Source organism: Paenibacillus sp. CCS19 (assembly GCF_033239625.1).
Taxonomy (GTDB): Bacteria; Bacillota; Bacilli; order Paenibacillales; family Paenibacillaceae; genus Paenibacillus_T.
The window spans coordinates 173,015-288,357 of record NZ_BTCK01000002.1; the positions used below are offsets into that span (position 1 = coordinate 173,015).

Below are 115,343 nucleotides of genomic sequence, written 5' to 3' on the forward strand. Positions count from 1 at the left end.
TATGCTTCCGATGCGGCTTTTCTACGAAAAGCTTTAAGCGTTCGCCTTTGTGTCCGGTTTGTTACACTTTCTGATCTACTCTAATCAGAACAATCTGGACACAACAGCGATCGGAGGAACATTTGCTCACGAAGTGGTATAAAGCGACAGCTCATTGATCGGAAGAATATTCGTCAACGTAGTACCCGAACAGTTACTCGACTTTACAGTCTCCCACCTGAATATTTTAAACATTCCAGTTAAATATTTCGATTGTTATGTTGCACATTATCCTTCACAATAGATGCACGATAATTGAAGCAACACCAAAGGAGAACGATCCCCGCATGTTCAACCGGATCCGGATGAAAATCTTCCTTGCGCTCATGCTGACGACCGCGATGCCGCTCGCGATTACGTCGGGCATTATTTTGTACCAAGTCTCGCAGGATATGAAGAAGGACAGCGACTTGGCCAGAAGCCGCATCGAGCTTGATCTGAAGCAGCGCATCAATGAATATTCGCTGGCCTTAAATGAAACCGCTTACCAAATTTACTCCAATTCGGATCTTATTGAAAGCATCGCACTGAATAAGGAATTTCTAAGCGACAGCCGGACGTACGATACCGTTCGCGATATCCATGAATATTTCTTATCCGTTTACAACCAATCGCGCGTCAAAGACATCCTCGGGATGTATCTCATCCGCTCCGACGAAGAGGTGCTCGGCAACTTCTTCCCGAAGTTGTACCCCGACATGGATTCCGCTTATTATCGCTCGCTGCTGCTTCTGTCTAAGCAGGCGGGCGACAAGCCGAAGACGGTTATTCGCTACACGAGCCTATACAATGAACCGATTATTCAATATCTATACCCTGTCCGCTATCGGGGCAAGCCGTCCGGGCTGCTCGTCATCGATATGAAGGAGCAGAGCTTCCGCAATATCGTCGAGACGTACAACTTCCTGTACAAAGGTGAGTTTGTCGTAACAGACGCTGCCGGCTATGCTGTCTACCATACCGATCCCGAGAAAGCCGGGGTCAAATCTAACATGCCGACAGGGGCGCGCAGCCAGAGCAGCAAACAAGTCACGACCGAGCTGGGCGATTCGGACTGGAAACTCTCCTACTCGTTCGAGCGAAATCCGCAGCAGATGCTTTATCGGAATGTCGCGATCCTTACGATCATCGGCACAGCGATTCTCGCGATCGCCATCTCGTTATGGCTCAGCTACAGCATGACGAAACCGATCGTTCATATGCATCGCAAAATGGTTCGCATCCAAATCGGCGACTATGATGCGCGGGTTGACGTGATGACCGATGACGAGATCGGCTATCTCGGCCACCAATTCAATCGAATGGCCGAGCAGATTCAGCAGCTTATCGAACATGATCTGAAGCTGCAATTGACGAATCAGGAGACGCAGATCAAGGCGCTGCAAGCGCAGATCTCGCCGCATTTTCTATTCAATACGCTGCAGATGATGGCGGGCATTGCCGAGGTGAAGAACGTTCCCGACCTTAAGCTGATCTGTCGATCGCTCAGCAATATGTACCGCTACAACATGAATATCCAGAATGAATGGGTGTCCGTGCGCGACGAGATTATGCATATTCGCAACTATCTCGTTATTATCAACAAACGGTTCCAAGGTAACATTCATACACGAATTGTGATCCCGCCGGAAATAGCGAACATTCAGATACCGAAGCTGATTCTTCAACCGATCGTGGAGAACGCCGTCGAGCATGGCCTCATTCCAAGTCATAATGAACGCCAGCTGCTGAAGCTGTCAGCACGGATCGACCGAGAGGAAGGCGCGCTCTATATCTATGTACTCGATAACGGCGTAGGGATGGGCGAGTTGGAGAAACGCGGCTTACAAGACCTGCTTGGACCACAAGCCCAACTGCCGCTGCAACAGCAGCAGTCACATAACGATCGCCGAGAAGGCTCCATCGGGCTCGTCAATGTCCATTCCCGTATTAGACTGATCTGCGGCGAGGATTATGGCATTCGTATTCGAAGCAAGAAAGGTACGGGAACATGCGTCATATTCCGTTTGCCGTGGAAGGAGGCACAATAATATGCGATTCCTTATTGTCGATGATGAGCGGACTGTACATGAACAGCTGACTGCATTAATCCCATGGGAGCAGCTTGGCTGGGAAATTGTTGGCCATGCTTATAATGGTGAAGAAGCGAGAAGGCTGGCGGAGCAGCTGATGCCGAACATTATTGTAACGGATATTCGGATGCCGATGATGGATGGGCTCGGGCTGCTCGAGTGGCTGCAACAGATGAACCATCCGGCCAAAGTGATCGTGCTCAGCGGTTATGGCGATTTTGACTATACACGTACGGCCTTCAAGCGGGATGCTTACGATTACTTGCTCAAGCCGATTAAGGAAGCGGAGCTGCTGTCGGTGTTAGGCCGCGCCGTTGATGAGCTTCGCCAAGAGCATCAGTCCCAGTCGGACCGGATTAATGAGAAGGCGGTGCTGAATCAGGGGCTCGTGCTGATGCACGACGAGCTGTTCATGCAGGCTGCCGTTACAGGTCAGCTCGATGAGAACGAGCTGCATGTCCGTGCCGAGCAGCTTATGATTGCATTGCCAGAGGGACGTTTCACAACCATCGTTGTCAAAATAACAGAGGCAGACGAGCATATCCAGCGGCGATTCGGCGGCGATCGGAATACGTTCCTATTCGCTGCGCGGAACATGATCCAAGAAACGGTCGGCAAGCAGACGCTTGTCTTCCGCAACCTGCAGAAGGCGGCAGAGTTCGTCGTTCTGCTCTCGCACTCAGAGCGGCCGGTCGACTGGCTGCCATCCGACCTCGATAAGCTGCGAAGCGCGGCGGAACGTTACCTTCGCGTCCGGCTGCGAATCGGCGCAAGTGCGCCGAAGCAGCGCATCAGCAAGTTGGCCGCAGCTTACGCGGAAGCTGTTCAAGCGCTGGAATCGCTGCGGCTTGGCGGCGATGAGAGCATCGCAATCTACGGCCAAGCTACTACAGCAGCAGCTAATCATGTGAAGCCGGTCGAGAGCTGGCAGGAAGTGAACATGCTGCTCGATATGTTTCTAGGTACGGGGGCGCTCCGCGATAAAGCGCTTCTGCTTGATAAGCTCAATGAGGCATTCAGTGCAGCCATGCTGGCGAAGATGAGCGCGACCGAATGGAAGAAGGCCGCTTCCGAGCTGTTGGCGAAGCTGGAATTTGCCGGCGGTCACGACGAGGCTGCGCTTCAGCAATTGGGCGAAGCAAGAGCCGGCATCCAAGAGGTGCGTACGGAACAAGCGCAGCAAGCGATCAGTACGCTCATTCAAGATCGGCTGACGAAGGCGTTATCGACAACGAAGCTGAAGAACGGCCGTCAGTTGATGGAGGTCGTGAAGCAGTATATCGATCTCAACTATCGCGACGTGACGCTGGATGATATCGCTCAGAAGTTCTATATGAACAAAAACTACTTCTGCTCGTTGTTCAAGAATACGATCGGCGAGAACTTCGTCGAATATCTTACCGCGCTTCGGATGGAGCACTCGAAGCAGCTGCTCGAGCAGAGCGAGCTTAAAACCTACGAGATCGCCGACTATGTCGGCTACTCGGATCAGCGGTATTTCAGCCAAGTATTCCGCAAGCATACCGGGATGAAACCGACCGAATATCGGCAGTTCGCTAGACAACAAGCCGAATAGTCTACTTATTAACACTGGTGGGGCCTGTGTATCTGAATAGGCTCCACCTTTTATATTGTTGCGAACAGGGTAACCTGAATATTTTCGACATTCACATGAATTTGGCGGCATACCGAGGCTCGCAGGAGCGTCCTATAATGAGCAATGTAAGCACAATACGTAACACGGAGGGGTTCATATGAAAGCTACAAAGAGAATCAGTACCCTAACTGCTGCTGTACTATTGACCACCGCGCTTTCAGCATGCGGCAGCAGTGACGACAGCACGAACAAAGACAACACATCGACAGAAGGTTCACAGGCGACGACCAGCAATGAAAAGGTTACGCTCGATTTCTGGGCAGCGCTTGATCCGAGCACGGACGAAGGCAAGAATATCCAAGCGAAGGTCAAAGAGTTCGATGACGCTCACGCGGATATCGACGTGAATCTGCAAGTCATTTCATATGATGTTATGCATGACAAGCTGGTAGCTGCAATCAATGCCGGCGATACGCCAGACCTGAGTTGGGGCCTGTCCGAATGGTTCGGCGAGCTCAACAATATGGACGCGCTGGCTGACCTGACGCCTTATGTGGACAAATGGGCGGACAAAGGCAATATCTTCCCGAACGTTATGGAAGCACTGACGATCGATGGCAAAGTGAAAGCACTGCCGAACTACTTGGGCATTCGCGCACTGCTCTACCACGAAGATATTCTGAAGGCAGCGGGCCTGACGGCACCGCCTAAGACGTGGGATGAACTGATCGCAGCTGGCGCGACGATCAAGGAGAAGACAGGCAAAGAGGCATTCGGCATCGCCGGAGCAGGCGTACGTTCGCCGCAGGAATTGATCATGTACCTGGCTCAGAACGGTCTTACCCTTGCGGATAAGCAAGCGGACGGCAAATACAAGAATACGTGGCAGGACAATCCGGATCAACTGGCTAAGGCTGCTGAAGTGTTCAAGTTTTATCAAAATCTGCTGTCCTCGAAGACGATCAAAGCCGATGCGAAGACATGGGGCTGGGAAGAGGAAGACCAGAACTTCGTACTGGCGCAATACGCGATGGTTGTTGACGGCATGTGGATCGAAGGACGCAGCTCCGAGAATCCAGAAGGCATGAAAGACGTGAAGGTCGCAGCACCTCCTTCCGCAGCAACACCAGCTACGTTCATGGAGATCGCGCCGCTGTACGTCTACAAATCGGAGCATCCGGATCAAGCTTGGGAGCTTGCATCGTTCCTGCTGGGTGCTGACTATCAGCAAGTGGTTAACCCAGGCAAGAGCGCACGCAGCGACCAACAAGTCGACAGCGGCTGGGGCAAAGACTTCATGGCACTTGCAGAGCAAGGCGTCGTATTCCCGGCTGTATCGCTAGGCGGCATCACGAAGGCGATGGAAGATTCGCTCGCTCGCGCGCTGCTGAAGAACGATTCGGCTGAGGAAGTTGCGAAGTGGTTGTCCGGCGCAATCAATGACAGCTTGAAGAAAACAGGTGAGCTAAGCGCAAGCTAATTTCAAATGATTTCGCACGAGCAAGCATGGGCTTGTCAGCAGGTTGAGAGCATCGAAGCCCATGCTTGTTTTTTGTTCCACATAAGAATTTATTAGCTCCCAGTCTGCAGGAGAAACAAATTCTTATTGGCGACAAAACCTACCTCTACACGCGGTCGCTCATCCTTGTATAGGCAGCGATAGAGGTTTTTTCATACCCCCGGAAATGGAGTGAGAATGATAGATGACACAACTAGAGCTGGAGCGTCCGACTAAAATCAAACGCAAGTTCGGCATGACGCTTAGAGAGAAGAGAATAAAGAGAGTCGCTTATCTATTCGTACTCCCTGCCGTATTGTTCTTCCTTGCGATGAATGCTTATCCGCTCGTAACGGTGCTGTGGGACAGCTTCCAATACAAGAACCTGATGAACAAGGCGCTTAGCGGTTGGGCTGGTCTAGCGAACTATTCGGAAGTCATCCATAACGAATATTTCCGCAAAGCGCTGTGGAATACGGTCGTGTGGACAGTGCTCTCGGTTGCAGGCGAGTATGTGCTGGGACTAATCTCGGCTTTTGCATTGAATCAGAAAATTAAAGGCAGAACGGCTTTCCGCGCCATTATTATCGTGCCTTGGGTCGTTCCGATCGTGGTCGCAGGTCTGACGTGGACGTGGATGCTGACGCCGGACTACGGCATTATCAACCTATGGCTTGTGAAATTGCACATTCTCGATGAACCGGTATACTGGCTCGGCGAACTTGACACGGCACTGCTGACGGTCGTCTTCGTCAACATCTGGCGGAGCTTCCCGTTCTTCACGATCAGCTTGCTCGCTGGTCTGCAATCGGTGTCCCGTGACATTATCGAGGCGGCGGCAATCGACGGCGCAGGCGTGCGGAAAAGGTTTTTCTACATCGTGCTGCCGCAGTTGAAGACGGTATCGCTTACGATGATTTTCATCCATGTCATCTGGACGGCCATTAACTTCGACTTCATCTGGGTTATGACCGAAGGCGGTCCGCTTTACTCTTCGGAGACGCTGCCGATTATGATCTACCGCTATGCAATGCAGGATTACAACTTCGGTAACGCATCCGCACTCGCGTCGCTCATGCTTGGCTTCATGATGGCTTGCTTCGTGATCTACTACATGATGACTGTTAAGAAAAATAGGGGGTGACACCATGCTGATCAGCCGCGGCAAACAACGTTTTCTAACGATTCTAACCTATGTCGTCCTGCTTGGATTCTCGGTATACTGCTTGTTCCCGTTCCTATGGATGGTCGTAACATCGCTCAAACCGGATGCGGAGATCCGCACGGTCGATCCATCCTTCTGGATTTCTTCGCCGACGTTCAAGCACTTCGACAACGTACTCAACAACTCGAAGTTCCTAACCTTTTTCAAAAATAGTTTAATGATCGCTACGATCACAACGGTCGCATCGCTGCTTATCTCGATCTTCACCGGTTATGCGCTTAGCCGATACGGCCGCTTCAAGGGCGTTAAGCTGTTCAGCGTCGCGATGCTGCTGTCGCAGATGATTCCAGGCGTACTGCTGCTGATTCCTTTGTACTTGGTTATGAAGAACCTGGGTCTTATCAATTCCTATGCGTCCTTGATTCTGGCTTACACGACCTTCACGGTACCGCTGTGCACGTTCATGATGAAGAGCTTCTTCGATTCCATTCCGGTCGAGATGGAGGAATCGGCAGAGATCGATGGCTGCACGCGAGTGGGCATCATCTTCCGTATTCTGCTTCCGGTGTCGCTGCCGAGCCTTGTGGCAACGTCGTTGTTCGCATTCCTTAACGCATGGAATGAATTCATGTTCGGCTTCGTCTTCATCAACGATGAGGCGCATCGGACGCTTACGCCGGGCATCAGCTTGTTCAAGGGGCTGTATCAGACGGATTGGGGCAGCTTGATGGCATCCTCTGTACTGAGCGTTCTGCCGATCGTCATCTTGTTTGTATTCTTGCAAAAATTCCTGGTAGAAGGCATGACTGCCGGAGCAGTAAAGGGGTAACGTGCAATGAGCGAATGGATTCGAATACAAGAGAATGGCCTGCATCTGTTGTTCGAGATTACGGAAACTGGCGACGTCCGGTTTTTATATATGGGCTTGGCTGAGGCTGGGGCCGAGTATGAAGAGTGGCCGGAGAAGAAGAGGGCCAAGTATCGTTTGGTCGAGGTGCATGCGAGCGGTGAGAACCATAACGACCATCACGGCTCCAAGCATACCGGCACAACGCCGGGCAAGCGGCTGCGGCTGGTGAAGCTCGTGGATCTCGCTTCCTCTTCGGTGGCCGGTGAAGTCGGTCGGCGATTGGTGTGGCACTTGGTCGACGATGTAACGGGGCTTGAGGTTCGCAGCGTGATGCAATTCTATAACGGGCTGTCGGTCGTTCGGACGTGGACGGAGCTGGAGAATAAGGGTGCTGCTCCTATCGGCCTCGAGTATGTCTCTTCCTTTGCGTTGACGGGCATCGACAGCGGTGGGCTCGGCACGCGGGAAGAGAAGATTCGACTCAGCATTCCGCATAATACGTGGTACGGCGAAGCGCAGTGGCACACGTACCGTCTGTCCGAGCTTGGCTTCCATGAGGTGAACGAATTCTCGATGAAGCGTCTGTCATATGGTTCGACGGGCACTTGGTCGACGTCGCAGTATGCGCCGATGGGCTATGCGGCGAACGTGGAGACTGGCGTGGGACACGTCTGGCAGATTGAGCATAACGGCTCGTGGCATTGGGAAATCAGCGACATGACCGGGCAGCTGTATGTCCAGCTGAGCGGGCCGACGGATGCGGAGCATGGCTGGTGGAAGGAGCTTCAGCCAGGCGAGGTATTCGAGTCTGTGACAGCTTGCGTTGGTGTAGTAGCAGGGGGACTGGATAACGCGGCGGTGCTGATGAATGCGTATCGCCGTCGCATTCGCAGCTTCCATGCGGACAACGTGAAGCTTCCGGTTATTTTCAACGACTATATGAACTGTCTGTTCGGCGATCCGACGACGGAGAAGCTGCTGCCGCTCATTGATGCCGCGGCTGCTGCCGGCTGTGAGATCTACTGCATCGACTGCGGCTGGTATTCGGATGGCGAGTGGTGGGATGGCGTCGGCGAATGGCTGCCGTCTGCGGCTCGATTCCCTGGCGGAATCGAGGAAGTGCTGGACTATATCCGTTCAAAGGGCATGGTTCCAGGGCTGTGGCTCGAGATCGAGGTGATGGGCATCAATTGTCGCCTTGCGGACAAGCTGCCGGACGACTGGTTCTTCATGCGGCATGGGAAGCGAGTCATCGATCATGGTCGGTACCAGCTGGACTTCCGCAATCCGGAAGCTCGGGCGTATGCGGACTCAGTCATGGACCGCGTAGTCGGGGAGTATGGTGCTGGCTATATCAAGATGGACTACAACATCAATGCGGGCATCGGTACGGAGGTTGGTGCTGACAGCTTCGGTGACGGACTGCTCGAGCATAACCGCGCTTACTTGGATTGGCTTGATGCAGTGTTCGCTCGGCATGAAGGGCTTATCATCGAGAACTGCGGCAGCGGCGGCATGCGTCTCGACTATGCCCTGCTCAGCCGTCACAGCATTCAGTCGAGCAGCGACCAGACAGACTATGTGAAGAACGGCGTTATCGCGGCAGCATCTTCATCGCTCGTCACACCGGAGCAGTGCGCGGTCTGGTCGTACCCGATGCAGAATGGGGATCGTGAAGAAGTCATCTTCAACATGGTCAACAGCATGCTGCTGCGCATTCACCAGAGCGGGCATCTTGCGGAGATAGCGGAGGAGAGCTTTAAGTTGGTTGCTGAAGGCATCGCGGCGTATAAGACGTATCGGGAGCGCATCCCATTCGCTCGTCCCGTATGGCCGCTCGGCATGCCGCGCTTCAACAACGGCTGGATGTCGTTCGGCTTGGCCGACGACGAAGGACTGCTCCTCGCCGTATGGAGGCTCGAGGGCGAATCGCCTACGTGCGTACTTCCGCTGCCGGCGGAGTGGAAGCAAGTCGACGCTGAGGTGTCGCTGCTGTACCCATCCGAAGGACCAGCCCAGTGGGGCTGGAACCGCGAGGACGGCTCGCTGTCCGTCCAGCTGCATGAGCGCAAGACGGCTCGGATTTTTGAAGTGAGAAAGAAGCAGTAGAATGTGAATTGCGCGGTGTCGCGATGACGCTGCCGTGGAGCCGCCCCCTCAGCACGTAAGGTGCTGAGGGGGCGGTTTTATTTGTTGTGACTCTCTGGCTCATACCCGTCAGTCGCTGCTCATCCCGTACAAGTAACTATATTGTTCTTCGGTAGGGCGCGTGTACCGTTGCGTTGGACGCCTAGCAAGCCTGCGAAATGTACATCTTTTTCGAGCGAAAAGGTGCTTAACAGTACTCAAACATGCAGAATGTGCAGGCATTTTGCCCCGAGACCACCGGGATTAGCAAATTTGCCGGAAAAGCATGCCTTAAATGCAGGCTTACCCAACTTAGTAATGTGTGAGTCTGAAAAGCCTATACAAAATGCAGGCATCGTGTCGTCCGCTACCGTATGAGAGAGTTCTTCGGATGAAATAGTCTTTCTAGGTCATTCCAAATGGAAGTATTATAGTTAAAATAATACATAATGCTTGTGGTAACTGGTTGCTAGATCGTCGTATTGGAGGTTGGAGTTTGGGTGGAAGCAGATTTGGCGTTATTGAGTCGTTTTAATTTGTCTCGTGCGAGATGGTTCATGGTACTTGTTGTACTTATTTCTTCTATACTCAGCGGCTGCAGCGCAACAGACACGGTAGAGACAGAGGCGGTCATTCCTAAGATTCCCGCGATTGATGCCATACAAATCGATGAGGTACAAATGAGAGATATTTCGTTCGTGGATGATCAGACGACATTCAGAGGTATACAATATGATGTCATTCTGAATACAGCTTTGTCGGACAAACAATTGAAGGAGATCGGTGTAGGGCTGCAATTTAGTGGAGAGGCTCAGCAGGTTTGGGGGAGGAGTGAATCGGGATATTCTAACGGTTATTCGATCCTAGAGCGAACTGATGCGGGCATGAAAGTACTAGTAAGTATCGATCTTCTGAAGGACGCCGTAACGGATGAGGAATTGAACAAGTTGAAGAGTGAGGAATCCTTAACGGATATGGAAATCAAACTATTCTACCAGGGTGCGGCTTATACGACCTTGCTAGTTAACAATTTATGAAATGGTACTAACTTATTCGGAGGTGCTCTGATGAGTCAACTTGAATATTTTTTTGAACATTTAAAGCAAATCAAGGACGAATGGGTGGAGGCAGCAACGAAACGATTAGATCCTACGTTTGATTTAATTTTGACCGAACATGAGGATGCAATTAAAACTTTACAGCAAACAATTCAAACTGTTGATGCTATTGAGGCATTTAGAAAAAATCAAGATGAAATTATTGAAGGCGTTATACACTCCATACTTGTTATGTTTGATCATGGAAGTGCACTAGTTGATAAAATGAAACTCGATATCGTTGATCTGGACACAAGAATTCCTTTAAATGAAAACGAAATCGCACTACATGAGGAATTCATAACATATATGAATGATCATAAAGATTAGAGCAACGTTGTGACGACCGATCAGACGTGTTCGAACAACTGCGATGAAGCACGGCATCTCCTATAAAACAAGCAAGCCCTCCTGTAGAGGGCTTGCTTGTTTTATAGGCTAACACACTAACAAGAGTGTTAGTTCAACGTAATACTATCCAACTCCGCGTACCCCGTAGCACCTTTCGCCAGACGGATAATGTTGTCCCCCGCGGTCAGATTGACGTTCACGTTGACCGTTCCGAATTGGCCCCATCCTGCGGTGGCCGGATAGGTGACCGTCCCCCAAGCGCCGTTGTTGTACGCGATGCCATGCGTCGAATTGGCCCCCGTGCCGTTCGCATAGCGAATCGTCATTGTGTACGTCTTCGTCGTAGGCACCTTCACGTAGAAGTCCACGTAGCTGTCGCTATAGTCCATCTGTGCGACGTATTTGCCCCCGGAAGCGCTCGTGCCGGACGCGATATTCGCGTGGCTGACCACGGCATTCTCTGCCTCATATACATTCGTTGCCTGACCGTAAGGCGTAATATAGATTCGGTAGCCGTCATTGTTGTACAAGCCGCTCATCGAGACGGTGATCTGGTTGTTCGAGATTGTATAATCGCCTTCAAGAAGTGTATTCGTGGCGTTCACCGCCGTGGACCGGTTGACGAATGGCGTCCAGTCGACGCGTACATGCACCTTGCTGCCATTCGTTCCGAAGAACGACGGGAAGTTCTTGATAACGGCATTAACCGTTCCATCAGTGACTCCCCCGAACAAAACGCTCGCATATTGGCGCGAAGAATCCACATTGGCGAAGCCATCCAAAGCTGTCGCGCTGTTCACGTTCGGCGGCGTAACGGACACCATGTTGCCCGTCATATCGCCGTACCACTTGTAGAACCACCAGCCGCCGTTGCGCTGCGTGGAGCTTGCTAATAAACTACCCAGCCGTCCCGGATTCGGCACGTCCCAGTAGCTTTGCATCGCAGTATCAACCCTCAGCCGCTCGAACTTCGCGATCAGCGGAGCGACAGCGCCTGGCTTGCCTTCATCATTAATCCATGAGGCGCCGCTGTACTCATTAATCGAGATCGGTCTTGCCGATATACCTAGTGAGCTCTCGATCGCGCGATAGTCGTTGAAGTTGGCCGTGAAATTCTCGCCGCCGAGCTGATGCCAGCCGCTAATGTCGGGTACCGTATTCTGCGACTTCTGATACGTCATGAAATCGAGCATCGCATTGTGGCTGTAGCCTGCGTATTCAGGTCCAATCGCTCTTGCTGTCGAGTCCAGCTGCTTCAGCTTCTTATACGACTGGCTGAAAAACTCGCGAAACGTCAAGTTGCCGCTCGCATTCGAGGATGCGTAGCCGGAGTTGTAAACGGTTGCATGATTAACCGTTGCATTCTCGGCTTCATAGCGTCCCTGACTAGCGCCGGCGATATCGATATAGTCGATCTCGGCATAGCCGGTTGAACCCTTGGTCAAACGAATGGTGTTATTGCCAGCATTCAGATTAACGTTTACATCGACCTGCGACGCGCTGCCGCTAACGAAATACCCGCCCGAATTCGCGTATGTAACGGTCGATGCGCTGCCGCCATTAACGCTCAAGCTGTGCGTGGAGCTGGCACCGGAACCGTTCGCATAACGGATTGTCATCGTGTAAGCCTTCGAAGTAGGCACATTTACCGTAAACTGAACATAGCTGTCGCTGTAGTCGAGGCCGCCGACATATTTGCCTTTCCACGTGCCGTCCGGTTCGTTCCACAGCTCGTAACCGTACACATTCGTAAGACCGGCGGACTTCACGGCATTGACCGTCGTCGTCATCTTATTGAACCAGTCATTCAAGTTGGTGTAGTCGTACCAGCCCGTGAACCAGTCGGCGAGGCGGATCGATACTTGGCTACCTGTACCTGCAAGCTTCTGAGCGACCGGAATCGCTGCGCCCCATGGCTGTTGATAGCCGCTTACCGCCGGGTTGTTATAGGCTCGGGCATGCAGCGGCAGAATCAGGTTGTTGTCCGGTTGATTCTCGATGACGCCATAGAGCGATCCTGCTGCGCTATGCGTAACGGGACCGATAACACTCGATAGATCAACCGTCAGCGAAGTTGCAGCATAGGCAGGGGAGACGCCTGCGAGGCTTGCGCCAAGCGCCGTCAACATCCCGAACAGCAGGGGTTTCTTCATTTTTGCACCTAACTTGATCGAACTCATTATTCAACCTCCAATTGTTGTGATTGCATCATGTCATCATGTTCATGTGCAGCATCTGTCCGCTTTCTCTTGAAAGCGCGTTCAATTCAAATCTCCTCCTTTCAGCCAATACGCTAACTGGTATTGGATTTAAGTTCCACTCTAATCTTTTGCGATAAGTGGAAAATATTAAATGTTCCTTATATTTGTCTACTTTTCTATAAAATTTCCACCTTAAAAACGCTTTCATAACAACCGTGCTATCGTATGATTAGTACATATAGACGCATAAGAAAGGGAAGAGATCGGATGGATAAGCCGTTCAAGAAAGGCATCAGCTTCCGTAACAAATTGCTCGTCACGTTCCTGCTCGTCAGCCTCCTCCCCATACTCGCGGTTGAGATGATGTCGTACTACACGTCGACTGTAGCCATGAAGAAGAATATGAACGATCTCATTAATGTGAATCTGCTGCAAACCTCGAAGAATCTGGACACTTCGCTGCAAAATTACGAGGATCTTCTCTTCCAAGTGTTCACCGACGATAACGTCATGAGTTTAGTCAAAGAAATCAACGACCCTGCTGCGGACTCGCTAGAGTTCAGCAGGCGCAAGCTCATTAACATATTGTCGCGATACTCCTATGCGAAGGAAGGCATTCGCAGCATTGCGATATTTACATCGAATAATACGCTCATCACGTACGACCGGCAGACCGGCTCTCCCTACGATAATTTGTGGTCCAGCGAGAAGGACCTTATCCATCTGCCGATCTACCAGCAGGCATTGGAAGGGAAAGGGCGGTCCGTCATTACGCCGCCTCTGAAGATCGATACGATCAACAACAACGAGCAATATGGCTTCCATCTCGCCAGACAATTAAGCGATCTCAATGTTGCCAGCCTAGAACCCATTGGCGTGGCCGTCATTACGGTGTACGAGTCCGTGCTCACGGAAGCGATCAATCTCGAAGAGTCGAGCGCCGCTGCGGGTTCGCCCCGGCTGAACAAGCGGAATTTTCTAACGGATGGGTCAGGCACCATCGTCTCCTCTCCAGACAAGTCTCAGATCGGTATGAATGTAAGTAATATCGTGACCGATTCTACCATTTTGAACACGTACTATAACCCTACCAGCCATCTATGGGTGAACAATCTCGTCGATCAGAATCAATTGTTCCGCGAGATGTATGCGATGCAGACCATTACGCTTTATTCCGGGCTAGCAGCAGCGGTACTGACGATTGTTCTGATCACGATATTCTCAGGAAGGCTTACCCGTTCGATCAGGCGCATTTTGAAGGCGATGCGGACCGCTCAGCATGGGACGTTGGACGTTCAGGTAGAAGGTACGGCGCATGATGACTTATCCGTCATTGCGCTCAGCTTCAATAAGATGATGCTTCGGGTCAGCGAGCTGATGAATGAATCAAAGCGTGCCGTCGAGAAGCAGAAGGAAGCGGAGATTCGGGCGTTGGAGGCGCAGATCAATCCGCATTTTCTATACAATACGCTGGATTCTATTAACTGGATGGCGATCGAGAAAGAAGAGTACCAGATCAGTCAGATGCTGAAGGAGCTGGCGCAAATTCTTCGGTACAGCGTGAAGGACAGCAACAAGCGCGTGACGCTGCGCGAAGAGCTGAAGTGGATGAACTCGTATGTATTTCTGCAGCAGCATCGATTCCGCTCGTCCTTCAATTGTGAGGTCGAATGTCCGGAGGCGCTCTATCGCTATCAGGTGCATAAGCTGACGCTTCAGCCTTTCATTGAGAATGCAATCATCCACGGCTTCTATGGCGTGAACAGCGGCGGACTGATTCGGATCGTCGTGAAGGAGCTGGATACGAACCAGCTGATGATTCGAATCGAAGATAACGGTCTTGGCATGTCGGAGTCGAAGAGGAAGTCGCTCATCTCGGAGGATCGACAGGAGGACGAAGCGGCTGGCAGCGGACTAGGCGTCCGCAATGTCGCCGATCGTATTCGCAGCTATTACGGAAGCAGGGGCCATCTCGATATTCAGAGCGAGTTGGGCCAAGGAACGATCGTCACCATTACGCTGCCTATCGATACGGAAGGAGAAGATGAATATGCGAATCGTCGTAGTTGAGGATGAACATAACTCCAGAGAGGGACTGATTCGTCTCATCGGGAGGCTGGACCTAGGCGATGAGGTGGTAGGCGAGGCCGCTAACGGAATCGATGGACTGGCTGTAATCGAGCAGACGAGACCGGATCTGGTCATTACCGATATTAATATGCCGGGCATGTCAGGCTTGGATATGTTGAGTCAACTAAGGGGCCGAGGCCTCCGGCACAAAATGATTATTCTAACGGGGTATTCCGAGTTCGAATATGCGCAGAAGGCGCTGAAGATGAGCGTGAGCGACTATTTGGAGAAGCCGATCACGGTGCCGGATCTGCGCGAAGCGCTCGATAATGTGCGGGCGGACCTGCAGCAGCAGGTGCGAGCGGCGGTGGAAGAGGAGCCGGGAACGATCGATTTCATGTTTCTGCGATTAATGGACTCGACGGGTGATGAAGCGGTCCAGCAGGAATCACGCATTCGTGCGAAGCTTGGTTTCCGGGACGATCTGCCTTGTCATCTATCAGTTATTGCTTATGGCGAATCAACAGACAAACAGCCATCGAATATGCGAGCGCTGCTGGAATCGGAATGGCGAACGATCGGTAGTTGTGCCGTATTCGGTGTTGCTTCACGCGGCATCTTGGTTGGCGTTGCACAGGCCCGTGACGCAGGTTTCGAAGCTTCTCAGCTCGTGGAGGAGCGTCTTCTTCCTGCAATCGGCAAAACGGGCTGCGAGGTGCAATACTGCCTTGGCGAAGTAGAGCGGCTTGTCCCATCTGAAGCGGGATATGGAAGAGCTGCTGGAGCTGGCGAAGTGGTCTATGGTGCTCGGCAATAAGCGCCCGATCCGCCGAGAGGACGTGAGCCGGCTCGCTTTAAGAGAGCTGCCGTATCCGCTGCTGCTGGAGGGCAAGTGCTCTCGTGCGGTCGTGACCGCAAGCCGCCAAGAGATCGAGAAGCAGTTCGCTCATTGGGTGAACGAGTTCAAGGACGTGAAGTACGGACCCGTATTGACGATCGAATACAGCATCCGATTCGTTTCTTATATGCTGAAGCTGGCAGGCGATGTGCATGGATTCATGCTGCCGGAGCCGCTCCAGAGCGAATGGCAGCGGTCGCTGCGAGACATCCGCTCCATCGGACAATATGAGCAGGCGATGAACCGGATCGTAGAGGCATTGTGTGCAATAGAGTCGCCGGCAGATGCACCTCAGTACAGTCTGCTCATTCAGAAAGCGGTTCGGATCGTCCAGGAGCAGTATGCCGAAGGCATTACGCTCGATGAGATTGCGGATAACCTTCATGTGACGATGGCTTATCTAAGCGGTCAATTCAACAAGGAGGTCGGACGGCCTTTCTCCGTGTACATAAGAGAGCTAAGGCTTCGCAAAGCGAAGGAGCTGCTGCTCGGAAGCGAGCTCCGCACGTTCGAGATTGCGCAACAGGTTGGGTACCCGGACCCCAAATATTTTTCTCGCGTGTTCAAGGAAGCGACTGGGATGACGCCAGGTGAGTATCAGAAACTAAATGCGAGATAGAGGTTGGCATGTAAATAGATAGAAAGTCACATGAAATATGTCCACCTTTCGGATGATTATGAAATTTTCGAAGCGCTTTCAATTCGATACACTGAACATGCAAGCACAAACAATGATCACTTAGGGGGTTCAAACATGAAAAAGATGGCGGCTGGCCTCATCGCGGCAGCGCTCGTAACGGGGCTAGCAGGTTGTGGTTCTTCCGATAAGGACAACGAGACTTCCCAGACGACAACGAAGACGGAAACGGAATCGTCTGCTCCAACGACTGACTCCACAGCGAAGACCGAAGAAACGGCAGAGAAAACGAAGCTTACCCTTTGGTTCTATTTTGAAGGCAAAGAGCGCTTCGACAAAATCAAGGCGCTGACGGATGGCTATACGGCCAAAAATCCGAACGTCGAAATCGAACCGGTATTCATTCCATTCGCTGATTTCAAGAAGAAACTCTCGGTTGGTCTTGCTGCTTCCGATCTGCCGGATATCGTCGTCATCGACAACCCGGATACGGCTGCATATGCGGCGATGGGCCTGTTCGCGGATATTACGGATAAAGTCAACGCTTGGGCGGACAAAGATCAATTCTTCCCTGGTCCATGGTCCTCGACGATTCTGGACGGCAAGCAATACGCAATTCCGCTGGGCAGCAACAACTTGGCTTTGTTCTACAACGAGAAGATGCTGTCCGATGCAGGAGTGAAGCCTCCAACGACGTGGGATGAACTTCGTACGACGGCGAAAGCGCTCACGAAGGACGGCGTAACCGGTATCGGCATCGCAGCTCCGGCGAACGAAGAAGGCACGTTCCAATTCCTTCCTTGGCTGCTGTCGGCAGGCGCGACGTTCGATAACGTCGGCGGTGCAGAAGGTGCGAAAGCATACGATTTCTTGGGTAACCTGGTCAAAGACGGATCGATGAGCAAGGATGTAATCAACTGGACGCAGGCAGACGTCATGAAACAATTCGCTTCCGGCAAAATCGCCATGATGATCAACGGCCCATGGCAGCTGCCGGAGCTCGCAACGAACGCGCCTGACCTGAAGTACGGCATCGCGCTTGTACCGAAAGACCAACAGTACTCCTCCGTACTCGGCGGGGAGAATCTAGGCATCGTTAACGGGAAGCATGTGGACGAGGCAGTTGACTTCGCTATGTATGTGGAATCGCCGGAAGTTCTCAAAGGCTTCGCGCAAGGCTTCGGCTACTTCCCGGCTCGCAAAGACGTAGCGGCAGATCCGTATTGGGCAGATAACGAGCAGTTGAAAGTGTTCGCGGACAACATGAACTATGCACAGCCGCGCGGCCCGCATCCGAAGTGGCCTGAAATCTCCAATGCCTTGTCCGAAGCGCTCGACAAGTCGCTGCTCGGCAGCGGCACGGCGGCAGACAATGCTGCGGAAGCGCAAGCGAAGATCGATAAGATTCTTGGTAAGTAATAGATAGAGGTGCGATTGGAGTATGGGGCCGTCGCCCCGTACTCCAAATGCTATCAATAGGGTGGTGAGGGGCCTTTGCTGAGCAGACATCAGAAAATAACGGGTTATGTGCTAGTGCTGCCCGCTTTAATTTATATGCTATTCTTCGTCGGCTATCCGATTATTGATAACATCAGGCTCAGCCTGCTGGATGTGAACGTCATGAACGTCTCGCATGGGGAGCAGCCATACGTCGGGCTTCAGAATTATAAGGATTTGTTCGAGGAAGGGGTTCTCGTAAAGTCGATCGTCAACACGCTGATCTACACCGTGGCTTGTATCGTATTGCAATTCATTATCGGCTTGGCATTCGCGCTCCTCTTCTCCAAGAGCTTCCGGTTCGCGCAGCGGCTGCGCGGTTTCATTATGATCAGCTGGTTGCTGCCGGCGACGATTACCGCCATGATGTACAAGTTCATGTTCAGCGGCGACGGAGTCGTGAACGAACTGATCCAACAGCTGCATCTCGGGTCACATGTTGATTGGCTCGTGACGCCTGTTCCCGCGATGATTACGCTTATTATCGCCAATACGTGGATCGGCATTCCGTTCAATATGATTCTGCTTACGACAGGGTTGACGACTATTCCGAAGGATATTTACGAGAGTGCGTCCATTGATGGTGCTAATGCAGGACAGAAGTTTGTAAGACTGACATTACCATTGCTGAAGCCCGCCATCTATTCGCTGCTCGTTCTAGGTTTCATATATACGTTCAAGGTGTTCGAGCTTGTCCTCATCGCGACGCATGGCGGTCCCGTGAATGCAACGCAGATGATGTCGACCTACGCCTACAAGCTGTCGTTCGAGATGTTCAAGTTCAGCCAAGGCGCAGCCGCAGCTAACGTGATGTTCGTTATTCTATTCCTTGTCGGCGTTCTGTATCTGTGGATGGTTAGGAAAGAAGAGGTGAGCAGTTCATGAAGAAACGTTACTCCGCGTGGCTGCTCCCTATCTTCGCAATTGCGGTAACGATCGTGTTTTTGTTCCCGCTGTATTGGATGATCGTCACTTCGCTCAAGCCAGAGGGCGAGATTTTCCGGTCGCCTATCACTTGGTACCCGCACACGATTGATATCAAATCGTATACGGAGCAGCTGTCGGGCTCCTCGTATAACATCTGGAGCGGCTTCAAGAACAGCGCCATTATTGCGCTTGGTTCGCTCGTCATCGCTACGGTGCTGGCGATCCCGGCTTCGTATGGGCTTGGGCGTTATAAGTTCCCGGGAAGCCGCATCTTCCTGCTGCTGTTCCTCGTGACGCAGATGCTGCCGTCATCGCTTATTCTGACGCCGTTGTTCATCTTGTTCAAGCATCTAGGTCTCATCGGCCCTACCTACTGGAGTACGATTCTCGCGAACGCAACGATCGGCATTCCGTTCTCGGTCGTTACGCTGCGCAGCTATTTCGCCGGACTGCCGAAGGAACTCGAAGAGTCGGCGAAGATCGATGGCTGCGGGACGGTTCGAACGTTCTTCCGCATCATGCTGCCGATCGCGATGCCTGGCGTCGTCGTTGTCATGGTCTTCTCGTTCCTATTCGCATGGGGCGATCTCATCTATGGCATGACGTTCATAAGCAAGGAGAGCATGCGTCCGATTACGGCGGGCATCTATACGTTCCTCGGCTTCCAGAGCACGTCATGGAACAATACGATGGCTTTCGGCACGGTCAGCATCATCCCGGTCGTGCTCATCTTCATCTTCGTTCAGCGCTACATCGTAAGCGGACTGACGAATGGTGCGGTGAAGGGGTAACGTAGGGTCCGGTTATAGGTAAAAGGTTGAGCAGATGTGCTGCTCAACCTTTTTGTCATGACCCCATTAGCCAGCCTCTACAACCTTCGGCTGCATATACCAGAACAATGCCATGTCAGTCATCGTCGATGCATGACCGAGTTGACGGAGCATCGTCGTAATGTTGCCTCTGTGATAGGTGCCGTGATTGATGACATGGAGCATGATTTCCGATAGCCGCGTTTGACGTACGCCTGCATAAGGATTGTCTAACGTAATGGTTTGCTCCAGATCCGCTTGGCTGCTCAGCCATTGGTTGAATTGTTCCGACACCTCGGCGAATTTATCTTCGTATTCCTCAAGTTGGTCCAGCGCACTCCTGTTCATCGTCGTCGTTGCGGCCAGTGCGTCCCGCATGCTCATGCCTGTTAGTACGAGGTGCCACATCGAATCAACCGCATAGATATGGCTGAACGCATGGGCGATCGTCTTGAAGGAACCGATGTTGAAATCTTGATGTAGGACGGTGGATGGAAGTGTCTTCATATGCCCGAGCAGCGTCTGATTAGCCCAAGTGTGATAATTGAACATCTCTGCAATATGGTTTGTCATTCTTAATCTCTCCTCTATTTGCTCGTATTGAATTCGTTCTTGGTCTCATTATAGAAAAGGAAGTATGACAACAAGCTGTCATACTTCCTCATAAAATTTAAGCGATTGGATAAGCTGTTCTTTTAGGATGCTTCGAAGCGTTCGCGGTTCCAGCACTTCGGCGCCGCTGCCGAAGCTGAGCAGGATGGCCCACAGCCATCGTGCTTCTAGCGGCTGATGGACCGGAATGCGCATCGTCATGCTGCCGTCGGGGTGAAACTGTTTGTCGGCGAGGTGGAAGTGATCCATCGCGCTCGCCAATGCTGCCGGACCGACTCGGATCACGACATCCTCCACCGATCCAGACCAGCCGCTGTCTATAGAAGCCGTCGTATCCATAATCTCGTGCGGCTTAAAGAACCGATCGGTTGCGCAGGCATCCAACATTCGCGAAAGCCTGAACTCTCGATAATCATGTCGCGCGAGACAATAACCGTAGACATACCAGTTTCTATATTTGTAATGAAGCCGGAGCGGTTCCATCTCGCGAGTCGATCGTTCGTTCTTCGCATTAATGTAATCGAAGCGGATGACATTACGATCCGCTATGGCTTTACGAAGCAGAGGAAGCGCCGCAGGATTGGTCGTATTGGACGCTAGATTAACGGCGAGACTGGGATGGGTATGCTCCGCTCCAATCGTCTTGAGACGTTCGATCGTATTCTGCGCACGATCATCCTCGAATATAGTGGAGAGGCTGTGAAGGACGGTGATCAGCGAGCTGACATCGTAGGAGCCGAGCAGGCTTTTATCCATTTTGTAACCGTCCATAATGCCATATCCGCCTTTCATTCCCTGATACGATACGACCGGGATGCCGGCAGCGCAGATGATATCGATGTCTCGGTAGATGGTTCGCTGGGACACTTGGAATTCGTCTGCAAGCATGGAGGCGGACAAGACGTCATGGTTAAGCAGCTTGTAAATGATGGAGATTAATCGTTCTAGCTTCATAAAGCACCTCGTTCGAGTAGATCATAAACGTAAGCTTGATTATAATCTATATTTTGATAGGTGATCATATATAAATTGCCTGATTGCTAAAACTTTATTTAACCGTTAAACTTACTGTATAGTATCAATGATATATATTTTGACTGGAGGCCGATCTCGCAATGTCCAACGCACCAAAACCGAACCAGCCGATTGTTACGCATATTTACACAGCTGACCCATCCGCTCATGTATTCGATGGCAAAATATACATTTACCCGTCGCATGACCTCGACCACGATGGCCCAGACAACGATAACGGCGATCAATATGCGATGGAGGACTACCACATTCTGTCGCTCGATAACTTCGAATCGCCGGTAGTCGACCATGGCGAAGCGCTTCATGTACGTGATGTGCCTTGGGCTTCCAAGCAAATGTGGGCGCCAGACGCAGCATTCAAGAATAACACGTATTACTTGTTCTTCCCAGCGCGCGACCATGACGGCATCTTCCGTATCGGCGTAGCGACAAGCGACTCGCCAGCAGGTCCATTCAAGCCGGAAGAGAACTACATGGAAGGCAGCTACAGCATCGACCCTGCGGTGCTCGTTGATGAAGATAACGAAGCTTACATGTACTTCGGCGGCCTGTGGGGCGGCCAACTGGAGAAATGGCAAACAGGCACTTTCAAGCCTGAGGTTACGGAAGGTCCAGCGGCAGACGCACCAGCAATCGGTCCACGCGTCGTGCGCCTGAGCGAAGACATGAAGTCGTTCGCGTCGGAAATTCATGAAATCTCGATCGTTGACGAGGACGGCAATCCGATCGTCGCTGGCGACGAAGACCGTCGTTATTTCGAAGGCCCATGGATGCATAAGTACAACGGCTTGTACTACCTGTCGTACTCGACGGGTACGACGCATAAGCTTGTCTATGCAGTCGGCACGAATCCGATGGGACCGTTTACGTTCAAAGGTACGATCCTGACGCCGGTTATCGGCTGGACGACTCACCACTCCATCGTCGAGTTCGAGAACAAATGGTACCTGTTCTACCACGACTGCGAACTGTCGGAAGGCGTGAACCATAAGCGCTCTGTGAAATACACGGAGCTGAAGTACAATGAGGATGGTACGATCCAGACGATCGATCCTTATAAAGCGTAACTGTTAGACCAGAGCCCGATTCCATTACGGAATCGGGCTTTTTTTGTTGTGGGCAATGAATGTATTACGTCTTAGTAAGGGAATGGAAGTGCTAGATTTAGAAGGGTTTTCTATATTGTGGTCATTTTAGTACGTTTAATGTAAATATTTCAAGTGATTGCGATTGTGTTGAAGGAGGAGGAGTCGTGAGGTGTAGAGCGTACATAGCGAGCCGAAGAAGTGGGCGATTCTGGCAGCGATTTATTTATTCGATAATCACGGGAATCAGGCCAATTATTTAGTGAGTCGACCTTTGGCGTTCATGCAGATTAGGAATCGGCAGCCTGCTCGAGAGGCGCTGACGCAATATGCCGAGATGCTTGATACAGATTTCCAGACGTTTAGCCACGACTCGGATGCGTATGATTCGTGTATACGTCCATGGAACGTTTATTCGGATACTTGTGTGCAATAAGCGTGAAGAGACATGCAATTGCGATCGGCAAGAGTAAACATGAATGGGAGAGGAGTTTACTGGTGAGGAGCATCCATAGACTGATGGCAATCGTAATCATTATGATGTTGACCGGTTGCATGTCGTCGTCTTCGGCGGTGGATTACGATGATGCAGCTAACGGAGAGACAGAGAAGCAGCAGCTCTCCATCAAGCTCGTTTCCAGATGGAAGAGTGAACTGTTGACCCAGAAAATACAACGTTTTGCAGAAGAGCATCCGAATGTGGAGATAAAGATTGAGTGGGTTTACTCTTATATTGACCCATTAAATAAGTTTTGGGTTTTGTTTGCTCCATGGGCTCGGATCGAAAAGCCTTCCGAGCTATATGAGAACGCTAAGAATGTACCGGATATCGTGGAACTGGTCCCTTATCAAATGAGAGAGCTGTACCGTAAGGGAGTCATTGAACCGTTAAATATGAATGAAACAGACCTTGAAGAGTACACGATTAAGTCGGATGACGGTTACGTATTAGGAATCCGAAGCGAAATTAACCCGATGATTCTCTACTACAACAAGGATATATTCGCATCTCTCGGAATCGAAGCGCCAAACAACGAGTGGGATATGAATCGTCTGAACGACGCAATTATGCGGCTGAAGGCCGCAGGTGAAACGGTGTATATCCCACTATCACCTTTCACGCTGGAATGGGCAACAGGGATATATGGAGGACGCATTGTTGGTGTGGATGGCAGGACGTTTGAAGGCTACATTGATAGTGAAGAGGCGACCAAAGCAGCCAAGTGGATTACCGATATTGGAACGAAGATGGACTATGGTTCGACGGATATAGCGGATATTCGCCCGCCTATGCCTTATGATTTAGCGGCCGGGAAGATTGCGCTTGCTGTCGATTTTGCATACGGCTTTAATATATCCAATAAAAATAGCTACGAGGAGCTCGCGCAAGAAAACAACGGGCTCGGAATAGCAGCCTTGCCGGGCGAGAAGGAAGGTATTAATCCGGCACTTATATCAGGATTGTCGCTGACCTCGAATTCGCCTCATAAGGATGTGGCGATGCAGCTTATTCGCTATTTGATGAAGGATCGGGATTCATTGTATAGGGACATCGCCACGTATTCGCTTCAGGCAGCGACCAGATCGTTGAGCGAGCCAGTGGATGCTGCTAGAGAAGCGATTGTTATGCAAGCGATGTCAAAAGCCGTCCCAGCTGCGTTGTATCGGCATGAAGCAAATATTAATTTCTACGGCGTCATTCAAATTTCCCTTCCGCAACCGCTTCTCGATATTAGAAATGGGCAGGACGCAAGCGAGGCATTGAAGAGATACGCTTCTCAATTGGATGAGGAATTCGGATCCTTGGCTGATCACTAGCGATTACAATCGTGGTGAGAATGCTACAGTTGACAGTGAGATGCAAGGGTTGAACAACTAGAATATGACAGGCTTCATCCGTAACTATTGGGATATACAATACAGCTGGTAGGGGTTCGGATTGTAGAGGAGGTACCAAAATGTATCGTTTAATAAGAAGAAGGATCGTTACATTATCGATAGTCTTGGTTCTGCTGCTGCCTGCATCTGCATGCAGTAGACAATCAGATTTGATGGTGGATGAAGAGCATCTGTCAGGGAAACTGCGGATTGCAATCGACACAGGTGCGTCGAAGGGACAAGTACATCCGCTTGATCATTCCGTGACGGGGCCGATTTATGATCGCTTAATCGATTTTCAGGCTAAGCATCCCGATCTCGATATTGAAATGATCGATATTAGCTTTTTGACGAGTCAGGCCTCTACAATTCCTCAAGATCCACTGCCTGATATCATGGAGGTAGTGCCTTATCAGATTCGGTGGGTGGCCAATCCGAATGAGTTAGAAAACCTCGACACATTAATCCAAAATCTAGGTCTAGCAACACCCTATGAGCAGTTGATTGATAAGACGAGAGTGAATGGATCAGCTTGGATGCTTCCGATTAGTAACGAGCCGGTAATTGTCTATTACGATGAACAGGTGTTCGGTCAATTAGGTATTCCGTTGCCGGATGACAATTGGACATGGGATGATTTCATCTCTGCGTCGCGGCGGCTGGCTGAAGAAAACTACATGACTGATATTCCAGATTTTCCAGATGGTGGTTTCGGTGTAGTTGAGCCCATCATACAGGGGTTAGGAGGTACGTATGCATCGAATGATGGGATGCACTTCTCCGGATATCTGGACAGTGAATCAACAGTTTCGGCATTCAATCGTTATGTCTCGGATATAAGAGAGCAGCGATCCAAACGTATGAGTGTGATTGGCAAGAGTTCTTACTTTAATTTTGATCAAGTGGCACTTGGAATGGGCAGACCTTCTGAACTATACAACTTGCTTAACGACAATATGAACCTGCGAATTACCCGAATGCCGTTGTTTGCGGATGGGAAACGGCATAATACAACCTATATATCCGGGTTGGCGATATTTAGTCAGTCAAAGAACAAGGCAGCGGCAGAGGCGCTCCTGAAAGAATTAGCAGGTAACGGTGAAGACGCTGTGAACTTCGCTAACTATAATGCGCTGGGGAATAGGGACCATAGATTCAGCGACAGTCCTCTTGTACAGCAGGAAGAACTGATGCGAGTGATGGATTTGGAAACGATGGTTGCTACACCTTCAACCTTCCAGCTTAATCCAGGCTTTCTTGGTAATTATGGTATCCTGTATTTGCCTCCTGCTAATATTACAGACGCTATCAAGGAGTTGTTCGAGCCTGATTCAATCGAGCCTGTCCTCCAAAATCTTACTCACGCCGTCGAGTCGAAGTTTCCAGACCAAAGAGGTAAATGGTAGCAAGAAAGCAGCATTACAAGCGTGAATAATTCAATCTATAGAGCCCGATTCCATTACGGAATCGGGCTTTTATTTCGTACAGAGAGCAATCAAGTTTTATATATGCGAAGTTCTAGAATCCGACGGGTTTTCTATAAAGTGGATGATTTAGTAAGTTTAATGTAATCGCTAACGAGAAAACGAGGGCCGACGATATGCGTGACACCATTGATATGTTGAAGAGATACGCTGCTCAGTCGGAAGAATTCAGCATCTTGGCTCTCGTTAGCGTGGGGAACGAGATTCAAGCATTTTTACAAAGGGTGGTTATGATGCGGCAATGCTTCGTTGGCATTCTCTTATTTATTGTTATTCTGATATCCGGTTGTACAAGCCTGAACGCTCAGAAGGATATTCTGCAGCCTGCAGACGACGAGAAACAATTACTTACGATCCAATTAATCTCTTGGAACACCATACTGCCGAAAGAACACCTATTGGCGCATAAAATCGAGCTGTTCCAGCAAGAACATCCTAATGTGGAGATCAAGATCGACTGGCATCAAGGTTATGGTAATGGGCGAAAGGCATCATGGTTCAAAACAACAGATCCGTCCTATCTGTATGACGACGATGCGCAGAAAACACCGGATATCGTTGAACTTGTGCCTAATCAAGTGAAAGATTTGTATCGACTTGGCAGGATCGAACCTTTAAACATGAATGAATCCGTGCTTGATGAATACGTGGTTACTTCTAATGATGGTTATGTTCTCGGCATCAAGAGCAAAGTCAATCCGCTGCTTCTCTACTATAACAAGGAAATATTCGAATCATTAGGTATTGATCCACCTTCGGAGCAGTGGGGGATTAGTGAGCTTAATAAGGCAATTGGCATTCTGAAAGCTGCGGGTTATGAGGTTTACATCCCGTTGTCACCGTACACATTGGAGTGGGCAGCCAGTCTGTTTGGCAGTCGAATTGTGGGGGCTGACGGTACAACATTCACGGGCTACTTGGACAGTGAAGAGACGTTAAAGGCCGCCAGATGGATCTCAAGCATTGGTACGAAGATAGAATTTCCAGAAGGTTCTAATACAGAAAATATGTTTCCTTATATTTTGATGGAAGGGAAGACCGCGCTGGCAATCGAGTATGCATACGGTTTTTTACCATCAAGTGTGAACAGCTATGAGGAAATCGCACAGCGTAACGAACAGGTTCATATAGCTGGAGTACCAAGAGGAGAGAACGGCATTAATCCGGCCCAAATATCTGCGCTATCGTTAACCTCGAGATCCAAATCCAAAGACTTGGCTATGCAATTACTACGGTATCTAACCAAGGATAGAAGCACACTTAATTCAAATATTGCAACGCATACGTTAAACGCTTTTATGAAGGAGCTTAATATGCCCGTGAGCGAAGAACGAAAATCCACAATTTTGGAAGAAATGAAGCGCTCAGTGCCGGCAACGCTTTACATGCATGAGAACACTAGAGCGGTGATTCATACCTACTATAAAACAGCCATACCTAATCCGCTTATAGCGATCAGAGATGGTCAAGGCGGGATTGATCAACTGAAGCAATATATCGTTCAATTGCAGCAATGAGAAGAAATAAAATCAATTTTACTCCATACCTCGCCACAAGGGGGGACATTCGTGAAAAAAGCCTTCCTCGGTATTCTACTGTTGATGAGCTTGTGCTTAACAGGCTGTGCATCGTCGCAAGGCGATCAATATAGGATGGCAAATACAATTCCAGAGAAACAGAAGTTAACGGTGGAGCTTGTGTCCTGGTTTAGAGGGAACGATCGGCATTGGCTCGCCCGCAGAATCGAACAATTCGGCAGCGAGCATCCGAATGTAGAAATTAAGATTCATTGGAACCCTCATGATGTACTAAAGGCATCGTGGGATAAAAGTAAAGAGCCCGCTTATTTGTACGAGGAAGCACCCAGCGTTGAAGTTCCGGATCTCGTCGAGCTGGCGCCAGATCAGATGCGAGAACTCTATCGCCTAGGGAAGCTTGAGCCATTGAATATGAACAGCACCTCGCTTAAAGATTTCGTTATCTCATCAACAGATGGTTATGTGATCGGTGTTATTAGCAAGATAAACCCGCTGCTCATCTACTATAACCAATCAGTCTTTGAGGTGCTTGATCTTGATCCCCCTACGGAGGAGTGGGGAGTCAAGGAACTGAACGAAGTGATACACAAGCTAAAGGCAGCTGGGGAAGGGGTATTCATCCCGATGTCACCATATACATTCGAATGGGCAACCAGTCTATTCGGGGGACGAATTGTAGCGAGTGATGGCATGACATACTTGAGCTATATTGACAGCAATGAGGCTGTTCAAGGGGCGGAATGGCTTGCAGGTATCGGGACGGATGTCAAATTCGTGGATATTACGAAGGAACCAGTGCCAATGCCGTATTGGTTAATTAACGGGAAGTAGGCGTTCGCAGTAGAGTATGCGTATGGTTATAATCCTGGAAATACGAACAGCTACGAGGAGATCATTCAGCAGAACGATCAAGTTGCAATAGCAGATTTGCCTAAAGGATTGAATGGTATAAATCCTGCTCAAGTCTCAGGCTTGTCACTAACGTCACAGTCAACACACAAAGCGTTGGCGATGGAATTGCTCCGTTACTTGACTGCAGATCCAGATTCATTCTACAAAGGTGTTGCACGGAATACGCTGCAGGCGAATGCGAAGAGCAGCGATATCGCAATCAACCCGGATAGGCTTGCTATCGTGACAAGAGAGATGGAGCATTCCGTACCGGCAGCCTTTTATTTGAATCTGGTTACCGGCAATCTTACCTATACGAATTTGTATTCTGGAGTTCCCGCTTTAACGGCAATTCGTGATGGACAGCCTGCTGATGCGGAACTCAAGAAATATGCAATGATGCTCGAACGACAATGATAAGGCGTTATGCGTATTGATGTTGCAATTCCGTTAGTTCACGCCATACTGAACGGCGATTCAAGAGCAAACATGGTGAGGAAAGGAATGTGTTAATGAGGAACATCCATAGATTTATGGCAATTGTAATCTGCCTGACGTTGACCGGTTGTATGTCGTCGTCGCCAACGATGGAATATGATCATAACTCTGCCGGGGAGGCAGGTAAGCAGCAACTCTCCATTACACTCGTTTCCAGATGGAAAAGTCAATTATTAGTTCAGAAGCTCCAACGTTTTACAGAAGAGCATCCGGATGTGGAGATTAAGATCGAGTGGGCCAACTCCTATAATGACCTGGTTAGCGATCAATATGTTATGTTCGCTCCTTGGACTCGAATCGAACATCCTTCTGAGCTGTATAAGGACGCGAAGAATGTACCAGATATCGTGGAGTTGGTCCCTAACCAAATGAGAGAGCTGTATCACAGGGGAATCATTGAGCCGTTGAACATCAATGAAACGGACCTAGACGAGTACACGATCAAGTCGGATGACGGTTACGTATTAGGCACTCGAAGCAAGATTAACCCGATGATTCTCTATTATAACAAGGATATATTCGCAATGTATGGCATCGAAGCGCCAAACGACGGGTGGGATATAAATAGTCTGAACGATGCGATTGTCAAGTTGAAAGCTGCGGGTGAAACGGTGTATATCCCGCTATCGCCTTTTACACTGGAATGGGCAACAGGGCTATATGGAGGACGCATTGTTGGAGTGGATGGCAGGACGTTTGAAGGCTACATGGATAGCGAAGAGGCGACCAAGGCAGCCAAGTGGATTACCGATATTGGTACGAAGATGGACTATCATGCTCACATTGTTACGGATATGCAACCTCCTATGCCCTATGATTTAGCGGCCGGGAAGATTGCGCTTGCTGTCGATTTTGCGTATGGCTTCAATCTATCTACTTCGATGAAAAATAGTTACGAGGAGATCGCACAAGAAAACAACGGAATCGGAATTGCGGCCTTGCCTGGCGTGAAGGATGGTATCAATCCCGCATTCATATCAGGATTGTCGCTGACCTCGAAGTCACCTCATAAGGGTATGGCGATGCAACTGATAAGCTATTTAATGAAGGATCGGGATTCGTTATATAAGGATATCGCCACGTATACACTTCAAGCAGCGACCAGTTCGTTGAATGAGTCAGTGGATGCAGCTAGGGAAGCGATTCTCATACAATCGATGGCTAGAGCTGTTCCAGCGACTTTGTATTGGCATGAAGCCCATACGAATTTTTACGATGCCATTCAATTATCGCTGCCGCAACAGCTGCTTGCGATCAGAAACGGACAGGAGGCAAGTGAGGAGTTGAAGAGGTACGCTTCTCAATTGGAAGACGAGTTCGGACGCCTGGCTGATTAGTGAGTAGAAACTAAATGTAACTGACTTAGAAATGAGAGGTGAAAGACTGGAATATGAGGGGTTTATATTTGTGGTATATATAGTAATTTATAGTTATTAATGTAACTGTAATAGTAGATGGTGACTTAATGAGATGCCACACACATTGATGTTCTAACGTATCGCTGGTGATGATGTCTGTGCGCAGAGATAGAAAGCAGAAACAACAAACAACAAACCATGGAGGAGGAAGGGAACAAGTAAAGGGTGATTGATGTGAAATATATCTTAAAGGTCATACTTTTAGTCTTGCTCATTTGCCTCTCTGGCTGCTCATCAACTAGCAGCACTGCAGAGCAGACGCTCGATGAAACAGAGAAGCAGACGCTGACGATTGAACTGTTGTCCATAAATGCCTCTGCGGGTAACGGCCATCATTTGCTGGGGCAGAAGATTAAGCGTTGGGCTGAGGCACACCCGAATGTAAGCGTAACGATTCGATGGAAGATGAATGATTTTGACAGAATCCCCAAACCCTCCTGGGAACGAATGGAAGTGCCGTCTGCTCTGTACAAGGACGCTGCGGATGTGCCGGATATCGTAGAGTTGGTTCCGAATCAAATGCGAGATTTATATAACTTGGGAAAGATCGAGCCCCTGAATATAAAAGAATCTGCGCTAGACGATTTCGTTATTACGTCAAGCGACGGCCATGTGCTTGGTGTGAAGAGCAAGATCAATCCGATGGTTGTCTATTATAATCAGGAAGTGTTTCATCAGCTGGGGCTTGAATCGCCTACGAAGCTATGGGATGCAGCACAGCTGGGCGATGCTGTTACGAGACTCAAATCCGCTGGTTATGACGTATACATTCCGGTTTCTCCTTATACTTTGGAGTGGGCGGTCAGCCTGTTCGGGGGACGTATGATTGCTGCTGATGGGGCAACCTTCACCGGCTATTTGGATAGTGATGATGCCGTCAAGGGAGCCCAGTGGTTGGCTAACTTCGACACGAATATGGATCGAGAATGGAAGGGGGAAACGCTCGCCCCTATGCCTTATGATTTGTTGGATGGCAAATATGCTCTGGCCGTAGAGTATGCCTATGGCTTCAATGCCGGCGCCACGGATAGCTATGAAGCTATCGTACAGGCGAATGGGCAGATAGGGGTTGCTGCCCTCCCTGCAGGAACGAATGGAATCAATCCTGCTCTAGTGTCCGGCCTCTCGATTACTTCCAAGTCCACTCACCAAGCATTGGCGATGCAGCTGCTGCGAGATTTGACATCGGATAAGGAATCGCTGTATTCCGATATTGCTATGCATACGATGGAAGCAAACGAGGACAAGCTGGATGAACCGGCTGATGAAGAGAGGAAAGCTCTTATCCTTGACGAAACCAAGCGCTCTGTTCCAGCTACCTTGTATATGCATGAATTCAATGCGGCAGTGTCCTTCACTTTGATTTGGGGTGGGAATCCCAGCCCATTGAAGGATATTCGGAACCATCTGCCAATTCGTGATGCGTTGAAGCGATACGCGAGTCAGATGGAAGAGTCGCGAGGCACCTCTTAATTGTGCAATAGGGAGATTGATCTGATGGAAATAAAGAATTCTAACGATCCGCCTGATCGAGTTCATCCTCGTGTCGGTTTGTTGAGAATAACGGTGCTCGGCATGCTTGTGTCGATGCTCGTTCTACTATCTGGTTGCAGAATGGCGGCATCGGATAGAGAAGCAGGTGGTTACGTCGATGAAAATGCCGCAGATGAATCCTTAACGGTCCAACTTGTTGCGGCGAATGGCGCCATGTACGGCATCGAGCATCATCGTATGGCTCAGCGCATCCAGGGATTCCGCCAACTGTTTCCGAATACCGACATTACGATCCGCTGGGTGCAAGACTATAACATCATGGATGCGAGCCATCAATCCAAGAGGACGAGTTGGATCCGGAGCGATACGCCGACCGATCTATTTACAGCTGCGAAGGACGTTCCGGATATAGTCGAGCTTGTGCCGAACCAGATGAAGGAGTTATATCGGCTTGACAGAATCGAAGCTTTGAATTTGAATCGAACAGCTGTTAAAGACGATGTAATCGCTTCTAATGACGGTTATGTCTTAGGTGTGAAGAGCAAAATCAATCCGATGATTGTTTACTATAATAAGTTGGTTTTCCAGGGGCTTGGACTAGAAACGCCAAGTGAAGAATGGGACCTGGATAAGCTGAACGATACGATCGTTAGACTGAAGGCGGCGGGAGAGACGGTCTATATACCGCTTAACCCGTATACGTTGGAATGGGCGGCAAGCTTGAAGGGCGGACGAATTGCAGCGGCGGATGGGATTACATACAGCGGCTATTTGGATAGTGATGAGACGGTGCAAGGTGTAGAGTGGCTCGCTAGTGTCGGAACGAAATATCGAGAGAAAATCGTGGCGAACATTATTCCGCCGGCGATGCCCTTTGATTTGCTGGATGGAGAGATTGCTCTTGCCGTCGATTACGCGGTAGTGAGCGATCCGAATAATTACGAGGAGATCTCGCAGCGTGACGACAGGTTCGGAATCGTCGGACTGCCTTTAGGTACGACCGGCATCAATCCAGCGCAGGTATCCGGATTATCGATACCCTCCCAGTCGAAGCACAAAGAGATGGCAATGAAGCTGCTGAACTTTCTGCTGCAGGATACGGACGCTCTGTATTCGGATATCGCCGACTATACGCTGCAGGCTAACATGAAACCATTCTCAGTACCCGTCAGTCAGGAGAGGAAGGCACTCATCCTTAGAGCGATGAAGCGATCCGTACCGGCTATCCTCTATATGCATGAGGAAGCATTCCCGATGACTTATTTCTCACAGTGGCATAGTCCGAAGCCTCTAGCAGACATCCATAACGGCCAGCCGATTCGCGAGGCGCTGCATCGGTATGCGATGGAGCTGGAGGGGGAATGGAAAGCAGTTGGAGCCGAGACGAAATAGTTGGGGCAGTGCCGCATCGATTCGTAATCGGATCCCGAACCGCTGCAAGCGATAAGAGAAGGCAACAAAGTGGAAGAGGCGTTAAAGCGGTATAGCGGTGATCTAGAGGGGTGAATTAGGAATCCGATAGCAGCATTAACTAGCATATGACAGGTTTTAACTAAATGGATTTAACAGTATTTTATAGTTATATATGGGTGTATACGAGGTGAACCGATGGGCTTGTTGACGATGATTGCACGCAAAATGGCTCGAAACAAATGGCTTCAGCTGAATTTATGGTTTGGATTAACGATATGCGTGGCGCTGTTCTGCTCCATGCCGTTGTATTCGAATGCGATTTCACAGCGAACCTTTGTCCGAGAGCTGCAAGAGGTGCAGAGCCAGAAGTCGGTCTATCCAGGGATGGTCGAAATCAGCACGACGGTGTCTTCGCATGCGATGGATGAGGCGACGAAGCGGAAGATTGCGGAGGCCGAGGCGTTCGTTAAGACGATTCCGCAGCAGATGGGCATTGAGGCAAGATCGTTCTATGAACAGAAGTTTACGCAGAAAATGAGAATATATGGCGTGACCGCAACAGACGAGGAGAAGCGTTGGCAGAATACGATCGGCGGCTTCAGGTCGCTTACCGACATGAAGAAGCGAGTCCGCCTGATCGACGGCCGGATGCCGTCCGATCGGCAGGATGGCATTATTGAAGCGCTCGTCACGCAGCCCTTCCTGTTCGAGCTGAAGCGAGGGATGGGCGACGAGCTCGTCGTGGAATCGATGTCGGATAAGCGTCAGCGTTTCCGCGTCATTCCGGTCGGCATTATGGAGACGGACCCGAAGGCGGATCCGTTTTTGCCTTTTCGCACCGATGAGGTCGTTGACGGCTTCATGATTCCCGAGCAGCAGTTCGACCGCGAATTCACGCAAGGCGGCAAGGCGACGATCATGAATATCGAGTGGCGTTATGCGATGAATTTCGAACAGCTGACGCTTGAAGCGGTCGACCGATTCGTTGCGGCGGATCATGCGGTACGGCGTTATTTTCAAACGGGGATAGGCGTTGCAGAAGTGAACATTCCGGTGACCGATACGGTCGCCTCGTACCAGGGCAAGCAGCAGAAGCTGGAGATTATGATGCTGTCGCTCTACGCGCCGGTTATGTTGATGCTTGCCTTCTACCTGTACATGGCTGCGAATCTGATCATTGAACGACAGAAGACGGAGATTTCCGTCCTTCGCAGCCGCGGCGCCAGCCGATCGCAAATTATGCTCGTCTACACGCTGGAGGGTCTCCTGCTCGGAGCAAGCGCGCTTGCTCTCGGCCCGCTGATCGGCATTATGATTACGAAGCTGTTAGGTGCTTCGAACGGTTTTCTATCCTTCGTTCAGCGGTCGGCGCTGGAGGTCAGTCTCGGCAGCGGTGCCTACAGGATTGCGGCTTCCGCCGTAGGCGCAGCGATCCTGCTCATTCTGATTCCGGCTTTGCTGGCGTCGAGAGCGACCATCGTCGACCACAAACGGCAAATGGCGCGAATGACCCGAATGTCCGTCTGGCACAAGACAGGACTGGATATCATCTTCGTTGGCTTCGCGATCTACCTGTTGCATACGTTCAACAAGCAGCAGGAGGATCTGAAGAAGCTGGCGCTCGATTCGAGCAGCTTCCAGATCGATCCGATGTTGTTCCTGATGCCTGCGGTATTCGCGCTCGGGGCGGGGCTTCTCGTCCTGCGAGTCTATCCGTGGTTCGTTCGACTGATTTATGTGGCGGGGCGTAGATGGTGGTCGCCTGCGCTGTATCATTCGCTCGTGGTGATCAGTCGCTCGTCAGGACAATATCTTACGATCAAAGTGTTTCTAATCATGACCGTAGCGACAGGATTGTTCAGCGCTAACGCGGCGCGAACGATCAATGATAATATGGAGAGCAAAATCCGTTACGCTTCCGGTGCGGATGTCGTGCTTATGACCGAGTGGAACAATGACTCGGAAGGGGTTGTCGCACAACACTCCGGCGCTGCAATGGTCGGGGCGAAGCGAATTCAATATGCCGAGCCTCCCTATCAGCTGGTTCAGGGGCTTGCTGGCGTGGAGTCGACCGCGAGGGTATTCCGCAGAGATGACGCGATATTCTTCGAGCGCAAGAGCGGCAAGGGCGGGGATGCAACGGTAATAGGCATCGACACAAAGGAGTTCGGCCAGACGGCATGGATGAAGGATGGATTGCTGCATTCGCACATCAATAATTATTTGAATCTGATTTCCCCTAATCCGCAGGCTGTGCTTGTGTCCCGATCGATTGCCGATGAGAGCGGGGTGAAGCCGGGCGATGCGATCCGCTTATTCTGGAACGGTCTGCCTCAGGCGCAGTTCACCGTATATGGCATTATTGATTATTGGCCGTCCTGGAATCCGCTGCCTAGCGGATTCGCTACGGACAATAACGGCAAACCGAAGATGCCGCATCTGGTCGTCGGTCATCTGAGCACCATCCAGAAGCGGCTTGCGACGGAGCCGTATGAAGTATGGATGAAGTTGAAGGATGGGACTGCGAGCGAGCAAATCTACAGTCAGCTGGAGAAGCGGGGAGTTCCTGTCAAGAGTCTAAGCGATACGGAACAGAAGCTTGTCCAATCGATGAATGATCCGTTCCGGCTCGCGATCAACGGGGTCATGACGCTCGGCTTCGTGATCTCGATGCTGATCTGTTTCCTGGGTTTCCTGCTGTTCTGGGTGTTGACGTTGTCTGGACGGACGCTGCAATATGGGGTGCTGCGTGCGATGGGCATTCCTTTCGCGCAGATTACCGGGATGTTAGTGAGCGAACAAGTCCTAACCTCAGGCGCAGCGATCGTGATCGGGGTGTTGATTGGCAATCTGACAAGCGATTTATATGTGCCGCTATTCGAAATGTCGTTCTCGACTGCGACGCAGGTTCCGCCGTTCCAGATTGTGCGAACGACTGGAGATTATTTGCACTTATACGCCATCATCGGCTCCATGATGCTGATCGGTCTGTACATCCTCGTCAGCCGCTTGTCCCGTATGCGGATTGCTCAAGCGTTAAAGCTGGGCGAGGAGTAGTTCCGACAAGAGTGACCGACAAGGCAAGCGGCAGCACAACAATGCTGGGTAAATGCTGGTGCGCTGAACGAGAGAAGCTCGATTCCATTATGGAATCGGGCTTTTTAAGTTATTTTTCGAAAGTGCTATAATTTTTAGGGTAGACAGCCATATATCATTGGGTTGAAGGGGTGTTGCTTTCAGCGTTACACTCTTTTTATAATGGATAAAAACGTGTTTTTATACGCGTTTTCAATCTTTCACATCGAACCACCAATTCGCGCACAACAAATAACGAGCGCTCTCGGTTGCGGCTGAGAGCGCTCGTCGTATCAGATGTGAAACTTATGGGAAACTTTAGTAAATACGATAATTGCCGCTCAGTGCCAGCAGGGTGAAGAAGTACAGGCAGTTGTCGTAATAGCGGCGTTCTCCGGAACGCAGCGGCGTGTCCCAGAACAAACGCACGAAGTGTTCGGCGTCTGGGCCATTCGCAGCGAGCGATGCGGCGGCGTTCGTTGCCAGCAAGCCGATCGGATGGAGCGAAAGCTCTTCGAATGGCGTGCCGTCGATCTGATAGCGGCGGTAATCCGCAACGTCAATATTACGGAAGAAGCGCTGCAACCGGTTCGATTGTCCGACCTGCCATTCGTCTCGGCGGAACCATTCCCAGTCGATGGCGATGTTCGCAGCGGTGCGGTAAGCATCGCTGAAGAAGTGACGGAAGTCGCCGTGCCGCTGCACGGGAGCCGGCGTTCCATCATAGTTCGCATACTCCGGCGACAGTCCTGTCTCTGGGTGACAAGCTGTGTGCAGATAAGCGCGGCTTGCAGCCGCTGCTTCTTGCCAGAACGGACGGTCTTGCTCATCGGCATACAGGGCGAACAGCTCATAGAAGTGAGGCAAGTGATACGAAGGATCGCTGAACGGCGACTCCGGAATGAACTTGATCAGCTTCGTAGACGCATCCCACATCGGGTCGCCTTCGCCTTGCTCGCCTTGATGCAGACAGGCACGCAGAATGATGCGAGCTTGATTCGCGTAGTCGAACGGCGCGGGCCCGTCTCCCCAGCGGTTCGATGCGAACAGCAGCGCCATCGCATAGAACTCTTCGCCATCCGGAGCTGGACCTTGCGAGAGCCTGGTTCCATCTGGCTTGCAATGCCAAGCGAAGTAATCTTTATATCGGCCTTCCGTATGCTGCATGTAGGTTTTGGAAAACTTCCATAGACGGTCGAATACGTCCTTCTTATTCATCTGGACTGCCATCATCATGCCGTAGGACATGCCTTCGGTGCGGACGTCGAGATTGCCCGTATCGAGCATATAGCCCATATCGTCACCGAGCGGGTAATAGATGCGGACATCTTCAGCTCCGTCGAATAAATCAGACCAAGTCTGCTCGATTCTAGCGTTGATCTGCTGTTCGGTGTAACCGATTTCCTGGAACAGATTGCGATATTGGCCGGTGTAATAGGCGCCGGAAGCGATCATTTCCATTGGTTAATCCTCCATGTAAGATGAATATGAGTTTGCCTTCATCATAACACAGTAATTATTGAACAAATTGTAGTTTCTTCCCTACAAACTATAGCAATCTGCCGGGCAAGCGGGTAGAGACACCATTCAAGCGAGGTGCTGCAGATGTTTACCGCCATCATTGTCGACGACGAGTTATTCGTTCGCAAAGGTTTGATCGGATTAATGGATTGGGAAGCTAGCGGCTTTCAAATTATTGGAGAAGCTGATGATGGAGAAGACGCGCTCGCTCTAATTAAGGAGAAGAATCCGGATCTGGTCATTACCGATATTCGGATGCCGATATTAGATGGAATCGGACTCATTCAGGCTGCTGCGAACGAACAGCTGAGCTCTTCGTTCATTATTATTAGCGGTTACCATGATTTCAGCTATGCGCAGCAGGCGATGCGGCATGGCGTTATGGACTATGTGGTGAAGCCGATCGATGAGGATGAGCTGAAGGACGCGCTCGCCAGAATCCGTGAAAAGCTGTCCATCAAGAAGGCGCAGGAGGAGCAGGTCAACAAACATCGGGAAGAGCGGCAGATGGAACTCCTTATTCGTGGTGAACTTAAGGAGACTGATTTGACACTGTGGAATTCGATGTGGCCTGACGCTCGGAGCTTCACCTATGTGCTGTTTGAAATCAATGATGTGCTTCCGTGGAACGGTAACGTCATGCCGATGAACGATATGGTTCACAATGGTATACGTGCGGCTATTCAAGACGCTGCTCGTTCCAGCGTTGAGACTATGCTGTACAGCCATCGCCAAAGCTATGGCGCCATTATTCCGAACGTCGATCTGACGATACATGGCGGCAGCATGCGTCGAATGCTCGAATGTGTGCTGCACCGGCTTCGCGAGCGGTTCCAGTTGACGTGGCGCATATTTGCAGGTAAGCCGGTTAATGATTTGATGCAGCTGAAGCAGTCGTATATGACGGCGAAGGAAGCGATGCAGTTCAAGCTCATGAAGGCCGACGAACCGATTATTCTGTTCGCTGACGTCGAGGGACAAAGCCTTTACTATAAATATCCGGACGACGAGATTTACCGGCAGTTGACCGAGGCTGTTGAGGAGAATAATCTTGCATCGATGCAGCAATCGATTGCGCGGCTGTTCGCGACCTTCCAGGAGCAGGCTTTCTCGCCGGAAGCGATCAAATCGGCAATCGTGCAATGCGTGCTCAATCTTGTGAAGTCGATTCGCGGTCTGGACGGAGACGAGAAGGATCTTCAAAGTTTGGAGTCCGTCATGAATTGGCATGATTACAGCATTACGATGAATGAGCTAAGGCGGTTGTTCGAATTGTTCGTTATTGAAGCCGCTGCATTATTCAGCAAGCTCTACGGTGCCTCCGGCAAGGGCAGTATTCAGAAGATCAAGAGCTATGTAGATCGCAACTTCCATCAGAACTTGAGCTTAAAGAGCATATCCGCGCAGTTTTACATGAATTCGGCTTACCTCGGACAGCTGTTCAAGAAGAGCTTCGGCGTCTACTTCAATGATTATTTGCACCAGCTTCGCATCGCAGAGGCCAAGAAGCTGCTCCGTCAGAAGGAGCTTCGCATCTATGAGATCGCCGAGCGGGTCGGCTTCAATAATGCGGATTACTTCGTGACCCAATTCGAGAAGCTGGAGAAGGTGACGCCGTCCGAATATCGCAATCGAATGAACAACCAAGGCTAGGAGACTTCTCATGAATCGTTTGCTGAACAATATTCGGTTACGTAATAAAATGCTGCTCCTTTATCTTCTATGCGTCTTTACCCCAATGATCGTGACGAATTACTTGTTCTACAACACGATGACGGACAATGTACGAGATCGGCGCATGAAGGAAATCGATCGAGCGGTCGAGCAGATCAAGAATGATTTTCGCGAACAGGTGGACGATGCCGTTGGTTTATCCTCCTTCTTCTATTCGGATTATACGACGAACGAGACGTTGGACCGGGATTACAACCACGTTGAAGACTATGTGGAGGCATACGACAATTACTTGCGCCCTATCATGAACAGCTACAGTTCGGTAACGATGTCGTTGCAGAACATTATGATCTATGTCGCCAATCCAACGCTTCTCCACTCCGGCAATATCGGCTTATTGTCCGATGCTATTCGAGCGGAGGAATGGTATAAGCAGGGGGCGGCCAGCGTACGTTCCCAGCCGGTATTCATGCGGACGAAGACGGCGAACGGCGATTTCATCAGCTTCTCACTCGTTCGTCGCCTCGATTATTATGCGGACCGGATGTCTACGGAGAAGATGCTGAAGATTGATTTTAAGACGATCGATCTGAAGGAAATTATTGCGAACCTGAATATGGAAGGCGAAATGTATCTCGTTAATCCGTCCGGTCAAATTGAATTCACGACAAATCCGGATGTCCACTGGGATGATCGCGTACAGCCGCTCTATTCTAACTTGAAGTCATCTCACTCGATCGAATTCGTGAAGAGCTTCAACAATGTAAGCTACTTGAACGGGTGGCAAATCATCGGGACGATCGACGAGGGCGAAGTCGTCAAGGAAGTGCGCAAGTCGCGCGACTTCATTCTGTGGTCGGGCTGCATCATGATCATTATTCCGACCGCTATTATCCTAATCATCACACGTTCGATTAACCTGCGCGTCGTACAGATTCTGAAGCATATGAAGAAGGTGAAGACGCAAAGCTTCGAATCGATCGATGAAGAGGAATCGCGAGACGAGATCGGACAGCTGACGCTGGAGTTCAATCGGATGACGCTGCAGATCAGGACTTTAATTGACGATGTATATGTTGCCGATATTCAGAAGAAGTCGCTCGAGCTCGAACGCAAGGTGGCGCAGCTCAATGCGCTGCAAAGCCAGATCAATCCTCACTTTCTGTTCAATGCGCTCGAGACGATTCGGATGCGCAGTCTGCTCAAGGATGAGAAAGAAACGGCGAAGATTATTCATAACATGGCGAAGCTGTTCCGCAGCTCGTTTGCTTGGAATAAGGACAAGGTGACGGTCAAGGAAGAGCTGGAGTTCATCCTGTGCTTTCTGGAGATTCAGAAATACCGATTCGAGGACAAGCTGATCTATGAGATCGATGTACAGCCTGAAGCATACAATTGCGAGCTGCCGAAGATGCTGTTTCTTCCTTTTGTCGAGAATGCAAGCATTCATGGGATTGAGCCGCTGAAGCATGGCGGACGGATCTATATCCGCATTGCCCGTGAAGATGAGGACTTAGTATTCAAGATCCGCGATAACGGAATCGGCATGAATGAGGAGCAGGTGAACAAGCTGTACCGCTACTTGGATATGAATGAAACGCTCGGGGACTCGATCGGCATTCAGAATGTGATCTACCGAGGGAAAATGATTTATGGCGATCGTTTCCTATTTGAGGTGGACAGCCGTCCGGGACAAGGCACGGCAATTATGATTCGAATACCGAGCGATAACGATAAATATGCAGGCATCGGATGATACGGCTAATTCAATAATAAGTAAGGTACGCAAAGAGAAATGAGAGGGGGGGAATCAAGTATAGTGCCTATTAAAAATATGTTCCTTTCTTGTCTCGCGGCGGTAACCGTATGGACTGCAGTAACAGCTTGCAGCAGCAAAGCGGATAACGCAAGTGAAGGCGGCGGTTCCGATACAAATCAGGATAAAGTTACGTTCACTGTTTTCAATGGCGTGGCTGGCTCTAAGGATGGCAATACGAACGAGACGACGATCGGTCGAATGCTCGAGGATCAGACGGGCGTCAACTTCAAGCTGGAGTTTCTGGTCGGCGACTTGAATACGAAGATCGGCACGATGATCGCCTCGAATGATTATCCGGATGTCATCATTCCGGATGCTGCATTCGAAGATGTTATGAACGCAGGGGCTTTCATTCCGCTTGACGACCTCATTGATCAATATGGCCCGAACATTAAACGGATATATGGTCCGGTTATGGATCAAATGCGAGCGAAGGACGGCAAGTTGTACTACCTCCCAATCTCGACGCAAGTCGGCGAATTCATACCAGACCCTGAAGCAGACTCAGCTTTCTGGGTGCAACGCCGCGTCTTGGAGGAAGCGGGCTATCCGAAAGTCAAGACGTTGGATGCGTACATCAAGCTGATCGGCGACTATGCTGCCAAGCATAAGGACGAAGATCTGACGGGTATGGTATCGCTGACGGACGATTGGCGTTTCTTCACAACGTCGAACCCCCCGATGCATCTGCTCGGTTATCCGAATGATGGAAACGTAACGATTGATCCTATAACACTCGAAGCGAAGACGTATGCGAGTTCAGATGCTACGAAGCGCTGGCTCAAGACGCTGTCGGATCTGAATGCAAACGGCTTGTTCGACAAAGCTTCGTTCGTTGACAACTATGATCAATACATCGCAAAGCTGACTTCGCATAAGGTGCTTGGTTTCTTCGACTACAGATGGCAAGTGCAGAACGCGCTTGATGTGCTGAAGGACGCAGCGCGCAAGGATCCGGCGATGGACGCTTATAACTATTTTCCGCTTCCGATTACGTTCGATGCGAATACGGCCGATGCGTATATCCCGGCAGAGGCTAGTCCTGTTACGAACCGCGGTATCGGCATTACGGTCAGCGCTAATGATCCGGCGCGCATTATCCAATACTTCGATAACATGCTGACGGAAGAGAACCAAACGCTCATTAGCTGGGGCATTCAAGGCGAAACCTACGAAGTGAACGACAAGGGCCGCTTCTACCGCACGGAGGAACAAATAGCGAAGATCGACGGGCCCTTCAGCGATAAATTCGGCTTCAAATATTACGGTTGGAACTGGCCAAGCTATGACGTGCATTCCACTCTTGCGAGCGGCAATGCGAAGGGGGTAGGCTACCAGCCGGAAGTGTTCCGCATGAGCTTGACGGAGAAGGACAAAGCGATTCTGGACCAATACGGCGTTCAAACGTATACGGAAATGTTCGCAGCGCCAGTATCTCGTCCATGGTATCCGGCATGGGGCTTCGCGAAGGAGCGGAACTCGCCAGAGCAAATCTGGGAGACGAAGAAGGATGAAATTGCGAGGAAATATTTTCCGAAGATGGTCCTGTCCTCGCCCGATCGATTCGATACCCTCTGGGATAGCTACAGGAAGGAATTGGATAAGCTTAATACAGCTGGCTACGAGAAGTGGACAACTGAGCAGGCGAAGCGGAAAGCAGAAGCTGTGACTGCCAAATAGCGGTTATAAAGGCTGGGCTGATCGGTTTGTTCGGGGGCTATATTCAGCGAAGACGATCGGCGGTGCGAAAGGTTAATGGTTTTGAAGTGGAAGGAGTTGTCCGATGGGGCAGCTCCTTTATACGTCATTTGATAAGAAATGCGTAAACATCGGGTAACGAACGCAAAAATTGCTTATTGTGTTATGCGGAAGACATCAGGATAATAGGAATGATATTCTTTAATATCAAACATGTGAAATGGGGCTGTCAAATTGCGGATGTCGATAATAAGCAGGTTTACCCTAATGGTTACCTCGATACTGCTTGTGCCGATGCTTGCAACTTGCGCAAGCAACGAGGATGCAAGCGACGAACAACCGCCTACGAAGACTAAAGATGAAGTTAGATACCAAGAAATCGGATTAAGCAAATACGATACGCCGATCACATTGACTTTCGTACGGCAGACGGGGGACGGTCTGGATGGTCTGCTAGAACAGATGCCAGGCGACACGCTGGAGAACAATATTTGGACCCGTCTGTATGAACAGGTGCTGGGCATTAAAATCAAATATGATTGGACAGCCAAGGGCGATCTGTATAACGAGAAGCTAGGCGTCGCGCTTGCAGCGGGCAATCTGCCCGATGTGGTCAGAGTCAATGCGCAGCAGCTTCAGCAGTTGAACAATGCAGGACTCATTCAAGATCTGACGAGCGTGTATAACGAATATGCTACTCCGTTCACGAAGGAAGTGTTAAGTCAGGAGGGAAGCGCGCCGTTCGAGTCTGCAACCGTTGATGGCAAGCTGATGGGAATACCGGAGACCGGCTCCTCCATTGAAGCTGCTCAGTTTCTATGGATCCGGACAGATTGGCTGGATCGGCTGGGGCTTAAACCTCCTCGAACGATGGATGACTTATTGAAAATCTCGAAAGCGTTTACACATGACGATCCGGATGGCAATGGTCAGAATGATACATTCGGGCTTGCCATAACGCAATATTTGTGGGACCCCATCATGGGAATGACCGACTTTGTCGCAGGCTATGATGCATTCCCGAATATATGGATAGCCAAGCCGTCCGGACAATTAGCTTATGGGGCGATTCAACCGGAAGTTAAGACGGCGCTGAATGCGCTTCGCGATATGTATGAAGATGGTCAACTCGATCCTGAATTCATGTTCAAGGACGGCAACAAAGCAAACGAACTGATTACATCAGGCAAGGTGGGGATGTTCTATGGTGAACAGTGGGCGTCCTTTGCCGCGCAGGCAAGTTATTCGAAGAACAGTAACGCCCGCTGGCAGGCTTATCCGATCGTATCCAACTCGGACGGGCTGGCTAAGGTTCCGCTTCGATTCGCTACCGACCAGTTTCTTGCCGTAAGAAAAGGGTTCGAGCATCCGGAGGCGATCATGAAACTGTTCAATCTCCATCTGGAGAAGAACTGGGGAAAGACCGCTCAGTATGAAACCTACTATAGCAATCCGTATCCGGTATGGCAGATTTCACCGGTGACCCCTTATCCTGCATTGAAAAATTTGAACGCCTATTATCAGCTGCATGAGGCTCGTGCAACGGGAGATAAATCGGTGCTTAAGGACGAAGCGAGGGCTATTCAGAAAAATATAGATCTCTATCTTTATAATGACAATATAACAGGCTGGGGCTGGGAGCATACGTACGGGTCAACCGGTGCATTCGCCATACTTGATCGATATAAGAGGAACAATCAGCTTTTATATGAAAGCTTCGTCGGACCACCTACCGAGACGATGCTTGAGAAGTGGTCGTTGCTCGAAGATATGAAGAACGATACGTTCGTGAACATTGTTCTTGGCCGACCCATTACCGATTTCGATCGATTCGTGGAAGAGTGGAACAGGCTGGGCGGAGCGAAGATCACGACGGAAGTAAATCAATGGTACACGAACAAAAGCGAGCAGGCGCGTCAGCAAAGTCATGATGAAGGAGTCTATAGATTTTAGCGCATCGGAGGCATTTCATTGTTTAAGATTCCTGTAAATTCATTGCGCCACACGATATTCGTCAGACTGGTCATTATGTATCTCGTCGTTATTCTGCCGATTATTCTTCTCGGCGTCTATCTCTACAATTGGAGCTATAAGAATGCAAGCGACGAGATATCGAGAAATACGCTAGCACAATTATCTACTTATTTGGAAGACCTCAATCGGGAGATCGAATGGCTGGAAATCCAGCAATACGATGTGGTGCAGGAAAGCGACCTCAATCGGCTCGCGGTTACATGGGAGCTCATGGATAGCGTCGACAAGAAGAAAAGCATTGATTACATGCTTCATCGGTTGACCTCGATCAAGAGCAACAGCGCATACGTCAAAGATATTTATATCCACATTCGTACGATTGGCAAGACGCTCTCGGAAGGCAACGGCGTCTTGCCGTTCGATCAAGACCGCTACAATGCACTCCGTCTGATGCTGGATGAGAACGATAGCCGGCTCACAACGTTGGATGATACGCTCCAGATCAGCTCCTCCCGATTCGGCGGCAAGAAAGGAGCAGAGCCGCTGTTTATTGTTCAGATCGAGCTGGACAGCGAGAAACTGAGGGAATCGTTGAAGAAGCTGAATGTGTACGAAGAGAGCGGTTCGATTCTGCTCGCTGAGGGCGCTGGCTTCACGCTGTACAGCGATAGGTCGGCATACAGCCGGATGAACGAATATTGGGAAAGCGCCGAGGCTTCGCATGAACGTTCCATGCTGCTTGACATCGAGGGGAAACGATATCATTTTGACCGTGCAGATTCGGATAAGTTGAAGCTTTCCGTCGTATCGTATTTGCCTGAAGAAACGGTTAAACGTCCGTTAACTAAATTCAGCTATTGGGCGTGGGGGTTTGCATTAACGACAGGAATCGCAATTATTTTGTATGCTTTCATTACTTACCGATTCGTCCATCGGCCGCTGCTGCTGCTCATTCAGGGTTTCCGGCGAATGGAGAGCGGATCGCTTGATCTTCGAATCAATCACGGGAAGAAGGATGAATTCGGCTTTCTCTATAGTCGATTCAACAATATGCTCGATAAGCTGCAAGCGCTGATCGATCAAGATTTTAAACAGAAAATGATGATGCAGAAGGCGGAATTGAAGCAGCTCCAATCGCAAATCAATCCGCACTTCCTGTATAACAGCTTCTTCATTCTAAACTCGCTTGCTCAGACAGGCGATACGGAGCGGATTGAACAGTTCACGAATATGCTGGGCGAATATTTCCGATTTATAACGCGCAACGGTCAAGAGAACGTGCTGCTTTCCGAAGAAATTAAGCATGCCCGCACGTATACCGAAATTCAGAAGCTTCGATTCTCTAGACGAATTAAGGTACAGTTCGATGAACTACCGCCGGAGATGGAGCGGATTCGGGTTCCGCGTCTGATCGTGCAGCCCATTATCGAGAATGCATACGAGCACAGCTTGGAGAAAATGCCGGAAGAAGGCTTCCTCCGTGTAACGTTCGAGCTGCATGCGTCCGAAGCGCGTATCGTCATCGAGGATAACGGCGGCAGCATGGATGAAGAGCAGCTTGAGATGTTGAATGCGCGGCTCACAAGCACGGGCGAAACGGAAGAAATGACGGGCATGATTAATATCCACCGCCGAATGATGCTGACGTACGGGGAAGGCAGCGGGTTGCAGCTTACTCGAACGGAGCAGAATGGTCTGCGTGTCACGATCTGTATGAAGCTTAAGGAGGAGATGGGACATGTATAGGCTGCTGATCGTTGATGATGAGGAAATTATTACAAACAGCTTATATGAGGTGTTCAATCGCTTCATGCCGGAGAGGCTGGACGTCTACAAAGCTTATTCGGCGAAGGAAGCGCTCGAATGGATGTCCCGTACAAGAATTGATATCGTGATGACGGATATTGCGATGCCTGGCATGAATGGCCTCGAGCTGTCAGAGGAAATCATGAAATATTGGCCGCGATGCCGCGTCATCTTCCTAACCGGACATAGTGAATTCGAATATGCATACCGTGCGATCCAACTGGCGAATGTGCGTTATTTGCTGAAGACGGAAGGCTATGCGAAGGTGGCTGAGACGGTCAAGGAAGTGCTGGATGAACTTGTCCGGGACAATCAGGAAACCCAGCTGATCGAGCAGTCCCGCGAACAGCTGCAGGCTTATCAGCTTATGGCACAGGGCGATTATATGCGGCATCTGCTGCAGGAAAGTCATACGATTGCGGTTTATATAGACATCGTTGTTGATGAGTTCCGCAAGCTGAGCATCGGGCTGGATCCAACTCAGGAAGTTGTCATGGTTCTTGGCCGCATGACTTATCCGGAGGGAAGAACTTATCTGGAGAAAAATGAGCTGATGAACATGGCTCAGATGCGAGCGAACACCTATCTGTCGGAGAAAACACGCTGTATCGGCGTCGTAGATAAACAAGGCGATCTGATTTGGTTTATTCAGCCGCATGAAGGCAACGAAGAGAAATACGATGAACATCTCGTTACTTATTTGGAAGGGACGCTTGAGCTTATTCAAGAGTCATGCCAAGCATCGCTTGGTATGGCGCTCGGGTTCACGATCAGCGGGTCGAGTTGTCCTTGGAGCGAGGTGACGCAGCAATATGAGCGGCTGCGGCAGCTGCAGCAGCTTCAAGTCGGGGATGAAGCTGCCATTATTATTCGCGATCGTCCGGATGCGATCAGCGGGTTGCCTTGCAAGGATGGCTTCATCACGGCTCAGAAAGCGGAGATATTGGCTGCTTATCTGGAAGCGGGCAGATCGGCAGAGTTTCTGAAGGACTTGGAGGACATCTCTGCAGCTGCGTTGCAGTGCTGCGGCAATATTCAATATACGATCGAAGCGTATTATACGATCGCACTCATGCTCTACGCTTCGATCGGGCGGCTCGGCCTTCATGGGCGAATAGACGAGAACGGCAAGCTGATGCGATTGGACGAGCATGCCTCGATGAGAGAAGGATTCTTGTATTTGAAAGGTACAGCGGAGGCGATATTCCAATTCAAGCAGACGGATGAACGAGATCGGACAACGCTCATCACCGATCGCATTAGCCAGTATATCGAGGATCATTTGAGCGAAGACCTGTCACTCGTACGTCTTGCGGAAATCCATTTTTTCAACCCGTCGTACCTATCCCGTTTCTTCAAGCAGGAAAGCGGGATCAACCTATCCGATTTCATCGATCGGTGTCGCGTGAGGAAGGCGAAGGAGCTGCTCCGCGATCCCCATATGAAAGTGCGGGATGTGGCGGCTGAGGTCGGTTATGAAGCGGCTCACTCATTCACGCGTTTCTTCAAGAAGGTGACCGGCGTGACGCCGCAAGAGTATCGGGATACGCTGACTGCAACTTCGTGATATAGAGCCGTTATTCGAAGGCGCTTGACAAGGTGCCTTCGCCCTGTTCACGACACCTAGAATTTGACGGGTAACGAGAACGTGATTCACAGGTTGTTGCACTGGCTGACAGGCAGTAAGCTGGAGGAGCGCTGAGAGGATGAAGGATGCGAATGCGAAGAGGAAACGCTTTAGTGCTTGCATTGTCCATTGTATTCCTTGCGGTGGCGGCTCTTCTGGCCTACCGAATAGGGTTTGATTCAGACAGTGGTTCGCAACCGACGACAGAGCATGCGGATTCTTTCGTGGGCTCCGTCGAATTGAAGGATGATGTGGTTAAGGTGAGCCGGAATGTCGGGAAGGATTACGAAATTCGTCTCATCATGGATGAGCTGCCTGTTGATGCGGATATCCGCGAGATCCGGGCTTTACTGCAAGTTCCGACTGCCTTTAAGGTGACGGGGATTATGCTCAATAACGCGAATGTAAACCCATCAGCTGAGGCTGAGTACGAGACGAGTGCAGAAGGCATGAAGCTTCGTATTCATACGAGCGACGGCTCGTCTCTTACTTATCAGAATAACGATGCCAGCCGTACGCTGGCGACGATCTCAATCCAATTACTACAGGAGTTGACGAAACCAATGAGTGAAGAAATGAAGGTACAGAATGTAGATGTTGTCCATTCCGACAATAAGACACAATCGTATGACGTAAGCGGCGCTTCCGCTCAGATCGTCTACGCGCCGCCAACGGAGGCAGTCGGCAAGACTCCGCCCAACGGCAATCCTCTCGTAGCACACAAATTCGGCGCTGACCCCTATGCGCTTGTATTCGATGGCCGAGTATATATCTACGCGACGAACGACGTCCTTCAATATGATGATGCCGGCAAAGTAAAGGACAACACGTATAGCGACATTAATAAGATATCGGTCATTTCATCTGACGATTTGGTGAACTGGACCGATCATGGCGCAATCGTAGTAGCAAGACATGAAGGAGCTGCCAAATGGGCGACGCAATCATGGGCGCCGGCAGCTGCCCATAAAGTGATTGACGGCAAAGATAAGTTCTTCCTTTACTTCGCGAACAATGCAAGCGGCATCGGTGTGTTGACGAGCGACAGTCCGATAGGACCATGGGTTGATCCGATCGGCAAGCCGCTCATCTCTCGATCAGATCCAGGTGCACAAGGTGTCACATGGCTGTTCGATCCTGCCGTGTTCGTGGATGACGATGGTAAAGGTTATATTTACTATGGCGGAGGCATTCAAGAAGGTCAGGAAGCCATGCCGAATACAGGGCGCGTGATGCAGCTTGGCGACGATATGATCAGCGTAGTCGGCGAGGCGCAGGTGATTCCAGCGCCATTCATGTTCGAGGATGCAGGGATCAACAAGGTTGGCGATACGTATTACTACTCGTACTGCTCGAACTTCTATAACGGCGAGCGTCCAGAGGGAAGTCCGCCGGCTGGCGAAATTGCTTACATGACGAGCAGCAGCCCAATGGGGCCATGGACGTATCAAGGCACGATACTGAAGAACCCTGGGTATTTCTTCGGCGTTGGCGGCAACAACCATCATGCGATGTTCCAGTTTAACGATAATTGGTATATCGCTTATCATGCACAGACGCTGTCGAAGGCAATGGGCGTGGCTCAAGGGTATCGTTCGACGCACTTGAACCGGGTTGTGTTTAATGCTGACGGCTCGATCCAAGAGATTGCAGCTGATCTTAAAGGGGTCGATGCGGTGAAAGTTCTGAATCCGTATGATCGCACGGGAGCAGAAACGATCGCATGGAGCGCGGGCATTAACGTGGTGCAAGCAAGCGGGGCAGAAGGTTCGAATATGGTGGTCGGCGATATCGATAACGGCGACTGGACAGCAATCGCTAATGTTGACTTCGGCGAAGGCGCAAGCACCTTTACGGCAGTTGTATCGGGCATCACGGAAGGCAGCTCGATTGAGGTGCGCCTGGATGGTCCGGAAGGCCAATTGGTTGGCGCGGTTGACGTTCCTTCGACGGGCGCCGAAGACGAATGGGTAGAAGCAACGACCTCCATTCAAGGTGCGGCAGGCATTCATTCCGTTTATTTCGTCTTCAACGGCAAGCCGGAGCAGAAGTTATTCCAATTCGATAGCTGGCAATTTGGCAGATAACGAGTTTCAGATCGATCTAAGCGCCCCGAGAGGGGCGCTTTTTATTGTTACTCGTCATAAACCTATTATTTCTCGGGTAATTGAACCAGCACCAACAGGTATTGTCTGGCAATTGTAAGCGCTAAAATAACAGAAGCAGCAAGCTCGCGCTAGTACTAGTAAAGGGGGGAACGGCGGTGTCCGTAAAGGAAGAGACGTTGAAAACAGCAGCACGCACCGGGGCGACCATACTGCAAGCGAAGGGGATAAAGCGGGTGTTCGGTCGAGGCAGTGCGGCCGTTACTGCACTCGCCGATATCCATTTCGATATCCCGGCTGGATCGATTGTAGCGTTGAAGGGCCGATCAGGCTCCGGCAAGACTACGCTGCTCAATATATTGAGTGCACTTGACGAGCCAACCGATGGACAGGTGTTCTTCAAGGATCGGGAAATTACCGGACTGTCTGTTGCAGACCGCAATGCGCTTCGACGCAAGGAAATCGGGCTCGTTTTCCAGTCATTCGGATTAATTCCGCTGATGTCAGCCTATGAGAATGTGGAGTTCGGTCTGCGCATCGCGGGAACGAAAGTGAAGGGGAATCGCGAGGCCGCGGAGCGGGCCCTTGAGCTCGTCGGCATGCGGGAGCGTATGAAGCATCGCCCGCCTGAGTTGTCCGGAGGCGAGCAGCAGCGTGTCGCTATCGCACGTGCGATCGCACACGAGCCGGTCTTGTTAATCGCCGATGAACCTACCGCAGAGCTGGACAGCCGAATGGGATTACAGGTCATGCGCGTGTTCCGTGATCTGGTGAACCGGACTGGCATGACCGTTGTTCTTACGACGCACGATCCTGACATTATGGAGCTTGTTGATCACGTTATTGCACTGGAGGATGGACGAATTGTTTCTCTCACGACCAACGAATCACCGCTTGTCTAAGCGTAAACGGCATGCGAAGAACGCAGCCGTTCTATTAATGATGTCTCTGGCTCTCTCCGGCTGTGCGCTGCTGCCAGTCGAGCAGGAGGTGCTGCAACCGCCGCTCGTGGAGCCGGCGCAGGAGCAATTTGATGTAGTGAAGGCGGGTAAGGGCGATATTCAGACCGTTCTTCGCGGCACGGCGAATTTCGTGTCGGCAACGGCAGCGAATCTTTCGTTTAAGGAATCAGGCGGTCGGATGAAGGCGATACCTGTGACGCAAGGGCAAGAGGTGAAAGCGGGCGATCTCGTCGCGGAGATCGAAACAGGCGATCTCGACTATCAGATTAGCCTGCAGAAAATCAACGTAGAGAAGATGCAGCTGCTGCTCAGCCAGGCGATCAAGTCCGGTGCGAGCGATACCGATTTGCAGCTGCGCAAGCTGGATCTGAAGCGGGAGCAGATGTCGCTCGAGAATATGATGAGCCGACTCTCGAAATCTCGGCTCTACTCGCCGATCTCGGGGACCGTCACATTCGTGGAGAAGATGAATGCCGGCGATTTCGTCAATGCTTATCAGAACATCGTCTCCATAGCCGATCCATCCCAGCTCCAACTTACTTATGTCGCCTCGGACAGCAAGGAGCTAACCCAGATCAAGGCGGGCATGCCCGTCCAATTGAAATATCGAGGCGCCGATTATACGGGGAAAGTCGTGCAATCGCCATCGAATGTACCGATTGCGACGGATGCGAACAAAGCGCAGACCAACGCCGTGACGATCTATATGAGCATTGATGATGCACCTGCGGATTCGAAGGTCGGAGATAGCGCCGAGATGACGATTGATCTTCAGCAGCGGCACGACGTAATTGTGCTGCCGCGCTCGGCTATTCGCTCTTATATGAACCGTTTTTACGTCCAAATAGCAGATGGCGACCGCCGCAAAGAGGTGGATGTGGAAGTAGGTTTAATGACGGCGACGGATGTTGAGATTGTGAAAGGGGTCGAGGAGGGACAGCAGATCATCCTCAACAATTAACCCAAACAACATTGAAGGCCCGGTGAAGCCGGGCGCAAGAACGGGGTGTACGGTATGGCCTTATGGACGATGATCCTCCGCAAAATGGCGAAAAACAAATGGCTGCAGCTGAACTTATGGCTGGGCCTTACGGTATGCGTAGCGTTGTTCAGCTCGATGCCATTGTACTCCAAGGCCATTCTGGAGAGGACGTTGTTGAAAGAGCTTCAGTCGGTGCAAGCGCAGCAGCAAGTGTATCCAGGTTATGTGCGCATTAATTCGACAATCTCTTCAGAGACAATGACAGAGAAGACGACGGCTGCCATTCAGAAGGCTGACCGATTCGTGAAGACGATACCCGCCAAGATGGGACTGGATGGCCTGTCGTTCTATCAACAGCGGTTTACGCAGAAAATGAAGGTGTATGGCGCAGACGCTACCGAGCTGGAAATAAAGTCTCTTAATACGATCGGCGGTTTCAAGACGCTGTCTGATCTAGAGAAGCGTGTTCATCTAATCGATGGCCGCATGCCGGTCGATCGGACGGACGGCGTGATCGAGGCGCTGGCAACGCAGAAATTCCAGCTTGCAACCAAACGCAAGATCGGCGACGAATTGTTCGCCGAATCGATGGAAGGCGACGGGGCCAAATTTCGCGTCATCATTGTAGGTACAATGGACACCGATAAGACGGCTGATCCTTATCTGCCTTATTTGACGACAGATAATCAGGATGGCTTCCTTATCCCGTTATCCGTATTCGATCGGGAATTTACGGTTGGCCGCAAGCTTCGCATGACGGAGGTAGAGTGGCGTCTGGCATTCAATTACGAGCAGCTTGATGTCAATCACATCGAGCAATTCGTGAAAGCGGATACCGATATTAGACGCTACTTCCGAGGCAGGCTTGGTTCCGAGGAAGTGAACATACCGGCGCGAGACACGATATCCTCCTATGCCGGCAAGGAAGATAAGCTTAACATCATGATGGTTTCGCTCTATTCGCCTGTGATGCTGATGCTTGCCTTCTATCTGTTCATGACGGCGAATCTGATTATCGAACGGCAGAAGACAGAGATCTCCGTGCTTCGCAGTCGGGGGGCAAGTCGACTGCAGATTATGGCGGCTTATACGCTGGAAAGTTTGATTCTTGGAATAGGCGCATTAGCTATAGGCCCTTATCTTGGCGTCAGCTTTACGAAGCTGCTCGGCGCATCGAACGGCTTCTTGGAATTCGTCCAGCGTTCCGCGTTAGACGTAACCTTGACCAGCGGTGCGTATCGAACGGCTGTCCTGGCAGTGGCGGGAGCCATTATACTGATCCTTATCCCCGCTTATCGAGCAACGAGGGTTAGCATTGTCGATCATAAACGGCAAATGGCGCGGCTGACGAGGCTGTCGTTCTGGCACAAGGCAGGGATTGATATTGCGCTTGTTGCCATTGCGATGTATCTGCTTCGCAGCTTCAATAATCGGCAGGCTGATCTGGAGAGGCTGGCACTCGATTCGGATGCGCTGCAGATCGATCCGATGCTGTTCCTCATGCCGGCGATCTTCTCGCTTGGCGCGGGATTGCTGGTGCTTCGCGTCTATCCATGGTTTATTCGGCTCGTCTATTGGATGGGGCGAAGGTGGTGGTCGCCAGCCCTGTACAATACGCTGGTTGTAATCAGCCGTTCGTCTGGGCAATATTTGACGATTAAAGTGTTCCTTATTATGACAGTAGCCACCGGCTTATTCAGCGCCAATGCCGCGCGGACGATCAATGATAACATGGAAAGCCGAATTCAATACGCGATCGGGTCGGACCTGTCGCTCACGACGCGCTGGCAGAGCGATGCCCCCGTGACCTCGCCTTCGCAGATGCAGCAGGGGCAGTCGCAGCAGACGGATACGGCGGCGACCGCAACGAAGAAACGGGTACAATACACGGAACCGCCTTTCGAACCATTCCAGAACCTGCAAGGGGTGGAGTCCGTTGCCCGTGTATTCAAGAAGTCAGGTGCACGCTATAACATAAGCAGCAATGATAAGAATGGATCAACAATGCTGATGGGCATCGACACGAAGGAATTCGGGAATACCGCTTGGATGAAGGATGGATTGCTGGATTACCCGATCAATAGCTACCTCAATCTAATAGCGCCGAATCCGAAGGCCGTGCTGATTTCGCGTTCCATCGCGGAGCAGGCCAACCTGAAGCCAGGCGATCCAATCAACATTTATTGGGACTCGCTGGATCGTGTACCGTTCACGGTGTATGGCATTATCGACTATTGGCCAACCTGGAATCCGCTGCCGGGCCGAAGCGACGTCAAGTCGAAGGTCGAGCAGCCGAACCTGATCGTGGGTCATCTCGATGCGATTCAGAACCGGCTCGCGCTAGAGCCGTACGAGGTATGGTTGAAGCTGAAGCCAGGCATAACCAGCGATCAGATCTATGATGAGCTGAAGGATATGAAGGTGACGAGTCTTCGCGATGCTTCGCAGCAATTGGTTTTATCCAAGAATGATCCTTTCCGACTGGCGATTAACGGCGTCATGACGCTTGGTTTCGTCATCTCGATGCTGATCAGCTTCTTCGGGTTCCTGCTGTTCTGGGTGCTCACCCTGTCGGGCCGCACGCTTCAATATGGCGTATTGCGGGCGATGGGCATTCCGTTCCTGCAAATTATCGGGATGCTCGTCAGCGAACAGCTGCTTACCTCGGGTGCAGCTGTCATTATCGGTGTTCTCATTGGCGGCATGATCAGTGAATTGTTCATTCCGTTGTTCTCGATGTCATTCCAGACAGCCGACCAGGTGCCGCCGTTCACGATTACGTATCAGCTTAGCGATTATCTGCATCTATACAGCATTATCGGCATTATGCTGACGATCGGGCTGCTCATCCTTGGCTTCCGGATGTCGCGTATCCGAATTGCGCAAGCGCTGAAGCTGGGAGAGGAGTAATAGCCTATGATTCATTGCGAAGGGCTTGTGAAGATCTACAAGACAGCGGATCTGGAGGTCGTTGCGCTGCAAGGGCTTGACTTGACCGTCGAGAAGGGAGAGCTGATGGCGATCATCGGCAATTCCGGCAGCGGCAAGTCGACGCTTCTCAATATGCTGGGCGGTCTCGACAAACCGTCAGCCGGCAAGCTGTTCGTCGACGATAAGGACCTGCTGACGTTCCGAGAGCGGGATCTGGTGAAATACAAGCGGGAATCGGTCGGGTTCGTGTGGCAGAACAATGCCCGCAACCTGATTCCCTACTTGACGGCGCTCGAGAATGTCGAGCTGCCCATATTGCTGCGAGGCCGTCGTCGTCGTACACGTGCCCTTGAGCTGCTCGATGCGGTCGGCCTCAGTCATCGCGTTAAGAATCGACTGAGCGAGCTGTCCGGCGGCGAGCAGCAGCGGGTAGCCATCGCCATCGCGCTGGCTAATGAGCCGCGACTATTGCTGGCCGACGAGCCGACCGGCTCGCTCGATACGAAGACGTCGAACCAAGTACTCGATCTGTTTCGGACGCTGAACCGTACGATTGGCATTACAATCGTAATCGTCACGCATGATCCGCTGTTGGCCCGCAAGGTAGACCGTGTCGTTCAGATTCGGGACGGCAAGACGAGCGCGGAGATGATTCGCAGAGTTTCCTATGCTGACGAATTGTCGCAGCTGGATTCGGAGCATTCGGAGCAGGAGTCGGAGAGTCATATCGAATATGCGGTGCTGGACAAGGCAGGGCGGCTGCAAATTCCGGCCGGCTACCTGGATCTGGCCAGCTTCAAGGACAGCAACAAGGTGCGCGTCGAGGTGGAGGATGGCCGCATCGTGCTGTATCCATCTGAGGAGACGAAGACGGGTTAAACGCAGCAGTGAGTCTATTCTTGCAGTGTGAGCACGATGAAGACTCTGGAATAATCGAAGTTTTCACAGGCGCAATGGCTATTGAAAAACTGCTTCTCTCGAAACGAGCTTGATAGACAGCCGTTCAAGAGAGCAGTTTCTTTTTTTTTGTCTGCGTTTCTATGCTGCCTAGCAAATCCTCTTAGAGCGATGCCCGAGACCTTTGAGAATGATGGTGGTTTTTTTTACTGCTTATTCTCGTTCCGATCGGAAAGGAATGAAATTGACAGCTTGCACTCTTTTTTTTACATATCACGATCGCCCCAAGATGTAGGGAAAGAAAAAAGAAAGAAGCGATAAGAAAAGGAATGCATTCTGATATAGTTCGTTAGATTCAATTGTTATAAATTCAATATTTTTACACCAAATGAATAAGAAATTCTATTTTTCGGAAAAAGAAAGCGCTTTATTATGAAGGGGGACACCAATGTCTCGCACCGCACTATCGAAGAGGAAGGAGGAAGGGCATCGAATCGGGCAACTGTCGTTCAGGTTTATGCAACAGTACCAATCAGAACCTTAATATCAAAGGAGGTAATGTATTATGTTTAAGAAATTGTGTTCTTTACTATTATCGCTCTCCGTTCTGCTGAGCTGTTTATCCTTAACGTCCGCGTATGCCGCTAACAGCTCTATTGCAAAAACCCCTGGAAACAGCAATCCATTGATGGATCACAAATTAGGGGCGGACCCTTTCGCTCTGACCTATAACGGTAGGGTCTACGTCTACATGTCAAGCGATGCTTATGTTTACAACAGCAACGGAACGATCAAAGACAATGATTTCAGCGCTTTGAATAAAATCAACGTGATCTCTTCCGCTGACATGGTGAACTGGACAGATCATGGTTCCATTCCGGTAGCGGGAAATAACAATGCAAATAATGGTGCTGGCATTGCTAAATGGGCGTCGCTCTCTTGGGCGCCGTCGGTCGCCAAGAAGACGATTAACGGCAAGGATAAGTTTTTCCTCTATTTCGCGAATGGCGCATCGGGAATCGGTGTACTGACATCGGATACGCCGATAGGACCATGGTCAGATCCGCTTGGCAAAGCGCTCGTGACGCTCAATACGCCAGGCATGTCCGGCGTTACCTGGCTGTTTGATCCGGCAGTGCTCGTAGACGACGACGGTACAGGTTATCTGTACATGGGCGGCGGCATCCCGAATAATTCAGATCCGGCGATCATCGCGAATCCCAAGACAGCCAGAGTCATCAGGCTAGGTGCCGATATGACGAGTGTTAACGGAAGCGCCGTCATGATTGATGCCCCTTATATGTTCGAGGATTCGGGCATTCATAAGTACAACGGCAAATATTACTATTCCTACTGCATCAATTTCTCAGGTACGCATCCGGCCGCTTATCCGGCAGGCGAGATCGGTTACATGGTGAGCAGCAGTCCGATGGGACCGTTCACGTATGCGGGCCACTTCCTGAAAAACCCTGGCGCATTTTTCGGAGGAGGCGGCAATAACCATCATGCGGTGTTTAGCTTCAATAACCAGTGGTATGTCGTGTACCACGCCCAAACCGTCAGCCAAGCGCTATTGGGATCGGGCAAAGGCTACCGCTCGCCTCATATCAACAAGCTGTTCTATAACGCGGACGGAACGATTCAAGAAGTGCAAGGAAACATGGCTGGTGTTAGTCAGATTGCCAATCTGAATCCTTACAATCGAACGGAAGCGGAGACGATCGGCTGGAATGCAGGGATTGCGACGGAGGTTAGCCAAGCGACAGGCGGGCCTTTCAATAACATGGACGTGACGAATATCAGTAATGGAGATTGGGTCGCTGTAGGCAATGCCGATTTCGGCTCGAGCGGGGCGAAATCATTCAAGGCGAATGTTGCATCTACGGTAGGTGGCAGTATCGAAATCCGTCTTGATAGTCCGACAGGTACGCTCGTCGGCACCTTGAATGTGCCTTCTACCGGTGGAACGCAGAACTGGCAAGAACTAAGTACAACAGTAAGCAATGCGACTAGCGTGCACAAGGTTTTCTTTGTGTTCACGGGATCGAGCGCCAGCAGTTTGTTCAACTTTGATTACTGGCAGTTCTCGCAAAATTCATCGACCTCGAATGGAACAAAGGTAGAAGCAGAGAATATGACGGTCGGTGGAACTTATGGAGGAAAGATAACCTCTCCTTTCAGCGGCGCCGTGCTTTATGCGAACAACGATTATGCTTCATATAATCAATACTTCGCATTTTCTACCCATACCTTCTCGCTTCGCGGTGCATCCAGCAACGCCTCGACAGCGCGGGTCGATCTGCAAATTAACGGAACGACGGTCGGTTCCTTCTATTTCACCGGAACGACGCCAACTGTCCAGACGTTGTCTAATGTCTCGCATGCGACAGGACCCGTAGAAGTCAAGCTAATCGTAACAACCGATAACGGCACATGGGATGTCTTCGTCGATTATTTGGAATATACCAACTAATCTTCCGAAGCAGGTTTGCAAATCTATCCAGAGAAGGAGAATCCAGCGTGAATAATAGAGGTAGTAAACGTAAAGGCAGACTCAGGAATATTAAGGCTTTCAGCTTCCTATTGGCATTCGGAATGCTATTATCGTTTAACGTTCCTGCATTCGCCTGGCAGTCGGATAATGGAGACGGGACGTTTACGAACCCGATTCTGAATGCCGATTACCCCGATATTAGTGCCATTCGCGTAGGAAGCGATTTCTACATGGTCAGCTCCACTTTCGTTTCGTTCCCATCGGTGCCGATTATGCACTCCAAGGATTTGGTGAACTGGGAAATCATCGGATATGTGACGGCGAATCTAGACGGAACGGGAAAGTCGTATACGTTAACCAATACGTTTGAAGATTATGGGCACGGCAGCTGGGCGCCGACGATTGCTTATCGCAATGGTACTTATTATGTTGGCTACTATCAAGCGCAGGGCAAGTTTATCATGTTCACAGCCACGAATCCGGCAGGTCCTTATACGAAGACGGTGTTCAGCCAAGGCTTTCACGATCCAGGCTTATTCATCGATGATGACGGGACCGGATACATCATATCTGAAGCCAATGATGTGAAGATTTCGAAGTTAAGCGCTGATTACAAATCGGTTGTAAGCAGTACGGTTGCGACGCGGATCGAAGGAGTAACCGGCAGCTACCTGGTAGAAGGAACGCATGTAATGAAGCGTAATGGATACTATTATATTTTTCGCAACTCTACGCCGCCGGAATCCTATACCTACCTGCTGAGATCCAAGAACATTTATGGTCCTTATGAGATGAGGATACTGTTAAATGGCCCGACAATTCCAGGCGGAGCTCAGATACATCAAGGAGGTCCAATTGATACGCCAACCGGCGAATGGTGGTTTTACGCCTTTCAAGATGGAAACGGCTTGGGGCGTAGAGATATTCTAATCCCGATGCAGTGGCAGAACGATTGGCCGATACTAGGTGATCCTGCTACGGTTCGCAATGTGACAATTGGAGGCATCAGTTATCCAATGGGGAGTGTGCCGGTCACGTACCGTAAACCGAATGTCGGGTCAACTTATCCCATTATGACGATTCCGAATACCGATGAATTCTACTCTTCCTCGCTAGGCGTACAGTGGCAATGGAACCATTATCCTGACAATACGAGATGGTCGTTAAGCGAGCGTTCAGGTTACTTGAGATTGCATGCGAAGAATGCCAATAGCCTGTGGAGAGCAACCAACACCTTGACGCAACGGGTGGAAGGCCCTGACTCTCAAGGAACGATCGAGCTGGATACAACCAATATGTTGGATGGAGACAATGCAGGACTAAGTTTGCTCAATATCCCTTATGGTTGGATAGGGGTGACTAAGTCCGGCGGTGTGAAGCGAATCGTTGCTACGATCAATGCGAAGGAAGATGCGGCCGGTACTGTTGCCACTGGGCCGATTCTGAATAGCAATCTTGTATATCTAAGGGCTAATGCGGATCTGCTAACGAACAAAGCGACTTTCTCGTATAGTACGGATAATGTGAATTTCATTCAGCTGGGCGGCCAGTTGAATATGCCGTTTGACCTTGGTTTCTTCCAAGGCGACAAATTCGGCATTTTCAACTATACAACAGCGGCTTCCGGCGGATATGTTGACGTCAACTGGTTCCGATTCCATACTTCCGCTTCTGGTAATGGAGGAGGTAATGGAAGCAGTGGAAGCGGGACTACGTACGAAGCTGAGACAGGGACGTCCTTAACCAATTCTATTGTGGAGACGTTGAATACAGGGTATATCGGCAACGGTTATGTCAACTTCAATGCTGCGACCGACGCGTCTGTGCAATGGAACAATATCTATTGTGCGATCACGGGAACGAAGAATGTGAAGTTCCGGTATGCGCTCGCTTCGGGTACAAGAAATCTGGATGTATACGTGAATGGAACCAAAGTGGTCAGCAATGCGGCATTCACTGCGACCGGAGGTTGGACGACGTGGGCAGAGAAGACAATCCAGGTGCCAATGAACAGCGGGACGAATACATTACGAGTTGCAACGACTGGAACGGAAGGGCCGAATATCGATAGCATCAATGTCTCAGCACAGTAGAATATGATAAACATAAGCCACCTGGTTGAACAATCAGGTGGCTTATTGATGCGGAAGAAGACATTAATTAAGCTGACTAACATTGACGTCAAGGATAGTGCGAGTATTGATGATTATAGCAAAACAAGCTTACGCCATATCGGCGTAAGCTTGTACGTAGTTAATCCTATATTGAACAGCATCCAACTTGTTATTGAACCCATCTATAAATGATAATATCGACTCCCGATTCAGTCGGAAACCCTTCGCCTAGGAATAGATCGTTATTCCACGAGGATAATGCCTTGCTATTCGTTATGATCGAAGGGCGAGTACGGAACAAGGCGTCGTTCCATTGCTTGTTGGCATCGCCATTGTTCTCGATGTAGATGCGGCAAGCATGGCCTTCGTAATCTTCGCCTTCCAGCATGTACCTGGCAGACAGCGTATGCCGTCCGCCGGGCCTTCCGATCACCTGCGTATCGATGCCGCCTTCAAGTATTTTCCCTTGGAACAATTCTCCCGTCGCCTTGCCTGAGAAGGAAATCATAACGACAGAATCGCCCTCGTCATTACGCAGTTCGATCGTTTGCTCGATACGAACATGTATGGTTAGCACTTTCTCCAGCTTCTCCAGCTCCATGCAGCCGACCTCGCTTACTTCAATAGATTCAGAGCCGTGCCAATGTCTATGCCATTCTATTCAACGTCATGTTGAAAAGGAGGCTTATCGACCCTCGGCCGATGCAGATTGGCAGCCAGGAACCTCTCTGTAATGTCCAGCACTTGAGGGCTCCATATGCCTGCCCCATGATCCGCGCCGACTACTTTATAGAGAGTTGCGTTCTGCCCGCTGTTCTTAAGCGCCTTATACATTTCGATGCTCTGGTTAACGTGTACGATCTGATCGCTGTCGCCATGAACGATGAGAAACGGAGGGAGTCTCTTATCCAGATTCTGATGAATCGGGCTTGCTTTCTTCGCCAATTCGATATGTTCCGGAACACTCCCGCCAATGAGCAGCCCCTCAGGTGAATCGGCGGCATCATGGTCGAGAATGTCATTATATTTGCCCAACGTCAGCAGGTCCGACACGCCATAGTAATCGACAACGGCGCTGACCTCATCCGATTGTTCGCTATAGAGGCCGTTATCGTATTCACCAATGGTAAGACCAGTCATTAAGGCAAGATGCCCGCCCGATGAATCTCCCCATACCGCAACTCGATTCGGATCTACGCCATACGTTTCCGCATGTTTGCGCATAAAACGAATCGCACATTTGACATCCTCGACAGGGGCGGGAAACCTAGCAATGTCTGTATGCCGAATCTCGACGCTTGCAACGACATACCCTTTGGCTGCGATATGGCTGAGATTCGGAATGGCTGCATATCGATCTTGCGGTCTCCAAGCGGAGCCTTGAATGAATACGACCAGAGGAAATTTATAGCCGGCCCGATGAGGAACGATGATTTGCAATCTTCTAGCTTCTTCCCCGTATTGGGCATAGACGACATCTGGCCGATAGGAGCAGGAATAGTAGGTTCCTCTCTCGGCATAATCGCCATATAGAATCTGGGTTCCCTCTGGTATTTCGTTTGCTGCGATGTTTGCTGCTTTCTTATTCATCCCGACTATCCACCTTTTCGTTTCATGTTTGTTTCTATTATAAACGATTAGGCCGTAATCGAAATCATCTTCCGAAACTCATTCGCGCTTACGCCTGTATACGCTTTAAATTTCTTATAGAACCAATCCATCTCCGTATACCCAACCTCGTTGGCGATTTCATAGATCTTCATATCCGTATGCTCTAGCAAAAACTTAGCTTTCTCCATCCGCTTCTGAAGCAGATATTCATTGAACGTCATATTCTCATGGCTCTTAAACTTCTGGCCGAGATAGGAGTAGTTGAAGTGAAAAATATTTGAGATTTCCTTAAGCGTAATGTTCTGATGCAGCGATTCTTCAACGAATTCCTTTACTTTATCAATAATATTGGAAGGAGCAGAATTAGGCGTCGTCAGGTCTTCGGGCAATATTGTAAGCGCTTTACTTTCTGCGCCGATGAATTCTTCCAGTTCACGTTCGACTCGACACAAGCTTGCTTGCAACTCGTCAGGCGAGATGGGATCCGGCAAGTAATCGCTGACTTGATAACACATCGCTTTGCGAGCGAGCTGAAAATCATTGTCACCGCCAAGCAGAATGATAGGTACACGGCTTGTTTCTCTAATTTGCTGGCAGAGACGAATGCCGTCCACCTGTGTGCATTTCATATTAATAAGCACAAGTGCGTACGGCTGTCTGGCGAACATGGCCATTGCCTCTACTCTTGTAGATGCATGATCCTCCAAGGAAAAGCCTAATTCTCTCCACGCCAGCAAATTGATCGTCGTGTCCTTGGATTGTTGAGCGGCGTCGACTAGCAGCACCTTATACACGATGATTACCCCCCTATTACGATGAGAAACGAAATTCATTTGAAAACGGTATCAGTCATTACTTTTTCATTATGTAAAAAGGGGAGACTGTCAAACAACGTGCTTTTCTTTGCATCGCTAGCAGATGTTTACCTCATCGCAATTTTCACGTAAAGGAATGGATGCTGCTTTCGGTGCACCTATATTTTGACGGGTATAACACCTAAGCGGCGACAGGTTGTTGCCTCACATTTGTAAGCGCTACACTTTTTCGTGTAAGCATTCATTCCTAACGGGGGGACAAACAATGCGCAACAAAATGATGATGCTGATGGCCGCAATGGTGCTGGTTCTATCAGCGTGCGGCAGCGGCGGTACCAAAGACGAAGGCAGCAAAGGTACAGATGCAGCTAACACAAGCACGACCGAACAAACGGAAAGCACGGACACTGGCGAAGATACAGCTCCTGCTGACGAAACAGATCCGGCGGCTGACGATGCAGCGTACAAAACGCCAGACATGGACTTCGATCTCGGCGGCCGTACGATCAAGGTTGTATCCTGGTGGGATATGACGATCGGCGAAGACAACCCGGACAACATTCAGAAGAAGAAGAACCTGGAAGAGTTAGAGAAGAAGCATAACTTCAAAATGGAGTATGTTGCTATTGATTACGGCGAGTATCAGCAAAAAGTAACGGCATCCCTGCTGTCGGGCCAACCGATCGGCGATATCGTGCGTCTGGGCAAAACGTATACGGTGCCTACGCTCGTTAAACAAGATTTGATTCTCCCGATCGATGAGTATACGAAGAACACGAACGTATTCAACCAAACCATGACGAACCAGCTGTACACGTACAATGGCCGCGGTTATGGCTTCACAGAAGACCAAGGCAACCTCGTTCAAGGTATTTTCTACAATCGCAAGCTGATGAATGAGCTCGGCGTGAAGCCGCTCCAGGAATATGTCAATGAAGGCAACTGGAACTGGGATACGTTCCTCCAAGCTGCCAAGGACGCTAACAAAGACACGAACAACGACGGCAAGCTTGATGCATGGGGTCTGGCGAACAGCGGCCTTGTTGAAATGCTGCTCATGTCCAACGAAACAGGCTTGACGAAGGATGACAAGCAAAACCTTGACGATCCGAAGACGCTTGAAGCGCTTAACTTTGAATCGAAGCTTAAGACGGAGAAAGTTCCTAGACCGACAGAAGGCGGCGACTGGACAGAGCCAGGCCAGTTCTTCCGTCAAGGCAACACGCTCATGTATGCAGGCGCGATGTGGGAAATCGGCGGCTTGAAGACGGATATGCCGGATGCGGATATCGGCTTCGTACCGTTCCCTAAAGGTCCAAGCGCGTCCACGTATCACTCTTACGAGGGCTTGCTCCAAGCGCTTACGATTCCGAAAGGCGTTAAAGATCCTGACAAACTGATGTACATCTGGGAGAAAATCAACGACATCGATTCGGTATATGACTACCCAGGTCAAGCTTCCTTCGAATCGAACTTCTCGAACGAGGACGATATCAACAACGCGAAGACGGTACAGCCGAACCTGTTGGTGTTAGATCATAACACGTTCCCTAACCTCAAGTATTATGACTTTGTTGGTGAAATCGACAGCGGCACATCGGTATCGACGGTTGTTGAGAAGTACAAACCAGTATTCCAATCGGCGATTGACGAAATTTACAAAAAATAAGTTCGATATCGCTTAAAGGCAGTCCCCATTTAGAAGCTTCTAATGGGGACTGTACATTTTATGTCTTTCGCTGCAGGAGGGAGAAGAGTGAACATCAGAAAGAAGAACTACGTCGCGATCATACTAGTTCTCGCTGTACTGTTAATGTCGGTTTGGGCGTTCTACCCTTCGAGTTCAACAGACAAGAGCCGCGTTCAGGCGATGGCTGATTTTACTGCTGTTACTGCATCGGCAAGTGACGACAGCTATGACATGTATCTGAAGAATCATCAAGCAGCAGCACGTCCGGACAGCGTCATACGCATCGAGGGCGAGAGCTACAAGGCAGTGCAAGGAGACGGATTTCAAGTCGTCGATGAGCAGGGAGCAAAGGCTGTTCTGACACCGGAAGAAGGATCGATCAGCTGGGACGTACCTGTCGAGCAGGCAGGGCTCTACAATATTCGAGTCCGTTATTTGCCGCTGGAGGGCAAGAGCTCGGCGATCGAGCGTCAGATTGAAATCAATAACAAAGTGCCGTTCAGCAGCGCGGATATTATTACCTTCGACCGCGTATGGGGCAATCAGTCCGATGAGATTAAGCGGGACGACAGAGGCAATGACCTGCGACCAAGACAAATCGAGAAGCCGGTATGGCAGATTGAATCCGTATCGGACCGCAACGGTTATTATGACGAGCCCTACTCTTTTTACTTCGATAAAGGCATGCAGAACCTTAAGCTGACAGCCATGCGCGAGCCGATGGCTATCGATTATATCGAGTTGTATCGCAATCCTAATGTGAAGACGTATGCAGAACTGAAGAGCGAATATGAGGCTGAAGGGCTACAACCTGTCGATAACCAGTATGTTCTCATTCAGGCGGAGAATGCTGTCTACAAGTCTTCTCCGACCTTATATCCGTTGATGGACAGATCAAGCCCGACAGTCATCCCATACGATGTATCCAAGTTACGAATCAATACGATCGGCGGTTTGAACTGGAAGCTTCCAGGCCAGTGGATCGAGTGGGAATTCGATGCGCCGGCGGATGGTTTATATCAAATTGCTTTGAAAGAGAAGCAGGATCAGCTGCGCGGCATCTTCGCGACGCGGAGCCTGACGATTGACGGCGAGTATCCATTCAAGGAAATGAAGCGGCTGCGCTTCGACTTCGGGATGGATTGGAGCAATAAAGTGCTCGGCAACGACGAAGACGAGCCTTACCTGTTCCATCTGACGCAAGGCAAGCACCGCATCCGGATGACGGTGTCGCTTGGTGAAATGGCACCGCTGCTCCAGACGATCGAGTCGAGCGTCCTTCAATTGAACGAGATGTATCGCAAAATCATTATGATTACATCGAATTCGCCGGATACGCTGCGCGACTACCAGCTGGAGAAACGGATTCCGAATATGATCCAGGTGTTCCAAGAACAATCCAAGACGATATCTAGCGTTGCAAAGTACCTAGAGCAAATGACGGGCGAGCGAAGCGACAAAGTATCGGTGCTCTATACGCTCGTTAAGCAGTTGGATGACATGGTGAAGAAGCCGGAGACGATTCCGGGACGACTCGCTTCCTTCAAGGTTAACATTGGCGGTCTAGGCACTTGGATTCTCACCGTGCGCGAACAGCCGATTACGCTGGACTATTTGGCTGTATCATCGCCTGGTTATAAGCTTCCTCACGCCCAAGCTACATTCATGCAGGATGTGAAGCATGAGCTTGGCGGCTTAGTCGCCTCTTATACAGAGGATTATGACAGCATCGGCAACACGGGCAAAAAGAACCGTTCGACGACGGTATGGATTACGACGGGACGCGATCAGGCGCAGGTGCTTAAGAACCTGATCGATGAGACGTTCACGCCGGAGTCGAATATTTCGGTCAGCTTGAAGCTGGTTCCTGCCAACATTCTTCTCCCGGCAACGCTAGCCGGCGAAGGGCCGGACGTTGCCATGCAGATCGGTGAAGATGTGCCAGTCAACTATGCGATGAGGGATGCGGCAGCAGATCTGAAGCAGTTCCCGGATTACGATCAGATCGCTTCCCGTTTCCGCGAGAGCGGATTAACGCCATATCGCTACGGCGGCGGAACGTATGCCCTGCCAGAGCAGCAATCGTTCCCGATGTTGTTCTACCGCAAAGACATCCTGAAGGAGCTCGGACTAGAGATTCCTAAGACCTGGCAGGATATTTACAACATGATCTCCGTGCTGCAGAAACACAACATGGAGTTCTGGCTGCCGATCGAGCAAGGCAACGCCAATATGGTGCCGAATGCGACGTTCTCGGCGCTGCTGTACCAGAACGGCGGCGAGTTCTACCGGGATAACGGCAAGAGCAGCGCGCTGGACTCGGATATTGCCATGAACGTATTCAAGAAATGGTCGCAGTTCTATACGAACTACAAGTTCCCGCTGATTGCCGATTTCCCGAACCGTTTCCGCACGGGAGAGATGCCAATCGGTATTGCCGATTATACGACGTACAACATGCTTACGGTCCTCGCGCCGGAGATCAAAGGGCTGTGGGATTTCACGATTGTTCCCGGCACTGAACAAGCCGATGGAACGGTTGACCATGCGGTCGCAAGTCATACGACCGGCGTCATGATGCTGAAGAATGCGAAGGACAAAGATGCTGCATGGGAGTTCATGAAATGGTGGACCTCCAAGGAAACGCAGATTGCATACGGCCGTGAGATGGAAGGTCTGATGGGCGAAGCGGCGCGTTATCCGACGGCGAACGTCGAGGCGCTCGAAGAGCTGCCTTGGCCGGTCAAGGACTATCGCAATCTGGAAGAGCAGTGGCGTTGGGTGCTTGGCATTCCGCAGGTTCCAGGCGGCTACTTCACGGGACGCCATCTCGATAATGCATTCCGTAAGGTCGTCAATGCCAATGAGAATCCGCGCGAAGCGCTGTCCGATTACATTCTCTACATCAACGACGAGATTGCGGTCAAACGGCAAGAATTCAATCTAGACCAATAGTTAGGGGGTGGAATACGATGCAAGCCGAAACAATCAGTCCTGCTGTCTCAACTGACCTCGTCCATCCGAAGAAGCAATCGAAGCTGGGGAATCTGATGCGTGAGATCATCAAGAATAAGCATTATTACCTTCTGATGAGTCCATACATGCTAATCTTCTTTGCTTTCACCGTTATTCCAGTCGTTATATCCATTACGCTCAGCTTCTTCTATTTCAATATGCTTGAGTTTCCGCGGTTTATCGGATGGCAGAACTACTCGCGGCTGTTTCTGAACGATGACGTGTTCATGATCGCCCTGAAGAATACGTTCCTCTTCGCCGTCATCAGCGGTCCAATCAGTTATATTGCCTGCTTCTTATTCGCTTGGATCATCAATGAGCTCTCGCCTAAGGTCAGGGCCATCATGACGCTCGTGTTCTATGCGCCGTCGATCTCAGGCAACGTCTTCTTCATCTGGCTCATCGTGTTCTCGGGCGACCGATACGGTTATTTGAATGGTTTCTTGATCAAATGGGGCTTCATTCTTGAGCCGATCCAGTGGCTGACGAACGAGAAATACATTCTGCCGATCATCATGATCGTGCAGCTGTGGCTCAGCCTCGGCACGAGCTTCCTGGCCTTCATCGCAGGTTTGCAGACGATCGACAAGTCGTTGATCGAAGCAGGTGCGATCGACGGTATCCGCAATCGCTGGCAGGAGCTGTGGTTCATTACATTGCCGTCGATGCGTCCGCAGCTCATGTTCGGCGCCGTCATGCAAATTACCGGATCGTTCGCGGTTGCGGACATCTCGATAGCGCTTGCAGGCTTCCCGAGCGTCAACTACGCCGGTCATACGATCGTTACGCACTTGATGGACTTCGGCACCATTCGTTTCGAGATGGGTTATGCGTCCGCCATTGCAACCGTGCTGTTCGTCATTATGCTCGGTACGAACATGTTGACGCAGAAACTGCTGAGAAGGGTAGGGGAGTGACCAGGTGGCATCCAAAGCATTAGGCGTCTTGCGTGCGCCGAGAAAACTGAATCGCTCTTTTGCCGTCAGTTTCTTATTGTTCTTGTTCCTAGCGGTATTCGGCGCTTTCATGGTGCTGCCGCTCATCTATGCGATTAACAATGCGTTCAAGCCGCTTGATGAGCTGTTCATCTTCCCGCCGCGGTTCTTCGTTCGCAATCCGACGACGGATAACTTCTACGACTTGGTTGCGCTGATGGGCAACTCGTGGGTACCGCTGTCGCGCTATATCGTCAATACGCTCGTTATTACGATTATTGGCACGGTAGGCCATATCATCCTGTCGTCCGCAGCGGCGTATCCATTGGCGAAGTTCCGCTTCCCAGGCTCCAAAGTATTGTTCTCGATCGTCGTGATGTCGCTTATGTTTACGGGTCATGTCACCGCGATCCCGAACTACATGGTGATGTCGTGGCTGGGGTGGATCAATACGCATGCTTCCATCATTATTCCGTCGCTTGCATTCCCGCTTGGCCTGTTCTTGATGAAGCAGTTCATGGAACAGATTCCGGATGCACTGCTGGAAGCGGCGAAGATTGACGGCGCCAGCGAATATCGCATCTATGCGCAGATCGTGATGCCGAACGTGAAGCCGGCATGGCTCACGCTCATGATTCTTCAGTTCCCGGCACTATGGGGTTCCGATGGCGGTAACTTTATCTACAGCGAGAACTTGAAGACGCTGCACTATGCACTGGGTCAAATTACAGCCGGCGGTATCGCGCGAGCCGGCGTCGGTGCAGCAGTCGCGCTCATCTTAATGATCGTTCCGATCACGCTCTTCATCATTTCGCAGAGCAACGTCATTCAGACGATGGCGACTTCGGGAATGAAAGAGTAGAGGGGGGACTTGGACGATGCGTAAGAGCAAACATACTTGGAGAATTCTACTCTTGACTGCGCTGTGCTGTCTGATAGGCGCAAGCCTGGGTGGAACGCTTGCATACGCGGATACCAGCGCGTCTTCCTATAACTATTCGTTCTGGGGAAGAACCGTTGCCGCACCTGCAGCCTACAAGGCTGCGACTGTGTTGGATGGCAAAGGGCTAGGCATCGGGGCGCTTAAAGACCCGAGCGATATGCATGTAACGCCTGACAACCAGATCTATCTGCTGGACTCCGGCAACAATCGAATCGTCGTATTCGACAGTCAGTTCAAGCTCATTCGCACGATTGACTCTTTCATGCGGGATGGGAAGCAGGAGACGTTCAACAATCCGCAAGGCTTGTTCGTTACGCCGCAGAAGCAGCTGATCGTAGCGGATACCGGCAATCAACGAGTCGTCGAGCTGGATGCGAACTTAGCCGTTATCAAGGTCATTGATCCGCCGCAATCCGAATTGCTGAACGCGAACTTCAAGTTCCAGCCGGTGCGCGTTATTGCAGACCAGGCGCATCGCATCTATGTCATGTCTGTCGGTGTATTCGACGGTTTCATGGAGTTTAATCAGAACGGCGAATTCACCTCGTTCATCGGTGCGAACCGAGTCAAGGTCGACCCGACGGAGCTGCTGTGGAAGCGGCTGTCGACGCGGGCGCAGCGCAGTCAGATGGTCATGTTCACGCCAACCGAGTTCACGAACCTTGACATTAACGATGAAGGGTTCATCTATGCAACGAACGGCGATGTATGGGGAGACACGGTTAAGAAGCTGAATGCGCAGGGCAATGACATTCTTAGAAGAACGGGTTACTTCAACCCGAAGGGCGATATTCGATATACGACAGAGCAAGGCCCCGGTCGATTGATTGATATCGATGTAACCGATAGTGAAATGTACTCCGTGCTCGATGGCGCGAGGGGCAGAGTGTTCACTTACAACGGCGACGGCCACTTCATGTATATGTTCGGCGGAATCGGCAACCAGCTGGGGCAGTTCAAAACGCCTGTCGCCATTGAACGTGTCGGCGACGACTTCCTCGTATTGGATAAAGCGTTCGGCGAAATTACCGTATTCAAGACGACCGAATACGGGCGTACGTTGAACGAAGCTACCCGCAGCTATTATCGCGGCGACGAAGAGAAGGCATTCGAGCTCTATAACAAGACGATCAATATGAATGCCAATCTCGAATTCGCTTATTCCGGTATCGGCAAGTCCCTTCTTCGCAAAGGCGACTACAAGGAGGCCATGCACTATTTTGAAGAAAGCTATGATCGCGGCAATTACTCGAAGGCGTTCCTGCTGTATCGCAAGCAGGTGCTCAAAGAGCATTTTCCGACCATTATGACGGGAATTGTTGTCGTTGTCATCGCAGCCTTCGCAGCTAGGGTGCTGTGGAAGAGGAAGAAGCTACGCAGAATAAGGGGTGTTTCGATTGAATCGTGAGTTGATTAAATATCCGTTCTATATCATCATGCATCCCTTTAACGGATTTTGGGATTTGAAGTACGACCGCACGCAGCGAAATAACCTTATCATCTCGTTCGCCATCTTGTTCTTGTTGATTATTACGAACATTATGAGCACCGAGTATAGCGGATTTCTTGTCAACATCATTAATCCAGACGAGATGAACTCCCTAATGGAGATCGCGTATGTAGTCGTGCCCGTTCTTTTCTGGTGTGTGGCGAACTGGTCGCTGACAACGTTGATGGACGGGGAAGGGAAATTCGTCGAAATTTTCACATCGACTTGCTTTGCGCTTGTTCCGATGATCGTTATTAATTTCCCTTGGATCTGGCTTAGCAAAGTCATCTCTTTGCAGGAAACGGCTTTCTATTATTTCTTCAGCAGCTTCGCTGTCTTCTGGTCGTTGTTCCTGCTATTCGTAGGAAATATGACGATTCACCAATATTCGCCATCCAAGACGATCGGTACGATCCTGCTGACGGTAGTGGCAATGGGCTTTATTGCTTTCATCTGCCTGCTGTTCTTCAGCTTGACGCAGCAAATGATCTCGTTCGTTAACGTGGTCTATAAAGAGCTTGCACTGAGGAAATAGAGAGAGGGGGAGGGAGAATGAGCATGGCCCGCAATGCCTTGCTATGCCTAGCGCTGCTGATCGGGCTTGCACTTGCAGGCTGTTCCGGCTCGCAGACGTCCGCACAGGAAGACGAGATGGAACAATACGTTACTGCATTCAAGTCCGGATCTGCACTTAGCAATACGTTCAGCGATAACCGAGCTGCCGGTATGAAGGGGATCAGCCAGAATGACCGATTGGCTTTATTCATCGACGATCAGACAGGCACGATTGCCGTTCTGAATAAACAGTCGGGCGAAATGTGGTACAGCAACCCGGCTGACAGGGACAAAGACTCGGCTGCACAGGGCGTCAATAAAGCGCTTCTGTCTTCGCAGATGAACATCGAGTATTACAACAACTTCGGACAATCGAACTCGATTAATACGTTTACGGACAGCGTTTCATACAAGCAGGTCAAGTATGAGTCGATCGACCAAGGCGTTAAAGTCACCTATGAGTTCGGTACGGCAAAGAAATCGGCTGCCGATCTGCCTCTCATGTTAAGTGCGGCTCGCTTTAAAGAACTGTCCGATAAACTCGATAAGACGGGCAAACGCGCACTGAGCATCGCGTACAAAGAGAAAGCAGACAAAAGCGCCTATGATCGCAATGACTCCGCATTGAACGGGCTTCAGCTGGATCGTGCCTTCAAGGCGTTCGAGGATGCCGGGTATACCGAAGAAGACCTGGAGAAGGATATGCAGGAGCTTGGCTTCACGCAGGACAAGGTGATTCCACGTATCTTCTTCGCATCCATCGAGTACAAACTGGACGGCGACAGCCTTGTTGTGAAAGTGCCGCAAGCGGATATCCATGCGCCAAGCGCCTATCCGATCGCAACGATCTCGCTGCTGAGCTTCTTCGGCGCAGGCGGGAAGGATGAGCAGGGCTCGATGTTCGTGCCGGATGGATCAGGCTCTCTTATTCATTTCAACAACGGGAAAACCCAGTATCCGGCCTATCAACAGCTGGTATACGGCGATGATCTAACGACGAAGACGGTTGAGGACGCAAGCTATGAGCAAGCGGTACGTCTTCCGGTATTCGGTATGATTAAGGAGCATGGGGCGATTCTTGGGATCATTGAAGAAGGTGCGGCTGTTGCTGCCATTAATGCGGACATCAGCGGCAAGCTGAACAGCTACAACTACGTCTATCCTTCGTTCACGTTGACGAACAAAGGCTTGGTTACGTTGACGGCGAACAACCAGGAGCGTACGCTGCCGCATTTTCAAGAGGATCCTCTGAAGACCGATTTCACGGTGCGATACGCCTTCCTCAATGGCAGCGATGCCAATTATCCAGGCATGGCGAAGTACTATCAGCAATATCTGGAGAAGCATGACGGCCTGCCTGCGAAGCAGACGGAATCGAAGACAAGCGATGCTCCATTCTATCTGCAGCTTGTGGGCAGCATCGCCAAGGATAAGCATTTCGTCGGCATTCCGTATACGTCGCTCGAATCGCTTACGACCTTCAAGCAGGCGCAGGATATGATCAGCCAAGTGCAAGCGAAGGATATTGCGAACATTAAGCTCAAATATTCGGGTTGGTTCAACGGCGGCCTCGACCATAAAGTACCGGATCATATTAAGGTAGACGGTGCGGTCGGCGGCAGCAAAGAGCTGAAGAACCTGATTGCTTTTGCACAAGAGCATAACGTTACATTGTTCCCGGATGTGGCGGTGTTGACGGCTAACACGGGGTCGGATTTCAATGAGAAATCGAATGCCTCACGTACGCTGCGCGGTGTCGTTGCGGAGTTGTATCCGCTCGATAAGGCGCTCAATCGCCGGGACCGCACGAAGTCGCCATCCTATGTCGTCTCGCCTCGCGTTGTCGGTGATTATGCGAACGACATCGTGAAGGGGATGAAAGGTTACCAGACGGGCGGAATCTCGCTTCGCGACCTGGGCAGTCAGTTGAACAGCGACTATCGGAAGAATCAGCAGGTGGATCGGGATGAATCGGAGAACATCTCGACCTCGGCATTGAATACGATTCGTCAGAGCGGCATGAACATCATGGCGCAAGGCGGCAATGCTTATGCGCTGCCATTCTTGTCTGATATTACGGACGCACCGATGTCCAACAGCAGCTTCAAGCTGGAGGATGAGGCAATTCCGTTCTACCAGATGGTTATCCGCGGCTACATCAATTACACGGGCACACCGTACAACCTGACCTCCTATACGGATGAGCGGGAGTATATTCTGAAGTCGCTGGAATATGGTTCGGGCGTCTACTTCGAGTGGATCCACGAGCCGAACTATAAGGTCAAGGATACGGATAACAATGGGCTGTACGCGGTCAATTACGAGCTGTGGATGGATAAGGCTGCCGACATCTATCATGAGGTCAATGACGTGCTCAAGCACGCGAGCAATCAGCCGATCGCTTCTCACGAGAAACTGAGCGAAGGCGTGTATAAGACCGTATACGCTAACGGTTTCTACGTCATTGTGAACTATAATAGCTCGCAAGTGCAGGTTGACGGCAAACAGCTGGAAGCAGAGAGCTATATGACGGGTGGTGTACAATCTTGAAATCCATAATGAAACTCGGCATGAAGCAGCGGACTTATGCAGAGCAGAAGGCGTTCTGGGGTTTCCTCTATGTACTGCCTTGGCTGCTCGGATTTCTTCTCTTCTTCCTTGTGCCCTTGATCACTTCGGTGCGGTATAGTCTAAGCTCCATTGAAGCGAAATCGGATGGCATGAAGATTACGTATATCGGCTTCGATAACTTTATCAATGCGTTGACCGTTAACACAAGCTTCAATCGCACGTTGACGGATTCGATCGTGAATGTGGTCGTCAATGTGCCGCTCATCGTTATTTTCAGCTTGTTCTTGGCCGTGCTGCTGAACCAGAAGTTCATTGGCCGGGCGCTGGCAAGATCGATCTTCTTCCTGCCGGTTATTCTGGCTTCGGGCGTGATCGCCAATCTGGAGATGAACAGTCTGGTTCAAGAGCTTGTACAGCAGAGCGCTTCGGGCGGTTCATCTGCGGGCATCGGCACGTTCGAGATGGAACGATTCATGCTGCAGGCCGGCGTCAGCGAGAATATCGTCATGTATTTGACGGGAGCAGTCGATCGGATCTACACGATCGTGAGTCAATCGGGCGTGCAGATTCTAATCTTCTTGGCGGGCATTCAGACGATCTCGCCTCAGCTCTATGAAGCTTCCAAGATGGAAGGAGCGACTGGATACGAGGCATTCTGGAAAATCACGCTGCCGATGGTCAGCCCGCTTATTCTCGTCAACGTCATCTATACGATTATCGACTCGTTCTCAGGCAGCCAGATGACGGAGCTCATTAAGACGACGGGCTTCAATAGCTTTGATTTCGGACTCAGCTCGGCGATGGCTTGGCTGTACTTCATCGCCATTATGATTATTCTCTCGATCAGTACGTTTATCATCTCGAAGAGAGTCTTCTATCAAGATTAGAGGGAGCGTGAGAGCGTTGATATTGGCCCGATTAATGTCGATTGAATCGTGGAAGCGTGGGCTCTGGTCGATCGTTCGACTCGTGCTCATTGCAGGGTTATCCTTCGTAATCCTGTACCCGATTCTACAGAAGATCTCGACAGCGATTAAAGATAAGAGCGATCTGTACTCACCGATCGTTGTCTATGTGCCGGAGCATTATTCCTTGGATAATTTCAAGAAAGCCATCTCGATCATGGACTATTGGCATACGCTGATCAATACGTTCTCCTTGTCGACGATGACGACGCTGCTCACCGCAGCGTCGTGCGCGCTTGCCGGTTATGCCTTCGCCCGGTTGAAGTTCAAAGGAAGCGGAATTCTGTTCTTCGGCGTTGTACTCACGATTCTCGTCCCGCCGACAACGATCCTTATTCCGATCTATATGAACTTGAAGGATTTCAATCTATTGGGATTGGTTCCTCTACTGACGGGCGGCAAGTCGATCAACCTGCTGGATTCGTATTGGCCGTTCGTCTTGACGTCGCTGACTGCAAGCTCGCTTAAGGCAGGCTTGTACATCTTCATCTTCCGGCAGTTCTTCCGCGGCATTCCGAAGGAAGTAGAGGAAGCGGCTTATATCGATGGTGCAGGAGTAGGAACGACGTTCTGGCGGATTATGCTCCCGAACGCGATTCCGGCCATTGTGACGGTGTTGCTCTTCTCGTTCGTATGGCAGTGGAACGACAGCTTCTTCACCACAACGTATCTGACGAGCAGCAATGTGATGTCGCTGCAATTGTCGTCGCTGCCGCATAATCTATCGATCATGCTGGAAGGCGGCGTAGCAACGAACAAAGATCCATTCTATATGAGCATGGTGCAGGATACAGGCATTCTGCTTGCGATTCTGCCGCTTGTCATCATTTATTTGTTCGTGCAACGTTACTTCGTTGAGAGTATTGAACGTACAGGCATTGTTGGATAAACTTGGTTTAACGGGAGCGCTTGCGGGAGATGGCCATTAGGGTCCGCACCTGCAGGCGCTCCTCCTTATGTGACAAGGCAGATGAGGAGGATGGGTTCCATTGAACAATCCGGTTGCACGGATGGGGATCATCATTGCAGCAATCGTTATATCCGTATTTCTAGCCCTTCTATTATTTCTTAACCGAATGGACGATCGCAGCAAGGATTCGAACGAGCCTGTGACTGCTGCAGAACAGGTGGAAGATGGTTCGAAGACCGATGCGGCAGCAGAAGCAGATGCTGCGAAGCCCGCTGAAGATGCAGCGGCTGCTTCTGACGAAGAGAAGGAGGCGACTGATACAGCTGCAGCTGTGGAGCCTCCTCCTGCGCCATCCGTCGAGATGGACATTCCTTCGCTGAAGGATGTGTTCCAAGATTATTGGCCGATCGGAGCAGCGATAGAGCCGAACGAGACGACGGGGCTTCACGCAGACCTGCTGAAGAAGCATGTCAACTGGCTGGTGGCGGAGAATGTGATGAAGCCCGATGCGATTGAGCCGACGGAGGGTAACTTCAATTGGACCAATGCCGATAAGCTGGTTGCCTTCGCGAAGGAGAACGGCATGCAGCTTCGCTTCCATACGCTCGTCTGGCACAACCAGGTAGGCGGGTGGTTCTTCCAGGATGAGAACGGCAATGCCATGGTGGACGAGACCGACCCGAAGAAGCGGGAAGCGAACAAGAAGCTGCTGTTGAAGCGTCTCGACAACCATGTGCGGACCATTGTGTCGCGTTATAAGGACGATATTAAGTCTTGGGATGTCGTGAACGAGGTCATCGAACCCGGCGATCCGGATGGCATGCGGGCAAGCGATTGGTACAAAATCGCAGGCGTAGACTATATTGAGACCGCGTTCCGTTCAGCACGCGAAGCGGGCGGTCCGGACATTAAGCTGTACATCAACGATTACAGCACGGACGATATGAGGAAGCGCGACCTTCTGTACGATCTCGTAAAGTCGATGCTGGATAAAGGCGTACCGATTGACGGCGTCGGGCATCAGACGCATATTAGCGTTGCAGGGCCATCCGTCTTCTCCATTATCGATTCCATGAAGAAGTTTGCCGAGCTGGGACTCGATAACATTGTGACGGAGCTCGACATGAGTCTCTATGCATGGAATGACCGCTCCGATTATGGCAATAACATTCCGGATTATGTGCTGAAGAGTCAAGCGGACAAGTACCGAGAGCTGTTCGACGCATTCAAGGAGAACAAGGATATCCTTAGCGGGGTTATGTTCTGGGGCATTACGGACGAACATTCATGGCTCAATACGTTCCCGGTTACGCGGACGGACGCTCCTTTGTTGTTCGACCGACAGCTGCATGCGAAACCAGCATTTTGGTCAATAGTTGACCCTTCCAAATTACCACAATAGTCCCTATAATAGGAGGACGAGATAGATACAGACGGCATAGGAGCAGTGCGTGCATTGAAGTCGCGCCTGCTCCTTTTGCTCGCTATAGGGAGTGATAGAGAATGGAAGAGAAACTGTTTAACTATTATTTGGAGCTTAAGGGACCTGAAGCAGGGGAATGGAATTCGTCGCCTGACAATTTGTATGCAGAGTGCATGACGCGCGTGTATGTGAGAAAGGAATTCGCGGTCATCGATGGAATGCGGGTATGCAATGTTGGAATCGGTACGGGAGATTGGGATGACTATCTTGGCTATTGGTTGAAGGGGAAAGGACGGCTGACGAGCATCGATATCGACAGCGGCATCTGCGAGTTGTTCGCGTATCGGCAGAAGCGAGAGGGCCATCCGAATCCGTCGGAGGTTATGAATCGCAGCATTTTCGATCCGGAGCTGCCTCAAGGCGCCTTTGATCTTGTCACGCTGATTGGCTCCGCCATTCAAGAAGCGGGTCAGTTCGAGCAGTGCCTGGATGCCTGCCTTGGTCTATTGAAGCCAGGCGGCAGCCTTATGTTCATGGCGAACCAGAAGCAATCCCCAGTTAGCAGACTTGAGCATTATGTAGAGGACCGAAGCGCGATTATGGAGCAGTTGGAGAGGCATGAGATGTTCGTCCGTTATCCCTTCCATATCTCGACGATTAGAAGGGGCTCGAAGAAGCAATAGATAGAAACAAGATTTAAACAGGTTGTTGGTGGAGGAATTGAGCGTTACACTCGTTGTTACCTGTCAAACAATCCCACAGGTTACTAGAATAGAATACCAGCTGCTAAGCAGAGTGACTTTGAGCTCCTCTCAAAGATCCTGATGTAAGGGAGATAGGCGAGTCGTGATTCAAGATCAATTACCACCGAACATCCGCAACAAAGAAAAGGGCGAAGTGTTGTTCAGTGTAAAATCGGATCTGCTGCCGGACGGCAGATTCGGCGAACAGTGGTTAATGGTAACGGCACATGGGGTCACGGTCTGGGGACAGGAAGAAGCGCCTGTCGTACAGCTGCCGATTGCCAAGATGAAGGATGCAAGAGCAGCCGGAGCGATCGGCGGAGGGATGCTGGTAGCCGACACGCAAGACGGACCGGTAGTCGTGGCTCGCTATACGGCTGCACAAACCTCGGCGTTCTCATTCGCAGCGAAGCTGATCGGCGCACTCGCGAAAGAAGAAGAATTGCCGGTCGTATCGGAGCGCGATATACCGCGCAATTGTCCGTCATGCGGCAACCCGCTCGGAGATGGCACGCAAGTATGCTCATTCTGTATGCAGAGCAGCAAGCTGGCCGCTCGTATGATTCGATATGCCAAGCCTTATAAGCTGCACATGGGCTTCGCGGCTGTGTTGCTTGTCATGACGTCTGTCGTTGAACTAGCGCCGCCGTATCTCACCAAGATCATTATCGATGACGTTCTGCAAACGAAAGACATGGGCTCGACGCTGTTATTCCTCATTCTTGGCCTTGGGCTCACCATGCTGCTGCAATCCGCGATGCAGACGATTCGCGGATTGATCGGCGTATGGGTCGGCTCGAAGCTGATGGGTGATCTGCGCAAAGACATATACCAATCGCTCATGCGGCTGTCACTTTCTTACTTCGATCGAAGACAGACGTCGCAGTTCATTGGACGCGTCAACAGCGATGCGGAGTCGATGCGTCAGTTCATGACCGATGGCGTCACTTACTTAAGCGGCGAAGTGCTGCGGATTGCTGCCATCTTCATTATTATTTTCAGCTTGGATTGGAAGCTGTCTCTGTTCGCACTGCTGCCTGTACCGGTTATGATCATCGTGTCGATGACCATCTGGCCGAAGATTGAACGCCGCTGGTATCAGCAATGGCGTTCAATCTTCCGGCTGAATACGCTTGTAGGCGATGCGCTGCAAGGCATTCGCGTTGTGAAAGCATTCGGCAGAGAACGCGAAGAGACGACTCGTTATTCGGATGCCAACGTTGCAGTTGTACGAAACAACATCCGGATGGAGGGGCTGTGGCAGTTCGTCTTCCCGATCTTCGGCTTCGTCGCAGGACTAGGCACGCTCCTGATCTGGTATTACGGCGGCCGCAATGTGCTTCATGATCGGATGCAGCTAGGCGAGCTGATGGCGCTCATTGCTTACCTTGGCATGTTGTTCGGACCGCTGCAATGGATCAGTCAAATGATCAGCTGGGCGAACAGTGCGATGGCTTCCGCGCATCGGGTGTTCGAAATTATGGATACGCCTTCAGAGGTGCCGGATACCGCTGATCCTGTGCCGCTAGGCGTCATCAAGGGCGATGTGAGCTTCGAGCATGTCACGTATGGTTATGAGAAACATCATCCGGTTCTGAAGGATGTCAATCTGAAGGTGAAGGCGGGCGAAATGATTGGTCTCGTCGGGCACTCCGGCGCGGGCAAATCAACCTTCATCAACCTGATCTGTCGGTTCTACGATTCAGATGAAGGAACGGTACGCATCGATGGCGTATCGATTCGCGATATTAGCCAATCCGATCTGCGCAGACAGGTTGGCGTCGTGCTGCAGGAGACGTTCCTATTCGATGGAACGATCGCGGACAATATCGCCTATTCCAAGTCGGATGCTACACCTGAGGAAATTATGCGTGCTGCGAAGATCGCCAATGCGCATGACTTCATCGTCCGGCTGCCGGATGGCTACGATACGCGTGTCGGCGAGCGGGGACATAAGCTGTCCGGCGGTGAGAAGCAGCGGGTTGCGATCGCGCGAGCGATCATTCACGATCCGCGCATTCTCATTCTCGACGAAGCGACGGCTTCCGTCGATACGGAGACTGAGCGTCAAATTCAAGAGGCAATCTCACGCCTCGTGCAAGGTCGGACGACATTCGCGATTGCCCATCGCTTGTCTACCCTTCGGAATGCCGATAGGCTCGTCGTGCTTGACCGCGGCAAAATCGTAGAGGTCGGCACGCACGAGGAGCTGCTATCCAAGGAAGCTGGCGTCTATCGCAAGCTGGTCGATGCGCAGCGGGAGTTGTCGCAGATTAAGGGGGTTGAGGGGTAATGGCGGACAAGTATGATATTCGAATGCTGTTGCCGGATGATGTCTACTTCAGCCGAGGCAATGGCGGTGTGCTTCAGGGCGTTGTCGACGGCCAGCCCTATGATGAGTTGATCGTCTATCGTGCGTTCCCGTTTCGGTATACCGATTCCTATATCTCAATTCGGAATGCGAAGGATGAAGAGCTTGGCATCGTGAAGGAGATTCACGAGCTGAACGAGGAGAGTGCGGCGGAGCTGACGAAGGAGCTGCAATTCCGTTATTTTCTTCCGCGCGTGACGCGCGTGGACAGCGTGAAGTTCAAATCCGACTTGTGGCTGTGGGAGCTTCAAACCCATCTTGGTCCAACCCGGATGGCTATGCGTAACCTGCATGAGCATCTCCAGTATCCTGGCGAAGGCCGCGTCATCCTGACCGATATGCATGGCAAGCGATGCGAGATTCCGGATTGGCAGGCGCTTGATGCACACAGCCAGCGGCAGCTGGAGGAAGTGCTGTAACCCAACTATCTAACATCACATCTCATAATACACGACAGCAGCTGACAAGTAATCGGCTGCTGTTTTTATTGAGGGAATGGCAGTGCGTCTAAAATATAAATCGAAGGAGGGATCGGTTTGGAGTACCAAGCTCCTAAACACTGCATATCAGTTGCAGGTTTAGTCACTAATGAAAGTGGAGAGGTATTGTTGCTTAGAACACATTGGCGTTCGGATACATGGGAAATGCCAGGTGGAAATGTTGAATTGGGAGAGCCCCTCGATGAAGCAATTCGCAGAGAGTTCCAGGAAGAGACGGGCATCGTTATTAAGCCAATTGGAATTACTGGTGTCTATATGAATACAACGAAGCAAGTGTTGTCTGTATGCTTCAGAGCTCAATACATTAGCGGGGAAATCAAAATACAAGAAGACGAAATAGTCGAAGCTAGATACATAAAAATCAATGAAGACAATATTGGGCAATACATAACAAGACCGCAGCAAAGATCAAGATTACTAGATGCGATGAATGCAAAATGCTTTATACCCTTTGAAGCCTGGGAAGTAAACCCCAGTTATAAGTTGTTACATAGATTGGAAGGGGATAGGGACTATAAATGTTAATCAATCCGATTCCCGAAATTATACAAGTAACTATTGATTCTGAAGAGATCAACCTTCCTTTTACCTTTCAAGAAGTAATAAACGGCTATTGGGAATCCTTAATAAAGCAGAAACCATACCTTACTCGAGGCGTTATCTATTCAGTTAGTCATATGAGTTTGGTTGATGCGGAACTAAAAGTTACTTTGCAAAAAACAGATTATGCTCATTTTCTCTACTCTAAACAGCTGAGTACCAATCATATATACAAGTACCGTGGAATAGTTGCGAATGGCGTTCTCCTTACAAAGGATGGGTATTTTGTGATTGGAGAGATGAATACACATACCTCCACTCCAGGAAGGTTGCAGTTTATAGCAGGAGGCATTGAGGAAAGCGATATTCATGGGGATGTTGTTCATATAATTGAGAGTCTATCGAGGGAATCACAAGAAGAAATGGGTATCGATTTGAATTCTAATATGGTTTCTAGAGTGACTCCTAAATATATTGTACATTGGCAGTCTATTGCTCTGGTTTACCTTATTGAATTAGCCATTGATTCCCATGAACTGAAATTACATTATGATCGTTTCGAGAATAGACTCCTTAGTAATAGCATCATACCTGAATTTTCATCCATTGTTTTTGTGCGCGCAGAGCGGTTATCCCAGTTCTTGAAAAACGACCAAAGAACTAAACTCGATTTTTTGCCCAAAGTGCTTGAACAGTTAAGTAGTGAAATATTTCAATAACACGGAACAATAGAATCGCGTCAAAGTAATTACTTCACGCTTTTGGGGGACCTTTCCTTGGAAAAACTCGTTACAGCAGATCTTGAAGAGTTATTGAACGCTAAGATATTGAGTAAAGAGGTAATTGATGATTCAAAGAATGAAAGGCTAATTGAGAAGATTTATCTTGTTGACAGAACAGTTCTAATGAAGTACGGGTATGATGGCGGGTTAAAACACGAGAGTCTTGTTTATACAACATTTCTCCAAAATAACGACCTGGTGCCAAAAGTATTATTCAATACTAACTTTCGCGGTTTGAATGTCCTTGCTTTGGAAGTTGGATAGATGGAGAGCACCCAGATTTCAGTTCGCCTGATCATATTAAATTGGTTTTTTCAATACTGGGTCAATGGGCTGCAAATTGGTCAACTAATGCTAAGAATTATATGAATGATTTTGGCGAGAAGTTTTCTCATTTTTCGATACTAGCGAGTTTACTTAATGAGAACTTAGAGACACTAACAGAACTTCTCGGAGTAAATTTTATCGATTTTCTTATGAAAGAATGCCTTGAACAAGAAGGACATGTTATTAAGAGCATTCAGCGAACACCTTTAACGTTAGATCCTGGTGACATATCTCTTCATAATTTTATTATTAAAGCCAATAAAGAAGTATGTTTCATTGATTTCGAATCCTGTGCAATAAGACCTGTCATCATGCTATTTGAGCACTTTGGTGAGGCTTATGATTCAATTCCAAATACACAAAGTAATATCAAATTAGCAATGGAAAGCTTTCTAAATGAATGGAATCACCTATCCGAAACAAAAATGGGCTGGGATGAGTTTTTGTATATTCATATAAACGCACGTATTTACTACCAAATTGGGAACTTCATCTATTGGATCAATCGAGTCCTTAAAGGTCAAGATGTCCCGCAGACGCTTGAATGGATCACTATTGGACGGAGGCAGATAACAGAGCTGTTAGAACGTTTAAAACACACAGCTTGAGTTACTCATGATTAACTATTTTGAGGAGTGAAAAATTTGCATTATAGAGCTTGCTCTCTTTGCATTATTAGAAGAAGAGAATCCATATTGCTTGAACAATTTCCGGAAAAAGATGGTGTCATCACATTTCGTCCAATTGGCGGCACGATTGAGTATGGGGAAGACAGCAAATCAGCTGTAATACGAGAAGTAAAAGAGGAAATTAATGTTGATATTATTGAACCCCAAATGATAGGCGTTATCGAGCACATCTTCTCTTGGTACGGAGAAATTGGGCATGAATTTGTTTTTATCTATGAAGCAGGCTTTAGCCGAACGGATGACTATAATACAAATGAATTTGAAGGGATTGAGGGGAACAAAAAGTTTGCAGCTGTTTGGAAGAATCTAGTTGATTTGAAAGAAAATCCGCAGTACAAACTTGTTCCCGACGGTCTTTATGAGATGCTTACTTGCGATCGAGTTTCCGATATAAAACATATTAACACTAAAGATTTATCGACTTTAAAAAGTCTTCAATAACCAAACACTAAGGATGTGAACGAGTTGGAGAGTATACGACTCCGTGCTTGCGCTTTAATTATTCAAGATGGGGCTATATTGCTTATTGAGTTTAAAAATGACGATGATGACGGTGTGCATTACAATCTTCCCGCAGGTGGTCTTGAACCTGGCGAGACCTTCGTTGAAGCTGTTATGAGGGAAGCCAAAGAAGAAGCGTGCATCGATGTGGAAGTCGGGTCCGTTGCATTTGTCTACGAATATCAACCAACTAAAAACAACTTCATCTATGGTAACACACACTCCGTTGGCATTACATTTGAATGCAAGCTGAAAGCTGGCTCAATCCCTCAACTACCTCCTACACCGGATTCGAATCAAACGGCCGTAAAATGGATACCGATTGCGGAATTACATTCGATTCAACTCTACCCTGAAATTAACCAAGACATTCTTGATTACTACAACGGCAAGAAGTATCGGAATTATGTCGAAGAACAAGAAATTCAACAGCATAAGCTTTACAGCGATATGCTGGAAACAGCGAAAGCCGCTCTTGCTGATGAACCCCCCGCACTGAACTCACAAATGTTACAACAGACACAGGTGGCAGTACTTTTCACTGAACATTGCAACATCTATGTAGCTGTCTGTCGTGATGTATTCGGCTCCAATTGCGGTTTCATGGACTTACTCGAATTGCTGAAAACCAAGGGCGAAACAAGGATACTCAAAATGCTCACGATGTGGCACAACGGGTGCATTGACCTTAGCTCTTATCATTTCAGAAAATCAATTTATGAAATGAACAAAGAAAATCTTGAAACCGAAATCATGCTTCTCGGGAAGGAACGTGACGAGACCGACGGCCTTGTCGACGTGTACGTTGCTAATCCAGGGGAGAAACTGCTCAAGCCTATCGTTATGAAGTTGAAAAACACATTTAATGGAGTTGTGTGACCTTCGTGTGTTATAGAGAGTGTTAAGGACGGAAAGAGACCAACACATATAGAAGGGTGACTATATGGAAAATATCGAACAAGATTTGCCCATCGAGTTACAAAGATTGATAGGTGACGATCAGGTTAGTTTTCATTGGAAAAATATTGCGCATACCTACTTTATTAAGTCCAAAACCGGAGAAAATAAGTACTTAAAAGTCCAACCGATCGACTCTATTGAGCCCTTGGATAGACAAGCTAAGAGGTTAATCTGGTTGCAGGATAAGTTACCTGTGCCGAAAGTTGTTGATTATGGAATAATCGGAAGCTATGAATATTTAGTTACAGTAGAGATAGCAGGAGCGGCGTCTTATCAGATCAATAAGGAACAACGGAATGACATGGTGAAATTAATCGCGCAGGGGTTACGAAGACTTCATGAAATCACGATTGAAGGTTGTCCTTTCGATCATTCCATTACTCAACTGATGAGTATTATTCGATCCAACTATGACAAAGGAGTTATTGGGACATCGGACTTATTCAGGAAGTTCTCGGAGGACAATCTAGATAAATTGATTCGTGAGGTGGAAGATTTTGCAAGAAATTTGGATGAAGATCTAGTTTTTACTCACGGGGACTATAGTTTGCCAAACATCATTGTTAATGGTGGATGCATTAGTGGGTTTATTGATCTAGGAAATTGCGGGGTGGCAGACCGTTATTATGATCTAGCGGTTGCAGAGAAAAGCATTATCAGAAATTTTGGTGAAGGATATTCGGATTTATTTTTTAATCATTACGGCATTAAAAATATCGATGACAAGAAGATCCGATTTTATCAACTCGTTGAACATTTCGTATGGACGTAGTTCATTACACTAACGGCGGGCTAAAGCTAACTAGGAGGCAACTCAGATGTTGAAATTATTCGAGTATAATTGGCAAGTTCGGCAAGAATGGCTCGTTTGGTGCAAAGACGTTTCCGAAGAAGAACTACTCAAGAAACGGACGTGAGGGATCGGAGGCATTTTGCCCACGTTGTTTCATATTGCAGATGTGGAATTCAGCTGGATATCTGCTCTGCAAGGGAAGCCAGAGTTCTCGGAGCCATTCGAATCCTATGCTAGCCTGCAGCAAGTGATGGATTTATCTGCCAGGTTTCACGAGGAAGTCCGTCCTTTTGTCATGTCGTGGACCAATGAAATGGAATTGAAAGTGTTATCGGAATTAGCACCTACGGGGGAGCCCGTTAACTTCAAATACGGAGAAATCATGCGGCATGTCATCACCCATGAAATCCATCATATCGGCCAGTTATCTATATGGTCGAGGGAAGTGGGCAAAGTCCCAGTGACGGCTAATTTTATACGCCGGGGCTTGTTTTAACCGAATGAACCCGTGGATTCAATTAACGAGGAACTTTAGCTCAATTCAGACAAGACGGCAGCCGGTCAACGATCGGCTGCCGTTTTCTCAAATATCCGGCAGTTTAGCTTGGAAAAACAAAAATAGGCTTCCGAGTATCCGTGGGAGCCTCTTATCTAGCATCATTGCAAGGTTTGCAACAAACATTACATTCGCATCGTCAATTGAATGGAAGAATTTTCATTCGAAGAGGAGAGGACGAATTGAAGAAACATTTTATTTCAGGTGTGTTGTGTGGTGCCTTGTTAATGGCCACAACATCTGTATTTGCTTCGAGTGTAATTGAAGCAACAATCTTTCCAAGTAAAGTTACTTTTTTTCTAGCTAATGGACTCTCCAAAGAAGTACAACTCCAGGAAGGTGAAGAGGTGCTTAACTATAATAATAAAGCATATATACCTCTTCGTTTATTCGCAGAGAGTAGCGGTGCTCTTGTAAAATACACACAAACTTCTCCTGAGACGGATAACAAACAAAAAATAGATGTTCACTATGTTGTTGAAGAGGCTCTTTCAGAGCAAACATCAAATGCAGCTGGTAATAGGCCACTTAAGGACTCAAGGGAATTGCAGCTACAGGATATGCTTGTCACAAGTCTGCTTCCGCATATGCAACAGAAGCTTGCCGATATATACGAAGATGTAATTACAGTACCACCAATTATTCATCCGGATTATGTAAGTGTGGAGAGTGTTGAAAGGGTAGCTGCTTTCCGTGGTTTTGATTTTTTAATCACAATAGATGCTCAACCAATAGTCGGTCCTCATATACCTGTCGGCGAAGATGTACTTACTTATCGGATTTCGTCGGCTGGAGTTGAGCTTAAAAATTTTGAACATCTTAGAGGACCCAATAAAGATGACTTCCTCCCCAATTACCAAAATCTTTTGAAGTAACGGAGAACGATAGCTCAATCTTGTCTCAGTCGGCGGCCGGTCACTTGATCGGCCGCCGTTTATCGTTGAACTAGCGTGGTCGCGCGAGTTAGTTGATTATCAAAGGTCTTGTATCTATGAGAAATATGGTCATGGTGCTAATATATTGTTATACCTTAATTAAGGAGCTGTTGTAGTGTCAGAGAAAGGCAAACTGTTCTCACGGGTTTTATTAATTGCAGAGAAGAATGGTTTAACTGAAATTACGCCTATTGAGCTTAGTAATGGTGTGAACACGATTATTCACCTGGCTCCTCATCCGATTGTAGCCCGAATAGCCGCTATCAGTTCAAAAGAAGATTCAGAGTATGCATATAAGATACTTGATCGAGAGATACATGTAGCACGTCATCTACAATCCAAGGGCATCCCCACGTTATTGCCTTCTGAACTTGCTGATGCAGGACCGTACGATGTTGGCGGTACATGGATGACGCTTTGGAGATATATTCCTCCGACACAATTAGACCTTCCTTCACCGCGTGAAGCCGTTGGAATGGTAAACGAACTTTCAATAGCAATGAAAGATTTCACGGGTGATCTTCCTGTGCTTGGGGTTTGGGAGCGAACATATCAATCGGCTATTAAATTGAAAAGTAATTCCGATGAGCGTATACAAGCTTTATTAAGTGTGTTTCAAAAGGTAAATGAGCAGATTCGCATCGAACCAAGTTTACTAATACCGTGTCATGGCGATGCCCATGCAAGAAACTTATTACCAAGTCCAGAGGGATGGATTTGGTCGGACTTTGAGGATGTTTCTTTGATGCCAGCATATTGGGATTTGGCTTCATTTGTTGGTAATCATGCATTATTCGGTGGAATACAGGAGCCCACTTTTAGATACATTTTGGACCATCTTGATAACGGCACTGATATAAAAGCTTTTGGATTCGCTATTACTGCCCGTACACTAATGTCTACACTAGGAAATTTGGATTTCGCCCTTGCTGGCAACGGAGATTTGGAATTTGCTAATAGACAGTTAGAACTTGCGGAAGATTTCATTCGTCAAGTAGAACTACTAATTGCAGGAAGCGATTAAACTATCGGCTAGGAGCAGCTTACCCCCGCGGTAGCTGCTCTTTCTGTTATTGATCTAGCGGTCAGTTTATATGGGGAAAAAGCAGTGTATATACCATATGTAGGAAATGGAGGTTGTAGTTTTAAGAGTCACGAAAATAGGGGGAGAAGGATGTCACGGATACCTTTTATCGATAGAAGTGTTCGTTTAGCAATAACCATAGTTGGTTTCCCGCTATCCATTTGTCAAACCATGCTTTCCTATTATCATATTTACAAAAACAAACCAACAGGAAAGCATGTTCGAGTAAGTCAACGCACCCTGCATGCAGTCGTTACTGGGGAAAACACTCAGGGTAATCCAACCATTATATTAGAATCAGGCATGGGTGGTTGCTCATTAGATTGGTCTCTCATTCAGCCCGAGCTTTCGAAGAATTCAATGGTTTTATCTTATGACCGTGCTGGTTTCGGCTGGAGCACTAAAACAATGGTACAGCCAACTTGCAAAAACTATGTTAGTGAGCTCCGATTATTGCTAAAAGAAATGAATCTCAAACCCCCTTACATTCTTGTCGGGCATTCGTACGGCGGAATGATAACCAGATTGTTTGCAAACGAGTATCCAGAGGAGGTTAAAGGTTTAATCCTTGTAGACTCGACACATGAAGGCCGATATTTGACAAATATAATGAGTGAAATGAGGAGAACTGAACGCGAAGTAAATTTGAAAATGTTCAGACTAGGTTATTTATTATCGCCAATCGGTCTTCCACGAATGTTGAAAAGGCATATTGGGGCTAATAGGCTGCCTTCTGATGTTCAAAAAATCCTTACTTCCTTAGGACGTAGAAATAATGCTTTTAAAGCGGCTTACTTGGAACTTTTATGTGCTGAAGAGAGTGCCCTCCAGTTAAAAAATGCCCCTCCTTTAAGGCATGACTTGCCTGTCATTGTTTTATCAGCGGGAAAACAAAATGACGACTGGAAAAAGGGGCAAGAGGAACTCTTAAACCTTACTAAACGGACAAAACAAATCATGGTTGAAGACAGTTGGCATTCGATTCAAATTCATCGACCCGATGTTGTAGTTGACGCAGTAAAAAGTTTGTTAAGCTAACGGGCGGGATACTTCCAATACATGGTGAAATAAAGCTTTGGACTGAAAACAAAGTTTTAGATTGAAATATAAAATTGAAGACAAGGTATAGTTCACTTCAAAACACAAGGAGGATTTTCATGGATAACAATCTGAATCAATCGTTCGAAATATTAATTACGCGTGTATTCGATGCCCCTCGCGAACTGGTATTTAAAGCATGGACGGAGCTCGGTCATTTCGCGGAATGGTGGGGACCAAAGGGGGGCACCCTCGAGATCGTTAAATTGGACGCTCGATCAGGTGGCGAGTTTTTAGGTATTCAGACGTCTCCTGACGGAAATCAGGTTATATGGACAAAATTTGCATATCAAGAGGTTGTCGAACCCGAGAAAGTGGCTTATATCCGATCCTTTTCCGATGAGCAGGGGAATACGGTCCGGTCGCCATTTAGCGTGAGCTGGCCACTTGAAATTATGAATATCATATCGTTAGAAAATGACGAAGGTAAAACGATATTAAAACTGAAAGGATTCCCTGTGAACGCTTCAACTGAGGAACAGGAAGCCTACAAAGGCATGGCTCCAAAGCTTCAACAAGATCTTGAGGGTACTTTCGATAAACTTGCCGACTATCTTGCCTTCCTGAATTAATACGAGAATAAAAGTTAATCGGCTCCAAAAGCCTGAATCACTTTGAGAATAACGGTATGCTTCAGAGTTGAATAATCACGTTACCCCTTTTACGTTCGGTCTCTACATATTGGTGGGCATCTGGCAGACGCTCCAAAGGAAATCGACGATCGATCACGGCATGTAATGTTCCATTGTTGGTAAGATCCATGAGGAAGTTCAAATTCGATTTGTTCTGCATAAGCCCGGCGGCTGCAAAAACAGCTCTTCTGCCTTTAAACATAGATGTCCACATCATTTGCATGAGGGTAGACAATCTCGGGGCGGTAGTCAGATACATTCCTTTGTCCGAAAGCACGCGCCTGCAATCTGAGAATGAGCATTTGCCTACAGCATCAAAGATGATATCGTAAGCTTTGTCTGCTTTCGTAAAATCTTCCTTCTTGTAGTCAAGGACGAAGTCTGCACCTGCATTTCTTACCAGACCTTCGTTGGCACCCGAGCATACACCGGTTACTTCAGCGCCATAGTATCTGGCCAATTGCACAGCGTAGATACCAACCGATCCTGACGCCCCATAGATTAATACTTTCTGTCCTTCTCGTAAATGTGCCTTATCTCGCAGGAACGTCAATGCGGTGGCGCCACCGTCACAGACACCGACAGCTTCTTCAAAGGTAATGTTGTCGGGTATTAATGCAAGTGGACTATCAGCGGAGAGACACTTATATTCGGCGAATGCCCCAAAATTTTTGACGCTCATCCCCAGTACGCGATCCCCTGGTTTGAAATGCTGTACTTCCTCTCCAACCGCTTCAATAACACCGGCTAGTTCGCATCCTCCTATTGGAAATTTCGGTCTGGACAATCCGTATAACAGTTTAATCATAAACGGATTGCCCTTGCGAAAAGCGCAGTCCGACGGCCCTACTTTGGCAGCTTTAATACGTATGAGAAGCTCTTTGTTTCCAGGCGTCGGTTTCGCAACTTCCTGCATGACAAACACTTCCGGTGAACCATACGATAGTTGAACCATTGCTCTCATAGACTTCATTCCTCCTAACGGTAATTTCACTGCTGAGGCTATTTACAAGAGACCCCCCATGCTAGAAAATGGATAGAGAACGTAACGACGGACAACGAGAAGAGGGTAAGAGCTAATGGAAGACATTCTGTACAAATACATGTCGAGATGGACTTCTCTTACCAAGGAAGATCAGGAAACCATCGTGAACGAACTACGTGTAGAAAAGTTTGCGAAAGATGAGGTTCTCTTTCAACAAGGAGAGACCCCTGCCGCATGTTATTTCATTTTAAAAGGTTGCGTAAGGCAATACTCGATTGATGAGGATGGCAGAGAGGTTACGTCTAATTTCTACACCGAAGAGCAGGCCATTGCGATTTTCAATCACCACAAACCAGATAGATCTTCCGATTACACTTTTGTTTGCGCAGAAGATTCGATAATGGTCATTGGCGATCTGGATAAAGAAAGAGATATGTACAATAAACACCCTCAATTGGAATCCATGACTCGCAGGATGATGGAGCAGAATTTTAGTCAGGTCCAAGAAGAATTCGCAGCTTTTATCGCTTCTTCACCTGAAGATCGCGTCAAGACACTTCTAATGAAACGTCCCTCTCTTATCAACCGGGTGCCCCAACATCAACTGGCTAGTTATCTCGGCATTACTCCGGAGTCGCTAAGTCGAATAAAGAAGAGAATTCAGTAAGGTCCTAACTGGCTCGACATCACCATGGTATCCGGGGAATGTTTTCATTGCATTGACTTAAGTCAATAGACGAAACTGGATATATAGAAAGGGCATTCTCCGATGTGTCCTTTTATGCGTAATCAGTCCTCATTACGCTCAAGGGAAACGATAGTTCAAAAAATAAACCAGAACAGGGAGCATATCAGGCGGTGCTGCTCCCTGTTTCATTGAAGTAGACTATTCGTTGTCCTATTCCTCGCTTTTCGAAAGGGGGTAGAGAATGTTAATTAAACGGCTTCTTATTGCTGTCTCAATATGCTTGGCATTATTGATTATTTTAACGATTTTCACATATTCTCAGTTTAAGGAAAACCAAAGAGAAAACCAAAGATATGAGCGTTACATTTCAGCAAAGATTGCTCAATCATTATCAAATTTATTGACTGCCGTTTTGATTAGCGATGAGACCCTTCATAAATTCATGGAAAGTGGCGAGAAAGAAATGCTGCCCGATCAAGCAACCACACTATGTTACGATTTTCAATCGATCGGCACGGAATATCAGGAATTACTTCAGACATCACAATCTTTAAAAAAGGTGAACTACATACAAACGAACAATATAACAGCAAACACAGCTAAGGATATCCATTTTTTTCTGTCTAGGCAGTTGATCGGAAATGGAGTTCTCGGGGATTGCACACCGGCGAAGTCAACTATCACGCTTAATGAGGAGCAATTCGACAAAATAAAAAGCATCTATGAGATTAGCAAACAATGGTCTGCGATTGCCAAGAATCTAGTGCCCGGATCAACGCTTAACGGTGTCGAAAATGTCAAATGGGACCTCGTCGTTAACGATAAAGTGTGGGTGCAGTTAATAGAAGAATATTCGGCTTACGCCCATGACTCGGGGATGACGGGAATCAATCAATTTCTCAACTAACGGAGAACGTTTGTTCACCAACTTAAAGGAGATGTGTAGAGATTAAAAAAAGATTCGAATTTACTGCGGTTGTTTTAATAAGTAATGGCGAGTTAACAGATGATTTTACCATCGAAATCGCACAAATTGCTGACCGTTTAGCCGAACAGCTAGAGACCGCGAAGAAAGCGCTGCAAACCATTGTTGAGAGTACTGAACTTGGTAAGGAGGCAGCCAAGACTATAGCCGCAGAAGCTCTGGAAGCAATTATTAAGCCCTAAAATAACCTATGCACCCAAGTCTTCAAGTATCCTGAGCTAAGGAAATGATGGTAGAGCTAGTGAAATCCATGAAGTAAGGGATTGAGCTAACGGTAACGTTACCTCAATAAAACAGCGGCAGTCTGGGACTATTGTATAGTCCAAGACTGCCGCTGTTCCATTATCTATCAGCGGACGGTCTCTTGCGAAAATCCCGCGGCGTACACCCTGCGATCTGGCGGAACTGTCTGGTGAAGTGCTCGACATTCTTGTACCCGCACTGCGCAGCTATATCGGCAATTCGAAGCGGGCCGTAGATGAGCTTTTCCTTGGCCAACCGAATCCGGCTCTGAATGACATCGTCCATACAGGAGATGCCGAAGGTCGATTTGTACAAAGCTTGCAAATAACCAGCGCTCAGATGCACATGTTCAGCCATAGTGGCAACCGTCCATTCCGCGCCGGGATTGTGATAGATCGACTTGCGCAGGTCGAGCAGCACTTGATAATGCGGTGTTCGTTCCTTCGACTGGTAGGCTTCATGGAGCTTGTTGAATAATACGCGCAGCAAATAATCGATCGACAGCTCCCGATAGTCGTAGTTGAAATAGTTCTCGGCCGCCAGCAGATGGAACAGCTCATGGCAGTATTCCGGGTCCGTCAGCGGAATCGGAACGCCAAGCGGCAGCGTCGTCTCCGTCACATAGGACTCGGAGGAATCGAACCGAATCCAATCGTTCACGTACGTATCGGTGCAGGCGCGGTAATAGATTTTCTGATGGGGTGGATATAAGACGGCTTGATTGGCGGGATACTCTCGCTGCTCTCCCTCTACCCAGAATACAGCAGGGGTCTGCGTCGTAATCAACAGCCAGAAATCATGGCCTTCAGGTATATCATATATAAAATCTCCGGAGTGATCGGACCCATAGCCGACGTAATAGATGGTGGTCATCTGTCATTCTCCAATCATAGAATAGATCAAGTTTCTATCATCATATATCATTGTGAGTCGAATACTGCTAGTCTATAATTTCTATGTAAAAATAAACGATAATCCGCGGACTCATCTTATCTATGTATTAGAAAATATCAAAAAAAGGTGATCTTCCATTATGATAACAGAAATGAAAAACGATCGTAACTATGTTCTGTGCTATACGCGTGAACCGCAGGAAGACATTATCTACGCGAATAAGCTCGCGTACAGCATGCATCTTGCTTACAGTGCAGATGGCGAGCGCTATGAAGCGCTGAACCATAACAGCGGCGTCCTATTCGCGAGAGCGACCGACAACGAGAACGGCACGATGAATGCGAAGAGCCTGAAGAGTCCTTATCTATTTCAGCTGGCTGACGGCACGTTCGGCGTCGTTGCAGTGCGCACGGAACATGATGGACAGCCGGACGAGCAAAGCAAAGGTTCCGTTCTATTGTTCACGTCGAGCGATCTGTTGCAGTATAAGGAGATCGGTCTGATCAACCTGAAAGGTGACACCTTCGTTCAGGACGTTGCTTGCTCGTATGATACCGGAAGCGGTACCTATATCATTCACTGGACGGATGAGCATGGCAGCAGCTACCGCAATGCGATGGCGGACCTGTTCAGCCTATCGAGTGCTTCAGCGCCGGAACAGGCGGAAGCGCTTGCAATTAATTCTGTGTCTGCGAACATTGAAGGCATCGTCCCGCGCAATGCGATCAGCGTCTCGCCAGAGATCGCGCGCCGTCTGGTACTTAAGCTGACGGTTCCGACGAATGTGTCGATTCAGGTGCCGGAGCAAGTAACGGCGAGCTCGATCGAGGAGCTGAATGCAGTTCGTGCGACGGCTATTTACAGCGATGGCACAACGGCAGGCAAGTCCGTTGCTTGGCAGGCTGCAGAGGTGAATTGGAACGTCCCTGGCACCTATCAAGTTAGAGGAACCGTACATCAGGACCGCTATGATTTCCCGACGATGCAGCACCGTGCCGATCCTAACATAGCGAAGTGGAACGGCAAGTACTACTTCATTGCTACCAATGATGCGGATCATAACCAGACGTTATATATCCGGGAATCCGATACGATCTCAGGTCTCGTGAAGGCCGCGGAATCGCTCATTCTCGATACGAAAACCTACGATCACATTAAGGGCCTGTTGTGGGCGCCTGAGCTTCATTCTATCGAAGGCAGCCTGTACATTTTCCATGCGGCAACGACTGGCGAGTTCTTCTATGAGGAGTGCCACGTCATGAAGCTGCGCGAAGGCGGCAATCCGACGGTTGCGGCTGATTGGTCCGAGCCTATGCGCGTCGTGAAGAAGGACGGCTCGTACCTATGCGAAGCGGGCAAAGTGATCTCGCTCGACATGACCGTCATTCAGCTGAATGGCGAGTGCTATGCAGCTTGGTCGGAGCGTCAGTTCCTCCCTGTCGATATTGGGGCATGGATCTATATTGCGAAGATCGATCCGAAGGAGCCATGGCGGCTCATTAGCGATCCGGTGCTGCTGTCGAAGCCGGATTACGGCTGGGCTAATAATCATACGTTCGTTGACGAGGGTCCGTTCGCGATCATTCGAGATAACAAGCTGTTCGTGACGATTTCGAGCGCGGCAATCGATGCGACGTATTGCGTCGGACTGCTGACCGTTGATACGAATGCGGATTTGCTGAACCCGGCAAGCTGGACGAAGACGAATTACCCGCTGCTCACATCGCGGAGCGTAGAGGGCGAATTCGGACCTGGTCACAATTCCTATGTGACGGATGAAGATGGTGTCATCTGGAACGTGTATCACGGCAGACCGGGTGTTCAAGCGCCTCGCTGCTCGGGACTGCGCCGTGTCCATTTTGACATCGACGGTTATCCGGTGCTGGATTTGACAGACGAGAAGGACTTGAATCCGAAGCTTACGGCGGTATCGATTGAAGTCGTTGTGAAGTAATTCATGCGTGATAGATCGTGCGGCAAGCTGAAATATAACATTTATTGAAGTCATAAAGGAGAGAACTTGCTATGCATCCCAATCCGATTATTTGGGCCGACTATCCCGATCTCGATGTCATCCGGGTAAACGATACGTATTATATGGTCAGCACGACGATGCATATGATGCCGGGCGGCGTCATTCTGCGCTCGTATGATCTCATGAACTGGGAAGTTGCGACACATATGTACGATGTGCTCGAAGATACGCCAGGCCAGCGGCTCGAGGACGGTAAGTCGATCTACAGCCAAGGCATGTGGGCGGCATCGATTCGCTATCACAAGGGCCAGTTCTATGTTATCTTCGTGGCGAACGATACGCATAAGACGTACCTGTACACGGCAACCGATATCGAAGGCCCATGGAAGAAGCAGTACATTGAAGGCTTCTACCATGACTGCTCGCTGCTGTTCGATGACGACGATCGCGTGTATCTGATCTATGGTAATGCGGATATCCATCTGACGGAGCTGAAAGCGGACCTGTCGGGCCCGAAGCCGGATGGTCTGAATCGGATTATTGTTCGCGAGAAGGATAAGTATTACCTCGGTTATGAAGGCGCGCATTTGTACAAAATCAACGGCAAATACTACGCCTTCTTCATCCATATCACGCCGGCGACGAACGGACGCCGCACACAGGCATGCTACGTCGCAGATTCGCTGGATGGCGAGTGGACAGGCGGCGAAGTGTTCAACGACGACATGGGCTACTTCAATGCAGGCGTCGCGCAAGGCGGCATCGTCGATACGCCTGATGGCGATTGGTATGCGATGCTATTCCAAGATCACGGCGCTGTCGGCCGTATTCCTGTGCTCGTCCCGCTCCAATTCGAGAATGATTGGCCAGTGTTTGCGAAGGAAGCGCCAAGATCGATCGATATTCCAAGCACGCGTCCGGGCTATGCGTACAAACCGCTCGTTGGCAGCGACGATTTCCGTTATGAGCCAGATGCTGAAGGTAAAGTGCGTTTGAAAGATTTCTGGCAGTGGAACCATATCCCGAATCATGCGCTCTGGTCTGTAACGGACGGCGCGTACCGGATTCAATCGGGTCAGCTGAGCCCGAATCTGACGTATGCGGTCAATACGCTGACGCAGCGGTCGATGGGTCCAGCATGCGAAGCAACGGTAACGCTTGACGGCAGCGACCTGAAGGATGGCGACTACGCCGGCATTTGCTTCCTGATCAGCATGTATGGCTTGATCGCGTTGACGAAGGAAGCGGGTCAAACGTACTTGGTCATGCTGGCGAGAGACAGCGAAGACCGTACCATTTTCGGCAACCTGGTGGACAGCGTTCCAGGAACGGAGTATGCTCGCATACCGGTTAGCGGAGATAAGGTGACGCTGAAGGCGCACGGTGATTTTGTCGACAACAACGATATTTGCACGTTCTACTATCAGGATGGCGAGGAATGGAAGCAGCTTGGCATCGGGCACAAAATGTTGTACAAGCTCGACCATTTCATGGGCTGCCGAATTGGTTTGTTCCTGTTCTCGACGAAGGAGATCGGCGGAACGGCCGCGTTCTCCAGCTTCGAATATAAAGTGTTAGGCTAAATAAAATTGGGACGTCCCTAAATCGGGACGTCCCTTATTTTATACAAAACGGAGTGATTTAAGATGTTAATGCAGCGTGTAATGGATCCGACTTGGGCAAGATTAGGCTTCCCTCAAGCCCCAGAACTTGATCTCTCTGGGCGGGGTATAGGGATCGTCATCATCGATACGATACGACCGCATGCCTCGATTCAGCATTTGGGCGACCGAATTGAGTATGTGACGGTGAATGAAGATCTTACGATCGAGTGCCGAGCTATCGCAGACGAAGAACCAATTCTAGATTCGGATTATGGCGAGCATGGATTAATGTCTGTATTAGCATTGGCTCATCAACCATTCGAGCAAGAGGGGCAATTCCATGTCGGTTTAGCACCGGCAGCAAACTTTATCGTACTGAACCACCATGCATTTCGCGAAGGGGATGGAGAGCGGTTAACTGCAGGTATTCAGTGGCTGCTGAGAGAGCGGCAGGAGTGGAATATTCGAATCATTCTGAGTATGGGCTGGCATGCGCTGGATAACAGTGTTCTGCTGCGAAATACGTGTCACAATAGCACGGTTAAGGCGCTGGCGCCTGCAGTCGATCAAGGTATTCTGGTTATATGCTCCAATGGTAATACAAGGTTTGGTAACATCATGCCTCCAATCGATTACTTGGCAGTTGGCGGATATAACGACCGCGGCAAAGCTGATAGAGGACTGCATATTCCTTTCTCAGATGAGCCATTTGGACGGAATGGTGACGGTCATTACAGACCTGACGTGTTAGCTCCTAGAGTCTATCTCACAGTGCCTTATTGTGAATCCGGTATCAAAGAAAATAGTGTTTCTTACTATTGGGGGACGTCCGGAGCATCGACTGTAACTGCGGGAGCGGCAGCATATCTAATGTCACGCTATCCTGAGCTTGATTCGAATACGATCCGACAGGTTCTCACTATGAGCGGCGATCCGCTGTCAGGAGATGACAATCGCGCATCTCGTATTCATGTCGGACAAGCGTTGGCAGTTTTACGTCATGGCATGCTAGTCAGTGAAATTAGGGTTCCTGCTGCAGTTAAAGTTATGGATGAGTGGTCAGCGCTACTATCTAGCGATGAAATTGAGCGAGCATTAGCATTGTCTGCACTTGCGACGAGACAGCAATGTACGCGGGAAGAGTTATGGCATCATACGGAAGATAAATCGGCTATTGTACGGAAGATCGCAATATCAGCACTTCTGCCGCTCGTATCGGAGCATGAACGGCAGATTTTCTGGGACCGTCTAGTGGTTGAACCAGAGGGCGGCGTCCGCGGCCGGTATGCCTATGGACTACTCGAGGGATCGACTGATTGCGAGGTCAAGAAGTGGATTCCATTTTCGACGGATGTGAATTGGACGGTGCGCTGGTCTGTCTGTACGTTTATGGAACGCTACTCTGAACGATTCCCACATCTTGAGAAGACTCATGACCCGGATTCTATAGAAGAGAAAGCGAGACCGTTGTTGGAGTGGTTAGATAGAAACTAGAAACTTTCATTGAATGAGAAAGCCAAAGAGCAACGTGGATTTCAACGGCCCTTATTACTAGTAGAAGAATCTATTGCCTTCCGTGTAAGGGGCATCCAATAATTCAGAATCAAGCCGCCTAGACAGACGGTGAGAATCGTACCGATACCGATGGGCCCATGAACAAGTAGTGCGGCAATTAAGAATACGAGATAAATCATGGTTCGTGTAACGAGTAAACTAAGCTTTGTTGTCTCGCGCAGAACGAGTGTAAGTCGGTCAATAGGAATGGGAGCGAAGCTCGCGTGCAAGTAGATGGATGTACCGGCGCCGATAATGAGCATGCCTAGGCCGAAACAAATGAATTTATTAATTAGCAGTTCAGGCTCGACCAGATGATTCAATATGAACAGCCATCCATCGATCCCGATGCCGGTAATAAAGGCAGTTGCAAGCCCTAAAATTTCCGGTCGCCGTCCAGCTAGACAAGCGTTACAGCCGATCAGGATGATGGCAATGAGCACTTCCCAGCTGCCAACGGTAAGCCCTACGGTCGTGGATAGACCGACTAACAAGGCGTCGAATGGTGAAATGCCAAGGTCAGCCCGAATCGTTAGGGCGATCCCAAAGGTTAAGATGAGAATTCCACCGATGAAGAGGGCGGGTGTTGATGCGCGTGGCTTGTTCATTATTGGATGAAGGGAAGGTCCTTCGTCATCACAACATGAGGGATCCCATCCTCGACGAACTCTTCTGAGGCGGCAAGATAACCAAGCTTCTCATAAAATCCTTGTGCCTGCGTTTGTCCATGCAATTTGACCTTCCGCAGTCCCTGCTCGACGGCAATTTCCTCTAATATGCAAATGATCTTTTTCCCTATGCCATATTGTCGATAAGACTCTAATACGCAAATCCGCTCGATTTTGCCAATCCCATCAACGATGCGAATTCTTCCTGTTCCGACGGGATTTCCATCATAATAGGCGAGGATATGCTCGCATGGCGCCTCCAGCGTATCGAATTGATCATATTCATCTGCAAGCGGCACGCCTTGCTCCTCTACAAATACTTCTTTTCTTATGACAAATGCAGCTTCTAATTCTTCCTGTAAAGTAATTCTTGTAATTGTTGTCGGATTCATATGCTTTCGATCCTTCCAGGCTTTATTTATTCGCGAAAACCGTCATAATGAATAACAGCACTCTAACAAGTATAAAATAAATTGTTGTAAATGCAACAAAATAGACGTCGCTGGCAGGTGGTAATATGAGGGAGATCCTTCGCGAGGTGGGCATGATCGCTCGGGCGCTCGATTCGATCAGCAATATTGAATTCAAGGAAATCGATCTGACGAAAGGCCAGTATTTATATTTGGTTCGCATCTATGAGAACCCGGGCATTATTCAAGAGAAGCTGGCCGAAATGATCAAGGTAGACCGCACAACGGCGGCCCGCGCTATACAAAAGCTCGAGGCTCAAGGCTTTATAGAGAAGAAGGACGATGAATTAAACAAAAAGATAAAACGGCTTTACACAACCGATAAAGGCGCGCAGGTTTACCCGAATCTGAAGAGAGAGGGCGATCATTCGAACGCGGTTGCGTTAGCCGGATTGTCTGAAGAGGAAGCGGAGACGTTGTTCCAGCTGCTGCAGCGGGTACGGATGAACGTTGAGGTCGACTGGGAGTACGTGAAGAAGGGGAATAAGCGGGAGTACTGAATGGTGCAAAATAAAGGGCATCCCAACATGGCTGGGATGCCCTTGCTTCGTCATAAAGCACTCTATTCTACGACGATTCGATCGCCCTTGGTTGCCGGTTGCGAGATGACGAGAAACTGAACCGGTTCGTCCGAGTTGTTGAACATTTGATGCGGGACGAGCGCTGGAATCTCGACGCCTTCCTGGGCGCTGAGGACAACCGCTTCTCCGTTCACCTCAATCGTTGCCGTGCCGGATAGGATGAAGAAGAACTGCTGAGCTCTCTCGTGATAATGTCGGACTTCTGATGTATGAGGAGGCATTTGCTCATGAATGATGCTTAAATTCGGGTTTTGCACCAAACGCCATCCGTCGCAATTATCGCCCCAGATGTAGTGTTCGGCTGTATGTTTGCTCGTTTTCAATATGAATCATCCTTTCTTGGCTCTGGATTAAGTATAACCTTTGGGCGGTTGAAGCATAAACGCCAATTCCATTCGTTCCGCAATGACATGCTGAGAAAGAGGATAATTGATTGGTATCGAAGTTAAATTATTGGTATCGCTTTCATTTCTATAAATTGGTAGCATAACCTTGTAATCTATTTCAATTACTATTAGGAGGTATGGTGTTATGTTACGTAAGAAAGTCGGGATTTCGGCAATCGCATCATTGTTATTGGCAATCGTTCTTGTTTCATCAGCGTCGGCAGCTTGGGTATTCAATGAGCCGATGAGTTGGTTCAATTCGGCTACCTGGCAAAAAGCAGACGGTTACTCCAACGGAAATATGTTTAACTGCACCTGGAGAGCGCAGAATGCTAATTTTACAAGCTCCGGTCAACTGGAACTGAAGATCACAAGTCCTTCCTACAATAAGTTTGATTGTGCGGAGTATCGATCCACGAATAAGTATGGTTTCGGCAAGTATGAGGTTAATATGAAGCCAGCGAAGAACACCGGCATCGTCTCTTCCTTCTTTACTTACACAGGCCCAAGCGACGGAACGCAATGGGATGAAATCGACATCGAGTTCCTTGGCAAAGATACAACGAAGGTTCAGTTTAACTACTACACGAACGGTGTGGGAGGACATGAGAAAATTGTAAATCTCGGCTTCGACGCTTCGCAAGGGTATCACACGTATGCGTTCGACTGGCAGTCCGGCTACATCAAATGGTACGTGGACGGCGTATTGAAGCATACGGCTACTTCGAACATCCCGCAAACGCCAGGCAAAATCATGATGAATTTGTGGAACGGAACAGGGGTAGATGCATGGCTCGGAAGCTACAACGGGACCAATCCGCTCTATGCTTATTATGACTGGGTGAAATATACGAGTAACTAGAACGAAGCTTCAAAGAACAAAAGACCGAGCCAGCAGATTCGAGATTGATTCTGCTGGCTCGGTCTTCGTTGTTCAATTCGGACTTATAAAGTAAAGCGATTCAATGACTCTCTTAATTCAAGAGCCAATCCTTTCAATTGCGAGGACAATAGATTCAAATCATTGCTCACCTGCGATTGCTGTATGCTCAATGAAGCCACTTGCTTCGATGAGGCGGAGGTTTGTTCGGACACTGCGCTTACGGATGTCATCGCGCTGAATAAATCGCTTTGCGAAACGGTAAGCTGCGATACGGACTGTCGAACATCGTTCAATTGAATAACGAAGGTTGCGATTTCGGCATGCAATCGACTAAAAACTTCTTTGGAATGGTCGATCGCATGCAGCTGCTTCCGGAATAGCGGATATAAACCGTTAAGCGAACCTACGGTATGCTCGGTGTCCGTTTGAATGGATGCAATGATGCTCTCTACATCTTCAAGCGAATGCTTGGACTGAAGGGAAAGCTTTCGAATTTCTTCCGCAATGACCATGAATCCTTTGCCTGCCGAGCCTGCTCGATTAGCCTCAATGGAAGCATTGAGGGCAAGCAGATTCGTTTGCTTCGTCATTTCGCCAAGAATTCGCAGCACTTTAACAATGCTGCCTGCACCGCTCTTTAATTGATTAACGTCCAGGATCAATTGCTTCGTTACGTTCTCGACATCGCTTGTTTGGTCATAGAGCATCATCATATAATCTTGACCCTGTCGATTCACGTTCTGCAAGATAGAGGCGGTCGATTCCATCTGCTCGTTATAAGCGATCACTGCCGTCAAGCGTTCTTCGTTCTGTATCGTCAACTGATGTCCGTATTCGGCGTCTTCGGCCAGTCTATCGGCTCCAATAGCCATTTCATTCATGGAAAGGGCGATTTCGTCAGCGGACTTGGAGGTTCTTGTCGAAGAATCAATAAGTCTCTGCGCGGTATGGAGGAGAGCATCCGACGATGTATGGGTTTGCCGAACAAGGAAGCTGATATGTTCCATCATTCGATCGAAGCTTCGTCCAAGATCTCCGATTTCATCCATCCTTTGCATATTGGAGCGCACCATGAGATTGCCTCGCTCGCCTTCGGTCATTAATCGTCGAATTTGTGCGAGAGGCAAGCCAATGCTTCTGCGTATGAATAAGCCGATCAGAATGCAGCCAATAGCGCCAAGGACAAGCGCAGCGATGATCGATAAACGCTGCATCTCGCTGACCTCCTTCAGCAATTGGGAGGTAGGCGCGGATCCGACAATGAACCACTCGGGTCCAGGCAGGTAGGAGAACACGTTCAGTTGCTTCATGTCTTCACGCGTATTGGAGAAAGATCCTTCTATTAGTTCCGAGCTGCCGTCGCTAGCAGCAGGCGGCAGGAGATTAGTAACCGTTGTGCCGATCTGCTCCTCGATCATCGCGTATATGACCGTTCCATTCTTATCGACAATGGCAGTTTGACCCGAGGGACCAATCTCAATGCCTTCAATCGATTTAGAGAGAGTGTTGGAGGAGAGCTCGATAATAAGCGTGCCGAGCGGCTTCTTGCTGAGTGGGCTTGTCAGCTGTTTGCCTAATGCATAGATGGGCTCCTCTTGATAGAGGCTTATCAAAGGCTCCCGCCTTGTAGGAAGCCATACAGGCTGTCCGTCCTTCTCCGCAATTTTCTTATACCAATCAAGTTCGGTAATCTCATTGCGATTCTCAGTAGTCGGGTTAATGAATAATGGGTTAAGCGTATTCTGATGCAAGGTCGTTACGATGGGATGCTCTTGAGCCGGTATCATACTGATCGATAGGATATTCGGATCCATCTGGGAGTATCCTTGCATGACCTCTATGATTTTAGAATTCGCTATATTTTCCTCCATGGAGTCCTGCCGGGCCGTATTATAATGAGATAATAAATTCAATAGGTCTTGATTATGCTGAAAATCATTCGCGATCGTTAGATATCCATCTAACAATTGTTCGACATAGCGACTTGCAATGGTTATCGTCTGCGAAGAAGATTCGGCAACCTTCTCCTCATAAGCCGATCTGTAGCTGTAGAAGTTTATAGTGGATAAAATACCTACAATAAGGAGAACCGTCACCAACAAGGAGACGGTTAATTTCATATGGATTGATTTGATTCGAAAACGGTTACCTTCAGGACGGATTCTCCTGTGATACTCTTTCGCTAGCATGTTGCCATCACCCTCCCATATTGAACAGCTTTAAAGTAAGGATAAGGGTGAACCGAGGGATGATCGATAACTCGAAATTAACTTTTATACGAATTTATTGACATCTTTCGAAATCGATTACGTTATGTTGCAGTATTCTTGGTTAGCTTATTTTTATTTCATAGTTCATTGAGTATGATAGCAGTATAACGTTGCTGAGGGTGAAGCTTGTGCAGATTACAATATTCAAGTGGAAGTTGAAAATTACCCTGTTCATTAAGTTGGTCGTGCTTCTTGTCGTGTTTCAAATCATCATTATCACGCTCAACGGGAATTCCCATCGGGTGAGCGTTCAAGTCATTGAACAGGATATACAAACCTCCTATTACAATCAATTGCGGTTCTTCATGTCGCAGGTAGAAAACCAAGTCGATCAATTGGCAGTCAATGTGCTGGAGCTGGAAGAGGATCCGACAATAAAGCAATATATCAATTCGTCTATCATGGAGGATTTATTCGATGCCAACAAGCTGAGACTGAATGTTCTTCAGAAGATCAAGCTGCAAAGCGCTTCAACGAATTGGCCAATCGATATTTCCATTTATTCGAGAGCGAGAGAAGAAGTCATTTCCACTAGAGCGAATGTTCGTTACGACGATTCAATAGGAGAGTTGGCCAAGGAACAGGGCAAAAGCATATGGAAGTACAAGAAGCTGGAAGGGCAAAGCTCGGGATATTTCTATACGGTTCGATTAGAAGGGCAATACTTGATCGAGGCAGAATTCTCTGACACCTATATTCGAAACATGCTGGACAATTACGAGCAAGACTCGAAACGAACCACTTTCTTGTACCACCCTTCCATCGGTTTCATTGGGGCTTACGGGGATGACCCGTCGTACTATAATGAGCTGCGCACCGAACGGATGCCTGCGCTTGGCAGCCATATTACGGAGATCGATAAACAGCCTATCCTTGTAAGCGCTATACGTACGGAGAGCTTGGACTGGTATCTGATCGATTACATCCCATTATCAGAGGTCGTCATGCCGATTCAAGAGAGTCGAAATTTCTTTGTCCTGGGTACGGTGACGCTGTTGTTCCTTGGCATCATGATCGCGTTATTTGCGTACCGGCAAGTGCAATTTCCGATGAATCAGCTTGTTCAAAGCATACGAGATATTCGGATCGGCAACTATTCCTCACGATTGAACGCGAATCGCAAGGATGAATTCGAAGATGTGTTTACGGGGTTTAACGGGATGGCCGAACGCATCCAAGAGTTAATTGAAACGGTATATGAGGAGAAGCTGCGAACGAAGGAAGCGGAGCTTAAGCAATTGCAGTCGCAGATCAATCCGCATTTTCTGTATAACTGTTTGTTCTACATTAAGAATATGGCGAAGATGGGCGCCGAGGAAGAAGTGGTCGCTATGGCGCTTAACCTTGGCGAATATTATCGCTATACGACTAGGCTGGAGAATCCGATGGCAACATTGGCCGAAGAGCTGCAGCTGATTCGGAACTACTTAACGATTCAATCCATGCGCGCCAAGCGGTTTCGGTATGAGATTCAGATGGAAGAGGAATTGCTATCGCTTCAAATCCCGCGTCTATTGCTCCAACCACTCGTTGAGAATGCAATCATTCATGGAATCGCTCCCAAGGAGGAGGGGGGCATTATTCGAATCTCGGGTCATTACACTTCGGAGGGATTTGTTCTTCGAATCGAGGATGGCGGGGTTGGATTGGACGATATGCAATTGGAGAAGCTGTGCGCCAAGATGAACCTGCCGCTGACAGATGAATCGGGATGCGGAACTTGGAATACGCATCAAAGGGTAAAGAACATATTCAAGGAGGGCTCGGGTTTGGAATTTGCAAGATCCGAGTTAGGCGGGCTTCGGGTTACGATTGTCTGCATTACACAACTAGAGGAGTGATACCATGCTAAGCTTGCTGATTGTAGATGACGAATCATCTGTTGTTGATACATTAGCTTTAACGATAGATTGGGAACAAATCGATATCGAAACGGTCTATCGGGCGTATTCGGCCAATGAAGCGCTGCGGCTGCTGTCGACGCATTCCATTGATATTATGCTGGCTGATATCTATATGCCCGGAATGTCCGGGATCGAATTGGTCGAACAGGTTCACATGCATCACAAGCATGTGAAGTCGGTGCTGCTGTCCGGACATGCTGAATTTCAATACGCCAAGCAAGCGATGACTTATAAAGTGTTCGATTATCTGCTTAAACCAGCCAGCGACGAAGAGATCATCGAAGTAATAGGAAGACTGGCGGAGCAAGTCAAACAGGACTGGCAGGATGTCATTTCCCACGACAAGGTCGTGAATACACTAAAGGAAAGCCTTCCTGTACTAAAGGACAAGCTGTTGAACGAGCTTCTCGTCAAGCGGCAGCCTCAGGATTCATTGGACTATCTGCTCTCGTTGTATGAAGTGCCGTTCCAGATTGGCGATTCGATGCACATGATGCTGATTCGTCTGGAGGAAAGCTTCGCGGAATACAACGACCGAGATATCTACCTGCTCGAGTACGCCATCATGAACATTGCGCAGGAGATATTCGCGGCATCATTCGAGCTCTGGTCTTGCAGAGATGCGAACAATTATCTCGTTATCGCAGCGCGCGGCAGGAAATCCCCCTCTGGCGAAGGGGTCGTCGAAGAAGCCCAGCGATTCGAATCGCTTGCTCTTCAGGTGCAACGCAATATCGGTCTGTATCTTAAACGGGTGGTGTCCGTTCTCGTCAGCAAGCGCGGGTTATTCCCGAACGACGTGCACGCTCTCTATACGCATCTTGTTAACCAGGTAAGAAGCCGTTTAGGCAACGAGACGGGATGTTTCATTCCAGGCGATATCCCGGATGTGGAGCTTGAATTACAGCCTGTAACGCTTCTATATGAAACGCCGACCTTTCATCATTTGTTAGACAGTCATCAGTGGGAGGCTTTCGCCTTGAAGCTGGAGCAGGTGTTGGACAATCTTAAGCAGCAAACGAATTTGTCCGAGGAGCACGTGCAGGAGGCCTACATGGTCATTACAGGAGCGTTCTATCATTATGCGCATAAACATAACCGACTGTTGAGCGAATTGCTGGGCGGCATGCAACTGGTTGATCGTTCGGTGCGCTCCGTTGCTCATTTATCGGAGTGGGCGTATCATGTGCTGGATAAATTTAAGATGAACGCAATCGTCGAGCAGAGAAGCTCCAAGGATAAGCTGATCGGGAAGGTTAAAGATTTTATAGCCCGCAACATTGGAACCATATCGCTGCAGACGATTGCGGACGCCGTGTTTCTGCATCCTGTATATTTATCCCGTCTCTATAAAGCGGAGACCGGCCAGAGCATAAGCGATTATATTCATGCGCAGCGCATGGAGAAAGCGGCGCATTTGCTTAAGGAAGACTCGATCCGCATCTATGAAATTTCCGAGAATCTCGGCTTTAAGAATGCTGCCTATTTCAGCAAAGTGTTTCGAGAGGAATTCGGGATGTCGCCGCAGGAGTATCGAGATCAAATTAAAGGGTGAGGCGTAAGTGAGCACGATGATTACGATATACGATATTGCATTGCGGGCAGGGGTCTCTTCAGCAACGGTCTCTCGGGTCATTAACGGACGACCGGATGTAAGTCGAAAGACGCGCGCCGCGATTCTGGCTATTATGGATGAGCTTGGTTATCGTCCGAGCGCGACGGCAAGGGGACTTGCCATGAAGAAGTCCAAAATGATCGGCGTGTTCATCTATGATCATCTTCATTCAGGGCTTGTTCATCCTTTCCTGCAGGATGTGCTCTCCAGCTTCCAGCGTATCGTTGGCGACGACGGCTACGATCTGCTTATATTCACGAACAATAGCAAAGATGTACAAACCGAAAACCAATTTGAGCTGCGTGCAAGACAAAGAGATGTGGACGGTATATTGCTCTTCGGCATTGCAAGAGATGACCGACAGTTGGATCGACTCGTTGAATGCGGGATTCCTTGCATTTCGATCGATCTTGATTTATATGGACCGCGGGCTGGTTATGTTACTTCAGATAATGTGGCCGGCTCGACCCTGGCAGTCCAACACTTGCATGCGATGGGTCATAGGCAGATTGCGTTTATTGCAGACATCTTCAACAGTAAACCGGGGCAGGATCGATTCAAAGGCTTCCAACAAGCTATGCGTTCATTAGGTTGTACGATCAATCCGAATTGGATTACGCAGGCTGACTTCAGCGAATCCGGAGGATATGACGCTGTGAATAAGCTCATCGCTACCGGCAATATGCCTACTGCGATTGTATGCGCCAGCGATTCGATGGCCATCGGGGCAAAACATGTATTAGAAGAGAACGGATTTACTATCGGCAAGGATATTTCAATTATTGGATATGATGATATCTCGGCACTGTCTTACATCAGACCGGGTATTACGACGATTAAACAAAATCGCATGGAAATGGGGAAAGCTGCCGCTAAGGCGTTGCTCGAGCTTATCGATAATGAGAATGCGGTTCCTCCAATTCTGCTTATCCCTCCGGATCTCGTCATGCGCCAAAGCGTAAATGATCTGAATGCATTGTCGTAACCGATTACGGAACCGGGCGGGAAAGTGTTATGAAAATCGTAGAAAAGTTGAAATTGAGTTATTTAGGCCTTACCGATAACTGATTACAATAAAAGTACATCGCAGGACTTGTTCAATAAATCGGTATAGATATTGAAACCATACGCATAATGCTGCAGGTTATGCCGTGTGATTTTTAATTCCGTAACCGGTTACGGAAAACTCCTGTGAATGGCGAGTTTATAATCGAGATCGGGGGAGCAAAGGTGAGTAAAAAGAGAGTGTCTTTGGTACTTCTTTCCATGATGGTGTTCATGAGCGTGTTCCTGGCAGCATGCGGCGGATCCAATAAGGAATCCGACAAGACGAACCAGTCTCAAGAGGCGGGTACGGAGAAGGCGACAGACAATGCAACGAGCGAGGACAAGAAAGAAGACGTTACTTTGACGGCATGGATTATGCCGAACAGCCCTAAACCGGATAAAGACTTCTTGGAATTGGTTAAGCCTTATCTGGATCAGAACCCTAACGTCAAAATCAAGGTTACGGTGTTGGACTGGGGTTCGGCCTGGACCAAAATTACGACTGCGGCAACAAGCGGAGAAGGTCCGGATCTGCTCCAGCTTGGAACGACGTGGGTACCTGCGATCGCGGCGATGAACGGAATCGAAGATCTGACGTCCAAGGTTGAAGAGATTGGCGGAGAAGCGGGCTACTTGCCGGCGAGCTGGGATACGACGAAGATCGCTGGCAAACCGGAAGTGTACGGCGTGCCATGGTTCGTGGATGCAAGAGCCATGTTCTATCGGACGGATGCATTCGCCAAAGCCGGCGTGGATCCAGCAACGATGTTCAAAGATTGGGACAGCTTCAAGGAAGGCCTGACGAAATTGAACGGCGTTGAAATCAACGGGAAGAAAATGTCGGCATTCGGTCTGTCCGGTAAGAATGACTGGAATGTACCGCATAACATTTTCCCTTGGGTCTGGGCAGCGGGCGGAGAAGTGTATAACGATGGAAATACGGAAGCGGCGTTTAATAGCCCAGAGGGCTTGAAAGGCGTCATGTATTATACCGGATTGGCGCATGATGGTCTTGTCGATAAAACGTCCCTCGAGAAGAACTCCGCTCAAGTCGAGTCTGACTTCAGCGAAGGCAAGTCCGCTATTATCGTATCGGGCGCTTATATGGTGAAAAACCTGCTGACGCCTGCAGATCAAGGCGGCATGGGCGACAAGGAAGCTGCGAAAAACTTTGCGGTATCTCCGCTTCCGGCAGGCCCTGCAGGACAATCGACATTCATTGGCGGCAGCAACTTGACCGTCTTCAAAGGCTCCAAGCATAAAGACGCGACTTGGGATGTCATTAAGTTCTTGTCCTCCGATGAGGCACAATTGAATTACTCCAAGATTACAGGCAACCTGCCAGGCAAGAAATCGGTTATTGACTCTCTGGGCTCCGACCCTAACTATGCTGCATTCATCGAAGCAACGAAATACGGCAAGTCGTACCCTTCAATCCCGCAATGGGGCCCAACGGAAACGGCGCTTGTCAAATATTTCGGCAATATCTGGGACGTTGTAGCTGGCGTCAGCGGTACGTACAATGAAGCATCCGTTCAATCGCAATTGGATGCTGCCGCTAAGGAAGTTAACGCCATTCTGAATCAATAGAATATTTCTAAAGTGTGCTATCGGGCGTCGCGCCCGATAGCACACTTCATTACCGCATGCTTAGAAAGCAATTTGCTCTTAGAGGGAAGGGTATGACTTTGGAAACAAGAACGGTATCAACGAACACTCCCCACAAGCGAACCTTTGGAACACGGCTCAAAGCGAGCTTTAAGGAGCATCGCTTTGCATACGGATTAATTTTACCTACACTGTTGTTTATGATAATGGTCCATATGTTCCCGGTTGTGCAAGGGATATGGATGTCGCTGCTGAAATTGAATCAGTTTACATTAGGCGAATATCTCAAGGCGCCATTCGTTGGGCTGAAGAACTATTCCGATCTTCTATTTAATGAAAACAATCCGGTAAGGCAAGGTCTAGGATATGCCCTGCGTAATACGGCAATATATACCGTTGTTGTTACAGCTGCAGTTATGATCATTGGATTGTTCGTTGCGATTCTCTTGAATAGAGAGTTTCCAGGTCGAGGGTTTGCAAGGGCAGCCATGCTGCTTCCTTGGGTTGTACCTTCTTATGTAGTCGGCATTCTTTGGGGCTTCATGTGGCAGAAGGAAGGCGTCATCAATCACATCTTGGTTGATGTTCTGCATTTGATGGACGAGAAGCCTTATTGGCTGCTTGGTCCCAATACGATATGGGCTATCATTATCCCATCCGTCTGGAGAAGCTGGCCGTTCATCATGATCGTGTTTCTCTCCGGTTTGCAGACGATTCCGGACGATCTGTACGAGGCCTCCAAAATCGATGGAGCGGGCAAGGTCAGACAATTCTGGAGCATTACGTTGCCGCTTCTGAAACCAATTATCGCTGTTCAATTGCTGTTCCAGCTCATTAGCAACGTATACTCGTATAACATCGTTGCCATGATGTTCGGCAATGGTGCCGGATATCCGGGCCAATGGGGCGACCTTCTGATGACAGCACTCCAAAGGCAGACATTCGGTTACTGGTCGTTCGGCGCTGGCGCGGCTGCCTCATTCTTGCTAATGATCGGCATGCTTGTCATTGTCGGTATTTGGTACCGCATCTTTAGATCGGAGTTGAGAGCAGAATGAGTTACCGAATGGGCGCCAGAATGAAGAAAAAGACCGGTTATTATCTGTTAAATACGATTACCTGGTTCATTGTTGCGATCATGGTGTTTCCAATCTATTGGATGGTGAAGATCTCGCTGCATACCAACGGCGAGATTCTGGATGGCATCACGGGCTTCAGTATTCCAAAACCGCACTGGAAGAATTACATTGACATGTGGGATAATATCAATTTTTCCCAATTCTTCATGAACAGCTTAATCATTTGTACGTTAACGATGATTTTGGCCTGCGCATTCGCCGTTATGGCGGGATATGCGCTTGCCCGCTTTAAATTCCCGGGTTCCGGAACGTTCGGCATGGGGGTTATTGCAACGCAGATGATTCCGGGCATTATGTTCCTTCTTCCGATTTATCTGATGTTCCTCTCGATCAAGGAAACGATCGGACTTCCTATGATCGACACCTATTGGGGAATGGTGCTGGTTTATACGGCATTCTATACGCCAATGAGCATTTGGATCATGCGCAGCTTCTTCGTAGCGATCCCTCGGGATTTGGAGGAATCGGCAATGATCGACGGCTGCACGAGGTTCCAAGCATTCGTTAAGGTCATTCTTCCTTTGTCCATGCCAGGCATTATCGCGACATGCGTCTATATCTTCCTAACCGCTTGGGACGAGCTATTGTTTGCTTGGGTACTGACGACAACGCCGGACGTGCAAACGATCCCGGTCGGCATTCGTTTGTTTGTCGGTCAATACAATAACCGGTACGATCTGCTCATGTCGGCAGCGACGGTCGTTACGGTTCCGATCATCGCAACGTTCTTCTTAACGCAGAAATATTTCATCCGCGGGATGACGGCCGGCGCGGTCAAAGGATAAACGCGCATAGATTGATCTATTCGGAGAGGTTGGACTTACTATGAATGAAACGAAATTTCCGGCTTCATTCCTATGGGGAACGGCTACTGCCGCTTACCAAATCGAAGGAGCAGGCTCGGAGGATGGCAGAACGCCTTGCATTTGGGATCAGTTCGCAGCAATCCCCGGCAAAGTGTACGAAGGGCACAACGGAGATGTGGCATGCGACCACTATCACCGCTACAAGGACGATATTAAGCTGATTGCGGAATTAGGTTTTAAAGCCTATCGTTTCTCAATCGCTTGGCCGCGAATTTTCCCGGAGAAGGGGAAATTGAACCCTAAGGGGATCGAGTTCTACGCTAACCTGATCCGAGAGCTTAAGAAGTATGAGATCATGCCTGCCGTTACGATTTATCATTGGGATCTGCCGCTGTGGATTCATGAAGAAGGCGGATGGACGAACCGACAAACGGTTGCGTATTTCAAGGAATTCGCTACGGTGTTATTCGAGCACTTCGGAGAAGACGTTCCGATGTGGATCACGCATAACGAGCCGTGGTGCGCTTCCTTCCTTAGCTATGGACTAGGCGTCCATGCGCCTGGACATACGGATTGGAGCGAAGCAACAGCTGCGGCGCATCACATCCTGTTGTCTCATGGCGAGGCAGTCCGTCTGTACCGTGAGATGGGGTATAAGCATCAGATCGGCATCACGTTGAATCTGACGCATCAGCATCCAGCCACCGAGTCGGAGGAAGACCACATGGCAGCCAGAAGGGCGGATGGGTTTACGAATCGATGGTTTCTCGATCCCGTCTTCAAAGGTCAATATCCGGAAGATATGATGGAGATTTTCAAGAAGCATGATGTTTCCATGGACTTTATTCATGAGGGCGATCTTGCGCTCATTGGCATCCCGTGCGATTTCCTCGGCATTAATTATTACACGCGCAACATCGTGCGGAATAATCCGAATGACCCATTCCTTGGAGGCGAGTCCGTCAGAGGGACAGGAAGCCATACCGACATGGACTGGGAAGTATATCCTGAAGGCTTGTATATTCTGTTGACTCGATTGAAAGAAGAGTACACGGATCTGCCTATTTACATCACCGAGAACGGCGCTGCTTATGCTGACAATGAAGTGATAAGCGGCACTGTCCATGATGATGAGCGTGTCGAGTACTTCCGTCTTCATCTTAATGCCGTCGGCAAATTTATCGAGAACGGCGGAGACGCCGCAGGTTATTTCTGCTGGTCGTTCATGGACAACTATGAATGGTCCTTCGGTTATTCCAAGCGGTTCGGCATTGTGTACGTCAATTATGAGACGCAGGAGCGTTTACCGAAACTAAGCGCTTATTGGCTGCAAGACGTTATGGCGGCTAACACAATCGAGTAATCAGGATTATTCGGCCATAAACTAGACGATGAGGGCTGTCCCGAAAGTCATCATAAGATGACTTAGTGGCAGCCCTCATCACTTTGTAAGGACTCGCTTTCCAATGAATCTAGAAGGCAAGCGATCGACAAAAGAAATGGCGATTCAGGATGACTCTCTGAACCGCCATTTCTTTCGTCTTTTTTTACAAAAATGGAGCGATCTCAACGTGTAAGTTGGCCTACTGTTGAGATATCCCCTTGTCTCATGATTGGGTTGCAGCCGGAGATTCACTATCGAAGGGAGTGAATTTCATCCACTGATACTCTGCGGTAATCGGGGAACCTCCGTCGTAGTGACCAAGCCATTCGTCGACGCCTGTGCCGTTCCACAGATTCATCATGATTTTGCCTGGCGTAACGGGCAAATTGTCCGTCGCCGTATGAACAAGCTGACCGTCGATATACCATTTGATCGAGTCCGCTCGCCATTCGAATGCATAATCGTGGAAGTCCTCGGAGGCATCGAACCCAAGGTCTACAAGCTTCTCATGACCGCCTACGCCATCTGTATAATAGTTGAGCTGAACCTTGCTTGTATCTTTGCCAAGAAACTCGATATCGATCTCGTCCCAAGCCGTACCGAAGGATGGGCCGGTATAGGTGAAGAAGGAGGATACGATGCCTATGTTATTGGCTGCCTTCATACGGACTTCATATTTGCCATAATGGTAAGTATCGATGGTTTTATATTCCGAGCATAGCTTCTGACCCGAGTCCTCTGCGGTTAACTTCAGCTGCATGCTGTCCTGCTGGAAGCTGATATGATCCGCTGACCATGTGCAGTCGAACGGATTCCCGTTGGAATACCCGTTGGATTTCTCCCATCGTTCAGCATTATCCTCTTTGAAAGGCTGCACCCAGGTTTCCTCGGAGGCGTTCGCAGTCGATTCCGAAGCGGGCTCTTTCTCCTTCTCCGAGCACCCTGCGACAAGCAGCATGAGCAGGCTCAAGCAAGTTAGCGACTTTCTTCCTAACATCTAATCCACTCCTAAAGATAAGTATATATTATATATATTTATCCTAGGGGACAGACCTTAGCGCTAACAGAGCAAACATTTAACTAATGTAATAAATTATTTACCTGTTGAAACCGTGGAGGCATACCACGCATTGACTTCCTTCTCGATCTGGCTTCCCCCGTTCGCCAACCAGCGTTTAACGAATTCGTCGAAGAAAGAAAGATCTTTCTTGCCGTACACGATTTGAAGATAAGTCTCATGCTCCAACTGAAGAAGCTGCTCCCAATTCTCCCTCATGGTCGCCGTCGGGGGGCCTCTGAACGCGGTGGGCATCCGGCGGGATAATTGAGAGAGCAGCGCTTGCTTCTCTTGAGCGCCGACC

The 115,343-nt window shown here is 49.3% G+C and carries 91 protein-coding genes and 1 pseudogene (1 of these 92 cut by a window edge); 76 read left to right on the forward strand and 16 right to left on the reverse strand.

Annotation, left to right across the window (positions count from 1 at the left end):
• The first annotated feature begins 326 nt into the window (after nucleotides 1–326).
• From SBI19_RS02880 to SBI19_RS02915, 8 genes are all read left to right on the forward strand, one after another.
• Nucleotides 327–2,069 carry a cache domain-containing sensor histidine kinase gene (locus tag SBI19_RS02880; RefSeq protein ID WP_317964747.1) on the forward strand — a complete coding sequence of 581 codons (1,743 nt, stop codon included), beginning with the start codon at nucleotides 327–329 and terminating at the stop codon, nucleotides 2,067–2,069.
• A gap of 1 nt (nucleotide 2,070) precedes the next feature.
• Nucleotides 2,071–3,687, forward strand: a complete 1,617-nt coding sequence (locus SBI19_RS02885) for a response regulator transcription factor (protein WP_317964749.1) — start codon at nucleotides 2,071–2,073, stop codon at nucleotides 3,685–3,687.
• A 178-nt stretch (nucleotides 3,688–3,865) separates the two neighbouring features.
• A complete protein-coding gene (locus SBI19_RS02890; RefSeq protein WP_317964751.1) occupies nucleotides 3,866–5,188 on the forward strand; it encodes an ABC transporter substrate-binding protein in 1,323 nt (440 codons plus the stop codon).
• A 223-nt stretch (nucleotides 5,189–5,411) separates the two neighbouring features.
• Nucleotides 5,412–6,350 carry a carbohydrate ABC transporter permease gene (locus SBI19_RS02895; RefSeq protein ID WP_317964753.1) on the forward strand — a complete coding sequence of 313 codons (939 nt, stop codon included), beginning with the start codon at nucleotides 5,412–5,414 and terminating at the stop codon, nucleotides 6,348–6,350.
• A 4-nt stretch (nucleotides 6,351–6,354) separates the two neighbouring features.
• A complete protein-coding gene (locus tag SBI19_RS02900; RefSeq protein ID WP_317964755.1) occupies nucleotides 6,355–7,200 on the forward strand; it encodes a carbohydrate ABC transporter permease in 846 nt (281 codons plus the stop codon).
• A 6-nt stretch (nucleotides 7,201–7,206) separates the two neighbouring features.
• Nucleotides 7,207–9,330, forward strand: coding sequence for an alpha-galactosidase (locus tag SBI19_RS02905; RefSeq protein WP_317964757.1), 2,124 nt, complete (start codon nucleotides 7,207–7,209; stop codon nucleotides 9,328–9,330).
• 518 nt (nucleotides 9,331–9,848) lie between these two features.
• On the forward strand, nucleotides 9,849–10,385 hold the full coding sequence (locus tag SBI19_RS02910) for a hypothetical protein (RefSeq protein WP_317964759.1): 537 nt from the start codon (nucleotides 9,849–9,851) through the stop codon (nucleotides 10,383–10,385).
• A 30-nt stretch (nucleotides 10,386–10,415) separates the two neighbouring features.
• A complete protein-coding gene (locus SBI19_RS02915; protein WP_317964761.1) occupies nucleotides 10,416–10,775 on the forward strand; it encodes a histidine kinase in 360 nt (119 codons plus the stop codon).
• Between the two features lie 128 nt (nucleotides 10,776–10,903).
• On the opposite strand, the gene SBI19_RS02920 is transcribed toward SBI19_RS02915, so the two are convergent.
• Entirely contained in the window at nucleotides 10,904–12,976 is a 2,073-nt protein-coding gene (locus tag SBI19_RS02920) for a CBM35 domain-containing protein (protein ID WP_317964763.1), read from the reverse strand.
• 288 nt (nucleotides 12,977–13,264) lie between these two features.
• Between SBI19_RS02920 and SBI19_RS02925 the strand changes: the two genes are divergently transcribed.
• The 6 genes from SBI19_RS02925 (at nucleotide 13,265) to SBI19_RS02950 (ending at nucleotide 19,817) form a co-directional block, all read left to right on the forward strand.
• Nucleotides 13,265–15,067 carry a cache domain-containing sensor histidine kinase gene (locus SBI19_RS02925; RefSeq protein WP_317964765.1) on the forward strand — a complete coding sequence of 601 codons (1,803 nt, stop codon included), beginning with the start codon at nucleotides 13,265–13,267 and terminating at the stop codon, nucleotides 15,065–15,067.
• The gene (locus tag SBI19_RS02930) at nucleotides 15,048–15,884 is read left to right on the forward strand and encodes a response regulator (RefSeq protein ID WP_317964767.1); all 837 of its coding nucleotides are present in this window, start codon (nucleotides 15,048–15,050) and stop codon (nucleotides 15,882–15,884) included. Before SBI19_RS02925 ends, SBI19_RS02930 begins: the two co-directional genes overlap by 20 nt.
• Complete coding sequence (locus SBI19_RS02935) at nucleotides 15,814–16,584, forward strand: helix-turn-helix transcriptional regulator (RefSeq protein ID WP_317964769.1); 771 nt, start codon at nucleotides 15,814–15,816, stop codon at nucleotides 16,582–16,584. Before SBI19_RS02930 ends, SBI19_RS02935 begins: the two co-directional genes overlap by 71 nt.
• A 135-nt stretch (nucleotides 16,585–16,719) precedes the next feature.
• Nucleotides 16,720–18,021, forward strand: coding sequence for an ABC transporter substrate-binding protein (locus tag SBI19_RS02940; protein WP_317964771.1), 1,302 nt, complete (start codon nucleotides 16,720–16,722; stop codon nucleotides 18,019–18,021).
• A 75-nt stretch (nucleotides 18,022–18,096) separates the two neighbouring features.
• On the forward strand, nucleotides 18,097–18,984 hold the full coding sequence (locus SBI19_RS02945) for a carbohydrate ABC transporter permease (protein ID WP_317964773.1): 888 nt from the start codon (nucleotides 18,097–18,099) through the stop codon (nucleotides 18,982–18,984).
• A complete protein-coding gene (locus SBI19_RS02950; protein ID WP_317964775.1) occupies nucleotides 18,981–19,817 on the forward strand; it encodes a carbohydrate ABC transporter permease in 837 nt (278 codons plus the stop codon). Before SBI19_RS02945 ends, SBI19_RS02950 begins: the two co-directional genes overlap by 4 nt.
• Before the next feature lie 66 nt (nucleotides 19,818–19,883).
• Here the strand turns inward: SBI19_RS02950 and SBI19_RS02955 are convergent, their stop codons facing one another.
• Together SBI19_RS02955 and SBI19_RS02960 are read right to left on the reverse strand one after the other, a co-directional pair.
• Nucleotides 19,884–20,408, reverse strand: coding sequence for a DinB family protein (locus tag SBI19_RS02955; protein WP_317964777.1), 525 nt, complete (start codon nucleotides 20,406–20,408; stop codon nucleotides 19,884–19,886).
• A 78-nt stretch (nucleotides 20,409–20,486) separates the two neighbouring features.
• On the reverse strand, nucleotides 20,487–21,401 hold the full coding sequence (locus SBI19_RS02960; RefSeq protein ID WP_317964779.1) for a helix-turn-helix transcriptional regulator: 915 nt from the start codon (nucleotides 21,399–21,401) through the stop codon (nucleotides 20,487–20,489).
• A gap of 161 nt (nucleotides 21,402–21,562) precedes the next feature.
• Here SBI19_RS02960 and SBI19_RS02965 point away from each other — a divergent pair, with 161 nt between their 5' ends.
• A complete protein-coding gene (locus SBI19_RS02965; protein ID WP_317964781.1) occupies nucleotides 21,563–22,549 on the forward strand; it encodes a glycoside hydrolase family 43 protein in 987 nt (328 codons plus the stop codon).
• 510 nt (nucleotides 22,550–23,059) lie between these two features.
• Here the strand turns inward: SBI19_RS02965 and SBI19_RS29620 are convergent.
• Complete coding sequence (locus tag SBI19_RS29620; RefSeq protein ID WP_483312227.1) at nucleotides 23,060–23,260, reverse strand: Loki-CTERM sorting domain-containing protein; 201 nt, start codon at nucleotides 23,258–23,260, stop codon at nucleotides 23,060–23,062.
• On the opposite strand from SBI19_RS29620, the gene SBI19_RS02970 reads away from it, so the two are divergent.
• The 9 genes from SBI19_RS02970 (at nucleotide 23,225) to SBI19_RS03010 (ending at nucleotide 36,238) form a co-directional block, all read left to right on the forward strand.
• The gene (locus tag SBI19_RS02970; protein ID WP_483312228.1) at nucleotides 23,225–24,385 is read left to right on the forward strand and encodes an ABC transporter substrate-binding protein; all 1,161 of its coding nucleotides are present in this window, start codon (nucleotides 23,225–23,227) and stop codon (nucleotides 24,383–24,385) included. The genes SBI19_RS29620 and SBI19_RS02970 overlap by 36 nt on opposite strands.
• Nucleotides 24,386–24,525: 140 nt before the next feature.
• Nucleotides 24,526–25,851: an ABC transporter substrate-binding protein gene (locus tag SBI19_RS02975; RefSeq protein ID WP_317964785.1), complete on the forward strand. Its 1,326-nt coding sequence runs from the start codon at nucleotides 24,526–24,528 to the stop codon at nucleotides 25,849–25,851.
• Nucleotides 25,852–26,045: 194 nt separating this feature from the next.
• Nucleotides 26,046–27,446 carry an ABC transporter substrate-binding protein gene (locus SBI19_RS02980; RefSeq protein ID WP_317964787.1) on the forward strand — a complete coding sequence of 467 codons (1,401 nt, stop codon included), beginning with the start codon at nucleotides 26,046–26,048 and terminating at the stop codon, nucleotides 27,444–27,446.
• Between the two features lie 51 nt (nucleotides 27,447–27,497).
• Nucleotides 27,498–28,298 carry an ABC transporter substrate-binding protein gene (locus SBI19_RS02985; protein WP_317964789.1) on the forward strand — a complete coding sequence of 267 codons (801 nt, stop codon included), beginning with the start codon at nucleotides 27,498–27,500 and terminating at the stop codon, nucleotides 28,296–28,298.
• Between the two features lie 180 nt (nucleotides 28,299–28,478).
• Nucleotides 28,479–28,775, forward strand: coding sequence for a hypothetical protein (locus SBI19_RS02990; RefSeq protein WP_317964791.1), 297 nt, complete (start codon nucleotides 28,479–28,481; stop codon nucleotides 28,773–28,775).
• A gap of 116 nt (nucleotides 28,776–28,891) precedes the next feature.
• The gene (locus SBI19_RS02995; RefSeq protein WP_317964793.1) at nucleotides 28,892–30,193 is read left to right on the forward strand and encodes an ABC transporter substrate-binding protein; all 1,302 of its coding nucleotides are present in this window, start codon (nucleotides 28,892–28,894) and stop codon (nucleotides 30,191–30,193) included.
• Nucleotides 30,194–30,448: 255 nt separating this feature from the next.
• Complete coding sequence (locus tag SBI19_RS03000; RefSeq protein WP_317964795.1) at nucleotides 30,449–31,747, forward strand: ABC transporter substrate-binding protein; 1,299 nt, start codon at nucleotides 30,449–30,451, stop codon at nucleotides 31,745–31,747.
• A gap of 24 nt (nucleotides 31,748–31,771) precedes the next feature.
• Nucleotides 31,772–33,160, forward strand: coding sequence for an ABC transporter substrate-binding protein (locus SBI19_RS03005; protein WP_317964797.1), 1,389 nt, complete (start codon nucleotides 31,772–31,774; stop codon nucleotides 33,158–33,160).
• A 216-nt stretch (nucleotides 33,161–33,376) separates the two neighbouring features.
• On the forward strand, nucleotides 33,377–36,238 hold the full coding sequence (locus SBI19_RS03010; RefSeq protein ID WP_317964799.1) for an ABC transporter permease: 2,862 nt from the start codon (nucleotides 33,377–33,379) through the stop codon (nucleotides 36,236–36,238).
• A gap of 336 nt (nucleotides 36,239–36,574) precedes the next feature.
• Here the strand turns inward: SBI19_RS03010 and SBI19_RS03015 are convergent, their stop codons facing one another.
• Nucleotides 36,575–37,717 (reverse strand): family 8 glycosyl hydrolase, encoded by a 1,143-nt coding sequence (locus SBI19_RS03015; RefSeq protein ID WP_317964801.1) that lies wholly within the window; start codon nucleotides 37,715–37,717, stop codon nucleotides 36,575–36,577.
• A 144-nt stretch (nucleotides 37,718–37,861) separates the two neighbouring features.
• On the opposite strand from SBI19_RS03015, the gene SBI19_RS03020 reads away from it, so the two are divergent.
• The 13 genes and pseudogenes from SBI19_RS03020 to SBI19_RS03085 all read left to right on the forward strand — a co-directional run bounded on the left by SBI19_RS03020 (nucleotide 37,862) and on the right by SBI19_RS03085 (nucleotide 60,839).
• Complete coding sequence (locus tag SBI19_RS03020) at nucleotides 37,862–39,430, forward strand: response regulator transcription factor (RefSeq protein WP_317964803.1); 1,569 nt, start codon at nucleotides 37,862–37,864, stop codon at nucleotides 39,428–39,430.
• Nucleotides 39,431–39,440: 10 nt separating this feature from the next.
• A complete protein-coding gene (locus tag SBI19_RS03025; protein ID WP_317964805.1) occupies nucleotides 39,441–41,207 on the forward strand; it encodes a sensor histidine kinase in 1,767 nt (588 codons plus the stop codon).
• 78 nt (nucleotides 41,208–41,285) lie between these two features.
• The gene (locus SBI19_RS03030; protein ID WP_483312234.1) at nucleotides 41,286–42,950 is read left to right on the forward strand and encodes a type 2 periplasmic-binding domain-containing protein; all 1,665 of its coding nucleotides are present in this window, start codon (nucleotides 41,286–41,288) and stop codon (nucleotides 42,948–42,950) included.
• A 285-nt stretch (nucleotides 42,951–43,235) separates the two neighbouring features.
• Entirely contained in the window at nucleotides 43,236–44,921 is a 1,686-nt protein-coding gene (locus SBI19_RS03035) for an extracellular solute-binding protein (protein WP_317964809.1), read from the forward strand.
• A gap of 18 nt (nucleotides 44,922–44,939) precedes the next feature.
• Entirely contained in the window at nucleotides 44,940–46,688 is a 1,749-nt protein-coding gene (locus tag SBI19_RS03040; RefSeq protein WP_483312229.1) for a sensor histidine kinase, read from the forward strand.
• Nucleotides 46,681–48,315 (forward strand): response regulator, encoded by a 1,635-nt coding sequence (locus SBI19_RS03045; RefSeq protein ID WP_317964811.1) that lies wholly within the window; start codon nucleotides 46,681–46,683, stop codon nucleotides 48,313–48,315. Before SBI19_RS03040 ends, SBI19_RS03045 begins: the two co-directional genes overlap by 8 nt.
• Nucleotides 48,316–48,950: 635 nt before the next feature.
• Entirely contained in the window at nucleotides 48,951–50,462 is a 1,512-nt protein-coding gene (locus SBI19_RS03050; RefSeq protein WP_483312235.1) for a glycoside hydrolase family 43 protein, read from the forward strand.
• Between the two features lie 176 nt (nucleotides 50,463–50,638).
• Entirely contained in the window at nucleotides 50,639–51,382 is a 744-nt protein-coding gene (locus SBI19_RS03055; RefSeq protein WP_317964815.1) for an ABC transporter ATP-binding protein, read from the forward strand.
• Nucleotides 51,336–52,403, forward strand: coding sequence for an efflux RND transporter periplasmic adaptor subunit (locus SBI19_RS03060; protein ID WP_317964817.1), 1,068 nt, complete (start codon nucleotides 51,336–51,338; stop codon nucleotides 52,401–52,403). Before SBI19_RS03055 ends, SBI19_RS03060 begins: the two co-directional genes overlap by 47 nt.
• Nucleotides 52,404–52,457: 54 nt before the next feature.
• On the forward strand, nucleotides 52,458–55,334 hold the full coding sequence (locus tag SBI19_RS03065) for an ABC transporter permease (protein ID WP_317964819.1): 2,877 nt from the start codon (nucleotides 52,458–52,460) through the stop codon (nucleotides 55,332–55,334).
• 6 nt (nucleotides 55,335–55,340) lie between these two features.
• Nucleotides 55,341–56,234 (forward strand): ABC transporter ATP-binding protein, encoded by an 894-nt coding sequence (locus tag SBI19_RS03070; RefSeq protein WP_317964821.1) that lies wholly within the window; start codon nucleotides 55,341–55,343, stop codon nucleotides 56,232–56,234.
• 583 nt (nucleotides 56,235–56,817) lie between these two features.
• Nucleotides 56,818–58,344: pseudogene (locus SBI19_RS03075) on the forward strand (glycoside hydrolase family 43 protein); the annotation flags it as partial.
• Nucleotides 58,345–58,772: 428 nt separating this feature from the next.
• Nucleotides 58,773–60,839, forward strand: a complete 2,067-nt coding sequence (locus SBI19_RS03085; protein WP_317964823.1) for a family 43 glycosylhydrolase — start codon at nucleotides 58,773–58,775, stop codon at nucleotides 60,837–60,839.
• Between the two features lie 190 nt (nucleotides 60,840–61,029).
• Here SBI19_RS03085 and SBI19_RS03090 read toward each other — a convergent pair whose 3' ends face one another.
• From SBI19_RS03090 to SBI19_RS03100, 3 genes are read right to left on the reverse strand one after another with little or no spacing between them, the layout of a single operon-like run.
• Nucleotides 61,030–61,461 (reverse strand): DUF3237 family protein, encoded by a 432-nt coding sequence (locus SBI19_RS03090; protein WP_317964825.1) that lies wholly within the window; start codon nucleotides 61,459–61,461, stop codon nucleotides 61,030–61,032.
• A 56-nt stretch (nucleotides 61,462–61,517) separates the two neighbouring features.
• A complete protein-coding gene (locus SBI19_RS03095; RefSeq protein ID WP_317964827.1) occupies nucleotides 61,518–62,450 on the reverse strand; it encodes an alpha/beta hydrolase in 933 nt (310 codons plus the stop codon).
• A 47-nt stretch (nucleotides 62,451–62,497) separates the two neighbouring features.
• Nucleotides 62,498–63,265, reverse strand: a complete 768-nt coding sequence (locus SBI19_RS03100; RefSeq protein ID WP_317964829.1) for a helix-turn-helix domain-containing protein — start codon at nucleotides 63,263–63,265, stop codon at nucleotides 62,498–62,500.
• 286 nt (nucleotides 63,266–63,551) lie between these two features.
• Here SBI19_RS03100 and SBI19_RS03105 point away from each other — a divergent pair, with 286 nt between their 5' ends.
• The 25 genes from SBI19_RS03105 (at nucleotide 63,552) to SBI19_RS03225 (ending at nucleotide 90,233) form a co-directional block, all read left to right on the forward strand.
• On the forward strand, nucleotides 63,552–64,955 hold the full coding sequence (locus tag SBI19_RS03105) for an ABC transporter substrate-binding protein (protein WP_317964831.1): 1,404 nt from the start codon (nucleotides 63,552–63,554) through the stop codon (nucleotides 64,953–64,955).
• An 87-nt stretch (nucleotides 64,956–65,042) separates the two neighbouring features.
• Nucleotides 65,043–67,931: an extracellular solute-binding protein gene (locus SBI19_RS03110; RefSeq protein WP_317964833.1), complete on the forward strand. Its 2,889-nt coding sequence runs from the start codon at nucleotides 65,043–65,045 to the stop codon at nucleotides 67,929–67,931.
• A 17-nt stretch (nucleotides 67,932–67,948) separates the two neighbouring features.
• Nucleotides 67,949–68,908 carry a carbohydrate ABC transporter permease gene (locus SBI19_RS03115; protein WP_317964835.1) on the forward strand — a complete coding sequence of 320 codons (960 nt, stop codon included), beginning with the start codon at nucleotides 67,949–67,951 and terminating at the stop codon, nucleotides 68,906–68,908.
• 4 nt (nucleotides 68,909–68,912) lie between these two features.
• Nucleotides 68,913–69,788 carry a carbohydrate ABC transporter permease gene (locus SBI19_RS03120; RefSeq protein ID WP_317964837.1) on the forward strand — a complete coding sequence of 292 codons (876 nt, stop codon included), beginning with the start codon at nucleotides 68,913–68,915 and terminating at the stop codon, nucleotides 69,786–69,788.
• A gap of 16 nt (nucleotides 69,789–69,804) precedes the next feature.
• Nucleotides 69,805–71,277, forward strand: a complete 1,473-nt coding sequence (locus tag SBI19_RS03125; protein WP_317964839.1) for a hypothetical protein — start codon at nucleotides 69,805–69,807, stop codon at nucleotides 71,275–71,277.
• Entirely contained in the window at nucleotides 71,267–71,893 is a 627-nt protein-coding gene (locus SBI19_RS03130; protein ID WP_317964841.1) for a Yip1 family protein, read from the forward strand. Before SBI19_RS03125 ends, SBI19_RS03130 begins: the two co-directional genes overlap by 11 nt.
• Nucleotides 71,894–71,910: 17 nt before the next feature.
• Nucleotides 71,911–74,463: a DUF5696 domain-containing protein gene (locus SBI19_RS03135; RefSeq protein WP_317964843.1), complete on the forward strand. Its 2,553-nt coding sequence runs from the start codon at nucleotides 71,911–71,913 to the stop codon at nucleotides 74,461–74,463.
• On the forward strand, nucleotides 74,460–75,371 hold the full coding sequence (locus tag SBI19_RS03140; protein WP_317964845.1) for a carbohydrate ABC transporter permease: 912 nt from the start codon (nucleotides 74,460–74,462) through the stop codon (nucleotides 75,369–75,371). Before SBI19_RS03135 ends, SBI19_RS03140 begins: the two co-directional genes overlap by 4 nt.
• A gap of 34 nt (nucleotides 75,372–75,405) precedes the next feature.
• Entirely contained in the window at nucleotides 75,406–76,338 is a 933-nt protein-coding gene (locus SBI19_RS03145; protein ID WP_483312236.1) for a carbohydrate ABC transporter permease, read from the forward strand.
• Nucleotides 76,339–76,438: 100 nt separating this feature from the next.
• Nucleotides 76,439–77,761, forward strand: a complete 1,323-nt coding sequence (locus SBI19_RS03150) for a glycoside hydrolase family 10 protein (protein WP_317964849.1) — start codon at nucleotides 76,439–76,441, stop codon at nucleotides 77,759–77,761.
• Nucleotides 77,762–77,862: 101 nt separating this feature from the next.
• Nucleotides 77,863–78,465 carry a class I SAM-dependent methyltransferase gene (locus SBI19_RS03155; protein WP_317964851.1) on the forward strand — a complete coding sequence of 201 codons (603 nt, stop codon included), beginning with the start codon at nucleotides 77,863–77,865 and terminating at the stop codon, nucleotides 78,463–78,465.
• Between the two features lie 163 nt (nucleotides 78,466–78,628).
• Nucleotides 78,629–80,818, forward strand: a complete 2,190-nt coding sequence (locus SBI19_RS03160; RefSeq protein ID WP_317964853.1) for an ABC transporter ATP-binding protein — start codon at nucleotides 78,629–78,631, stop codon at nucleotides 80,816–80,818.
• The gene (locus tag SBI19_RS03165; RefSeq protein ID WP_317964855.1) at nucleotides 80,818–81,315 is read left to right on the forward strand and encodes a DUF1854 domain-containing protein; all 498 of its coding nucleotides are present in this window, start codon (nucleotides 80,818–80,820) and stop codon (nucleotides 81,313–81,315) included. Before SBI19_RS03160 ends, SBI19_RS03165 begins: the two co-directional genes overlap by 1 nt.
• A 117-nt stretch (nucleotides 81,316–81,432) precedes the next feature.
• The gene (locus SBI19_RS03170) at nucleotides 81,433–81,921 is read left to right on the forward strand and encodes an NUDIX hydrolase (RefSeq protein WP_317964857.1); all 489 of its coding nucleotides are present in this window, start codon (nucleotides 81,433–81,435) and stop codon (nucleotides 81,919–81,921) included.
• Nucleotides 81,915–82,655 (forward strand): NUDIX hydrolase, encoded by a 741-nt coding sequence (locus SBI19_RS03175; protein WP_317964859.1) that lies wholly within the window; start codon nucleotides 81,915–81,917, stop codon nucleotides 82,653–82,655. Before SBI19_RS03170 ends, SBI19_RS03175 begins: the two co-directional genes overlap by 7 nt.
• 57 nt (nucleotides 82,656–82,712) lie before the next feature.
• On the forward strand, nucleotides 82,713–82,982 hold the full coding sequence (locus tag SBI19_RS03180; protein ID WP_317964861.1) for a hypothetical protein: 270 nt from the start codon (nucleotides 82,713–82,715) through the stop codon (nucleotides 82,980–82,982).
• A 101-nt stretch (nucleotides 82,983–83,083) separates the two neighbouring features.
• On the forward strand, nucleotides 83,084–83,653 hold the full coding sequence (locus SBI19_RS03185) for a hypothetical protein (RefSeq protein WP_317964863.1): 570 nt from the start codon (nucleotides 83,084–83,086) through the stop codon (nucleotides 83,651–83,653).
• A 27-nt stretch (nucleotides 83,654–83,680) separates the two neighbouring features.
• Nucleotides 83,681–84,175, forward strand: a complete 495-nt coding sequence (locus SBI19_RS03190) for an NUDIX hydrolase (protein WP_317964865.1) — start codon at nucleotides 83,681–83,683, stop codon at nucleotides 84,173–84,175.
• Between the two features lie 24 nt (nucleotides 84,176–84,199).
• The gene (locus tag SBI19_RS03195; RefSeq protein WP_317964867.1) at nucleotides 84,200–85,114 is read left to right on the forward strand and encodes an NUDIX domain-containing protein; all 915 of its coding nucleotides are present in this window, start codon (nucleotides 84,200–84,202) and stop codon (nucleotides 85,112–85,114) included.
• 64 nt (nucleotides 85,115–85,178) lie between these two features.
• Nucleotides 85,179–85,967 carry an APH(3') family aminoglycoside O-phosphotransferase gene (locus tag SBI19_RS03200; RefSeq protein WP_317964869.1) on the forward strand — a complete coding sequence of 263 codons (789 nt, stop codon included), beginning with the start codon at nucleotides 85,179–85,181 and terminating at the stop codon, nucleotides 85,965–85,967.
• 187 nt (nucleotides 85,968–86,154) lie between these two features.
• Nucleotides 86,155–86,484 (forward strand): DinB family protein, encoded by a 330-nt coding sequence (locus SBI19_RS03205; RefSeq protein ID WP_483312237.1) that lies wholly within the window; start codon nucleotides 86,155–86,157, stop codon nucleotides 86,482–86,484.
• A 242-nt stretch (nucleotides 86,485–86,726) separates the two neighbouring features.
• Complete coding sequence (locus SBI19_RS03210) at nucleotides 86,727–87,419, forward strand: DUF3888 domain-containing protein (protein WP_317964871.1); 693 nt, start codon at nucleotides 86,727–86,729, stop codon at nucleotides 87,417–87,419.
• Between the two features lie 175 nt (nucleotides 87,420–87,594).
• Nucleotides 87,595–88,503, forward strand: a complete 909-nt coding sequence (locus tag SBI19_RS03215) for a phosphotransferase (protein ID WP_317964872.1) — start codon at nucleotides 87,595–87,597, stop codon at nucleotides 88,501–88,503.
• Between the two features lie 150 nt (nucleotides 88,504–88,653).
• Nucleotides 88,654–89,601 (forward strand): alpha/beta hydrolase, encoded by a 948-nt coding sequence (locus tag SBI19_RS03220; RefSeq protein WP_317964874.1) that lies wholly within the window; start codon nucleotides 88,654–88,656, stop codon nucleotides 89,599–89,601.
• Between the two features lie 119 nt (nucleotides 89,602–89,720).
• Nucleotides 89,721–90,233 carry an SRPBCC family protein gene (locus SBI19_RS03225; protein WP_317964876.1) on the forward strand — a complete coding sequence of 171 codons (513 nt, stop codon included), beginning with the start codon at nucleotides 89,721–89,723 and terminating at the stop codon, nucleotides 90,231–90,233.
• A 61-nt stretch (nucleotides 90,234–90,294) separates the two neighbouring features.
• Here the strand turns inward: SBI19_RS03225 and SBI19_RS03230 are convergent, their stop codons facing one another.
• Nucleotides 90,295–91,257 (reverse strand): NAD(P)-dependent alcohol dehydrogenase, encoded by a 963-nt coding sequence (locus SBI19_RS03230; RefSeq protein ID WP_317964878.1) that lies wholly within the window; start codon nucleotides 91,255–91,257, stop codon nucleotides 90,295–90,297.
• 115 nt (nucleotides 91,258–91,372) lie between these two features.
• Between SBI19_RS03230 and SBI19_RS03235 the strand changes: the two genes are divergently transcribed.
• Together SBI19_RS03235 and SBI19_RS03240 are read left to right on the forward strand one after the other, a co-directional pair.
• Nucleotides 91,373–91,945 (forward strand): Crp/Fnr family transcriptional regulator, encoded by a 573-nt coding sequence (locus SBI19_RS03235; RefSeq protein ID WP_317964880.1) that lies wholly within the window; start codon nucleotides 91,373–91,375, stop codon nucleotides 91,943–91,945.
• A gap of 262 nt (nucleotides 91,946–92,207) precedes the next feature.
• Nucleotides 92,208–92,873: a hypothetical protein gene (locus tag SBI19_RS03240; RefSeq protein ID WP_317964882.1), complete on the forward strand. Its 666-nt coding sequence runs from the start codon at nucleotides 92,208–92,210 to the stop codon at nucleotides 92,871–92,873.
• Between the two features lie 420 nt (nucleotides 92,874–93,293).
• Here SBI19_RS03240 and SBI19_RS03245 read toward each other — a convergent pair whose 3' ends face one another.
• Complete coding sequence (locus SBI19_RS03245; RefSeq protein ID WP_317964884.1) at nucleotides 93,294–94,067, reverse strand: helix-turn-helix transcriptional regulator; 774 nt, start codon at nucleotides 94,065–94,067, stop codon at nucleotides 93,294–93,296.
• Nucleotides 94,068–94,227: 160 nt separating this feature from the next.
• On the opposite strand from SBI19_RS03245, the gene SBI19_RS03250 reads away from it, so the two are divergent.
• From SBI19_RS03250 to SBI19_RS03260, 3 genes are all read left to right on the forward strand, one after another.
• A complete protein-coding gene (locus SBI19_RS03250; RefSeq protein ID WP_317964886.1) occupies nucleotides 94,228–96,042 on the forward strand; it encodes a family 43 glycosylhydrolase in 1,815 nt (604 codons plus the stop codon).
• 71 nt (nucleotides 96,043–96,113) lie between these two features.
• Nucleotides 96,114–97,646 (forward strand): glycoside hydrolase family 43 protein, encoded by a 1,533-nt coding sequence (locus SBI19_RS03255; protein ID WP_317964888.1) that lies wholly within the window; start codon nucleotides 96,114–96,116, stop codon nucleotides 97,644–97,646.
• Between the two features lie 63 nt (nucleotides 97,647–97,709).
• Nucleotides 97,710–99,161 carry a S8 family serine peptidase gene (locus SBI19_RS03260; protein ID WP_317964890.1) on the forward strand — a complete coding sequence of 484 codons (1,452 nt, stop codon included), beginning with the start codon at nucleotides 97,710–97,712 and terminating at the stop codon, nucleotides 99,159–99,161.
• Between the two features lie 41 nt (nucleotides 99,162–99,202).
• Here the strand turns inward: SBI19_RS03260 and SBI19_RS03265 are convergent, their stop codons facing one another.
• Together SBI19_RS03265 and SBI19_RS03270 are read right to left on the reverse strand one after the other, a co-directional pair.
• The gene (locus SBI19_RS03265) at nucleotides 99,203–99,829 is read right to left on the reverse strand and encodes a YczE/YyaS/YitT family protein (RefSeq protein ID WP_317964892.1); all 627 of its coding nucleotides are present in this window, start codon (nucleotides 99,827–99,829) and stop codon (nucleotides 99,203–99,205) included.
• A complete protein-coding gene (locus SBI19_RS03270; RefSeq protein WP_317964894.1) occupies nucleotides 99,829–100,281 on the reverse strand; it encodes a GNAT family N-acetyltransferase in 453 nt (150 codons plus the stop codon). Before SBI19_RS03270 ends, SBI19_RS03265 begins: the two co-directional genes overlap by 1 nt.
• 125 nt (nucleotides 100,282–100,406) lie before the next feature.
• Between SBI19_RS03270 and SBI19_RS03275 the strand changes: the two genes are divergently transcribed.
• The gene (locus SBI19_RS03275; RefSeq protein WP_317964896.1) at nucleotides 100,407–100,859 is read left to right on the forward strand and encodes a MarR family winged helix-turn-helix transcriptional regulator; all 453 of its coding nucleotides are present in this window, start codon (nucleotides 100,407–100,409) and stop codon (nucleotides 100,857–100,859) included.
• Between the two features lie 62 nt (nucleotides 100,860–100,921).
• On the opposite strand, the gene SBI19_RS03280 is transcribed toward SBI19_RS03275, so the two are convergent.
• Complete coding sequence (locus tag SBI19_RS03280) at nucleotides 100,922–101,263, reverse strand: cupin domain-containing protein (RefSeq protein WP_317964898.1); 342 nt, start codon at nucleotides 101,261–101,263, stop codon at nucleotides 100,922–100,924.
• Nucleotides 101,264–101,471: 208 nt separating this feature from the next.
• On the opposite strand from SBI19_RS03280, the gene bglS (SBI19_RS03285) reads away from it, so the two are divergent.
• Nucleotides 101,472–102,188, forward strand: a complete 717-nt coding sequence (gene bglS, locus SBI19_RS03285; protein WP_317964900.1) for a beta-glucanase — start codon at nucleotides 101,472–101,474, stop codon at nucleotides 102,186–102,188.
• A gap of 83 nt (nucleotides 102,189–102,271) precedes the next feature.
• Here bglS (SBI19_RS03285) and SBI19_RS03290 read toward each other — a convergent pair whose 3' ends face one another.
• Entirely contained in the window at nucleotides 102,272–104,398 is a 2,127-nt protein-coding gene (locus SBI19_RS03290) for a methyl-accepting chemotaxis protein (protein ID WP_317964902.1), read from the reverse strand.
• A gap of 209 nt (nucleotides 104,399–104,607) precedes the next feature.
• Here SBI19_RS03290 and SBI19_RS03295 point away from each other — a divergent pair, with 209 nt between their 5' ends.
• The 7 genes from SBI19_RS03295 to SBI19_RS03325 all read left to right on the forward strand — a co-directional run bounded on the left by SBI19_RS03295 (nucleotide 104,608) and on the right by SBI19_RS03325 (nucleotide 113,961).
• A complete protein-coding gene (locus tag SBI19_RS03295) occupies nucleotides 104,608–106,320 on the forward strand; it encodes a sensor histidine kinase (RefSeq protein ID WP_317964904.1) in 1,713 nt (570 codons plus the stop codon).
• 4 nt (nucleotides 106,321–106,324) lie between these two features.
• The gene (locus SBI19_RS03300; RefSeq protein ID WP_317964906.1) at nucleotides 106,325–107,938 is read left to right on the forward strand and encodes a response regulator; all 1,614 of its coding nucleotides are present in this window, start codon (nucleotides 106,325–106,327) and stop codon (nucleotides 107,936–107,938) included.
• A 16-nt stretch (nucleotides 107,939–107,954) separates the two neighbouring features.
• Nucleotides 107,955–108,983, forward strand: coding sequence for a LacI family DNA-binding transcriptional regulator (locus SBI19_RS03305; RefSeq protein WP_317965004.1), 1,029 nt, complete (start codon nucleotides 107,955–107,957; stop codon nucleotides 108,981–108,983).
• A gap of 245 nt (nucleotides 108,984–109,228) precedes the next feature.
• Entirely contained in the window at nucleotides 109,229–110,635 is a 1,407-nt protein-coding gene (locus SBI19_RS03310; protein WP_317964908.1) for a sugar ABC transporter substrate-binding protein, read from the forward strand.
• Nucleotides 110,636–110,895: 260 nt separating this feature from the next.
• Nucleotides 110,896–111,711, forward strand: coding sequence for a carbohydrate ABC transporter permease (locus SBI19_RS03315; RefSeq protein ID WP_317964910.1), 816 nt, complete (start codon nucleotides 110,896–110,898; stop codon nucleotides 111,709–111,711).
• Nucleotides 111,708–112,577 carry a carbohydrate ABC transporter permease gene (locus SBI19_RS03320; protein WP_317964912.1) on the forward strand — a complete coding sequence of 290 codons (870 nt, stop codon included), beginning with the start codon at nucleotides 111,708–111,710 and terminating at the stop codon, nucleotides 112,575–112,577. The genes SBI19_RS03315 and SBI19_RS03320 overlap by 4 nt, the downstream gene beginning before the upstream one ends.
• A gap of 40 nt (nucleotides 112,578–112,617) precedes the next feature.
• Nucleotides 112,618–113,961, forward strand: a complete 1,344-nt coding sequence (locus tag SBI19_RS03325) for a GH1 family beta-glucosidase (RefSeq protein ID WP_317964914.1) — start codon at nucleotides 112,618–112,620, stop codon at nucleotides 113,959–113,961.
• A 244-nt stretch (nucleotides 113,962–114,205) separates the two neighbouring features.
• On the opposite strand, the gene bglS (SBI19_RS03330) is transcribed toward SBI19_RS03325, so the two are convergent.
• Both bglS (SBI19_RS03330) and SBI19_RS03335 read right to left on the reverse strand, forming a co-directional pair.
• Nucleotides 114,206–114,940 (reverse strand): beta-glucanase, encoded by a 735-nt coding sequence (gene bglS / locus SBI19_RS03330; protein ID WP_317965006.1) that lies wholly within the window; start codon nucleotides 114,938–114,940, stop codon nucleotides 114,206–114,208.
• 135 nt (nucleotides 114,941–115,075) lie between these two features.
• Nucleotides 115,076–115,343, reverse strand: partial view of an extracellular solute-binding protein gene (locus tag SBI19_RS03335; protein ID WP_317964916.1) — the 3' portion only. 1,301 nt of this gene lie beyond the right edge of the window; only the last 268 of its 1,569 coding nucleotides appear in the window; its start codon lies beyond the right edge, outside the window; its stop codon occupies nucleotides 115,076–115,078.

What these genes read in the sequence shown, in the direction of transcription:
- SBI19_RS03035 (WP_317964809.1), top strand. Translation starts at nt 43,236, where the DNA reads ATGGTTACCTCGATACTGCTTGTGCCGATGCTTGCAACTTGCGCAAGC.
- SBI19_RS02975 (WP_317964785.1), top strand. Translation starts at nt 24,526, where the DNA reads ATGTATCGTTTAATAAGAAGAAGGATCGTTACATTATCGATAGTCTTG.
- SBI19_RS02990 (WP_317964791.1), top strand. Translation starts at nt 28,479, where the DNA reads ATGGAATTGCTCCGTTACTTGACTGCAGATCCAGATTCATTCTACAAA.
- SBI19_RS03125 (WP_317964839.1), top strand. Translation starts at nt 69,805, where the DNA reads ATGCGTAAGAGCAAACATACTTGGAGAATTCTACTCTTGACTGCGCTG.
- SBI19_RS03090 (WP_317964825.1), bottom strand. Translation starts at nt 61,461, where the DNA reads ATGGAGCTGGAGAAGCTGGAGAAAGTGCTAACCATACATGTTCGTATC.
- SBI19_RS02890 (WP_317964751.1), top strand. Translation starts at nt 3,866, where the DNA reads ATGAAAGCTACAAAGAGAATCAGTACCCTAACTGCTGCTGTACTATTG.
- SBI19_RS03145 (WP_483312236.1), top strand. Translation starts at nt 75,406, where the DNA reads ATGTCGATTGAATCGTGGAAGCGTGGGCTCTGGTCGATCGTTCGACTC.
- SBI19_RS03230 (WP_317964878.1), bottom strand. Translation starts at nt 91,257, where the DNA reads ATGAGAGCAATGGTTCAACTATCGTATGGTTCACCGGAAGTGTTTGTC.
- SBI19_RS03315 (WP_317964910.1), top strand. Translation starts at nt 110,896, where the DNA reads ATGTCGCTGCTGAAATTGAATCAGTTTACATTAGGCGAATATCTCAAG.
- SBI19_RS03290 (WP_317964902.1), bottom strand. Translation starts at nt 104,398, where the DNA reads ATGCTAGCGAAAGAGTATCACAGGAGAATCCGTCCTGAAGGTAACCGT.
- SBI19_RS02905 (WP_317964757.1), top strand. Translation starts at nt 7,207, where the DNA reads ATGAGCGAATGGATTCGAATACAAGAGAATGGCCTGCATCTGTTGTTC.
- SBI19_RS03265 (WP_317964892.1), bottom strand. Translation starts at nt 99,829, where the DNA reads ATGAACAAGCCACGCGCATCAACACCCGCCCTCTTCATCGGTGGAATT.
- SBI19_RS03005 (WP_317964797.1), top strand. Translation starts at nt 31,772, where the DNA reads ATGGAAATAAAGAATTCTAACGATCCGCCTGATCGAGTTCATCCTCGT.
- SBI19_RS03225 (WP_317964876.1), top strand. Translation starts at nt 89,721, where the DNA reads ATGGATAACAATCTGAATCAATCGTTCGAAATATTAATTACGCGTGTA.
- SBI19_RS03300 (WP_317964906.1), top strand. Translation starts at nt 106,325, where the DNA reads ATGCTAAGCTTGCTGATTGTAGATGACGAATCATCTGTTGTTGATACA.
- SBI19_RS03200 (WP_317964869.1), top strand. Translation starts at nt 85,179, where the DNA reads ATGGAAAATATCGAACAAGATTTGCCCATCGAGTTACAAAGATTGATA.
- SBI19_RS02960 (WP_317964779.1), bottom strand. Translation starts at nt 21,401, where the DNA reads ATGAAGCTAGAACGATTAATCTCCATCATTTACAAGCTGCTTAACCAT.
- SBI19_RS03025 (WP_317964805.1), top strand. Translation starts at nt 39,441, where the DNA reads ATGAATCGTTTGCTGAACAATATTCGGTTACGTAATAAAATGCTGCTC.
- SBI19_RS02955 (WP_317964777.1), bottom strand. Translation starts at nt 20,408, where the DNA reads ATGACAAACCATATTGCAGAGATGTTCAATTATCACACTTGGGCTAAT.
- SBI19_RS03250 (WP_317964886.1), top strand. Translation starts at nt 94,228, where the DNA reads ATGATAACAGAAATGAAAAACGATCGTAACTATGTTCTGTGCTATACG.
- SBI19_RS02920 (WP_317964763.1), bottom strand. Translation starts at nt 12,976, where the DNA reads ATGAGTTCGATCAAGTTAGGTGCAAAAATGAAGAAACCCCTGCTGTTC.
- SBI19_RS03060 (WP_317964817.1), top strand. Translation starts at nt 51,336, where the DNA reads ATGGACGAATTGTTTCTCTCACGACCAACGAATCACCGCTTGTCTAAG.
- SBI19_RS02925 (WP_317964765.1), top strand. Translation starts at nt 13,265, where the DNA reads ATGGATAAGCCGTTCAAGAAAGGCATCAGCTTCCGTAACAAATTGCTC.
- SBI19_RS02980 (WP_317964787.1), top strand. Translation starts at nt 26,046, where the DNA reads ATGCGTGACACCATTGATATGTTGAAGAGATACGCTGCTCAGTCGGAA.
- SBI19_RS02885 (WP_317964749.1), top strand. Translation starts at nt 2,071, where the DNA reads ATGCGATTCCTTATTGTCGATGATGAGCGGACTGTACATGAACAGCTG.
- SBI19_RS03325 (WP_317964914.1), top strand. Translation starts at nt 112,618, where the DNA reads ATGAATGAAACGAAATTTCCGGCTTCATTCCTATGGGGAACGGCTACT.
- SBI19_RS03105 (WP_317964831.1), top strand. Translation starts at nt 63,552, where the DNA reads ATGCGCAACAAAATGATGATGCTGATGGCCGCAATGGTGCTGGTTCTA.
- SBI19_RS02995 (WP_317964793.1), top strand. Translation starts at nt 28,892, where the DNA reads ATGGCAATTGTAATCTGCCTGACGTTGACCGGTTGTATGTCGTCGTCG.
- SBI19_RS03015 (WP_317964801.1), bottom strand. Translation starts at nt 37,717, where the DNA reads ATGGAAATGATCGCTTCCGGCGCCTATTACACCGGCCAATATCGCAAT.
- SBI19_RS02915 (WP_317964761.1), top strand. Translation starts at nt 10,416, where the DNA reads ATGAGTCAACTTGAATATTTTTTTGAACATTTAAAGCAAATCAAGGAC.
- SBI19_RS03320 (WP_317964912.1), top strand. Translation starts at nt 111,708, where the DNA reads ATGAGTTACCGAATGGGCGCCAGAATGAAGAAAAAGACCGGTTATTAT.
- bglS (WP_317964900.1), top strand. Translation starts at nt 101,472, where the DNA reads ATGTTACGTAAGAAAGTCGGGATTTCGGCAATCGCATCATTGTTATTG.
- SBI19_RS03095 (WP_317964827.1), bottom strand. Translation starts at nt 62,450, where the DNA reads ATGAATAAGAAAGCAGCAAACATCGCAGCAAACGAAATACCAGAGGGA.
- SBI19_RS03115 (WP_317964835.1), top strand. Translation starts at nt 67,949, where the DNA reads ATGCAAGCCGAAACAATCAGTCCTGCTGTCTCAACTGACCTCGTCCAT.
- SBI19_RS03220 (WP_317964874.1), top strand. Translation starts at nt 88,654, where the DNA reads ATGTCACGGATACCTTTTATCGATAGAAGTGTTCGTTTAGCAATAACC.
- SBI19_RS03305 (WP_317965004.1), top strand. Translation starts at nt 107,955, where the DNA reads ATGATTACGATATACGATATTGCATTGCGGGCAGGGGTCTCTTCAGCA.
- SBI19_RS03070 (WP_317964821.1), top strand. Translation starts at nt 55,341, where the DNA reads ATGATTCATTGCGAAGGGCTTGTGAAGATCTACAAGACAGCGGATCTG.
- SBI19_RS03185 (WP_317964863.1), top strand. Translation starts at nt 83,084, where the DNA reads ATGAATGATTTTGGCGAGAAGTTTTCTCATTTTTCGATACTAGCGAGT.
- SBI19_RS29620 (WP_483312227.1), bottom strand. Translation starts at nt 23,260, where the DNA reads ATGCTCTTCTGCAAAACGTTGTATTTTCTGGGTCAACAGTTCACTCTT.
- SBI19_RS03270 (WP_317964894.1), bottom strand. Translation starts at nt 100,281, where the DNA reads ATGAATCCGACAACAATTACAAGAATTACTTTACAGGAAGAATTAGAA.
- SBI19_RS02965 (WP_317964781.1), top strand. Translation starts at nt 21,563, where the DNA reads ATGTCCAACGCACCAAAACCGAACCAGCCGATTGTTACGCATATTTAC.
- SBI19_RS03175 (WP_317964859.1), top strand. Translation starts at nt 81,915, where the DNA reads ATGTTAATCAATCCGATTCCCGAAATTATACAAGTAACTATTGATTCT.
- SBI19_RS02950 (WP_317964775.1), top strand. Translation starts at nt 18,981, where the DNA reads ATGAAGAAACGTTACTCCGCGTGGCTGCTCCCTATCTTCGCAATTGCG.
- SBI19_RS03030 (WP_483312234.1), top strand. Translation starts at nt 41,286, where the DNA reads ATGTTCCTTTCTTGTCTCGCGGCGGTAACCGTATGGACTGCAGTAACA.
- SBI19_RS02930 (WP_317964767.1), top strand. Translation starts at nt 15,048, where the DNA reads ATGCGAATCGTCGTAGTTGAGGATGAACATAACTCCAGAGAGGGACTG.
- SBI19_RS03045 (WP_317964811.1), top strand. Translation starts at nt 46,681, where the DNA reads ATGTATAGGCTGCTGATCGTTGATGATGAGGAAATTATTACAAACAGC.
- SBI19_RS03155 (WP_317964851.1), top strand. Translation starts at nt 77,863, where the DNA reads ATGGAAGAGAAACTGTTTAACTATTATTTGGAGCTTAAGGGACCTGAA.
- bglS (WP_317965006.1), bottom strand. Translation starts at nt 114,940, where the DNA reads ATGCTGCTTGTCGCAGGGTGCTCGGAGAAGGAGAAAGAGCCCGCTTCG.
- SBI19_RS02895 (WP_317964753.1), top strand. Translation starts at nt 5,412, where the DNA reads ATGACACAACTAGAGCTGGAGCGTCCGACTAAAATCAAACGCAAGTTC.
- SBI19_RS03165 (WP_317964855.1), top strand. Translation starts at nt 80,818, where the DNA reads ATGGCGGACAAGTATGATATTCGAATGCTGTTGCCGGATGATGTCTAC.
- SBI19_RS03135 (WP_317964843.1), top strand. Translation starts at nt 71,911, where the DNA reads ATGAGCATGGCCCGCAATGCCTTGCTATGCCTAGCGCTGCTGATCGGG.
- SBI19_RS03275 (WP_317964896.1), top strand. Translation starts at nt 100,407, where the DNA reads ATGAGGGAGATCCTTCGCGAGGTGGGCATGATCGCTCGGGCGCTCGAT.
- SBI19_RS03235 (WP_317964880.1), top strand. Translation starts at nt 91,373, where the DNA reads ATGGAAGACATTCTGTACAAATACATGTCGAGATGGACTTCTCTTACC.
- SBI19_RS03065 (WP_317964819.1), top strand. Translation starts at nt 52,458, where the DNA reads ATGGCCTTATGGACGATGATCCTCCGCAAAATGGCGAAAAACAAATGG.
- SBI19_RS02940 (WP_317964771.1), top strand. Translation starts at nt 16,720, where the DNA reads ATGAAAAAGATGGCGGCTGGCCTCATCGCGGCAGCGCTCGTAACGGGG.
- SBI19_RS03020 (WP_317964803.1), top strand. Translation starts at nt 37,862, where the DNA reads ATGTTTACCGCCATCATTGTCGACGACGAGTTATTCGTTCGCAAAGGT.
- SBI19_RS03050 (WP_483312235.1), top strand. Translation starts at nt 48,951, where the DNA reads ATGAAGGTACAGAATGTAGATGTTGTCCATTCCGACAATAAGACACAA.
- SBI19_RS02900 (WP_317964755.1), top strand. Translation starts at nt 6,355, where the DNA reads ATGCTGATCAGCCGCGGCAAACAACGTTTTCTAACGATTCTAACCTAT.
- SBI19_RS03240 (WP_317964882.1), top strand. Translation starts at nt 92,208, where the DNA reads ATGTTAATTAAACGGCTTCTTATTGCTGTCTCAATATGCTTGGCATTA.
- SBI19_RS03245 (WP_317964884.1), bottom strand. Translation starts at nt 94,067, where the DNA reads ATGACCACCATCTATTACGTCGGCTATGGGTCCGATCACTCCGGAGAT.
- SBI19_RS02880 (WP_317964747.1), top strand. Translation starts at nt 327, where the DNA reads ATGTTCAACCGGATCCGGATGAAAATCTTCCTTGCGCTCATGCTGACG.
- SBI19_RS03260 (WP_317964890.1), top strand. Translation starts at nt 97,710, where the DNA reads ATGTTAATGCAGCGTGTAATGGATCCGACTTGGGCAAGATTAGGCTTC.
- SBI19_RS03010 (WP_317964799.1), top strand. Translation starts at nt 33,377, where the DNA reads ATGGGCTTGTTGACGATGATTGCACGCAAAATGGCTCGAAACAAATGG.
- SBI19_RS03255 (WP_317964888.1), top strand. Translation starts at nt 96,114, where the DNA reads ATGCATCCCAATCCGATTATTTGGGCCGACTATCCCGATCTCGATGTC.